This window comes from Bradyrhizobium sp. UFLA05-109, assembly GCF_054185165.1.
Map to the genome: position 1 here is coordinate 1 of NZ_JBBIAR010000001.1, position 113,948 is coordinate 113,948.

106 protein-coding genes (1 of these 106 running past the window's edge) are annotated in these 113,948 nt (G+C 62.2%); 68 read left to right on the forward strand and 38 right to left on the reverse strand.

The window, feature by feature from the left end:
* Together Q3C01_RS00005 and Q3C01_RS00010 are read left to right on the forward strand one after the other, a co-directional pair.
* Positions 1–1,350 (forward strand): alpha-glucosidase (locus Q3C01_RS00005; RefSeq protein ID WP_458142854.1); only part of this gene is annotated, 1,350 nt, incomplete at its 5' end.
* A 1,213-nt stretch (positions 1,351–2,563) separates the two neighbouring features.
* Positions 2,564–3,097, forward strand: a complete 534-nt coding sequence (locus Q3C01_RS00010) for a helix-turn-helix transcriptional regulator (RefSeq protein WP_458142856.1) — start codon at positions 2,564–2,566, stop codon at positions 3,095–3,097.
* A 29-nt stretch (positions 3,098–3,126) separates the two neighbouring features.
* Here Q3C01_RS00010 and Q3C01_RS00015 read toward each other — a convergent pair whose 3' ends face one another.
* The gene (locus Q3C01_RS00015; RefSeq protein WP_458142857.1) at positions 3,127–4,053 is read right to left on the reverse strand and encodes a catalase family peroxidase; all 927 of its coding nucleotides are present in this window, start codon (positions 4,051–4,053) and stop codon (positions 3,127–3,129) included.
* 309 nt (positions 4,054–4,362) lie between these two features.
* On the opposite strand from Q3C01_RS00015, the gene Q3C01_RS00020 reads away from it, so the two are divergent.
* A complete protein-coding gene (locus tag Q3C01_RS00020; protein WP_458142858.1) occupies positions 4,363–4,560 on the forward strand; it encodes a hypothetical protein in 198 nt (65 codons plus the stop codon).
* Between the two features lie 240 nt (positions 4,561–4,800).
* Positions 4,801–4,950 carry a hypothetical protein gene (locus tag Q3C01_RS00025; RefSeq protein WP_458142860.1) on the forward strand — a complete coding sequence of 50 codons (150 nt, stop codon included), beginning with the start codon at positions 4,801–4,803 and terminating at the stop codon, positions 4,948–4,950.
* Positions 4,951–5,083: 133 nt separating this feature from the next.
* Here Q3C01_RS00025 and Q3C01_RS00030 read toward each other — a convergent pair whose 3' ends face one another.
* Together Q3C01_RS00030 and Q3C01_RS00035 are read right to left on the reverse strand one after the other, a co-directional pair.
* Entirely contained in the window at positions 5,084–5,251 is a 168-nt protein-coding gene (locus Q3C01_RS00030; protein ID WP_458142861.1) for a hypothetical protein, read from the reverse strand.
* A 52-nt stretch (positions 5,252–5,303) separates the two neighbouring features.
* Positions 5,304–5,708: a response regulator gene (locus tag Q3C01_RS00035; RefSeq protein WP_458142862.1), complete on the reverse strand. Its 405-nt coding sequence runs from the start codon at positions 5,706–5,708 to the stop codon at positions 5,304–5,306.
* 85 nt (positions 5,709–5,793) lie between these two features.
* Between Q3C01_RS00035 and Q3C01_RS00040 the strand changes: the two genes are divergently transcribed.
* From Q3C01_RS00040 to Q3C01_RS00065, 6 genes are all read left to right on the forward strand, one after another.
* Complete coding sequence (locus Q3C01_RS00040; protein WP_458142863.1) at positions 5,794–6,801, forward strand: chemotaxis protein CheB; 1,008 nt, start codon at positions 5,794–5,796, stop codon at positions 6,799–6,801.
* Between the two features lie 4 nt (positions 6,802–6,805).
* Positions 6,806–7,093, forward strand: coding sequence for a hypothetical protein (locus Q3C01_RS00045; RefSeq protein WP_458142865.1), 288 nt, complete (start codon positions 6,806–6,808; stop codon positions 7,091–7,093).
* Between the two features lie 336 nt (positions 7,094–7,429).
* A complete protein-coding gene (locus tag Q3C01_RS00050; RefSeq protein ID WP_458142867.1) occupies positions 7,430–10,636 on the forward strand; it encodes a CheR family methyltransferase in 3,207 nt (1,068 codons plus the stop codon).
* The gene (locus tag Q3C01_RS00055) at positions 10,602–11,348 is read left to right on the forward strand and encodes a Crp/Fnr family transcriptional regulator (RefSeq protein ID WP_458142869.1); all 747 of its coding nucleotides are present in this window, start codon (positions 10,602–10,604) and stop codon (positions 11,346–11,348) included. The genes Q3C01_RS00050 and Q3C01_RS00055 overlap by 35 nt, the downstream gene beginning before the upstream one ends.
* A 423-nt stretch (positions 11,349–11,771) precedes the next feature.
* Positions 11,772–11,993, forward strand: coding sequence for a hypothetical protein (locus tag Q3C01_RS00060; protein WP_458142870.1), 222 nt, complete (start codon positions 11,772–11,774; stop codon positions 11,991–11,993).
* A complete protein-coding gene (locus Q3C01_RS00065) occupies positions 11,990–12,208 on the forward strand; it encodes a hypothetical protein (protein ID WP_458142871.1) in 219 nt (72 codons plus the stop codon). Before Q3C01_RS00060 ends, Q3C01_RS00065 begins: the two co-directional genes overlap by 4 nt.
* A 186-nt stretch (positions 12,209–12,394) precedes the next feature.
* Here the strand turns inward: Q3C01_RS00065 and Q3C01_RS00070 are convergent, their stop codons facing one another.
* Positions 12,395–13,087: an SDR family NAD(P)-dependent oxidoreductase gene (locus Q3C01_RS00070; protein ID WP_458142872.1), complete on the reverse strand. Its 693-nt coding sequence runs from the start codon at positions 13,085–13,087 to the stop codon at positions 12,395–12,397.
* Between the two features lie 235 nt (positions 13,088–13,322).
* Between Q3C01_RS00070 and Q3C01_RS00075 the strand changes: the two genes are divergently transcribed.
* The 9 genes from Q3C01_RS00075 to Q3C01_RS00115 all read left to right on the forward strand — a co-directional run bounded on the left by Q3C01_RS00075 (position 13,323) and on the right by Q3C01_RS00115 (position 22,107).
* Positions 13,323–14,117, forward strand: coding sequence for an SDR family oxidoreductase (locus tag Q3C01_RS00075; protein ID WP_458142874.1), 795 nt, complete (start codon positions 13,323–13,325; stop codon positions 14,115–14,117).
* A gap of 2 nt (positions 14,118–14,119) precedes the next feature.
* Entirely contained in the window at positions 14,120–15,322 is a 1,203-nt protein-coding gene (locus Q3C01_RS00080) for a pyridoxal phosphate-dependent aminotransferase (RefSeq protein ID WP_458142876.1), read from the forward strand.
* 175 nt (positions 15,323–15,497) lie between these two features.
* Complete coding sequence (locus Q3C01_RS00085) at positions 15,498–16,421, forward strand: ABC transporter permease (RefSeq protein WP_458142877.1); 924 nt, start codon at positions 15,498–15,500, stop codon at positions 16,419–16,421.
* Positions 16,421–17,224 (forward strand): ABC transporter permease, encoded by an 804-nt coding sequence (locus Q3C01_RS00090; RefSeq protein ID WP_458142879.1) that lies wholly within the window; start codon positions 16,421–16,423, stop codon positions 17,222–17,224. The genes Q3C01_RS00085 and Q3C01_RS00090 overlap by 1 nt, the downstream gene beginning before the upstream one ends.
* Positions 17,225–17,251: 27 nt before the next feature.
* Positions 17,252–18,316 carry an extracellular solute-binding protein gene (locus tag Q3C01_RS00095; RefSeq protein ID WP_458142880.1) on the forward strand — a complete coding sequence of 355 codons (1,065 nt, stop codon included), beginning with the start codon at positions 17,252–17,254 and terminating at the stop codon, positions 18,314–18,316.
* Positions 18,317–18,327: 11 nt separating this feature from the next.
* Positions 18,328–19,422 carry an ABC transporter ATP-binding protein gene (locus Q3C01_RS00100; RefSeq protein ID WP_458142882.1) on the forward strand — a complete coding sequence of 365 codons (1,095 nt, stop codon included), beginning with the start codon at positions 18,328–18,330 and terminating at the stop codon, positions 19,420–19,422.
* A 210-nt stretch (positions 19,423–19,632) separates the two neighbouring features.
* The gene (gene pxpB, locus Q3C01_RS00105) at positions 19,633–20,328 is read left to right on the forward strand and encodes a 5-oxoprolinase subunit PxpB (protein WP_458142883.1); all 696 of its coding nucleotides are present in this window, start codon (positions 19,633–19,635) and stop codon (positions 20,326–20,328) included.
* Complete coding sequence (locus Q3C01_RS00110; RefSeq protein WP_458142886.1) at positions 20,325–21,302, forward strand: 5-oxoprolinase subunit C family protein; 978 nt, start codon at positions 20,325–20,327, stop codon at positions 21,300–21,302. Before pxpB (Q3C01_RS00105) ends, Q3C01_RS00110 begins: the two co-directional genes overlap by 4 nt.
* Before the next feature lie 37 nt (positions 21,303–21,339).
* A complete protein-coding gene (locus Q3C01_RS00115; protein ID WP_458142888.1) occupies positions 21,340–22,107 on the forward strand; it encodes a LamB/YcsF family protein in 768 nt (255 codons plus the stop codon).
* A 179-nt stretch (positions 22,108–22,286) separates the two neighbouring features.
* Here Q3C01_RS00115 and Q3C01_RS00120 read toward each other — a convergent pair whose 3' ends face one another.
* From Q3C01_RS00120 to Q3C01_RS00145, 6 genes are read right to left on the reverse strand one after another with little or no spacing between them, the layout of a single operon-like run.
* Entirely contained in the window at positions 22,287–22,709 is a 423-nt protein-coding gene (locus Q3C01_RS00120; RefSeq protein WP_458142890.1) for an acetyl-CoA carboxylase biotin carboxyl carrier protein, read from the reverse strand.
* Positions 22,700–23,683 carry a 5-oxoprolinase subunit C family protein gene (locus tag Q3C01_RS00125; protein WP_458142892.1) on the reverse strand — a complete coding sequence of 328 codons (984 nt, stop codon included), beginning with the start codon at positions 23,681–23,683 and terminating at the stop codon, positions 22,700–22,702. Before Q3C01_RS00125 ends, Q3C01_RS00120 begins: the two co-directional genes overlap by 10 nt.
* Positions 23,680–24,342 (reverse strand): 5-oxoprolinase subunit PxpB, encoded by a 663-nt coding sequence (gene pxpB / locus Q3C01_RS00130; protein WP_458142894.1) that lies wholly within the window; start codon positions 24,340–24,342, stop codon positions 23,680–23,682. The genes Q3C01_RS00125 and pxpB (Q3C01_RS00130) overlap by 4 nt, the downstream gene beginning before the upstream one ends.
* The gene (gene accC / locus Q3C01_RS00135; protein WP_458142896.1) at positions 24,339–25,694 is read right to left on the reverse strand and encodes an acetyl-CoA carboxylase biotin carboxylase subunit; all 1,356 of its coding nucleotides are present in this window, start codon (positions 25,692–25,694) and stop codon (positions 24,339–24,341) included. The genes pxpB (Q3C01_RS00130) and accC overlap by 4 nt, the downstream gene beginning before the upstream one ends.
* Entirely contained in the window at positions 25,694–26,164 is a 471-nt protein-coding gene (accB, locus tag Q3C01_RS00140; protein WP_458142897.1) for an acetyl-CoA carboxylase biotin carboxyl carrier protein, read from the reverse strand. Before accB ends, accC begins: the two co-directional genes overlap by 1 nt.
* 44 nt (positions 26,165–26,208) lie before the next feature.
* Positions 26,209–26,967, reverse strand: a complete 759-nt coding sequence (locus tag Q3C01_RS00145; protein ID WP_458142899.1) for an SDR family oxidoreductase — start codon at positions 26,965–26,967, stop codon at positions 26,209–26,211.
* Positions 26,968–27,097: 130 nt separating this feature from the next.
* Between Q3C01_RS00145 and Q3C01_RS00150 the strand changes: the two genes are divergently transcribed.
* The 3 genes from Q3C01_RS00150 (at position 27,098) to Q3C01_RS00160 (ending at position 29,964) form a co-directional block, all read left to right on the forward strand.
* On the forward strand, positions 27,098–28,084 hold the full coding sequence (locus Q3C01_RS00150) for a LysR substrate-binding domain-containing protein (RefSeq protein WP_458142901.1): 987 nt from the start codon (positions 27,098–27,100) through the stop codon (positions 28,082–28,084).
* A gap of 97 nt (positions 28,085–28,181) precedes the next feature.
* Positions 28,182–28,853, forward strand: a complete 672-nt coding sequence (locus Q3C01_RS00155; protein WP_458142902.1) for a 4-carboxy-4-hydroxy-2-oxoadipate aldolase/oxaloacetate decarboxylase — start codon at positions 28,182–28,184, stop codon at positions 28,851–28,853.
* A gap of 130 nt (positions 28,854–28,983) precedes the next feature.
* Positions 28,984–29,964, forward strand: coding sequence for a peptidyl-alpha-hydroxyglycine alpha-amidating lyase family protein (locus tag Q3C01_RS00160; protein WP_458142903.1), 981 nt, complete (start codon positions 28,984–28,986; stop codon positions 29,962–29,964).
* A 136-nt stretch (positions 29,965–30,100) separates the two neighbouring features.
* On the opposite strand, the gene Q3C01_RS00165 is transcribed toward Q3C01_RS00160, so the two are convergent.
* Positions 30,101–31,093 (reverse strand): LacI family DNA-binding transcriptional regulator, encoded by a 993-nt coding sequence (locus Q3C01_RS00165; RefSeq protein ID WP_458142905.1) that lies wholly within the window; start codon positions 31,091–31,093, stop codon positions 30,101–30,103.
* Positions 31,094–31,202: 109 nt separating this feature from the next.
* On the opposite strand from Q3C01_RS00165, the gene Q3C01_RS00170 reads away from it, so the two are divergent.
* The 6 genes from Q3C01_RS00170 (at position 31,203) to Q3C01_RS00195 (ending at position 39,708) form a co-directional block, all read left to right on the forward strand.
* The gene (locus Q3C01_RS00170) at positions 31,203–32,501 is read left to right on the forward strand and encodes an ABC transporter substrate-binding protein (protein WP_458142906.1); all 1,299 of its coding nucleotides are present in this window, start codon (positions 31,203–31,205) and stop codon (positions 32,499–32,501) included.
* Between the two features lie 19 nt (positions 32,502–32,520).
* Positions 32,521–33,570, forward strand: coding sequence for a carbohydrate ABC transporter permease (locus Q3C01_RS00175; RefSeq protein WP_458142908.1), 1,050 nt, complete (start codon positions 32,521–32,523; stop codon positions 33,568–33,570).
* The gene (locus Q3C01_RS00180; RefSeq protein WP_458142910.1) at positions 33,567–34,616 is read left to right on the forward strand and encodes a carbohydrate ABC transporter permease; all 1,050 of its coding nucleotides are present in this window, start codon (positions 33,567–33,569) and stop codon (positions 34,614–34,616) included. The genes Q3C01_RS00175 and Q3C01_RS00180 overlap by 4 nt, the downstream gene beginning before the upstream one ends.
* A 16-nt stretch (positions 34,617–34,632) precedes the next feature.
* Positions 34,633–35,706 (forward strand): ABC transporter ATP-binding protein, encoded by a 1,074-nt coding sequence (locus Q3C01_RS00185; RefSeq protein WP_458142911.1) that lies wholly within the window; start codon positions 34,633–34,635, stop codon positions 35,704–35,706.
* Between the two features lie 51 nt (positions 35,707–35,757).
* The gene (locus Q3C01_RS00190) at positions 35,758–38,139 is read left to right on the forward strand and encodes a glycoside hydrolase family 31 protein (RefSeq protein WP_458142912.1); all 2,382 of its coding nucleotides are present in this window, start codon (positions 35,758–35,760) and stop codon (positions 38,137–38,139) included.
* A 507-nt stretch (positions 38,140–38,646) separates the two neighbouring features.
* Positions 38,647–39,708 carry an alpha/beta hydrolase family protein gene (locus Q3C01_RS00195; protein WP_458142913.1) on the forward strand — a complete coding sequence of 354 codons (1,062 nt, stop codon included), beginning with the start codon at positions 38,647–38,649 and terminating at the stop codon, positions 39,706–39,708.
* Positions 39,709–39,814: 106 nt separating this feature from the next.
* Here the strand turns inward: Q3C01_RS00195 and Q3C01_RS00200 are convergent, their stop codons facing one another.
* Complete coding sequence (locus tag Q3C01_RS00200) at positions 39,815–40,294, reverse strand: MarR family winged helix-turn-helix transcriptional regulator (protein ID WP_458142914.1); 480 nt, start codon at positions 40,292–40,294, stop codon at positions 39,815–39,817.
* Between the two features lie 559 nt (positions 40,295–40,853).
* Here Q3C01_RS00200 and Q3C01_RS00205 point away from each other — a divergent pair.
* On the forward strand, positions 40,854–42,341 hold the full coding sequence (locus Q3C01_RS00205) for a porin (RefSeq protein ID WP_458142915.1): 1,488 nt from the start codon (positions 40,854–40,856) through the stop codon (positions 42,339–42,341).
* 228 nt (positions 42,342–42,569) lie between these two features.
* Here the strand turns inward: Q3C01_RS00205 and Q3C01_RS00210 are convergent, their stop codons facing one another.
* The 5 genes from Q3C01_RS00210 to Q3C01_RS00230 are packed head-to-tail and all read right to left on the reverse strand — an operon-like array spanning position 42,570 to position 47,498.
* A complete protein-coding gene (locus Q3C01_RS00210) occupies positions 42,570–43,667 on the reverse strand; it encodes a Gfo/Idh/MocA family protein (protein WP_458142917.1) in 1,098 nt (365 codons plus the stop codon).
* A gap of 45 nt (positions 43,668–43,712) precedes the next feature.
* The gene (gene nagA, locus Q3C01_RS00215) at positions 43,713–44,852 is read right to left on the reverse strand and encodes an N-acetylglucosamine-6-phosphate deacetylase (RefSeq protein ID WP_458142919.1); all 1,140 of its coding nucleotides are present in this window, start codon (positions 44,850–44,852) and stop codon (positions 43,713–43,715) included.
* Positions 44,852–45,877, reverse strand: a complete 1,026-nt coding sequence (locus tag Q3C01_RS00220) for an SIS domain-containing protein (protein ID WP_458142921.1) — start codon at positions 45,875–45,877, stop codon at positions 44,852–44,854. The genes nagA and Q3C01_RS00220 overlap by 1 nt, the downstream gene beginning before the upstream one ends.
* On the reverse strand, positions 45,874–46,629 hold the full coding sequence (locus Q3C01_RS00225) for a GntR family transcriptional regulator (protein ID WP_458142922.1): 756 nt from the start codon (positions 46,627–46,629) through the stop codon (positions 45,874–45,876). Before Q3C01_RS00225 ends, Q3C01_RS00220 begins: the two co-directional genes overlap by 4 nt.
* Complete coding sequence (locus Q3C01_RS00230; protein ID WP_458142924.1) at positions 46,620–47,498, reverse strand: glucosamine kinase nucleotide-binding domain-containing protein; 879 nt, start codon at positions 47,496–47,498, stop codon at positions 46,620–46,622. The genes Q3C01_RS00225 and Q3C01_RS00230 overlap by 10 nt, the downstream gene beginning before the upstream one ends.
* Positions 47,499–47,579: 81 nt before the next feature.
* Between Q3C01_RS00230 and Q3C01_RS00235 the strand changes: the two genes are divergently transcribed.
* The 10 genes from Q3C01_RS00235 to Q3C01_RS00280 all read left to right on the forward strand — a co-directional run bounded on the left by Q3C01_RS00235 (position 47,580) and on the right by Q3C01_RS00280 (position 58,510).
* On the forward strand, positions 47,580–48,536 hold the full coding sequence (locus tag Q3C01_RS00235; RefSeq protein ID WP_458142925.1) for an N-acetylmuramic acid 6-phosphate etherase: 957 nt from the start codon (positions 47,580–47,582) through the stop codon (positions 48,534–48,536).
* A gap of 1 nt (position 48,537) precedes the next feature.
* On the forward strand, positions 48,538–49,800 hold the full coding sequence (locus Q3C01_RS00240; RefSeq protein ID WP_458142926.1) for an ABC transporter substrate-binding protein: 1,263 nt from the start codon (positions 48,538–48,540) through the stop codon (positions 49,798–49,800).
* A 168-nt stretch (positions 49,801–49,968) separates the two neighbouring features.
* Positions 49,969–50,886 carry a carbohydrate ABC transporter permease gene (locus Q3C01_RS00245; protein WP_458142928.1) on the forward strand — a complete coding sequence of 306 codons (918 nt, stop codon included), beginning with the start codon at positions 49,969–49,971 and terminating at the stop codon, positions 50,884–50,886.
* 9 nt (positions 50,887–50,895) lie between these two features.
* Positions 50,896–51,729, forward strand: a complete 834-nt coding sequence (locus Q3C01_RS00250; protein WP_458142930.1) for a carbohydrate ABC transporter permease — start codon at positions 50,896–50,898, stop codon at positions 51,727–51,729.
* 9 nt (positions 51,730–51,738) lie between these two features.
* Entirely contained in the window at positions 51,739–52,830 is a 1,092-nt protein-coding gene (locus tag Q3C01_RS00255) for an ABC transporter ATP-binding protein (RefSeq protein WP_458142931.1), read from the forward strand.
* Between the two features lie 3 nt (positions 52,831–52,833).
* Positions 52,834–53,412, forward strand: coding sequence for a histidine phosphatase family protein (locus Q3C01_RS00260; RefSeq protein ID WP_458142932.1), 579 nt, complete (start codon positions 52,834–52,836; stop codon positions 53,410–53,412).
* Positions 53,413–53,742: 330 nt separating this feature from the next.
* Positions 53,743–55,413 (forward strand): 3-(methylthio)propionyl-CoA ligase, encoded by a 1,671-nt coding sequence (locus Q3C01_RS00265; RefSeq protein ID WP_458142934.1) that lies wholly within the window; start codon positions 53,743–53,745, stop codon positions 55,411–55,413.
* A 33-nt stretch (positions 55,414–55,446) separates the two neighbouring features.
* A complete protein-coding gene (locus Q3C01_RS00270; RefSeq protein ID WP_458142936.1) occupies positions 55,447–56,577 on the forward strand; it encodes an acyl-CoA dehydrogenase family protein in 1,131 nt (376 codons plus the stop codon).
* Positions 56,577–57,353, forward strand: a complete 777-nt coding sequence (locus Q3C01_RS00275) for an enoyl-CoA hydratase/isomerase family protein (RefSeq protein WP_458142938.1) — start codon at positions 56,577–56,579, stop codon at positions 57,351–57,353. Before Q3C01_RS00270 ends, Q3C01_RS00275 begins: the two co-directional genes overlap by 1 nt.
* Positions 57,353–58,510 (forward strand): acyl-CoA dehydrogenase family protein, encoded by a 1,158-nt coding sequence (locus tag Q3C01_RS00280; RefSeq protein WP_458142940.1) that lies wholly within the window; start codon positions 57,353–57,355, stop codon positions 58,508–58,510. Before Q3C01_RS00275 ends, Q3C01_RS00280 begins: the two co-directional genes overlap by 1 nt.
* 7 nt (positions 58,511–58,517) lie before the next feature.
* On the opposite strand, the gene Q3C01_RS00285 is transcribed toward Q3C01_RS00280, so the two are convergent.
* On the reverse strand, positions 58,518–59,333 hold the full coding sequence (locus Q3C01_RS00285; protein ID WP_458142942.1) for an IclR family transcriptional regulator: 816 nt from the start codon (positions 59,331–59,333) through the stop codon (positions 58,518–58,520).
* 135 nt (positions 59,334–59,468) lie between these two features.
* Between Q3C01_RS00285 and Q3C01_RS00290 the strand changes: the two genes are divergently transcribed.
* From Q3C01_RS00290 to Q3C01_RS00320, 7 genes are all read left to right on the forward strand, one after another.
* The gene (locus Q3C01_RS00290) at positions 59,469–60,242 is read left to right on the forward strand and encodes an SDR family NAD(P)-dependent oxidoreductase (RefSeq protein ID WP_458143201.1); all 774 of its coding nucleotides are present in this window, start codon (positions 59,469–59,471) and stop codon (positions 60,240–60,242) included.
* A 71-nt stretch (positions 60,243–60,313) separates the two neighbouring features.
* A complete protein-coding gene (locus tag Q3C01_RS00295; protein ID WP_458142944.1) occupies positions 60,314–61,543 on the forward strand; it encodes an ABC transporter substrate-binding protein in 1,230 nt (409 codons plus the stop codon).
* Positions 61,544–61,638: 95 nt separating this feature from the next.
* Complete coding sequence (locus Q3C01_RS00300; RefSeq protein WP_458142946.1) at positions 61,639–62,532, forward strand: SMP-30/gluconolactonase/LRE family protein; 894 nt, start codon at positions 61,639–61,641, stop codon at positions 62,530–62,532.
* A gap of 9 nt (positions 62,533–62,541) precedes the next feature.
* Positions 62,542–64,665, forward strand: a complete 2,124-nt coding sequence (locus Q3C01_RS00305) for an acetate--CoA ligase family protein (protein WP_458142947.1) — start codon at positions 62,542–62,544, stop codon at positions 64,663–64,665.
* 26 nt (positions 64,666–64,691) lie between these two features.
* Positions 64,692–65,228, forward strand: a complete 537-nt coding sequence (locus tag Q3C01_RS00310; RefSeq protein WP_458142949.1) for a nuclear transport factor 2 family protein — start codon at positions 64,692–64,694, stop codon at positions 65,226–65,228.
* A 30-nt stretch (positions 65,229–65,258) separates the two neighbouring features.
* A complete protein-coding gene (locus Q3C01_RS00315) occupies positions 65,259–66,839 on the forward strand; it encodes a glucose 1-dehydrogenase (protein ID WP_458142951.1) in 1,581 nt (526 codons plus the stop codon).
* Positions 66,840–67,100: 261 nt separating this feature from the next.
* On the forward strand, positions 67,101–68,735 hold the full coding sequence (locus Q3C01_RS00320; protein WP_458142953.1) for a flavin-containing monooxygenase: 1,635 nt from the start codon (positions 67,101–67,103) through the stop codon (positions 68,733–68,735).
* A gap of 46 nt (positions 68,736–68,781) precedes the next feature.
* Here Q3C01_RS00320 and Q3C01_RS00325 read toward each other — a convergent pair whose 3' ends face one another.
* Positions 68,782–69,912: a Gfo/Idh/MocA family protein gene (locus tag Q3C01_RS00325; RefSeq protein WP_458142954.1), complete on the reverse strand. Its 1,131-nt coding sequence runs from the start codon at positions 69,910–69,912 to the stop codon at positions 68,782–68,784.
* Positions 69,913–70,082: 170 nt separating this feature from the next.
* On the opposite strand from Q3C01_RS00325, the gene iolD reads away from it, so the two are divergent.
* The 4 genes from iolD to Q3C01_RS00345 all read left to right on the forward strand — a co-directional run bounded on the left by iolD (position 70,083) and on the right by Q3C01_RS00345 (position 75,063).
* Complete coding sequence (iolD, locus tag Q3C01_RS00330) at positions 70,083–71,954, forward strand: 3D-(3,5/4)-trihydroxycyclohexane-1,2-dione acylhydrolase (decyclizing) (RefSeq protein WP_458142956.1); 1,872 nt, start codon at positions 70,083–70,085, stop codon at positions 71,952–71,954.
* 6 nt (positions 71,955–71,960) lie between these two features.
* Positions 71,961–72,860 carry a myo-inosose-2 dehydratase gene (iolE, locus tag Q3C01_RS00335; protein ID WP_458142957.1) on the forward strand — a complete coding sequence of 300 codons (900 nt, stop codon included), beginning with the start codon at positions 71,961–71,963 and terminating at the stop codon, positions 72,858–72,860.
* A gap of 88 nt (positions 72,861–72,948) precedes the next feature.
* Positions 72,949–73,923 (forward strand): Gfo/Idh/MocA family protein, encoded by a 975-nt coding sequence (locus tag Q3C01_RS00340; protein WP_458142959.1) that lies wholly within the window; start codon positions 72,949–72,951, stop codon positions 73,921–73,923.
* A gap of 69 nt (positions 73,924–73,992) precedes the next feature.
* A complete protein-coding gene (locus tag Q3C01_RS00345) occupies positions 73,993–75,063 on the forward strand; it encodes a Gfo/Idh/MocA family protein (protein ID WP_458142961.1) in 1,071 nt (356 codons plus the stop codon).
* 86 nt (positions 75,064–75,149) lie between these two features.
* Here the strand turns inward: Q3C01_RS00345 and Q3C01_RS00350 are convergent, their stop codons facing one another.
* Complete coding sequence (locus tag Q3C01_RS00350; RefSeq protein ID WP_458142963.1) at positions 75,150–76,022, reverse strand: MurR/RpiR family transcriptional regulator; 873 nt, start codon at positions 76,020–76,022, stop codon at positions 75,150–75,152.
* 291 nt (positions 76,023–76,313) lie between these two features.
* Between Q3C01_RS00350 and iolG the strand changes: the two genes are divergently transcribed.
* The 5 genes from iolG to Q3C01_RS00375 all read left to right on the forward strand — a co-directional run bounded on the left by iolG (position 76,314) and on the right by Q3C01_RS00375 (position 81,400).
* Entirely contained in the window at positions 76,314–77,321 is a 1,008-nt protein-coding gene (gene iolG / locus Q3C01_RS00355; RefSeq protein WP_458142964.1) for an inositol 2-dehydrogenase, read from the forward strand.
* Between the two features lie 120 nt (positions 77,322–77,441).
* A complete protein-coding gene (locus Q3C01_RS00360; protein WP_458142966.1) occupies positions 77,442–78,251 on the forward strand; it encodes an SDR family oxidoreductase in 810 nt (269 codons plus the stop codon).
* A gap of 254 nt (positions 78,252–78,505) precedes the next feature.
* Positions 78,506–79,246 (forward strand): ATP-binding cassette domain-containing protein, encoded by a 741-nt coding sequence (locus Q3C01_RS00365; protein ID WP_458142968.1) that lies wholly within the window; start codon positions 78,506–78,508, stop codon positions 79,244–79,246.
* Positions 79,236–80,339: an ABC transporter permease gene (locus Q3C01_RS00370; RefSeq protein ID WP_458142969.1), complete on the forward strand. Its 1,104-nt coding sequence runs from the start codon at positions 79,236–79,238 to the stop codon at positions 80,337–80,339. The genes Q3C01_RS00365 and Q3C01_RS00370 overlap by 11 nt, the downstream gene beginning before the upstream one ends.
* A 56-nt stretch (positions 80,340–80,395) precedes the next feature.
* Positions 80,396–81,400 carry a substrate-binding domain-containing protein gene (locus Q3C01_RS00375; RefSeq protein WP_458142971.1) on the forward strand — a complete coding sequence of 335 codons (1,005 nt, stop codon included), beginning with the start codon at positions 80,396–80,398 and terminating at the stop codon, positions 81,398–81,400.
* A gap of 145 nt (positions 81,401–81,545) precedes the next feature.
* Here the strand turns inward: Q3C01_RS00375 and Q3C01_RS00380 are convergent, their stop codons facing one another.
* A complete protein-coding gene (locus Q3C01_RS00380) occupies positions 81,546–82,148 on the reverse strand; it encodes a TetR/AcrR family transcriptional regulator (RefSeq protein ID WP_458142973.1) in 603 nt (200 codons plus the stop codon).
* A gap of 365 nt (positions 82,149–82,513) precedes the next feature.
* Between Q3C01_RS00380 and Q3C01_RS00385 the strand changes: the two genes are divergently transcribed.
* From Q3C01_RS00385 to Q3C01_RS00405, 5 genes are all read left to right on the forward strand, one after another.
* Positions 82,514–83,317: an SDR family NAD(P)-dependent oxidoreductase gene (locus Q3C01_RS00385; RefSeq protein WP_458142975.1), complete on the forward strand. Its 804-nt coding sequence runs from the start codon at positions 82,514–82,516 to the stop codon at positions 83,315–83,317.
* A 132-nt stretch (positions 83,318–83,449) separates the two neighbouring features.
* Complete coding sequence (locus Q3C01_RS00390; RefSeq protein WP_458142977.1) at positions 83,450–84,571, forward strand: DUF5938 domain-containing protein; 1,122 nt, start codon at positions 83,450–83,452, stop codon at positions 84,569–84,571.
* Between the two features lie 55 nt (positions 84,572–84,626).
* On the forward strand, positions 84,627–86,159 hold the full coding sequence (locus Q3C01_RS00395) for an AMP-binding protein (RefSeq protein WP_458142979.1): 1,533 nt from the start codon (positions 84,627–84,629) through the stop codon (positions 86,157–86,159).
* Between the two features lie 133 nt (positions 86,160–86,292).
* On the forward strand, positions 86,293–86,796 hold the full coding sequence (locus Q3C01_RS00400; RefSeq protein ID WP_458142980.1) for a hypothetical protein: 504 nt from the start codon (positions 86,293–86,295) through the stop codon (positions 86,794–86,796).
* Between the two features lie 313 nt (positions 86,797–87,109).
* Entirely contained in the window at positions 87,110–90,214 is a 3,105-nt protein-coding gene (locus Q3C01_RS00405) for a DEAD/DEAH box helicase (RefSeq protein ID WP_458143202.1), read from the forward strand.
* Between the two features lie 73 nt (positions 90,215–90,287).
* Here the strand turns inward: Q3C01_RS00405 and Q3C01_RS00410 are convergent, their stop codons facing one another.
* The 9 genes from Q3C01_RS00410 to Q3C01_RS00450 are packed head-to-tail and all read right to left on the reverse strand — an operon-like array spanning position 90,288 to position 99,111.
* A complete protein-coding gene (locus tag Q3C01_RS00410) occupies positions 90,288–91,262 on the reverse strand; it encodes an ABC transporter ATP-binding protein (RefSeq protein WP_458142981.1) in 975 nt (324 codons plus the stop codon).
* Complete coding sequence (locus tag Q3C01_RS00415; protein WP_458142983.1) at positions 91,259–92,128, reverse strand: ABC transporter permease; 870 nt, start codon at positions 92,126–92,128, stop codon at positions 91,259–91,261. Before Q3C01_RS00415 ends, Q3C01_RS00410 begins: the two co-directional genes overlap by 4 nt.
* A complete protein-coding gene (locus Q3C01_RS00420; protein ID WP_458142984.1) occupies positions 92,125–93,063 on the reverse strand; it encodes an ABC transporter permease in 939 nt (312 codons plus the stop codon). The genes Q3C01_RS00415 and Q3C01_RS00420 overlap by 4 nt, the downstream gene beginning before the upstream one ends.
* Positions 93,064–93,094: 31 nt before the next feature.
* The gene (locus Q3C01_RS00425; protein WP_458142985.1) at positions 93,095–94,645 is read right to left on the reverse strand and encodes an ABC transporter substrate-binding protein; all 1,551 of its coding nucleotides are present in this window, start codon (positions 94,643–94,645) and stop codon (positions 93,095–93,097) included.
* Positions 94,623–95,783, reverse strand: coding sequence for an NAD(P)/FAD-dependent oxidoreductase (locus Q3C01_RS00430; RefSeq protein ID WP_458142986.1), 1,161 nt, complete (start codon positions 95,781–95,783; stop codon positions 94,623–94,625). The genes Q3C01_RS00425 and Q3C01_RS00430 overlap by 23 nt, the downstream gene beginning before the upstream one ends.
* Positions 95,780–97,150: an FAD/NAD(P)-dependent oxidoreductase gene (locus Q3C01_RS00435; RefSeq protein WP_458142988.1), complete on the reverse strand. Its 1,371-nt coding sequence runs from the start codon at positions 97,148–97,150 to the stop codon at positions 95,780–95,782. Before Q3C01_RS00435 ends, Q3C01_RS00430 begins: the two co-directional genes overlap by 4 nt.
* Entirely contained in the window at positions 97,147–97,431 is a 285-nt protein-coding gene (locus Q3C01_RS00440; RefSeq protein ID WP_458142989.1) for a (2Fe-2S)-binding protein, read from the reverse strand. Before Q3C01_RS00440 ends, Q3C01_RS00435 begins: the two co-directional genes overlap by 4 nt.
* The gene (locus tag Q3C01_RS00445) at positions 97,428–98,123 is read right to left on the reverse strand and encodes an SDR family NAD(P)-dependent oxidoreductase (RefSeq protein WP_458142991.1); all 696 of its coding nucleotides are present in this window, start codon (positions 98,121–98,123) and stop codon (positions 97,428–97,430) included. The genes Q3C01_RS00440 and Q3C01_RS00445 overlap by 4 nt, the downstream gene beginning before the upstream one ends.
* Positions 98,116–99,111 carry an ABC transporter ATP-binding protein gene (locus Q3C01_RS00450; RefSeq protein ID WP_458142993.1) on the reverse strand — a complete coding sequence of 332 codons (996 nt, stop codon included), beginning with the start codon at positions 99,109–99,111 and terminating at the stop codon, positions 98,116–98,118. Before Q3C01_RS00450 ends, Q3C01_RS00445 begins: the two co-directional genes overlap by 8 nt.
* Positions 99,112–99,263: 152 nt before the next feature.
* On the opposite strand from Q3C01_RS00450, the gene Q3C01_RS00455 reads away from it, so the two are divergent.
* Positions 99,264–100,082, forward strand: coding sequence for an IclR family transcriptional regulator (locus Q3C01_RS00455; RefSeq protein ID WP_458142994.1), 819 nt, complete (start codon positions 99,264–99,266; stop codon positions 100,080–100,082).
* 133 nt (positions 100,083–100,215) lie between these two features.
* On the opposite strand, the gene ctlX is transcribed toward Q3C01_RS00455, so the two are convergent.
* A complete protein-coding gene (gene ctlX / locus Q3C01_RS00460) occupies positions 100,216–101,142 on the reverse strand; it encodes a citrulline utilization hydrolase CtlX (RefSeq protein WP_458143203.1) in 927 nt (308 codons plus the stop codon).
* A gap of 2 nt (positions 101,143–101,144) precedes the next feature.
* The gene (locus Q3C01_RS00465) at positions 101,145–102,194 is read right to left on the reverse strand and encodes an ornithine cyclodeaminase (protein ID WP_458142996.1); all 1,050 of its coding nucleotides are present in this window, start codon (positions 102,192–102,194) and stop codon (positions 101,145–101,147) included.
* Between the two features lie 121 nt (positions 102,195–102,315).
* Here Q3C01_RS00465 and Q3C01_RS00470 point away from each other — a divergent pair, with 121 nt between their 5' ends.
* Positions 102,316–102,741, forward strand: a complete 426-nt coding sequence (locus Q3C01_RS00470) for an Lrp/AsnC family transcriptional regulator (RefSeq protein WP_458142998.1) — start codon at positions 102,316–102,318, stop codon at positions 102,739–102,741.
* Between the two features lie 116 nt (positions 102,742–102,857).
* Here Q3C01_RS00470 and Q3C01_RS00475 read toward each other — a convergent pair whose 3' ends face one another.
* Positions 102,858–103,115 carry a hypothetical protein gene (locus tag Q3C01_RS00475; protein WP_458142999.1) on the reverse strand — a complete coding sequence of 86 codons (258 nt, stop codon included), beginning with the start codon at positions 103,113–103,115 and terminating at the stop codon, positions 102,858–102,860.
* Between the two features lie 337 nt (positions 103,116–103,452).
* On the opposite strand from Q3C01_RS00475, the gene Q3C01_RS00480 reads away from it, so the two are divergent.
* Entirely contained in the window at positions 103,453–103,827 is a 375-nt protein-coding gene (locus tag Q3C01_RS00480; RefSeq protein ID WP_449379937.1) for a hypothetical protein, read from the forward strand.
* 16 nt (positions 103,828–103,843) lie between these two features.
* On the opposite strand, the gene Q3C01_RS00485 is transcribed toward Q3C01_RS00480, so the two are convergent.
* Together Q3C01_RS00485 and Q3C01_RS00490 are read right to left on the reverse strand one after the other, a co-directional pair.
* Positions 103,844–105,118 carry a polysaccharide deacetylase family protein gene (locus tag Q3C01_RS00485; RefSeq protein WP_458143001.1) on the reverse strand — a complete coding sequence of 425 codons (1,275 nt, stop codon included), beginning with the start codon at positions 105,116–105,118 and terminating at the stop codon, positions 103,844–103,846.
* A gap of 183 nt (positions 105,119–105,301) precedes the next feature.
* Positions 105,302–106,102 carry a polysaccharide deacetylase family protein gene (locus Q3C01_RS00490; RefSeq protein ID WP_458143002.1) on the reverse strand — a complete coding sequence of 267 codons (801 nt, stop codon included), beginning with the start codon at positions 106,100–106,102 and terminating at the stop codon, positions 105,302–105,304.
* 82 nt (positions 106,103–106,184) lie between these two features.
* Between Q3C01_RS00490 and mgtE the strand changes: the two genes are divergently transcribed.
* From mgtE to Q3C01_RS00510, 4 genes are all read left to right on the forward strand, one after another.
* Positions 106,185–107,606 (forward strand): magnesium transporter, encoded by a 1,422-nt coding sequence (gene mgtE / locus Q3C01_RS00495; RefSeq protein WP_458143004.1) that lies wholly within the window; start codon positions 106,185–106,187, stop codon positions 107,604–107,606.
* Positions 107,607–107,762: 156 nt separating this feature from the next.
* Positions 107,763–108,059, forward strand: a complete 297-nt coding sequence (locus tag Q3C01_RS00500) for a helix-turn-helix domain-containing protein (protein ID WP_458143005.1) — start codon at positions 107,763–107,765, stop codon at positions 108,057–108,059.
* A gap of 106 nt (positions 108,060–108,165) precedes the next feature.
* A complete protein-coding gene (locus Q3C01_RS00505) occupies positions 108,166–108,984 on the forward strand; it encodes an aldo/keto reductase (RefSeq protein ID WP_458143007.1) in 819 nt (272 codons plus the stop codon).
* 49 nt (positions 108,985–109,033) lie between these two features.
* Entirely contained in the window at positions 109,034–109,894 is an 861-nt protein-coding gene (locus Q3C01_RS00510; protein ID WP_458143008.1) for a hypothetical protein, read from the forward strand.
* A gap of 148 nt (positions 109,895–110,042) precedes the next feature.
* Here Q3C01_RS00510 and Q3C01_RS00515 read toward each other — a convergent pair whose 3' ends face one another.
* Positions 110,043–110,738, reverse strand: coding sequence for a HEAT repeat domain-containing protein (locus tag Q3C01_RS00515; RefSeq protein WP_458143010.1), 696 nt, complete (start codon positions 110,736–110,738; stop codon positions 110,043–110,045).
* 151 nt (positions 110,739–110,889) lie between these two features.
* Positions 110,890–111,819 (reverse strand): YiiG family protein, encoded by a 930-nt coding sequence (locus Q3C01_RS00520; protein WP_458143011.1) that lies wholly within the window; start codon positions 111,817–111,819, stop codon positions 110,890–110,892.
* 195 nt (positions 111,820–112,014) lie between these two features.
* Between Q3C01_RS00520 and Q3C01_RS00525 the strand changes: the two genes are divergently transcribed.
* Positions 112,015–112,992, forward strand: a complete 978-nt coding sequence (locus tag Q3C01_RS00525) for a tetratricopeptide repeat protein (protein WP_458143013.1) — start codon at positions 112,015–112,017, stop codon at positions 112,990–112,992.
* 43 nt (positions 112,993–113,035) lie between these two features.
* Here the strand turns inward: Q3C01_RS00525 and Q3C01_RS00530 are convergent, their stop codons facing one another.
* Positions 113,036–113,948 carry the 3' portion of a DUF6892 domain-containing protein gene (locus tag Q3C01_RS00530; RefSeq protein ID WP_458143015.1) on the reverse strand. 194 nt of this gene lie beyond the right edge of the window, so only the last 913 of its 1,107 coding nucleotides appear in the window; its start codon lies beyond the right edge, outside the window — the gene reads right to left on this strand; it ends in the stop codon at positions 113,036–113,038.

The window sequence follows — 113,948 nt, forward strand, 5'->3', positions numbered from 1 at the left end:
TTCGTCGAACTGGTTGAGATCCTGTCCAGCCGTTTTGGACGCCAGCCACCACTCCCGGAATGGATCTACAATGGTGCGATAATCGGCCTAAAGGATGGAGCGAACTCGTTCAATCGCCTTGCGAAGATGCGTGAGGCGGGCGTCAAGGTCGCCGGTCTGTGGTGCGAGGACTGGGTCGGGATTCGGCCGACGACATTCGGTGCGCGACTGTTCTGGGACTGGCAGGCAAACGAGAAGCGGTATCCGGGCTTGCGACAGCGCATCGCGGAATTGAACAGCGAGGGCATCCACTTCCTCGGTTACGTGAATCCGTATCTCTGCGACGATGGTGTCCTGTTCAAGGAGGCTGCGGATGCGGACTACTTCGTCAAAGATGCGTCGGCGCGAATTGCCCTGATCGATTTCGGGGAATTTCACTGTGGTATCGTCGACTTCACCAATCCGGACGCTGCGGCGTGGTTTTCCGAAGAGATCATAGGCGCAAGGATGCTCGACTATGGCTTGTCCGGGTGGATGGCCGATTTCGGCGAGTATCTACCGGTTGATGTGCGTCTCGCCAACGGGGCAGACGCAAGGCTTGCGCACAACCATTGGCCAACGCTATGGGCAGAAGTCAACGCGAAGGCAGTGGCGAGCCGCGGCCGGACTGGTGAGGCCGTGTTCTTCATGCGGGCTGGCTTCACGGGTACACAGAAGTGGTGCCCGTTGCTCTGGGCCGGCGATCAATCGGTTGATTTTTCGCGGCATGACGGGTTGGTCACGGTCATTTGCGCTGCGTTGTCGTCGGGACTGCTCGGCAATGCGTTTCACCATTCCGATATCGGCGGCTACACGAGCTTGTTCGGAAATGTCCGCACGCCCGAACTCATCATGCGCTGGGCCGAGATGGCGGCATTCACGCCCGTGATGCGTAGTCACGAAGGGAACAGGCCCCGCGACAACCTGCAGATCGACGGCGACCCTTCGGTCCTTTCGCATTTCGCCAGAATGACTGCGATCTACGTTCACCTCTCGCCCTATCTCAGGAGATTGTCGCTGGAAGCAACTCGCCAGGGTCTTCCGGTTCAGCGTCCGTTGTTCCTGCATCACGAAGAAGACCGGCGGACCTACGGTATTCAGGATTGCTATCTCTATGGTCGGGACGTGCTGGTCGCACCCGTCTGGCAGGCCTCACAAGAGGAGCGGAAACTCTACCTTCCGTCGGGGACCGACTGGATTCACGTCTGGACGGGCCAGTCATTTGCGGGCGGCCAAGACATATCGATCAAGGCGCCGCTGGGGCAGCCCGCGGTCTTCTACAGGGCAGAGACTGAATTCGAAAAGCTGTTTGTTGAACTTCGGGATGTATAGTTCCATGTTGGTAGCGGCTTGTGCCGCTCTTGGAAGACACGAGCGATGCTACGCGTGATCTTCGAGCAGCATGCGTGGCAGAATAAGCCCGAGGGTCATGGCGAGGATTACCAGAAAAGCCGTCGTGCCATGAACCTGAATAGCCGTTCTCGGTGACGCAGGTAGAGAATTTGCATTGCGGTACGATCACGCATCGCAATGCATTTGATGAGATCGTCATCGGAGACCCGGTGCTGATCGCTGTCACCCGAGGCTCTCGCTCGCCAAGAGGGCGCACTCGTTCGCACGGCCTCCCTGCTGAATTGACGCTGGTCCCTATACGGAGCTAGCGCGTGCGCGAACTGAGCGACCTCAGACGAGCCCCCAACGCTTGGTCGAATTGACTTGGCCGCATTGCAGTCTCCCATCAACCTTGCCGAGACTCGGAAGATGCACTGCAACTGCAGAACGGCCTATCGTGCCGACGGTTCGGCTCCCAATCTTTTGGTCTCAATCTTTTGGTCCAGGTAGATCTAAACTTTCCGATTGAGGAATGCGCGACGACGGAGCGTCGAAGATCGAACAATAGCAGGGCGGCGCCTTCACAAACGCTCGACCGAACCGATCGAAGCTACCTGGGATTGAGTGAAGTTCGTTGCCGGACGATCCGGATCATTTGATCCTGCTGAAAAAATGACCTCGCGGGGATTGATCCGGTGGCTGCCGGGGCCGATGCTCGTTCCGCCAGCCGATCTGGACTGGCGAGCTTGACCTCCGGTAATAGAATGCCAGCTAGGAAAGCTGAAGAAGGCCTTCCTGCTGCGGCTCCCACGGATGAGATCGGTCGGCATGCGAGACGCGGGCACTTTTGGACAGAGGGTCAGGCAGCAGTTGCGCCTGAGGGATGCACCGCCCTCGCTGATCACGCGGTCAATGCGCGGCGTCGACCTCGCGGTCACCGAAACCCAGGACGATAACCCCGTGCCAGGCCTTTCCGGCTCAGTCGCCGATGAGGCCTATCTCGTCAGCTTGAAGCTTCACGATTATCCGGACTGCGAGCTCTGGGATCACGGCAAGTGCGTCGCGAAAGCGGATGTCAGAGCGGGCACAACTTATCTGTACGACCTGAGGAGCGATCCGGGCTTTATCATCGACAAACCGTTCCACTCCCTCCAGTTCTATCTTCCGCGTTCAGCGCTCGACGCCATCGCGAAGGAATCCCGTACGCGGGGTCTTGGCGATCTCGCCTGTCGGTCACGACGACAAGGTCATGCGTCATATCGGGGCTTTGCTGCTGGAAGGGCTGAGTCGGCCGGCCGAGGCCAACCAGCTTTTCATCGATCACATGATGCTCGCGTTCAGCGCGCACATCGTCCAGGCCTATGGCGGGCTGCAGCGCATCGCCGGATCGGGTCCTGGCGGTCTCGCTCCATGGCAGGTGAAGCGGGCCTGCGAAAAGCTCGACTCGGACCTCGGCGGGACACTTTCATTGCAGCGGGTCGCGGCCGAGTTCGGTCTCTCGGTCAGTTATTTTTCGCGCGCGTTTCGTATCTCCACCGGCCTGCCGCCGCACCAGTGGCTGCTGCGCCAGCGTGTGAAGGTGGCCAAGCAGTTGATGACCCTACGGGACCTGCCGCTGTCCGAGATTGCCATCTCGGCGGGGTTTGCCAATCAAAGCCACTTTACGAAGGTGTTTACGGCGCAGGTCGGCGTCAGCCCCGCGGTGTGGCGCCGCGAAATACTGGGGGCGCCGGAAGGCGAGACATAGTCAGCAGCGCTCCGTGAGAACTCACCTGATCAACGCCGCTTCGCAAACGAGATGGCATAGGCAGGGCTGCGCGCCGCGAAGATCTCGTCAGGCGGATGACCGATGCCTTCGGCGAGGTTTGCGGGATCGAAGAAGAAGGCATCGCACGCTTCGTTTGGCTCGATAGCCGTGATGACGATCGTTCCCAATCGTACTGCTTCTCGTTCGTCCTCGTCTGGCCAACGGATGGTCACGTCCATCGTGGGATCCCCGGGACGATCGAGCACCGCCATCACGCTGAAGCGGGCATCGCCCGCGGCGATCCGATGTTCGAGATCATCGTGCAGGAAGTCCGCAGACTTTGCCTTGGCCTCGTCCTCCGTCAGCGTGATGTCTCCTCCGACCGGCGTGACCTTGAACTTGATGAACCGGGTCTCACTCATCGAATTCGTAGCGGGAAAGGCGTGCACGCCCCAGTAGGTCGTGCCGGCGAAGCTCGCGGGTAGCGGACGCGCGGCCATGAAGTCGGTTTGATGCAGCGTTTCGGGATTGGCGGCAAGGAATGCGTTGATTTTCTCCACATCCGGCTTGCCGTCCGCTCCCGGAATGCTCGCGTTGAGGAACGCCAGCATCTGGTCGAGCGTCCTTGCATAATGCACCGGAGCGCTCTGCGTGAGAATGTCGGACCGATGATCAACGTTTCCGAGCCTGAAGCTGAAGCCGCGCAACGCAAGCTTGTCGATATCCGCCGCTCCGGGTTTGCCGCCGCCGACCGAGAAGCGCGCCAGCACGCGTGATGGTCGGGTGAAGCTGCGGGATTTCGTAATCTCCTCCGCCTGATCCGACGGGATATAAGCGCCGTGGACGCATTGGCCCTTGGCAAAGCTCGCGCGTATCTTTGGTGGATCACCGGCTACCGCTTTCAGGGCGTCGACGATCGATGCGGGCGTGGTGGTGCCGCTCGGGAACGGGGACATCGCGGGGTCTTTGGTTGACACCGCAACGATCTAGCGAGCTTGGTACCTCGTTACGCCAGAGTGATTGCGGTACTTGTAGCGCGGTTGCTGCTATTGCGACGCGTCGCTCCCAATCGCCTGGCGTCGGGGGGCGGCGAAGTCCGTTCCGGTGCGTCTGTTCCGGGATGTCGTTCCTGAGCTGATCGAAGGCGGCGAGATGCCACTTTCAGGCACGTAGCCGCGCCACGGGAACATCCGTTGAAGTCGGGAAGTCTGCTTGGAACGCGCGCGCCCGGTCATGATTGACCTCGAGTACATCAGGAGCGTGCCATGGGCAGCCATGACAATGAAACTGCGCGAAGGCCGAAGCAGCCGAACGGCGTTGAGCCGTCGTTCTCGGAGGACGATCTGCAACGGGAGCAACTCGGGCCGCGCGGTATTCCGGGCGAGCCGGATCCCGCGCGGATGACGCCCCAGCGCGACAAGAAGACGCCTGCAACTGGTGGCTTCGACGGCCATACCGCTTGAGCAGGAGGCAGTCGAATCCCTGTGCTTCTTGACGGTGCATGGAACGATGAGGGACGACAGGTCGGAGATCGCCGAGATGCGGGATGCCGTTCACCCACGCGCTTCCACGGCCAGGTGAATCTGGTGACGGCCGGGGAACTGGCGAAATTCTGGCGTGAATAGCCGCGATCGTAGCGCCGAAGCGCTGCAACCTTTGAGGCGGGGCCGAAACAAGTGGGCGCGGCCGATTCACATATCCTAATGCGCGAGACGTCGCAGCCCATCACACTGACCTGGCTGGAAAGGGGGGCTGCCGTGGCGATGGACCGCGTGGAACAGGCCTTTGTTGCAACCGCCATCACGGGTTTTCTGGTGATGGCTGGGGCGATTGTCTGGATGATGCTGAGCTGATGGGCCCGGAGGCAATCTTGCGCGTCGCGTTGTCCTACGCCGCCGTTGTTCTGTGCCTCGCGGTGACCGCCTGGCTCACCTTCGCGCATCTCTTTTAGCTGTCAACTTGCTGTGAACCGTTGTGTCCGGACGGTCAGTCGTCGCTGCGCGGCGGCTCGCGACGTCCCAGCTCCTCACGCAGGCGCAGTCCACTGACGAGGTGATCGCTGTCGCGCAAGAGCGCGAGCGCCTCGCGAACCATCTCGCGGGAATTCGCCAGGACTCTTGCGTCCAGCGGGTGATCAGGAGTGTAGATCATCATCGCATGTCCCTCTATCTTGCGATGAGCGGCGCAAGCACCGCGCCGTCGTGCGTCAGACCCTCGGATCGTTGATGAGCGCAGTCAGTTTCCGGGCCATTGCTGTGAGATCGATCGGCTTCTCCAGGAGCAACACGTCCTGGAATTCGGAAATGATGGTGATCTTGTCGTAACCCGTCGTGAATACGAAAGGCACGTGGCGCGCTCTCAGCTCACGGGCAATAGGGAAGACCATGTCGCTGCGGATGTTCACGTCGAGCACCGCGGCGTCCAGAACGCCGCCATCGTGCAGAATCTCGACCGCGTCCTCGATATGACCGACCGGCCCCGCGATCTCTGCACCGAGCTCGCGAAGCGTCTTGCCGATGTCATCGGCGAGAAAATATTCGTCCTCAACGACGAGAATCCGCCGGCCCGTAAGACCGATGTTCTGACGGGACAATGTGGGCGATACCGACATGATGCCTCCAGCGCTGCTCCAGGCCGTTAGGAACATAAAACGGGCGGCCGCCTTGGTGCAAACGATGCAATCGAAGGCGGGTTCCATGAGCAACCGCGACATCATCGTCATCGGGGGCTCGGCAGGGGCGACCGCACCCTTGAAGCAGATTTTGGGCCGCCTTCCGGCCGACCTGCCGGCGGCCGTATTCATCGTCTTGCACATACCGGCGCAAGGCATCGGCATACTCTCGACGGTCGTAAGCGGCGCCGCCAAGCTCCCCGTTCGGCAGGCCGAAAACGGCATGAAGATCGAGACCGGTCACGTCTATCTGGCGGCGCCGGATCACCATCTGCTGTTGGCTGAAAATCATGTGCAACTCGGGCGCGGTCCGCGCGAGAACTTGGTACGGCCGGCGATCGATGCCCTGTTCCGTTCGGCGGCGCTGCATTATGGCCCTCGCGTGATCGGCGTTCTTCTCAGCGGCCTGCTGTCCGATGGTGCAGCCGGTCTCAGTGCCATCAAGCGATGCGGCGGGATGACGGTGGTTCAGGACCCCTTGGACGCCATTTCCGACGAGATGCCGCGGCGCGCCCTGGAGGCGAGCACCATCGATCTGTGCGTGCCCGGCGCGGCCGTGGGTGACGTGCTGTCCGATCTCGTCAAGGAGCCTCCGGGCGCGACGTTGCCGATCCCGCCGGACATCCGCCTCGAAGTCGAGATTGCAGCCGGTGACCGGATCGGCAGCGACAGCCTTGTTGCACTTGCCGATCCCGTCGCGCTGACCTGCCCGGGCTGTGGCGGCGTCCTGTCCGAGGTCAAAGGATCGCGTCCGATGCGTTTCCGCTGCCAGGTCGGTCATGCCTACACCGCCGATGTCCTTGCAAAGGAGCAGGAGGGGCGGGTGGACGAAGCCCTGCGCGTCGCGCTGCGCATCATCGAGGAGCGAGCGGAGTTGGTGCAGCGGATGGCCTCCGACGGCAGGCGCAGCGGCCGGCCTGCGGTCGCGGAGATGTATGACGCCCGTGCCGCCGAATACCGCGAATATGCCGACATGATCCGGCGCGTCGTGCTACAGTCGCTCGATCCTCCGGCCCGCAAGCGGGAGGCCTGAAGGCATGGCCATGGCCCTCTCACTTGCCGAGCGTACCGAGCAGCTCCATTCCGAGCAGCGACTTCTCGTCAAGGCCGATCAGGATATCGAGCAAGGCTGGCAGCGGGTGCGCGACCAGGAGGAGCGGGTTCGCGATCTTGAGGCCGGCGGCCACGATACGCGTCAGGCCGAGCGTCTCGTCAGCCTGCTCAAGCAGACGCTGGTCGAATGGGAGCGCCACCGCACCCTGATCGTGCAGCGCGTCATCTATCTTCAGAAGCAGGTCGATCCAGAGCCGCCGGCGTCCAGCTAGGGGACGGCCTCCTGAATTCCGTGCCGATCTCGAACATGTAGTCGAGCTGCCACATGACGCTCTGGCGCCCTGCGGTCGTTCTCGTCGAGCAGGCGGCGGGCGGTTGCCGTGGCACCCTCGGCCCGCCTGATCAGGGTCGCGACTTCTTCGGAAAATTGCATCGCGGGTTCCGGCGTCACGGCACGACAATGGCCGTTTGCGCAGCGCATCACAACGCCCGGGGGGCAGGCGCTGGACCATTTCTGCCTTTGAACTGTTGGGGTAACATGGGTTTCTGCTATTTGCAGAGGCCGGGCGCCCGTTGCGCCCGGCCAGCCAATGAGAGCCAGCAGAGCCATGAATGAAGTCGGCGACCAGCAGGTCGAGGGAGAGCGTCAGGTCAAGGCACCGCTGATCATCGGGGTGGGCGCATCGCCCGGTGCCCTGGACAGCATCGAGCGTTTCTTTGCCAAGCTGACCGTGGCGGCTGACCAGGCCATCGTCCTGGCGCTTCAGCATCACGAGGCCTTCGACGAGGCCCGGCTGCGCGAGATCGTGCGGGGATCCAATGGCGCCAAGGTGGCAGACGTCGGTGGAGCCGAAGCGATCGAGGGGGGCACGATCTACTTGTGCCCGCGGGCGATGATCACCACCATCCAGGGCGACCGATTCGCGATCCGCAAGGCCGAGCAGGCCCCCGGCGAACGTGCGACGATCGACAGTTTCCTGGTGTCGCTCGCCGAAGAGCGCGCCGAGCAGTCGATCGGCGTGATCCTCGCCGGTACCGGCGGCGACGGAACGCTCGGCACCGCGACGCTCAAGGACCACGGTGGTCTCGCCATCGCCGAGAAGTCCGCGAGACCCGAGCCAGAGCATCTGCTCGACGGCAACACGCCCGCGGCCATCGCCGACTACGTGCTGCCGCCCGAGGATATCCCCGAGCACATCCAGGTCTATGCCCGTCATCTCCGGCGCCTCGAGGAGAAGCAGGGCTTCGACGAGGTCCTGGCCGCGGCCGCGACCTCGCTCTCGCGCATCGCCGACATCTTGCGCAACAAGACTGGCAACGATTTCCACGGCTACAAGCAGAACACCTTCCTTCGTCGCGTGCAGCGGCGCATGCAGGTCGTCCAGATCGACGAGATTCCCGGCTATGTCGATTTCCTGCGAAACGACAAGGACGAGGCCCAGCACCTCTTCAACGACCTTCTGATCGGCGTCACCGAGTTCTTCCGCGACAAGCGCGAGTTCGAGGTGCTGGAGACCCAGATCGTTCCGAAGATATTCGAAGGCAAGAGCGCGGGCCAGCAGGTTCGGATCTGGGTGCTCGGCTGCGCCACCGGCGAGGAGGCCTATTCGATCGGCATCCTCTTGCGCGAGCACATGGCGCGGCTCGATTCCGCACCGCAGGTCCAGATCTTCGCAACCGACATCGACGGGCGCGCGCTTGCCACTGCGCGGGTCGGCCGCTACCGCACCAGTATCGAGGCGGATATGACGAGCGAACGCCTCGCGCGCTGGTTCGTGCGCGAAGGCGATACCTATTGCGTGGTGAAGGAATTGCGCGAGATGTGCATCTTCTCGCAACACAACGTCATCAAGGACGCGCCATTCTCCAAGCTCGATCTCGTCTCCTGCCGAAACCTCCTCATCTACCTCAATTCCGAACTGCAGAACCGGGTGATCCCGCTGTTCCATTTCGCGCTGTTGCCGGACCGCTACCTGTTTCTCGGCAATTCCGAGAACGTGACGCGGCATCCAAAGCTGTTCGCGCCGGTCGACCGCCGCGCCCGTATCTTCAAGAAACTCGAGACCGGAACGCGGCTGCCGCCGGAATTTCCGATCACGACTGCGGCGGGCAGGGTGCCGGTCGAGCTGCCGCCAGTGCGCTCGTTCGGTCCAGATGTGGGTCTGGAGCGTCGCGCGCAGCGGATCGCCGAGCGCTACGCGCCGGCCTACGTCATTACCGACGACAATTTCCAGATCCTGCATTTCTCGGGGCGCACCGGCCGCTACATCGAGCCGACCGCGGGTGCCGCCACGCTCGACCTGCTCCAGCTCGTGCATCGCGATCTCAGGCTCGAATTGCGCACGGCGCTCAGCCGCGCCGCAGAGACCAATGAGGCCGCCAGTGCCGAGCAGGTGCAGCTCGGGCTGAACGGGCACCGCGTGCTGGTCGACATCACCGTCGAGCCGATCCAGGACGGCGCCGGCGGCCATCGCAACTTCCTCGTCCTGTTCAAGGACGGCCCGGCCCGGGTGATCGATACCAATCAGAATAACCCCAACGTGCTGGTGCGCACCGAGCATGTCGAGCGTCTGGAAAGCGAGCTGCGGGCAACGCGGGAGCGGCTGCAGGCAACGATCGAGGAGCTCGAGAGCACAAACGAGGAGCTGAAATCCTCCAATGAGGAATACCAGTCTCTGAACGAGGAGTTGCAATCGGCCAATGAGGAGCTCGAGACCTCGCGCGAGGAATTGCAGTCGGTCAACGAGGAGCTGACCACCGTCAATGGCGAGCTGGCGCATCGCGTGCAGGAGCTGACCCGTGCCACGAGCGACCTGAAGAACTTCCTCGAGAGCACGCAAATCGCGACCGTATTCCTCGACAACGATTTGCGAGTGATGAATTTCACGCCCGCGATCACGCAGGTTCTGCATCTGGTGGAAACCGACGTCGGCCGCCCTATCGCCCACATCAAGGCGCGCATTGCGATCGAGGAGCTCTATGACGACGTGCGCCGGGTGCTGCGAACGCTGGCCAGCGCCGAGCGCGAGCTGACCGCGCCGGACAGCGGCACGCGCTATATCGTGCGCATCCTGCCTTATCGCAGCATCGACAATTTCATCGCCGGCGTCGTCATTACCTTCATCGACGTCACCGCGATCACCCGCGCCGAGGAGCGGCAGCGCCTGCTGCTCGCCGAGCTCCAGCATCGCGTCCGAAACACGCTCGGCGTCGTGCGCTCGATCGCGCGGCGCACGGCTGAATCGAGCTCGAACGTCGACGAATATGCCTCCCATCTCGACGGCCGCCTCAACGCCTTCGCGCGCACCCAGGCGTTGGTGACACGCGATCCCGAAGGCGGCGTCGATCTCGAATATCTCGTCGTCGAGGAGCTTCTGGCCTATAATGCCAGGGAAGGTGAGCAGGTGCGGGTCTCCGGCCCCAAGGTGCGTCTCCAGCCGAAAGCCGCCGAGACCTTCGCGCTCGCCATCCATGAGCTTGCGACCAACGCGTTGAAATATGGTGCCTTGAGCCGGCCCACGGGGCGGGTGGAGATCGCCTGGCGCCTCGATGAATCCACCGACCCGGCGGAGCTGGTCTTTGAATGGCGCGAGCGGGGCGGGCCGCAGGTTACACCGCCGCCGCGAAAGGGCTTTGGCACCGAGCTTCTCGAGCGCACGCTGGCGTTCGAGTTCAAGGGGCAGACGACGATGGCGTTCAGCGTTTCGGGACTGCAATGCACGATTACCATTCCCTTGAGCAAGCGTACGTTCCATACGCCGGGGGGGGGGGAGCTAGTTGATGCCCGTCTCTACTCTCGATCGAAGCGTGACTGATCCGGTCGTCCGCAGGCTGAGCGCGCTGCGGTCGTTGTCGGCCGAAGCCTCCGCTTTGCTCGAGCACGTCGCTCTCGAAGGGATGCAGCGCGCCGGATCGGGCGAGGATCTGATCTCCGAGGGCGATTCCGTCGACAGCGTCCGCATCGTGCTGTCGGGGTGGCTCTGCCGTTACAAGACGCTCGAGGACGGCCGGCGCCAGATCGTCAACTTCATTTTTCCTGGCGAGACCTGCGATGCGCATGCGTTCCTGCTGGCGGTGATGGACCACTCGATCGCGACGCTGACGCCGGTGGTTTATACGGAAATCAAGCGTGCGCGCTTCGAGAGCCTTGTCGCGAGCGACCGGTCGCTCGCGGAAGCGTTCTGGTGCGAGACGCTCGTGAACAGTGCGATCCAGCGCGAATGGGCCATCAATCTCGGCCGCCGTGTCGCGCTGGAGCGCGTCGCGCATCTGTTCTGCGAGATTTTCGAGCGGCTGCGTCCGGTCGGAATGGTCGACGGCAATTCCTGTATCATGCCGGTAACCCAGATGGATCTGGCCGATGCTACAGGCCTGTCGGTGGTCCATCTCAATCGCACCGTGCAGGAATTGCGCGCCGCGGGCCTGATCGTCCTCCGCGAGCGAACGTTGACCATCAACGATCTCGATGCACTCAAGGACGCCGCGCTGTACTCGCCGAGCTATCTGCAACTCTATCGCAGCAAGTAGCTTCGAATGCTCGCTGTCATGCACCGGTCGAGCGGTGCATGACCGCGAGAGGGCGGCGCGCAGTTTCAACAATTTCGTCATTGCGAGCATCAACTATCGGTATCATCAACCTTGTGCGCAATCGCGCACAGGAGCGGGCGATCCAGCATTCAGAGCCTCTGACGTATGCGGAGATGCTCCGGGCATATCGTGTCGCCCGAACGCGAGACCGTGGCGATCCATCATACTGCGATGCAGCGTTCGTCAGCCTGCGCGTAACAATCGCATTTGCTTAACCTATGGAAATGCCGGAACCCGGTTCCGCTCCGAATCTACAAAGGCTGTCGCCGGGGCCGCCTCCGGTGCTGCAGGTGATCGGCCCCGGCGCTCTGAGCAACCAGTCGGGGTCGATTCCCCTCAAGGCAGATCATTCGTGAACAGAAAATGACCGCAAAGCGCAATCGAAGGAAACAGACGCATTCGCTTCAGGAGCGTTTGCAGATCTCGGCCGAACAGGCCCGCCAAACTGCCCGCCGCCTTCCGGCCGGCAAGGAGCGGGAGATGTTGCTCCGCCGTGCGAAGCAGGACGAGGTGGCTTCCAGTCTGACCGATTGGTTGACCGCCCCGGCCGTCCGCAGGCGCTGGCAAGGAGAGGGCAGATCATGAAGCATTACCGGGCATTCCAGATTGATCCCGACGGCCATGTCTTCGGCTGCATCAATCTCGTCTGCGAAGGTGAGGAGGATGCCAAGCGTCAGGCGCAGGCGCTCGTTAGCTTCTATCGCATCGAGCTATGGCGCCTGGACCAGCGCATCGCCAAGTTCGAGCCCGTCTCGCAAATGCCTGATCAGGGCCAGGTCGTGTGCGCCAGTCTGCGATGATGGCATCATGCCGGTGATTTGCCCGACGTGTCAATCGATTTCGTAAATTCCGTAGCGCCCCATGTTCGGGATTGCCGGCTACTTTGCATGGGGTTGTTTTCGAGATTTTATCGCGGAGGCCCGCCAGCCGGCGCCAGGCGCCTCTTTTCGCTGCGGCAGGTTACCGACGACCATGCGACCCCATCGCTACAACATCGGTTCGAACTGGCAATGCACCAGCAGCTCGGAGACCGAGGCGTTGTTCGGCAGCATGAGGACGGTCTCAACCAGCCGCGCGATGTCGCCGGGCTGACTCATCTCGTGACGGGGAATCTCGTCATCGTTCAGCGTCATGTCGGTGGCGACATAGCCGGGGCATATGACGGTCGCCCTGATTCCTGCAGCGCGACCCTCACGGCGGATGCCGTGCGTGAGTGCGACTACGGCGAATTTGGTCATGGCGTAGCCGATATTGCTTCCCACGCGCTTGCCAGCGAGTGAACCGAGGTTGACCACTCGCCCATGGCCACAGACTGCCAGATGGGGCAGGGCCGCCCTGACGACACGCAGCGGGCCTTTGACGTTGATCCGCCACATGTCGTCCAATTCGTCTTCACCCTCGTCGGAGACGCGGACCTTCGGATTGATGCCGGCTGCGTTGACGATGGCATCCACGCCGCCCCACCTTGCGAGCGTCGCCTTGACCCAAGCTTTGGGACTCTCGGCGTCGTCGGCGTCGTAGCGGTGCGTCATGAGCCGCGGACTCTCCTGGAGCGCGCCCGGATTACGAACTCCCGCCGAGACACGGAAACCCGATGCCAGGAGTCGATCGACGACGGCGCGTCCGATGCCGCGCGAGGCGCCCGAGACCATGACGATCCGGTTGTTGACCTCCAGCATGTGCGTTTCTTTCCCAAGGGTGTGCCAACCAGCCGGAGCGAATGTAGGTGGACGTGGCCGGAAGCGAGTAAGAGCAATTCACTCTGCCGGTATTGGTGACGCTTATGGGACTGCCGGCGGGGCCTGTGGAGCTATCGGCCATGCTTATGAGGGCAGACCGAAACGGTTCTATCCGCATCCATTTATGTGAACGTAGTGTTCCGCCGCTCCGCTTGATCGCAAGAGAGCCGTGCGGATGGGATTTGCGGAATTTCGAACGGCATTGGTGACGGGTGCATCCTCGGGAATCGGGGCTGCGACGGTTCGCCGCTTGAGCGCAGAGGGCCTCGATGTCTACGCGACCGCCAGGGACGCGGGACGGCTGGCGGCGTTGTCGGCGGAGACCGGTTGCCGCGCCCGTGCCGTTGACGTGAATGACCTCGGCGCGTTGACGGAACTGGCAGGCTCGGCCGAGTTCGACGTGTTCGTCAACAATGCCGGCCAGTCCCGGCGCAGCAATATTCTGGATACCGCCCCTGAGGACGTCGACACGCTGGTGGACGTGAATTTGCGGGCGATCCTCCATCTCACGCGGCTGATCGTTCCGGGCATGGCCAAGCGCGACCGCGGGCATGTCATCAACATCTCCTCCATCGCCGGCTGCTATGCGTTCGGCGAGAATGCGACGACGTTCAATTCGTCTGTCGCCTATCACTCGACCAAGGCGGGCGTCCATTCGCTGTCGCAGCAATTGCGCGTGGATCTTTACGGCACCCGGGTTCGCGTCACCGAAGTGTCCCCGGGGCGGGTCGCGACCGGCATTTTCCAGAACCCGCACATCGGCGGCGACGGGAATGATCGCTTTGTCGGCGCCTTCGAGACGCTTCAACCCGAGGACATTGCGGACGCAATCGCGTTCGCGGTGGGATCGCCGATGCGCATGAACGTCGCGATGCTCGAGGTCATTCCAACGTTTCAGGTCGTAGGTGACCTGCGATTTGCGCGTCGACCCGAGGCCGCGCAACAGACAGAGATCAAGAAACGGAGCTGACGATGCCTAAACTTGCGAACCGCCTCAAAACGGTAAAAGTGTCCGCCTCGGCGGCGATGACGGACAAGGCGCGTGAGTTGCGCGATGCGGGCGTCAAGATCGTCAGCCTGTCGTCCGGCGAGCCCGATTTCCCGACGCCTCCGCATGCCATCGATGCCGCGCATCGGGCGGCACTGGCAGGGGATACCAAATACCCGGCGATGCCAGGGACGGTGGCTCTGAGAACTGCGGTCCAGCGCAAGTTCAAGCGCGAGAACAATCTCGATTATGCCCTCGATGAAATCCTGATCGCCAATGGCGGCAAGCAGATCATCTTCAACGCGCTGTTCGCGACCTGCAATCCCGGCGACGAGGTGGTCATTCCGGCGCCAGGCTGGATCACCTACGCGGACATCGTTCTCCTCGCCGAGGCGACGCCGGTTTCGGTGCCGTGCCCGGAGAACAACCAGTTCAAGCTGCGGCCGGCGGATCTCGAGGCTGCGATCACGCCAAAGACGAAGTGGCTGATCCTGAACTTCCCGAACAATCCGACCGGTGCCGCCTGCTCGCGCGCCGAGATGCGCGCGATCGCGGACGTCATGTTGAAGCATCCTGATGTCTGGATCCTCACCGACGACATCTATGAACACCTCACCTATGACGGCTTCGAGTTCTGCACGATCGCGGAGGTCGAGCCCGGGCTGAAGGAGCGCGTCGTAACGGTGAACGGCGCTTCCAAGGCCTACGCCATGACGGGATGGCGTGTTGGCTATTGCGGTGGCCCCAAAAGCTTGATTGCCGCCATGAACAATGTCCACGGTCAGGCGACGGGCGGCATCTGCACGCTCAGCCAGGCGGCCGCCGTGGCGGTTCTGGATGGTCCTCAGGGGTATCTGAAAGAGCGGGCCGATATCTATCGCGACAGGCGCGATCTGGTGGTCTCGCTCCTCAATCGGATCCCCGGGATCACCTGCCACAAGCCGCAGGGTGCATTTTACGTGTTCCCGAACATCGCCGGTTGCATCGGCAAGACGTCCAAGGGAGGACGTCGGCTGGAGACCGATGCCGACTTCATCTCGGCCCTTCTGGAGGAGCAGTACGTCGCCGCCGTTCACGGCGGGGCTTATGGAATGAGCCCGTATTTCCGCATTTCCTACGCGACCGACATCGAGACGCTGAAGGAGGGCTGCCGGCGCATTGCGACCTTCTGCGAAGGTTTGCGTTGACGGATGTCGGACGAGGCATCCGATGACCGGAGTTCGGGCAGGGTGCCGCAGCCATTGTCATAACCGTTTGCAATGCCCCTAAATGGAGACAATCTTGGTCCTATCGGGTGCCGGCGTCTAAGCTTTGCTTAAAGAGGGGTAGATCTTGGGATCGCGCAGTCGGGGACGCCCAGCAATGACCAGCGACGATGCGGTGGCAGTTGTAGGGGCCCAACCAGAGGCCCGACAGGGATCGCGCTGGCGCCTGAACTTGCCCGCCGGGCTGCTCGCGGTCCCGATGCTGGCTTTTCTGACCTACTTCTTCTTCTATCCGGCAATAAGGCTGCTGTTCTCGAGCATTCAAACCCAGAACAGCCAGGGCATCATCGGGCCTCCTTTCACGCTTGCGCACTATGCGAGGCTCATTGATGTCGAGCTCTATGCGCGCGTGTTCTGGACGACGCTGAGGATCAGCCTGATCACGTCAGCCCTTGCGACTGTATTGGCCTATCCGGTCGCGCTGGTCATGGTGAAGAGTCGCCCCCTCGTCACGCGAATTATCACGCTCATCGTCATCGCGCCGCTGGTCGTCAGCGTCGTCGTGCGCGGCTACGGCTGGCAGTTGATCCTGGCGAACGGCCCGAAAGGGATGCTGAACTGGATCCTGATGACGCTGCACATCGTCGACGCGCCGGTTTCAGTCCTCTACACCGAGAAGGCCGTCGTCATCGGATCCCTGCATGTGTTCTTCCCGATGATGGTGCTGCCGCTGGCGTCCGCGCTCGGCAAGATCGATCGCAATCTGGAGGACGCGGCCCGCGTTCTTGGCGCGCCGTGGTGGAAAGTCTTCCTGCGGGTAACGCTGCCGTTGAGCATGCCCGGCTTCGTGGCGGGTTTCACCCTGGTGTTCTCGCTGACGGCCGGATCCTTCGTCATCCCCGCCATCCTGGGAGGGGCTTCCGCGGTCATGCTGGGCAATCTGATCGAGCAGCAGATTTTCGTCGTGTACGATTGGCCGTTCGGCGCCGCGATCGCCGTGGTCCTGGTAGGTGTCGTTTTCGCAGTGAATGGCTTCTCGATGTGGCTTCTCGAGGGCCGCCGTCTTCGGAGGCCGAGCTGATGGACGAGCATTTTTCCGGCTTTGGCGCCTATGTCCTGTACGCGATCACGACCGCGATGATGGTCTTCATCATGGCGCCGCTGCTTCTCGTCATGGCGGTGTCTGTTTCCGACTCCTACTTCGTGACGTTTCCGCCCCAGGGTTTTACGCTCAAGTGGTATGTCAAGGTGCTCGGGGACCGTGACTTCCTGGAAGCGATGCGGCTGAGCATCCTGCTCGCGCTCGGCACGACGGCGGGTTCGCTGCTGTTCGGCGTGCCGGCATCCTTTGCCCTGGTGCGCGGAAACTTCTTCGGCCTGGCGGCCATCAAAGGCTTCCTGCTCTCGCCATTGATTTTCCCCGCCTTGGTGACCGGCCTTGCGCTGCTCCAGGTTCTCACCAAGCTCGGTTCCGAGGATGCGAGGCTGAACCTGCTGATCGGGCATGTCGTCGTGACCTCGCCGTATGTCATCCGAACGGTGGTCACGAGCCTGCAACTGGTGGACGAGAACCTGGAGGATGCCGCCCGTACGCTCGGTGCGAACCGGCTGTGGACATTCTGGCGCGTGACGCTGCCGCAGATCGCATCCGGGGTCGCCGCCGGTGGTCTGTTCGCCTTCATGGTGTCCTTCGACAATTACCCGGTCACGATGTGGCTCGCGAATTCAGAATACTCTCCGGTGCCGCTCGTGCTGATGCGGCAGCTCGTCAACGTCTTTGACCCTTCCGTGCCCGCGATGTCGACGATCATCATCCTGATGGCGATGGTTGGCGTCCTGGTTCTGGAAAAGCTGGTAGGTCTTCGCCGCGCGCTGGCCGCCTGATTTACTTTCGTAGATGGAGATTGGACCATGAGACTGACGCGTAGGACTCTCATCAAGGCCGGTGTATCCGCGGTTGCTTTCCCGACGATCATCAGCCGGGCCTGGTCACAGGACGCCAAGCAGCTTCATGTCGGCGTCTACAACTCCGCTCTGGGCAAGCTGATCCAGAAGGAGGTCATTCCCAAGTTCGAGGCCGAGTTCAAGTGTCGCGTCTTTACGATTGAAGGCGCCACGCTCTCCAACATCGCCGCACTTCGCGCGACGCGCGAGACGCCACGATACAGCGTCATGATGATGGATGACGTCGGCATCCCGCAGGCGAAGCAGGAAGGGTTGATCGACAAGCTCGATCCCGCCAAGATTCCCAATCTCGCGAAGGTATATCCCCGCTACATCTTCGAGGACGGCTACGGTGTCGGATTCTCGATCTCGAGCGCCGCGCTGTTCATCAACCCACAGGTGACGAAGCCGATCGAGAGCTACGAACAGATCTTCGATGCGAAGTATCGCAAGCAAATTCTCCTGAACACGCCGAAGAACACCCAAAGCGTGCTGATGCTCATCGCCGCGACGTCGCTCGTGACGGGCAAGCCGTTCAAGGAGGCCCAGTACCTGGTCGACCAGGGCTGGGACAAGCTGGCGACGCTCAAGCCGAACGTGCTGACGATCTATGACAGCGAGGCGCAGGTCCTCCAGGTCGCCCAGGGGCAGGCGACGATCGGCGGCATCGAGTACTCGAAGGCCATTTACCCGCATACGGCGAAGGGCATGCCTCTCGACATGACCTTCCCCAAAGAAGGCGCGTTCACGGGCATCAACAGCATGACGGTGGTCAAGAATGCGCCCGAACCGGAACTGGGAGCCGCACTCATCAACCGAATTCTCGAGCCGTCGGTCGCCAAGATGCTTTCTGAGCAGACGCTGAGCGCGCCCTCGGTTAGCGGCATCGACTTCAAGCCGGAGACGGCGAAGTTCCTCGCATATCCGGATACGAAGGCCACCGATCTCGGGCTCTTCACACCCGATTGGAACTTCATCGTGCCGCGCCGTGGCCCCTGGCTGGAGCGTTACAACCAAGTCTTCACGAGCTGAGGCGGGTAACCATGAGGTCTTCCGAAGTCAGGCTTGAACGCCTCAGCAAGGAGTACAACCGCTTTGTTGCGGTCGATGAGGTATCTCTGACGATCGAGCCGGGTCATATGATTGCCTTGCTCGGGCCGAGCGGATGCGGGAAGACGACCTGCCTTCGCATGATCGCTGGACTGATCCGCCCGACATCCGGTGACGTCCTGGTCAACAACGCGAAGATTACCGACGTGCCCGTGCATCGTCGCAACATCGGAATGCTGTTCCAGAACTATGCGTTGTTTCCGCACATGACGATCGAGGAGAACATCGCATTCGGCCTACAGATGCGCGGGATCGGCAAGGCGGAGGCCGCCAAGAAGGTCGCCGCTGCGCTGAGCCTCGTCCAGTTGTCGAACTTCGGGAAGCGCTATCCCGCCCAACTCTCGGGCGGCCAGCAACAGCGCGTTGCGCTGGGGCGAGCGCTGGTGATCGAGCCTGCGATGCTGCTGCTCGATGAGCCATTGGGTGCCCTCGACAAGGGGCTTCGCGAAAGCATGCAGGTCGAATTGCGAGCCCTTCAGCGACGACTGGGCCTGACCACTATCATGGTCACGCACGACCAGGACGAAGCCCTGACGATGGCCGACAAGATCGTGGTGATGCGGGACGGTAAGCTCGAGCAGGTCGGCTCGGCCACCGAGATCTATCAGCGCCCAGCCTCGAAATTCGTTGCACAGTTCATCGGTGCCTCCAATCTGTTCGAGGGCAGGGTCGAGCAACGGAACGGAAATGGCGCGATCATTCGCGTGTCACAGGATCTGAAGCTCCAGGTCGATCAGGTGCCTGCTTCTGCGGCGGACGTAATGGTCTCGATCAGGCCCGAAGCGATCATCGTCGAGGGAGCCAGCCAGGGTGTTGCGGATGATCGACCAAACAGTGTAGCTGCGCGGATCGATCAGGTCGTCTATCGCGGCTTCGTCAGTCACTATTATCTAAAGACGGCGAGCGGTGAGCAACTGATTGTGTTCGAGCAAAACCAATCGCAGCAATCGGAGCTCCGCTACGCGGTAGGGCAGCAGGTCGTTGCGCGATGGAACGCGCCGAGCAATCACGTCATTGCGCGACACTAAAGTCACGGTTGGAAGCCGAGGACCATCGACCTGGATGGCGAGCGCAAGTGGTGCGCTCGCTGCCATACGTCGCAGTGCGGGCGGCGGGGGGGCGCCAGCAATCAGTATCCCCTATACCCGCAGAGCGACAACGTGTTGGTTCGGCTCGTGCGCGTCATCTAGATAGGGTATAGCGGCCACAGGGCCGCGCGTCGATCTCCGGAGCGCCATTTGTCGATCACCCAGCGGGCCTCTCCCTTCATCGGCGTGCTCGAGAAGGACCCAAAGATCAGTCTGATCGGCACATTGGCTATGCTGGTGGAGGCTCCAGGGGAGTTCGACCTTGTTCAACAGGGCCGCGTCTGGTCGCTTGCCGACGTACTTTCGTCCTGGCCCAATGTCGAAGAGGCCGTTGTTGGCGTGACCAACGTCATGCTCACGTTTGTGCTGCCGCCGAACGACATCGGCGCAATCGCGGCTGATATCGTCGAACTCTGGCATCGCTTGGGCCCGCGCAATGCGGGCGGCAAGCTGATCGAGATTCCCGTTGTTTATGGCGGCGAACTTGGCTTCGATTTGCCGGCGGTAGTTGCGCGCTCGGGTTTGTCGGCGCGGGAAGTGATCAGGATCCACAGTGAGGGCGACTATACTGTCTGTGCGATCGCGAGCTCCCCGGGTTTCGGTTATCTCCATGGCCTTGATCCCCGCATTTTCATGCCACGCAAGTCGGTCCCATCGCTCAACATGCGCGCCGGTTCGGTGACGATCGGCGGGATGCAGACCGGCGTTGCGGTGCTCACGAGCCCGAACGGCTGGAACGCGATCGGCTGGGCCGAGATGACGATGTTCGATCCCCGCAAGACGCAGCCGTCGCTGATGGCTCCAGGCGATCGCGTCAAGTTCAGAATAGATCGGATCGAATTGTGATCGAGATCCTGACGAGCCACGCGTTCAACACGATTCAGGACCACGGTCGCCGCGGTGTGCGCCGCTTCGGTGTGAGCACGTCTGGCGCCATGGACCCGGTCGCCCTCGAGGCTGGAAACGCGCTTCTCGGCAACGATGGTGATGCCGCAAGTATCGAGGTGCAGACGTTTCCATTCCGCCTGCGTTTCAACGCGGACGTCTCATTTGCGCTTACTGGAGCTGATTGTGACGCAAGGTTGGGGCAGCGAGCCGTTCCGCCCTGGTGGTGCATGCGGGCGAGGGCAGGGGATGTCCTCTCGATCAGCGCGCCCAAACGCGGTGCTCGCGTATATGTCTCGTTCGAGGGAGGCGTCGACGTTCCACCGGTGCTTGGCTCACGGAGCACGCATCTTCGTGCGGGATTCGGCGGATTGGAGGGGCGGGCCTTGCAGTCGGGCGACGTTGTGCCGGTTGGGAATCCGCAGCGCCAATCGTTGAGCCGGGTCGAGTTTGGTGCCGAGCCACCCGAGGTCGCGATCGCGGAGCCCGATCCGGCGGAGGACCGCATTCTGCGGGTGCGCGTCGTACGCGCTGGAGAGCACGACCTGTTTTCCGAGGAGGTGCAGGCGACGTTCTGGTCGACGAGATGGAAGATCAGCGCGCAGAGTGATCGCGGCGGATATCGGCTTAGCGGAGCGAAGCTGACATTGGCTGCGCCGGTCGAGATGCGTTCGCACGGCGTGGTGGCCGGCGTCGTACAGGTGCCGCCGGGCGGCGAGCCGATCATCCAGATGAGCGACGCCAACACGGCCGGGGGATATCCGAAGATGGCCGCGGTGATCCAGGCAGATCTCTGGCGCCTGGGCCAAGCGCGGTCGGGATCATTCATCGCTTTCAGCGAGGTCAGTTACCAGGACGCCGTTGCCGCCATGGCTCCCGTCAACGACTACATCGGCAGGGTGCGCGCGACGGCCGATCTTTATCGAGCTCTCTGAGTGGAACTAAGCAACAATCAAGAAGGATGGTTCAAACATGAAAATCGGCATCAACTCGGACATGGGCGAAGGCTTCGGCAACTATCGCATTTGTGACGACGAGGCGCTCATGGGAATCGTCTCATCTGCCAATGTGGCGTGCGGCTTTCATGCCGGCGACCCCATCATCATGGATCGCACGGTCCGCATGGCAAAGGTCAAGGGGGTTGAAGTCGGCGCGCATCCGGGTCTGCCGGATCTGCTTGGATTTGGCCGCCGCGTGATCCAGATGGATGCAGCGGAGCTCGAGAAGCATATGGTCTATCAGATCGGTGCACTCCAGGGCATCGCGGCCAATGCCGGCCATCGCGTGACCCATGTCAGCTTCCACGCGGCGATGGGCAATATGGTGAACGCCGATGCGGACATGGCCGCCTTGGTCGCCCGCGCAATCGCAACCATCGATCGAGACTTCATCGTGTTTTCGCAGCCCGACGCCGAGATTGTGCGAGCCGCGCGCAAAGTCGGCCTGCGGGTGTTGACGCTCTTTCTTGCCGATCGTGCCTACGACGAGAACGGCCATCTCGTGTCCCGCAAGCTGCCCAATTCGGTCATCACCTCGTCAGAGGCTGTGGCAGAACGGGTCCAGAGGTTTTTGGACGGCGGCACGGTGAAGACGATCGAAGGCAAATCGATCAAGGTTGAGGCGCGTTCGATCCTCATTCACAGCGACACCCCCGGCTCCGTCGATCTCGCGGCCACGGTGCGGCGCGTGGTGGAACGGGGTGGCGGAGAGGTCGCCCCGGCGAAGGTGTTGGTGGACTAAAGCGCGATGAGATCAGGATGAATCGTCATCGCCCTTTGGCCTGCTGTTTGAGCTACATCTCCGCGCAAACGCGTTCCGCGTTTGTCGCGAGGGAAAACAGCACCACACTTTGCATTAACGTGGCCCTTCGGGTCCGGATCATGCTCTAGAATGTGTTGCTTGGTGTGGCGTGCCGTCGTTCAGGTCGGGCAGGTCTCGACAAAGGGGCGAATCCTGGCGATGGGCGTTCCGTAGCCGACCAGCGCGCCCGTCTCGGCGAGGACAGCATCGAGGATACCCTCGGCCGGAGAAAGAACTGGCGCATAGATCAGGCCAACCTTGACGAGGCCGACGATCGCGCCGGCCTCGATCCGTTGGCCCGCCTCGACGAAGGGTTTTGCCCGCCAGGGATGCCCGGCGAGGAAATGCCCCGCGACATTTGCCGTCGCGACGACGTGCGGATCCTCGTGAGGGCTGGATGCTGCGGCAGGCGCCGCCGAAGACGCGCCGGTCTCCACGACGAGTTTCAACGACTGGTCCTTGTCCTCGACCTCGATGGACGCGACGCCGTATATCTCCAGGAGCCTGGCCAGGCGTTCGATGTGGGATGCATCTATCGGCATCTGCGAAGCTCCTCGAGAAGTCGAACGTTGGTCCTGAGTCGATCAAGATAGGCCGAGATATCGGTCTCGGCTGCAAGCGCATCCGAATACGGAGTTTGCTCGAACCGCAGTCTGCCGCCGAGCCTTGCCTGTCCGACGCGCCAAAGATCAGCCCTGATCACGGTTGCGATTTTCGGGTAGCCGCCGGAGGTCTGCGCATCGCGCATCTGAATGATGGGCTGTCCATTGGGCGGGATCTGAATGACACCCGGGACGATGCCGTGCGACCGTTTTTCGATCGGTGCGATCGGTTTCACGGCGGGACCTTGCAGGCGATAACCGTAGCGGTTGCTCTGTGGCGTAATCTTCCAACTGCTGCGCCAGAACAACTCCTGTGTGGCGCTGTCGAACGCGCCGTATTCGCCGGCGATCACGACCCTGACCGGGATATCGTCCGCTGGCGCATTCGGCCGGGCGAGGACGATGTCGGCCGGTTCGATCCCGAGCTCGCCGGTGCCCGTCGCTGGTTTGGGCTCGGCGCATCGCAGCATGTCTCCCGGCTGGAGCGGTCGCCCGTGAAGACCGCCGAACTCGCCGCGGAACTGAGTGCTCCGTGATCCCAACACTACCGGAACGTCGATGCCGCCACTGACGGTCAGATAGCATCGCGCGCCACGGGGCATCGCCTTGAGATTGAGAATGTCGCCAGCGCGCGCATGTGACCGCCACCATGGTGGGATCGTTCGTCCTCCGATCTCGACGTCGACCTCGGCGCCCGTAAGCGCAAAATCCATATTCCGGCAGAAGCGAAGCTTGAACGGCGTCATCGGGATCTCAATGGCCGCCGCGTTCTCGTCATTGCCAAGCAGGATGTTGCCGGCGCGCAAGGCAACGTCGTCCATCGCGCCCGACGTGCCGACCCCGAACCGGTATTGGTCGAAGCGGCCGAGGTCCTGGACACTGGTCGGGCCGAGAGCTGAGAGGATCTCGATCAACGGATCACCCGTTCGATCTCGAAGCGGATGGTGTCGCCCGGCGCGAGCGCGGCCGGCGTCTGCCAGGACGGATCGAAGAACGTCCAGGTCGTGTGTCCGATGGCGTGCCAACCACTTGGGCCCGGTGAAGCGGAGACGCCCGTCTGCGATCCACCGATGGACACTGAGCCGCCGGCGGAACGTTGCAGCGGCGTCTGGCGACGCGGCATGGTTATGCGAGGGTCCATGCCGCCGAGGTAGCAATAGCCGGGATGACTTCCCAGCGCGAACACGGTGTAGAGGGGCGCGGCATGGATCGATACTACGTCGTCAACGGACAGGCCGGTGTGTTCGGCAACGGCCTGGAGTGACAATCCGATCTCTCCGCCGTAGGTGACCGGCAGCTTGATCTCGCGCCCCCCGATCGCAAACTCCTGCGCTTCGTCCCATCCATCGTTGAGGGCCGCGATCAGCGAGTCCAGTTGGCGGGGGGGTGTTTGGAAGGTCAGCATCAGGTTGGTGATGCCCGGGATGGCTTCGCGGATTCCCGGCCATTTCGAAGACGCAGCGGCGAGCGCCCAGATGCGTTGCTGGTGGGCCAGGTCGAACGTGCCGGGGGCCTCGAACAGAAGAGCTGACGTGCCGAGCAGGCTGATCCGTGGTCGATCGGGAGCCGTCATTTTATGGCTCTCCGCACAGCCATCCAATGCTCCAGATGGTGGATGTCGTAGCCACCCCGGCAGAATGTTGGATCTGACAGAATGGCCTGATGCAGCGGCACATTGGTCTTGACGCCCTCGGCGCGCAGTTCGGATAGCGCGACACGTGCGCGCGCCAGTGCCTCGTCGCGGGTGGCGCCGTGGGCGATGAGCTTGCCGATCAAGGAGTCATAATAACGCGGAACGTTGGCACCGGTGACGATGTGCGAATCGACACGGATGCCGATGCCGCCGGGAACGTCCCAGCGCGTCACGGCGCCTGGCGAAGGCACAAAGGTGACCGGGTCTTCCGCATTGATGCGAAACTCCACGGCATGACCGCTCCGCGCGATACCCGTTTGCGAGATCAGCAACGACTCGCCGCGTGCGATGCGAATCTGCTCCTTGACGATGTCGATGCCCGTAGTCATCTCGGTAACGGGGTGCTCGACCTGGACGCGCGTATTCATCTCGATGAAGAAGAACTGCCCGTCTTCATAGAGGAATTCGAAGGTGCCTGCGCCGCGGTAACCGATCCGCCGACAGGCTTCGACACAGTTCTCTCCAACCCGCTCGACGAGCGCGCGGTCGATGCCGGGCGCGGGGGCCTCCTCGACGACCTTCTGGTTCCTGCGCTGGAGCGAGCAATCGCGGTCCCCAAGCCAAAGATGGTTGTCGTGCTGATCGCACAGGACTTGAATTTCGATGTGTCGCGGCTTTTCGAGGAATTTCTCGATGTAAACGGCGGCGTTCTTGAAGGCCTGACTCGCTTCTGCGCGCGTCAGCGCAAGCGCGTCGTCGAGTTCATTCTCGGCGCGCACGATCCGCATGCCGCGCCCGCCACCGCCGCCTGCCGCCTTGATGATGACGGGATACCCGATCTCCCGGGCGATGGCACGGACCTCGACCGGATCATCGGGCAGGGCGCTGTCCGGGCCGGGCACGCAAGGAACGCCCGCCATCCGCATCGCTCGTTTGGCCGCGACTTTGTCGCCCATGGTTCGGATACAGTCCGCTGGCGGCCCGATGAAGGTGAGGCCGGCCTGTGCAATCTTGTCGGCGAAATCAGCGCTTTCCGACAGAAATCCGTAGCCCGGATGAATCGCCTGAGCTCCGGTGACTTCCGCTGCGAGCAGGATCGCCGCAGGATTTAGATAGGTGTTGCTCGCCGCGGCCGGTCCGATGCAGAGCGCTTGATCTGCGAGCGCAACGTATCTCGCATCCCGGTCCGCCTCGGAGTGAATGACGACGGTCTTGAGACCCATCGCCCGGCACGCGCGCTGGATGCGAAGCGCGATCTCGCCGCGATTGGCGATCAGGACCTTGTCGAACATCAGGAGGGGCCTGCAGGTCGGATCCGGAACAGCGCCTGTCCCGCTTCGATCTCGTTACAATCCTCGACGAGAACCGCCAGAACGACACCGGACGTCTCGGCGGTGACGTCGATGAAGGTCTTCATCGCTTCGATGATGCATATTTTCTGACCTGCTTCGATGGTTGTGCCTATTTCCACCAGGGGCGGCTCATTCGGCGCCGCAGCGCGATAAAACACGCCATGCATCGGCGCGGGCACGACGATCTCTTCGGCATCAGCATCAGGTACCGCCGGCGAGCGTGCCGGCTCGTGCCTGGGAACGCGCATCACGTCCAATCCATGCGGGGCATGAGGTGAGACGGGATTCGCCTCGTGCGACGCAGTGCTTTTCAGGATGCGGACGCGCGTCCCGTCTTGCGTCAGCTCCAGCTCCGCGATGCGCGATCGCGAGACCAGATCGACCAGTTGCTCGATTTTAGCGAGGTCCACGGTCATCGCCCCTGTCTAGCGTATCGATGTGCGCCTCTCGATCATCAAGTCGTGGTCCGCCGATGCCTCTGCGCGAAGTTGAGGCCGCCGACCACCTGCTGGGTCGGCAGCACCTCCATGAACGCGACGTTCATGCGCGCGGGGGAGCCGATCGCGAAAGCAATTGAATTGGCGATGTCCTCGGGCTGCAGCGCATCGTAGTCATCGAAAAAGCGACGCTTTGCCTCGGCAAGATCACCCAGCAGCCGCCCGAAGACTTCCGTCTCGACGCGGGCCGGCGAAACCTCGGTCACGCGAACCCGGGTGCCGTAGAGATCGACGCGCAACTGCTGCGAGAGCGAATGGATGCCCGCCTTCGTTGCGTGGTACACGGTATTTCCCCCGCCGAAGGCATAATGGCCGGCGATCGACGAGATGTTGACGATATGGCCATGGTCGCGCTTCGCCATTCCAGGTACGATCAGCCGCGTCAGATGCAGGACGGCGCGCAGATTGACGTCGATCAGGGCGTCGACATCGTCAGGCGTAGTGTCCAGGATATTACCTCGCCGGGACTGGCCGGCATTGTTGACGAGAACGTCGAATTCAGCCGAGTTTACCAGCGCCGTCAGCGCGTCCAGGTCGCTGACGTCAACGGCGCAGGCGTGGCACCCGGTCTCGTCCGATAGGGCCGCCAGCCGGTCCGCATCGCGTGCGACCGCATAGACGTCCAGCCCCTCGGCGCTCAGGCGGCGAACCGTCGCAGACCCGATGCCCGAGGAGGCGCCCGTCACCAGCGCCGTTCGATAGTCTGAAAATCCCATTCGTTCGGCTCCTCCGTGCAGCGTTACCTATAGGCCCGACGGGTTCCAGGTGGTAAGAATATTTCGTTCTAGTCCCATAGCCGCAGCGTATTGCTGCCGCCGTGATGACCTCGTTGTTGGGAACCCCGTATTGGATACGCGCCGCCTCGAAGCCTTCGTCAAAGTCGTCGACCTCGGAAGCATGTCGCGTGCGGCGAAACTGCTCAACATTGCCCAGCCGGCGCTGAGCCAGCAGATCGCCAGCCTGGAGGTCGACTTCAAGCGAAAGCTGCTGGACCGCAGCGCTCGTGGCGTCAGGCCGACCGATGCGGGGCAAATCCTCTACCGCTATGCCAAATCGATCCAGCGGCAGATCGACGAAGCGCGGCGTACTATTTTGGAGAACCGATCGGGGCTGAATGGCAACGTTACGATCGGCCTGGCGCCGCTCAGCTCGGCGGCATTGCTCGCGACCCCGCTGCTGATGCAGGTACGTGAACGCTATCCAGGCGTCGTGCTGCACATTTACGACAGTTCCGGGGTCATGCTCAGCGAAATGGTGCTGAAGGGGATCCTGGATATGGCTGTCCTCTACGGCGATCGTCCCGTGACCGGTCTCGACTACAAGCCGCTGATGCGCGAGCACTTTTATCTTGTTGCGCCCCGCAGCATGTATTCGGGGCAGATGCCTTCGGAAGAGGTTTCTGCGGAGGAGGTCGCGCAATTTGATCTGCTGCTTCCATATCGGGAATCCTTCCTGCGACAGACGGTCGAACGGGTCTGCGCCGAGGTTGGGCTCCGCCCGCGCATCGTCGCGGAGATCCATTCACAATCGACCCTGTCTTCGGCGATTGCAGCCGGGATGGGTGCTGCCGTGCTACCCATGTCCATCGCAGAGGCATTGCCGAACCTGGATGAACTCTGCATTCGTCGGATCGATGCGCCGTCGGCGTCGCAGCAAATGTCGCTATGCATTTCCGACAACGTTGCTTTGTCCGATGCCGCATTCGCTGTTTACAAGATATTGCTCGAGATCATCGGTAAGAACTGGGGGCCGTTCGATTGCTCCTCCGGCTCGGCTGCCGGCGCTACTGGCAGCCCAACATCGCCTCTGCGCGGATCGAAGGACGAGCCATAACGAAATACGATGCGGCAATCCCAAATCTGAAATTCTCCGACGTGAGGCGGTCAACTATCTCAGGGTGAAGCACAGATTTCGGACCCTTGGAGGGACCATGGTTCACGTTGTCAGAACATTCGATCGGCCTGCCGCAGACCTCGTAGAGCGTATCAAGCAATTTCCTCCATCCACCCTTCATGAGGCGCAGGGGCGCTCGGGTGCTTTGACGTCCCGGATCAAGCCGATCTATCCGGGAATGCGGGCCTGCGGGCCGGCGTTTACCGTGAGCTGTCACCCCGGCGACAACATGATGCTCATCACGGCGATCTCGCTGGCAAAGCCGGGCGATGTGCTCGTGGTGAGCGCAGGTGACCATCCGGAGCAGGGCGGTTTCGGCGAGGTGCTGGCGACCGCCTGTGTCGCCAAGGGGCTCGCCGGCCTGGTCACGGACGCCGGCGTGCGCGATGGTCCGGCGATCCGCAATACCGGCTTCCATGTTTTTTCCTATGGGCTGTGTATGAAGGGAACCGTGAAGGAGACCCTCGGCTACATCAACCAGCCGATCGTCATTGGCGGCATCGCAGTCCGCCCAGGCGATATCGTCAGCGCAGACGATGACGGCGTGGTCATCGTGCCCAAGGAGAACATCGCCGACGTTTGCGTCAAATCCGCCGCGCGCGAGGAAAAGGAAGCCAGCGTGATGAAAGCGCTTAAGGCGGGTGGCGACATTCTCGAATTGTCGGGCATTGGCAAGGTGCTCGAGGCCAAGAATTGTACCTTTGCCTGAACAGGCAGGCCTACGACGATCGACTCGCCCGACATTCTCTGTACGCGGCTCCGGCAATCCGAACGTTAGGGCGTAGCGTTCTGCGATCGAGGCGGATCCAGTGCCGCAACGCGACAGGCAAGGAGACTACATGCCAGCCATACTCGGCTCGGGCGAGCATCGTTACCGCGTTGTCGAAAACTGGGCCAAACTGCCGGACGGCTGGCAGCTCACGGACGTCGCGTCCGTCGCAGTCGACAGCAAGGACCGCATCTACGTCTTCAACCGCGGCGCCCATCCGATGGTGGTGCTCGACCGCGAGGGCAGTTTCCTGCGCAGCTGGGGTGAAGGACTGTTTAACCGTGCTCACGGCCTGCATATCGACGCCGACGACAATCTCTATTGCACCGATGACGGCGACCACACGGTGCGCAAGTGCACCCCCGACGGCAAGGTGCTGTTGACGATCGGCATCCCCGAGAAGCCTGCGCCGTTCATGAGTGGCAATCCGTTCCATCGCTGCACCCACACCGCGCTGTCGCCAAAGGGCGAGGTCTACGTCTCCGACGGCTACGGCAACGCCCGCGTCCACAAGTTTACACCCGACGGCAAGCTGATGATGAGCTGGGGCGAGCCCGGCACCGATCCCGGGCAGTTCAACATCGTTCACAACATCGCCACCGACACCGACGGTTATGTCTACGTCGCCGACCGCGAGAATCATCGCGTGCAGGTGTTCGACGGCAACGGCAGGTACGAGACGCAGTGGAACAACCTGCATCGGCCCTGTGCGCTGTGCTGCTGCGGCGGCAAGCAGCCGACCTTCGTGATCGGCGAGCTCGGACCTGGCATGGCCGTCAACCGCAAGGTGCCTAATCTCGGCCCGCGACTGTCGATCGTCGATGCGCAAGGAAGGCGCATCGCGCGGCTCGGCGGCGAAGATGGTCCGGGTATCGCGAGCGGCAAGTTCCTGGCACCGCACGGCATCGCGCTGGATTCGCATGGTGACCTGTATGTCGGCGAGGTCGGCGTCACCGACTGGAAGACGAACTTTCCGGACGAGGAGATGCCCGCCGTCGTGCGCGCCACGCGTTGTTTGCAGAAGTTGGAGCGTGTGCAGGAAGGCTCCTAGCTTACGGCGCTGGAATACGCGAGACGAGCAAGCCTGCGCAGCCGTACGCCGTAATGGTGCCGGCCTGTCCATCGACGCCCTCGATCAGCCGTTCAACCGCGCAGATCCAGGCAGTGGCGAAGCTCTCAAGACGTTGTCATGCCACGCCGTGCGGCATGATGCGCTCCGCCTGGCCTTTGCCGTGCCAGACCTGGTCGAGTAGCTCGACGATCGGCTCGCCAAAATCCTCGTATTTCACCTCGATCGATCGCAGCCACGGTGCAATCCAGCGGTTGAGTGGGTTGCCATCGATGCCGACGAGCCTGCAGCGTTCCGGAACCGGAATGCCGCTCTCGCGAGCAAAGCGATAGGCGCCATAGGCGATCTGGTCGCTGACGCACATCAATCCCTCGAGCCAGCCATCGCGCGCGGCGAGCTGCTGGGCGGCTTCGTAGCCGATCTCGAGGTGAGAACGGCCGGCCGCCTCCGCCTTCGGGATTTCTGTGGCGCCGAGCGCGCGCATACGGTTGCAGAATCCCTTGAGGCGATCCCGCGTGACGGAGGATCCCCGGGCGGGCGCCAGCACGCCGCAGCGCCGCAGTCCCGCGGACCACAGCATTTCGGCGGCTTCGCCGCCCGCCTTGACGTTGTCGATACCAACGAAGGCGCCGCGCCCGAACGGCGGGCGGCGGTTGACGAAAACCATTGGCGCGCCGTCAGCGACGAAATCTTTCAGCACTGCGCTCGGCACACTAGCGACCATGATATAGCCGCGCACCACCTGCGAACGCATGGCGTTGAGATATTCGTCCTGCAGATCAGGTCGATCGTGCGTGTCGCAGAGGATCATCACGTAACCGGCGGCGCGCAGCGCGGCTTCGGTCGAAGCGGCGATCGCGGCCATCACGGGATTGTCCAGGTTGGGGGCGAGCATCGCGACGAGGCGGCTTTCCCGCCTGCGCAACGTCCGGCCGGCGTGGTTGGGGTGGTAGCCCACGACGGCGATGGCCCTGCGGACGCGCTCGACGGTCTCGGCAGAGGCCCGGCGCGTTTCGCCGTTGACGATGCGCGAGACGGTGGCAATCGAAACCCCGGCCGCCGCAGCGACGGTCGCAAGTGAGGCGGGCGCGGAGCGTTGTTTGTTCTTCATTGATTGGCTCGGTTGTGATCCGCTGAAGAGGGAGAATACAGCGATTGACAATTTAGGCAAACGTTTGCCAAACTAGCCCTAACAACCAAGACTTCGCCGGGAGGACGCTATGAGAACTGTTATCCGACACGCCATCAGCGCCTCTGTGCTGGCGGTCTGCCTCCTGGCGGGCGGTTCGGGCGTTCATCCCGCCGCGGCGCAGACCGTCCTGCGGATGACCTGGTACTCGGACGGCAACGAAGGTGAGGTGATGGCCGATCTCCTCCGCCGCTTCGAGGAAAAGAACCGCGACATCCACGTCGTTCTGGATCAGGTGCCGTTCAAGGCCATCAACGAGAATCTGCCGGTGCAACTTGCCTCGGGGCAGGGGCCCGACATTGCCCGCGTCAGCGACATGGGCGGCCTTGCCCGCTATATGCTCGACCTGCGCCCCTACTTGAAGAACGCCGACTACTGGGAAGCGAATTACGGTCCCTTCCTGCAGTGGATGCGGGTGCCGGGCGACACGTCGTCGATTCCAGGCTTCATGACCCAACTGACCGTGACCGGTCCATTCGTCAACAAGACGCTGTTCGAGCAGGCGGGCGTCGCAATGCCGGGTCCGAAAGCGTCCTGGGAGGACTGGGGCAAGGCGACAAAAGAGGTGGCGGACAAGGTCCAGGCGCCGTTTCCGATCGCGTTCGACCGTTCCGGTCACCGCTTTTTCGGCATGGCGATTTCGCAAGGCGCAGCCGTGTTCGATGGCAAGGGGCAGCCGGCGATCATCGACGACGGGTTCAAGCGCGCGGCCAAGCTGATCTATGACTGGCACAACAGCGGCGTGATGTCGAAGGAGCTATGGGGCTCGGTGGCGGGGGCGACCTACCGCGGAGCCAACGAGGAATTCAAGAACGCCCAGGTCGTCATGTATGAATCGGGCTCCTGGCAGATCAGCCAGTTCGACAAGACGATCGGAACGGCGTTCGACTGGGTTGCGGTGCCGACGCCGTGCGGGCCGGCGAACTGCTCCGGCATGCCGGGCGGTGCGGCGCTCGTCGGGATCAAGTCCACCAAGCATCCCGAAGAAGTGGCGCGCGTGCTCGATTACCTCGCGAGCGAGGACGTCGTCGCCGAGTTCTATGCCCGCTCCCTGTTCGTGCCGGGCCATCTCGGTCTCGCCCGCAAGGGCCTCGACTACAAGGATGCGTCGCCGGTTGCGAATGCCGCGCTCAAGGTCTTCAGCGACGGTGTCAATCAACTCGCGCCGGCGGCCAATCAGTTGCAGGGCTATCCGGCGAGTCGCGTCATCCTCAACGCGGTGATCAGCCGGCTCGGCCAGGCCGTCTCCGGCGAGATCACACTCGATGAGGCCTATAAGCGCATCTCGGGCGACGTCGAGCAGCAGCTCGCCGAGCGCAACAAGAAGTAGGCGCTGGGCGCATCGCGGCATGACCGATTTGCCAACTGGCATTGAACCGCAGGCCGCGCCGACGGTCTCGCTGCTCGCGCGCTTGCGCCGCGCGGCCGAGACGGCGCTGAGTGCGGTGTGCGGCAACCTGCTGCGCCTCGTCGATCGTCCAATGCGCCTGTTGCAACGGCTCATCGGCGAGCGGCGAATGGCCTATGTCTTCCTGCTGCCGAACCTCGTTTTCTTCTCGTTGTTCGTGTTCGTCCCGCTTGCGATCGATCTGGTGTTTTCGTTCACCGGCGGGGAGTCGCTGTTTCCTTCGGAGCGACCCTATGTCGGGACCGATCAATACGCCTATCTGTTCGACTGCGGCTCCTTCTTCGATCCCGCGTCGTGCCGGGTCGATCATTTCTGGCGCGGCGTTGCGAACACGCTGCGTTTCACCATCTTCCAGCTCGTATCCATGGTGACGTTTTCGCTCGTCACCGCGCTGGTCCTGAACATGCGGATCCGCGGCCGCGGCTTTTTTCGCGCGGTCTATTTCTTTCCAGTGCTGCTGTCACCGGTCGTGGTTGCGCTGGTCTGGAAATGGATACTGCAACGCGACGGCCTGCTGAACGCCGGGCTCACCACGATCGGGGGGCAGAAGGTGCTGTTCTTCGTGGATCCCGGCTGGGCGATGTTCTGGTCGGTTTTCGTCTCGGTCTGGGCGCATATGGGCTTCTACACGCTCATCCTGCTCGCGGGATTGCAGGCCATTCCAGCCGATCTCTACGAAGCGGCGCAGATGGACGCGACGCCGCGCTGGCGCGTGTTTTGGCGGATCACGCTGCCGCTGCTCTGGCCGAACCTCATCGTGGTGATCGTGCTGGCGCTGATCCGCGGCGTGCAGACGTTCGATGAGGTGTTCGTGTTGACCGGCGGCGGACCGGGGACCGCAACGCTGATGATCGTGCAGTACATCTACGAGACTGCATTTGCCAGCCAGGTGCAGAATTTCGGCCTCGCTGCGGCGGCTTCGATCGTGCTCGGCGCGGTGCTGTTTCTGCTCACGCTGGCGCAGTTGTCTCGTACCCGGAGCGCCTCATGAAGCCAATTCAGCTGCTGCGCGCCCGCCGTCGGAGCGGGCACTGGCATTGGACCGATATCGCCGCCTATGCCTATCTCGGGCTCGGCGTCGTGCTTATGTTCGGGCCCGTCGTGTGGCTGGTCCTGTCCTCGTTCAAGACCCAGGCGAGCCTGCTGGAATTTCCGCCCTCGCTGCTGCCGCTGTCCCAGCAGGAAGTCAGAGTGCAGGGCTTTCCGCAGCCGCTGCCGCTTTTTGCAACCATCCTCGACAATGGCGAGCGTCGCGAGCTCGCGCAAATCAGGCGCATCGGGCTGGTCGCCCAGATGGTCGATCCGGCCGATCCCAAGCAGCAATATCGCGTGCCAATCGCCAAGCTCGCGCCGGTTCGGCACCTGAGTTTCGTGACCTCGAACTACACCGAGCCGCTCCAGAAATTCGCCTTCACGCACTATCTGTGGAACTCGGTGTTCGTCACGACGATCGCAACTCTGATCACACTGCTCATCAATTCGATGGCAGCCTATGCTCTTTCCATCTACGAATTCAGAGGCAAGACCGTCGTCATGCTGATGGTGATCGGTACGCTCATGATCCCGATCACTATCATCCTCGTGCCGGTCTATCTCGTCGTCACGAAACTCGGCCTCGTCAATTCGCTCTGGGCTGTCATTCTTCCGGGTGCCGCGACGCCCACAGGCGTTTTCCTGTTGCGGCAGTACATGCTGACGCTGCCGCGGGACCTCATCGAGGCGGCGCGCATGGACAAGGCGAGCGAATGGCAAATCTACTGGCGGATCGTCATGCCGCTGGCGGCACCGGCTCTGGCAGTATTGGCCATCTTCTCCATCATGTGGCGGTGGAACGAGTTTCTGTGGCCGCTCGCGGTGCTCACCAAGTCCGAATCGTTCACGCTGCAGATCGGTCTCAACGCCTTCCAGGGTGAGCTGCAGACCCAGTGGAATTATCTCCTGGCGATGACGGTGGTATCGCTGATTCCGGTGGCTCTTGTCTTCGTGTTTCTGCAGCGCTTCATCGCCACGGGAATAGCCAATACGGGGATGAAATGATGGCGGGGATGTCGTCATGGCTGGCCTGACTCTCAAGGGCGTCCGCAAGGCCTACGGAACGATCGCCGTGATTCACGGCGTCGATCTTGCGATCGCGGACGGCGAATTCATCGTCTTCGTCGGCCCGTCCGGCTGCGGCAAGTCGACCTTGCTGCGCATCATCGCCGGGCTCGAGGATGTGACCGACGGCGAGATTGCGATCGACGGCCTCGACGTCACGCGCGTGCCGGCGTCCGACCGCGGGCTCGCCATGGTGTTCCAGTCCTATGCTCTCTATCCGCACATGACCGTCTACAAGAACATGGCCTTCGCGCTCGAGAACATGGGTCTTGCCGGTACCGAGATCGACGCCCGGGTTCGGCGCGCGGCCAAGATGCTGCGCCTCACCGAGTATCTCGAGCGCAAGCCGAAAGCACTGTCGGGGGGACAACGGCAGCGCGTGGCGATCGGTCGCGCGATCGTCCGCGATCCCAAGATCTTCCTGCTCGACGAGCCGTTGTCCAACCTTGATGCCGAACTGCGCGTCGCCACCCGCAAGGAGCTTGCGGCGCTGCATGCCGAGATCGGCGGCACCATGATCTACGTCACTCACGATCAGGTCGAGGCGATGACCATGGCAGACCGCATCGTCGTGCTACGCGGCGGCCGCATCGAGCAGATTGGTACGCCGCTCGAACTGTACAATCGGCCGGACAATCTCTTTGTGGCCGGATTCATCGGCTCGCCGCGCATGAACCTGCTGCCGGTGCAGGTGGTATCGCCGGGGTTGGTGCGCGTCGGCGAGGCCGGTCAACCGATCAAGATAACGACGGGCTCGGTCGCTGCGGGCACATCAGCGACGCTCGGCGTGCGCCCCGAGCATATTACGCTCGCCGCAGACGCCGCTGATCTGACACTCACCATCGACCTCGTCGAACAGCTCGGTGGCGACACGTATTTCTATGGCAGCGCGCCCGGCTTGCCGCAGATCACAGTGCGCCAGAACGGCCAGGCGCTGCGGGGGCGCGGCGAGACTCTTCCGGTTCGTTTCGAGCCGGCCAACCTTCACCTGTTCGACGCCGAAGGGGCTGCCGTTCGGCCCGGCCGCTGAATCCCGAGGGCAGGCGACGATAGAACAAGACCAATGATGGAGTGCTGAGACATGAAAGCCCTGGTTGAGGGCCGCTATCGCGGTTGCGAAGGCGGAGCCGCAGTGTTCGACGTCGGGCAGGGAGCCACCGTCGCGGTGCGTATCCTCGAGCACGATCTGGGCCGGGTGACGCTGCGCCGTGCTGGCGGCTTTCGACTTGATCGCGGCTGGTCGCTGGCGCCTGGCGGCATCGAGCCGCCGTATGGGGGGCGCGATCGCGACGACTTGTCGGGCTTCGCCAATCCGCCGGTGACGGTGACTGTGGGCGAGGGTACCATCAGCGTAGCGGCAGCGGGGCTCATGGCCGAGGTCACGCTGCGTCCGTTCGGGGTTGCCTGGCGACGCGAGCACGAGGTCGAGCCATTCCTGCGCGACCGACCGACCCAGGCCTATTTTGTCTCCAACAAAACCCCAGCCATCGCGCACATGACGGCGCGTCACCCGGACGAGTGCCACTACGGCCTGGGCGACAAGGCGGGCCCATTAGATCGCACGGGACGACGCTTTGCCATCGACGCAGTAGACCCTTGCGGCTTCGACGCCGAGCTGAGCGATCCGCTCTACAAGATGCTGCCGTTCGTCATCGTCGATGGGCCGCAAGGCGCTCACGGCATTTTCTATGACAATCTCTCCACCGGATCTGTCGATCTCGGCTGCACGATCGACAACTACCATGGCACGTTCCGGTCTTATCGCGCCGATGACGGTGATCTCGACTTCTACGTGCTCGCGGGGCCCGGTGTGCGCGAGGTCGTGCGTCGTTTCTCCTGGCTCACAGGGGGCCAGGCCTTTGCGCCGCGCTGGTCGCTCGGGTTCGGTGTCACGTCGATGGCGATAGCGGATGCGCCCGACGCGGACAGGCGAGTTACGGAATTCATTGCCGACTGTCGCCGCCACGCCATCCGTTGCGATAGCTTCCATTTTGGCTCCGGCTATACCTCGATCGGCGGGCGGCGGTACGTATTCAACTGGAATCACGACAAGTTTCCCGATCCATCCGCGACCATGACGCGGCTCGTCGAAGCCGGCATCCAGCCGGTGACCAACATCAAGCCGTGTCTGCTCGACGATCATCCGCGGCTCACCGAGGCCATCGACGCCGGCATCCTGGTGAAGGACAAGGCGACAGAAGCTCCAGCCGTCGCGCAGTTCTGGGATGGCGTCGGCTTTCACGTCGACTTCACCAATCCCGACGGGCGCCGGTGGTGGCGCGCGGGCATCGAGCATGCGCTGCTCGATCATGGCGTCGTTTCCATGTGGAACGACAACAATGAGTTCGAGATCTGGGATGAGGACGCGGTTTGTGCCGGCGATGGCCGTCCCTTCGCCCAGGCGCTGGCGCGCCCGGCGCAGGCGTTGCTGATGACGAAGCTTTCCTTCGAGGCACAGGCCGACCGATCCCCGTCACGACGGCCCTATGTCATCACGCGTGGCGGGCCGGCGGGGGTTGCGCGCTATGGCCAGACCTGGTCGGGCGACAACGCAACCGCCTGGAAGACGCTGCGTTTCAATCTCACCCAGGGGCTCAATATGAGTCTGTCCGGGCTCTTCAACATCGGCCACGATGTCGGCGGTTTTCATGGTCCGCGGCCAAGCCCGGAGTTGCTCTGCCGTTTCGTCGAGTTCTGCGCACTCTGGCCGCGCATGATCATGAACTCGTGGAACGACGACGGCTCGGTCACTCTGCCCTGGATGCACGCATCCGTGCTGCCTCAGGTGCGCGCCGTGATCGGGCTGCGGCATCGACTGCTGCCCTACCTTTACACGCAGATGTGGCGCGCCAGTCGCGACCATGAGCCCGTGGTGCGTCCACTGTTCTGGGATTTCCCGGACGATGCGGCGGTGAGGGGCGTCGAGGACGCCTTCATGCTCGGCCCCGATTTGCTCGTCGCTCCTGTGCTCGAGGAGGGCGTCTCCGAGCGCCGCGTCCAGCTACCTGCGCATGAAGGTGGCTGGTACGACTGGCACGATGGTCGACACTTCGCCGGTGGTGGGACGGTGCAGGTCGCCGCGCCCTTGGGGCGCCTGCCAGTGTTCGTTCGCGCCGGCGCCATGATTCCGGTCGTTGACATCGATTTGGCCGGCAGTCCGGGTGAGCGGTCGCTTATGGTCTTCGGCGCGCCGGAGACGTATTCCACTGCCGATCTCTACGAGGACGACGGCGACATGACAGCCTGGCGCACGGATGCGTTGCTGTTGTCCCTTCGCTTGTGCCGGAAAGCCACCGGTCTGGAATTGACGGGAAGGGCGCAAGGCGATTTCCGTCCGGCATTCGACCGTTTGCGTGTGACGCCGGTCGGAGTGGCGGAGCCCCTGACCATCGGCGCGATCGAAGGGCCTGTTACACTTGAGTTGGGGGCGACTAGCGCGCCGCTGACACGAAAGCTTCCATGACGCGTCATGCCTAGTTGTGTGACAGCCTGTACAAAGGTGGCTTCCGCCATCTGAGGGGGGGCCGCGCCACGCCGCGTCGACTTGCCCGCCGGGCTCGGCAGCTTTTCCCGTAAGAATACCGCCCGCTCTTGCAAGGAGGGCTCGGGATGGGCATGGAAGTCTTGGGGCCACGTTGGAGAATGCCGAAGGGTTGATGCAATCCTGGAAGCTTGTATCGCGACGATTCATGGCTGGGCTTCGGGAAACAAAGTGAAACGATCCGGCCAATCTTGGTCATCGTTGCTGCATTCATGTCCGCCAACGAGGGTTGACCGAGCCGATCAAAAATCTAATCTTCGTTGGGTCGTGTTCCGACAATCCTAATAGACGTGCGCGTTTTGCCAGCGTCTCTTGCTGGCAAGTTCGCCTGCTCGCGAAATGGACAAGGGACGCGTTGAGGGGACAGTCGGGCGAATACTCAAGGAGGGGTGCTTATGCGAGTTGAAGAGCAGGCCTTCGGAGGGGGACATGGACGGCGATTGGTGGCCGCAGGCATCGATGACGAACGCCAGCGCCAACCTTGCAGATGTGCGGCGCGCTGCAGCGGCATTTCTTGACAATATGTTGGTTGCGGCTCCTGGAGATCGCGACCGCGGGATTCACAACTGGATGACGGTTGGTGATCGGTATCGGGATTCGGCCGAGCTCGCTATCAGGAAAAAGCTGCAAACGTCATCCAGTGAATCCTGGTTTTGCGCCCTGACAGCTTTTGAGGTGGCAAGAGAACTCGCCGAGGCAGGGAGTTCATCGAGCACCGCGCTTGAGGACCGGATCGAGGGTAGCCTCAGGAGTTTCGAGGCCTGTGAGCCTCGTCGCGTGGAGCGGGTAGAGATTGAGCCTTTTGATCAAGTGCGGCTTGCCGGGTGCTTTCTGCCCGCCGCGTGTCGCGCACGGCCTGCACCCGCGGTCATTTGCATTAGCGACGAGGAATCGTCCGTCGATACGATCCTGAGCCGGCTTCTGCCTGCGGCTGAGGGGCGCAATCTGTCGATCCTGGTTGTTCGAGGAGACGATGCATCAAGGTATCGTCTATTCGGGCCTGAAGCCTTCCTGGCGAGTTGGCTGAACTATTTGGAAAGCCGATCCGATGTCGATGCTGGCCGAATTGCTGTCAGCGGTGAGAGAATCGCCGCCAGTCATGCGTCGCGCATCGCTGCAACCGACCGCAGGATAGTTGCAGCTGTTTGTGATGGCGGACTTTGGACCGCGCTCCGACATCGAGCGAGCGTGGGCTGGATGACGGGAATGTGGGACCCGGCCCGCGACCGCGTGCAGAAGTCCAGTCTACAGTTGGTGCGTCGAATGCGGTGTCCGGTCCTGATTATGGCTGGCGGTCGAGCGATGGTCGACCAGCAGGATGCTCTTGAACTGCAAGCCGAGTGCAAGCCTGCCGGAGTGGATTGCTCCATTGCAATTGCTCAGAATTCGGGGCAGTTCGAAAACTTCGTCACCAAGGACAATTTCGTTCTCGATTGGCTCCAGCAAAAACTCGGACCGCATCGGCAATTTGAACCGATAACCTACCTGTAGCAGGCGGCCAGCAGCGAGCAGATCAAGTCCAAAGATGTCCGCCCTGTAGCTCGTTCGAGCTGGAGGCCCCGACGCATGATGCGCCGGTCAACAAGCTGCTCCACGTTCAGGAGATATCTATCGCCAGCAGGCGGGATGCGAGCCGCGCATTCTTCGCAATCGTCGCCAGCGAGACGTTGATATCTGCCAAGGCTTTCTCGTCGAACTCGTTGAACATTGTCGAGTTTAGAGCAAGTTTCCTCTTGGCGAGCTTCGCGATTTCGGCTTGTGCCTTGGCTGTAAGGGACATCAAGACATAACGCGCGTCGTCCGCACGAGTCGCTCGCGACAACAATCCGCCCTTCTCGAGACTCTTCGTCTGGTTGGTGACGAATGCCGGATGAATCCGCAACTTGCCCGCAACATCGATTCCAGCCACGCCTTGCCCCTCATCCAACTCTTCGATGGCCATCAAGATCAGCCATTGCGGTTCTGTGATGCCGAGGAGTTCGGCCCAGCTCTTATGGATATCCTCCAACTGGGAGTGGATCTCGACCACATTCCAGATGAAATCCCTGATTGCTCGGTCGAGGTTTTTCTCGATCATTTTTGAGTTCCAGCGAAGTTGGAGGACCAGAGCCCTTTAACTAGCTACTCTACTGTCATCTCAAGTGATTTTGCTCTCAGATATTCGTTATCCACGGCGGTAAAATGCCCAGTTTTCGCGGCTAGATAGCGGCAAGCATCGGCTTGAATTGAGACTTGAAAATATTAATTGATTGGAATAAGCATTATCGCGTTTAAGAGCAGTTCGAACTCCTCAATAGGGAGTTCCGAAACACCGCTTGTTAAACCTCCAAGGAAACCCTCGGGATGCCCCCCGAGGGTTTTTTGCTATCAGTTTCGATGCGACATCAGGTCAAATTTCTCCAAATTTAGTGGTGTTGCGCTGTTACAACAGCCCGCTGCGAACAGTTAATTGATTGCAACAATTAATTGAGCTGATTGTTTTGGTGAATTATATCGAACTTAGCGACGGAGGGGGGCACCCTTGAAGTCGTTTCCGCAACCGGAGATCGGGGGCGGACGAATGGGGAATTGAGGGGCCGGAGGCCGTGATCGTCGATCGCGTCCAAGTCGCCCAGCACCAACTTGGAGGTAAGCAAATGAAATTGACGAAGAGCCTTATGCTTGGCTCGGCGGCGGCTCTGATTGCCGTTGGCGGAGCGCAGGCAGCCGATCTTCCCGTGAAGGCCAAGGCCGTCGAATACGTGAAGATCTGCTCCCTGTACGGAGCCGGATTCTACTACATGCCGGGCACTGACACCTGCATCAAGTTCGGTGGCTACGTTCGTGCCGACACGACGGTGGGCTCGGGCGACTATAGCTTCATGCAGGGTAACGCCCAGGGCGCGAATAATCGCCTGACCAACTACTGGTACAGCCGCGCCCGTATGGACCTCACCGTCGATACCCGCACGGCGACCGAGTATGGCGTTGTGCGCACCTACGCGGACATGGTCTTCACTTGGGATACGACCTCGGTCAACAGCAGCAACCCGTCCTCGAATCCGGCGGTGCTCGGCGGTTCCGCCTCGCTCGGCCTCTACCATGCGTTCATCCAGTTCGCTGGCTTCACCTTCGGCCGCACGGTCTCGATCTTCGACGCTCCGTGGCAGAGCTATCCGGCTGGCGGTCCCGACACCATCCCGGGCGGCAGCAACAACGTGACCGGCGTGAACCAGGTTGCCTATACGGCTGACTTCGGCCAGGGCATCACCGGTTCGGTGGCCTTGCAGGATCTGACGACGGCGGCCGGTGGCCAGTCGAACCTTTGGAACGTGTCGTCGGGTACCGCGGCTCAGTTCGTGACGGGCGTCTACGGTGCCAACGATTGGGGTGGCACGCGTTCCCCCGACATCGTCGGTGCGATCCGCGTCGACCAGGCCTGGGGTCTGGCCCAGATCTCGGTTGCCGCGCATGACATCCATTCCGCTTACTATGGCAGCACCGAACTCACCGGTCATCCCGGTGACAAGTGGGGCTGGGCGGTTCAGGGCGCCTTGTCGATCAAGAACATCCCGACCGGACCTGGCGACAGCATCAACCTGCAGGCCGTCTACACGGATGGTGCAAGCCGCTACAACTTCCAGAGCCTGTTCCCGCAGAGCTTCTTCATGTTCAGCGGCACTGGCCTCGCCGGCGCCTACCAGAGCACTGGTTTCGCTGGCATTGCTGACGGCGTCTTCGGCACCGGCACCGACATCGAGACCGTCAAGACTTGGGGCTTCCGTGGTGGCTACACCCACAACTGGAACCCGAACTGGGCGAGCGCCATCTACGGTGGCTATGCTCAGCTGAGGTATGGCACGACGGGCAAGGCGCTGATCTGCACGAACTTCGCTGCGATCGCCGTGGCCGGTTCGACCTGTAATCCGGACTTCAACTTCGCGGTCATCGGTGTCAACACCGTGTGGACCCCGGTCAAGAACCTGGCGTTCACGGCTGACGTGAACTGGCAGCATCTGGACCAGAAGTATACCGGCGCCATCAACAGCCCGGGCATTGCTGCTTCGGCTAAGCCGGCAGCCGTGTATGAGCTGAAGGACCAGAACTCGGTCTCCATGCTCCTCCGCGCCCAGCGCAACTTCTAAGTTCGATCTCTCGATCGATCAGAGGACCCCGGCGGGTAACCGCCGGGGTTTTTCTTTGCGGACGTTCGGCGTAGCGAAGCGCGTTTGCGCACATACGGTCAAAGCTGTCGCTTCGTCGGCCGCGAGTGAACGTCCACGAACTCACCACGAGAGTTCAATGCTCTGATCGTGTCCTGCTCCATGCCGGGTTCGACGTGCCGTGACACGACTCCATCCGAGAATCAGTCGCTACAGGCGTACGACCTCGCCGCTGCGAATGCTGGCGTCGGCAGCAAACGCGATGCTTAGCGAGTTGATCGCGGCCTCGTGATGCTCGGACAGATCGATCTCGCCGCGGATCGCCCTCAGAAACAGTTGCTGCTCGCGTTCGCAGAGTTCCTGATGGTTTGGCTCGTCTTCGGTCGAGAGCAGTTCATCGGGCTTCGCGAAGTCGCGTTCCGAGTTCAGACCCGCGTGATGGATGCGAATCGCGTTGGTGCGCGTATGGGTGTCATGTTCCGCCGAACGCGCAGTCGCGTCCGTGCTTTCCTTTGCAACGATCGACACGCTGCCGTTCGGTCCGATAATGTCCTTCACGAAATGAGCGGTCTCGCTCATCATCGGCCCCCAACCAACTTCGTACCAACCAACCGATCCGTCTTCGAACACGATGTGAAGATGGCCGTAGTTGTACATGCTAGGTGCAATCTCGTCCGTGAGCCTCGCTCCGACCGCGTGCACCGTGATCGGCCGCGAGCGCGTCACCTGGCACATGATGTCGACATAGTGTACGCCGCAATCGACGATCGGCGAGGTCGATAGCATGAGCTTCTTGTGAACCTCCCAGAACGAGCCGGCCGATTGCTGGTTGAGATTCATGCGCATCACGAGCGGCTTTCCGAGCGTGCGGCCGATTTCGACGAAGCGCGACCATGACGGATGGACGCGCAGGATATAGCCGATCAGCAGCGCCTTTCCGCTCCCTCGCGCGGCTTCAACCACACTCCTGGCGGCCTCCAGCGTGTCGGCCAGCGGCTTTTCGCAGAACACATGCGCTCCTGCCGCGAAAGCCTGAAGAGCCATGACGGCGTGATGTTCGGTGTAAGTGCAAATCGCGACAGCGTCCGGACGCAGTATCGCGAGTGCCTCGTCGTATCGCTCGAAACGCGGCAGACCAGGAAACTCGGCCTCGAGGTCTTGGCGATCGGCCGCACGAGACGTGCAAAGGCCAACGAGTTCGAAGCCTTCGATCGCTCTGTAGGCGCGGGCATGACTGGTTCCCATGGTGCCGAGCCCGACCACGAGCACGCGGATGGGCTGCGTTGCCGACCAAGATGAAGAAGACATGGCTCAATCGCGTCCTTCAATCGAAACAACGCCCGCCAGATCGCGTCAGGGGCGGTCGGCGGTCGACCGGCCCTCGATCCAGGTTTCGAGTACCCGCAAATCGTCGTCGAGATGCACGAGGCTCGCCAGATATCCGGGCGCGATGCGGCCGAGCTCAGTCTCACGCCGTAGAAACGTTGCCGGAATGCGGGAGGCCATCGCGAGAGCATCGGTGAGATCGAGCCTTAGGACGTTGACGGCATAACGCACTGCCTCGTCCATGGTCAGCACCGAACCGGCGAGCGTGTCATCGTCGAGCCGCAGGCAACCATCAACGTTTGTTACGCGGCGGCCCAGCAGATCGAATTGATCGGGACCACCGGCGGCCGGCGGCATCGCGTCGGTAATCAGCATGAAACGATCGCGGCGCTTGGCGGCAAGCGCGATGCGCAGGTTCGCCTCATGCACGTGATGGCCGTCGGCGATGATGCCGACGAACGGCTCGTCGAGATCGAGGGCGGCGCCGACCATGCCCGCCTCGCGAACGGCCGGTGCACTCATCGCATTGAACAGATGGGTGAACGCGCACGCGCCGGCTTCGACCGCGGCGCGCGCCTCCTTGTAGGTCGCATCGGAATGACCGAGCGAGACGAGCACGCCCTGCCGGGCAAGTTCGGCGATGCTCTCCACCCCGACGCGATTGGGCGCGAGCGTCAGCATGACCGAGCCGCAATTCGCTTCGACGATCGTCGCGACGTCGTCGGGCTCGAGGTTGCGGATGTACCTCAGCTCATGCGCGCCCTTGCGGCGCGGATCCAGGAACGGCCCTTCCAGATGGATGCCGAGCGACGCCGGCGTCAGACGCCGCGCCTCGCGCGCGGCGGCAATGGCGATGGCCGTCACTTGCGGCGTGTCGGTTATCAGCGTCGGCAGCAGCCCGACGGTGCCGTGGTTGCGATGCGCGGCCGCGATACGGGCGATGCCCTCGGGCGTCGGATCCTCGTTGAACAGGACGCCGCCGCCGCCGTTGACCTGCACATCGATATAGCCGGGCGCCAGCAGGCCGCCACCGAGATCGCGCGCGGCGCCGCGAGGTCCATCGGCGTAAGGAACGATTGCAGTGATGCGCTCGCCTTCGACGACAACAGAATGGTCATCGAGAAAACGCTCGCCGTCAAAAATCCGCGCACCGGACAGAATGGTCATCAAACAGTCTCCGTCACCTTGCGCAGGTTGCGGGGGCGGTCGGGATCGCGCCCGAGCCGGAGCGCAAGCGTCTCGGCAAGGCGGTAGAAGCGGTGGATCATGACGATCGGCTCCAGAAGTGTCGCTTCGACTTTTGCCGTCGCGAGACGATCGGCCTCGTCGGTGCCACCCGTCTCGATTGTAATCACCGTCGCGCCGGCATTGGTCAGTGCCGTGAGCGTCGGCAGCATGCCTTCGCGCGCCGCGTCGGACGGCAGGAAGGCGATTACGGGAAAGCCCGAAGCCACAAGTTCCGCCGGGCCATGAAGCACCTCCGCTGCAGAGTAGGCCTCGGCGTGAATGGCGCACGTTTCCTTCAGCTTCAGCGCCGCCTCCGCGGCGATCGCAAGCGTCGCGCCGCGGCCAAGCACGAATGCGCTGCGGGCATTTGCCAGCCTCTCCAGCATCGCCGCGGGCGGCGGCGCCGCTTGACCACGCAGGACGTCCGGCAGGCCGGTGAGGGCGTCTGCGAGCTCCCGGTCCTCGCGCCACGCCGCGACAAGGCTCGCGCCCGCGGCGAGACCTGCAACCATCGATTTGGTCGCAGCGACGGAACGTTCCGTGCCTGCGCACAACGGTAGTAGCACTTCGGTCTCTTGCGCGAGCGGTGAGGCGACGTCGTTGACCAGTGCGACGGCCAGCGCACCGCCGCGTCGTGCGGCGCGCTGCATTTCGATGATGTCCGGGCTGCGTCCCGATTGCGAGATCGCGACGGAAACGCCGCCTTCAAGCCGCATGGGCGTACGGTAAAGCGTCGCGATGGACGGGCCGATGGAGGCACAAGGCACCCCCGAAACGATCTCGACGAGGTATTTCAGATAGAGCGCGCAGCAATCCGACGAGCCGCGGGCGATGGTCGCGACGAGCGGTGGATCGAGGGCGCGCAGACGCGCGCCAAGTTCAGCGAGTCGCTCCGCATTCTTGCCAAGCTGGCGCGCCACTGCATCGCCTGTCTCGCCGATCTCCTCAAGCATGTGGGTCGTCATCGATGCGCCTTTCGGGCCGGTGGCGATAGCGTGAGTTCGGAGACGAAATCATAGGCGTCGGCTCGGTACCAGGATTTCGTGAATTCGACGCAAGATCCGTCGGCGAGATAAGCGATACGCTGGATATAGAGCGCGGGGCTGTCCGGTGCGACGCCGAGCAGTTCCGCATCCGCACTATCGACGAGGGTTGCACGCAAGCGCTGCAGGCCCCGGGTGGGCCTGAAGCCGCGCGCGGAGAGCGCCTCGTAAAGCGAACCGCCGACCGAATCCTGTTCAGGAAGAAAACGTATCGGCACGGCAGCGCGCTCGATCGCCATGGGCGAATCGTCGGCCAGGCGCAGGCGGCCGAGCCGGAACACGCGTTCGTTCGGCCGCACGCCAAGCATCATTGCCTCTTCCGGCGTTGGTAGGAACACGCCGCGTTCGAGCTCGCGCGAACTCGCCTCCAATCCACGCAGCCGCATGTCTTCCGTGAAGCTCGTCAGGCGCGAGGAAGGCTGTTCGACGCGCGGCGTTGCGCGATGGATAAAGGTCCCGGCGCCATGGCGGTGAAACAGCACTCCTTCAGCGATCAGATCGGCGATCGCCTTGCGCAGCGTGGTGCGCGATACGTCGAGCAGCTCGCACAATACGCGCTCCGCCGGCAGCAATTGCGTTTCCGCGAAGCGACCCGTCTCGATCTCGCGCCGAAGCGCGTCGACCACGGCACGATAGAGCTTCTGGCCCGGCGCGGTTTCGACGGTCATGGACATGCCGCGTCCTCCGCGAGCGTTCCGCCGGCGAGCAGGATTGCGCCATCGACTGCGTCGCGCCGCGGCGGGGCGAGGCGCTTGGCCACATCAGGCGGCAAAAAGGGGCGCAAGGGCTCACCGAAGCCGCCGGCGAGCGCAATGCGCTCGGCGCCGTGCGCATTCAGCGCATTCGCAAGCGCCGCTATCGCGCTGGCGGATTCGCCGACAATTTCGCGCGCGCGCAGATCTCCGGACCTGGCGACGTCAAGGATCTCGGGTGCGAAGGCGCCGTAGTCTCGGGGCCTTGCGTCCGCTGCCCAGCGGCTCATCCGTAACGGATCGTTATCGAAATGGCGACCGAGCGCTTGCGCCAGGCCGCTCATGGGCTCAAGGCCGTCGATCGCGCGCAGCGTCGCGCGCAACGCCGACTCGCCGAGGCGTGCGGCCGATCCGTCATCGCCGAGCCAGAAACCGCGTCCGCCGATGATAGTCGTTCGACCTCCCACGCGAGCTATGCCCGCCGAGCCCGTACCCGCGATGATCAGTCCGCCGTCGCCGAGCCCATTGGCGCCGACGCAGGCCGCGACAGCATCATTGACAGCGACGATGCGCGCAAAGCCGGGCAGGGCAGCGGAGACGCGCTCTGCTTCCTTGTCATCAGAAAGCCCGGCAAGGCTAAGGCCGACAGCGATCTCCTGCCTTGGCGTGCCGGGGGTGATCGCGGCATCGATCGTTTCACGGACGACCCGCGTGGCCTCGTCGAAATCGAGATAGATATTCGAAGCCGGCCCGAGACCATGCCCCAGTTCGCGGCCCAACGAATCCCGCAGCCTCGCGCGGCAGCGGGTCGCGCCACCATCCAAACCGAGGAAGAACTGCGCCTTCGCCAAGGAGCCTCCTAAAAAATTTCTTAACGCCTCTAGACAAGTGGTATGTCACGTGGCTAAAACAAATACAAGAGGTATCTACCATTGGTATTCACGATGTCGGGGCTGCCGAACTTGGAGGTGGACGGGGAGGGATGGCGCGACACCGGCGCGGTGGTCGACGATGCCGTGTTCGCAGAGGCGATGCTCGCATCCTATCGCCGCGCAGTCGCCTCGGTCGCGGCTGTCTCCGCCGACATTCGCGCTGCCGCGCTTCGCCTCGCCGCGATCTGGCGGGCAGGCGGGCGTCTGGTCTATGCGGGTGCAGGCTCCTCTGGTCTTGCGGCGGCCGAAGATGCGGCCGAGCTTCCGGGCACGTTCGGCCTTGAGGAGAGCCGCATCGCAATCGTCCTGCCCGGCGGGACCGCTGATCCGTTCCGCATCGATGGGGCCGCGGAGGACGATGCCGCAGCCGGTGAGCGGGCTATGACCGGGCTTGGTGACCTCTCTCGTGATGCCGTGATCGTCGTATCTGCGAGCGGCTCGACGCCGTTCACTGTCGCGGCCGCCGCCGAGGCGCGCCGTCGCGGCGCATTCGTGATCGGCATCGCGCATCGTCCAGGCTCGCCCTTGCTCGTCGGCGCCGACGCGTCGATCCTGCTCGAAAGCGGGGAGGAGGCGCTGCGCGGCTCGACACGGCTCGCGGCCGGAGCTGCGCAAAAGGCCGCGCTCGGCATGCTCTCGTCATTGATGGGATTCGAGCTTGGTCACATCCATCAGGGCCTGATGGTCAATCTGAAGGCCGACAATGCGAAATTGCGCGAGCGGGCGCGCGGAATCGTCGCAACAATTGCCGGCGTCAGCAATGCGGAAGCGGAGGCGGCGCTGCGCGAGGCCGGCGGCGAGGTCAAGCCGGCAATCCTGATTGCCTGCGGTATCGTCAGCATGAGCGAAGCCGTTACGTCGCTCGCTGCTGCGGAAGGCCGGATAGACGACGCGTTGCGCCGCGCACGCGCAAGAGCCAACGAAATCAAGGGCGAAGGCCCGAACAAGGGAGCGTAACATGAGACGGACATTCAAGGCTGCAATGGGAGCTGAGGTTGCCGCGTTGGCGTTGCTTGCGGGGCTTGCGTCGGCCCAGGCAGGCTCGTTGAAGATCGAGAGCTGGCGCAACGACGACGCCGACATCTGGAACTCGAAGATCATTCCCGCCTTCAACAAGCATTATCCCGACATCAAGATCGAATTCGCGCCTTCGGCGCCCAAGGAATACAACGCCGCCCTCAACGCGCGGCTCGATGGTGGCACCGCCGGCGACCTCATTACGTGCCGTCCGTTCGACGCCTCGCTCGCGCTCTACCAGAAGCATCAGCTCGACAGCGTCGACGGCCTCAAGGGCATGGACAATTTCTCCGATGTCGCGAAAGCCGCATGGCAAACCGACGACGGCAAAACGACCTTCTGTGTTCCGATCGCCTCCGTCATCGCCGGGTTCATCTACAACAAGGAAGCTTTCGCCAAGGTCGGCGTGTCCGAGCCGAAGACGCTCGAGGAATTTCACGCGGTACTTGAGAAACTGAAGAAGGACGGGACATACGTCCCGCTGGTGATGGGAACGGCTGACCAGTGGGAGGCCGCGACCATGGGATTCCAGAACATCGGCCCCGACTATTGGAAAGGCGAGACCGGTCGCGCCAATCTGATTGCCGGCAAGGAGAAGCTCACCGACCCGCAATATGTCGCGGCATTCAAGGAGATCGCCAGCTGGGCGCCGTATCTGGGATCGGGCTTCCAGGCGCAGACCTACGCCGACAGCCAGAACCTGTTCTCGCTCGGCAAGGGCGCTATCTATGCGGCTGGCTCGTGGGATATCTCGACGTTCCGCGGTCAGGCGAAATTCGCGATGGGTGCATTTCCGCCGCCGCAGCCGGCCGGCACGACGGATTGCTACATCTCCGATCACACCGACATCGCGATGGGCGTCAACGCAGCGTCGAAGAACAAGGAGGACGCGAAGAAGTTCCTGGAATGGCTGACGACGCCGGAATTCGCAACGATCTACGCCAACGCGCTTCCCGGCTTCTTCCCCCTCGCCAAGACTCCGGTGAAGGTCGAGGACGACGTCGCGGCGACGATGGTCGGATGGCGTCAGACCTGCAAGTCGACGATCCGCAACTCGTATCAGATCCTGTCGCGCGGTACGCCGAATCTGGAAAACGAGCTTTGGAACGTATCGGCGCAGGTCGTCAACGGCAAGCTGACGCCTGATGCCGCCGGCAAGCAACTGCAGGACGGCCTCGACAAGTGGTACAAGCCCGCTAAGTGACACCAGTCCCTCTCCCCGCGTGCGCGGGGAGAGGGACCTTCCGTCGTTTGGTTATGCACACTCCGCTAACACATGGCGCGAGCCTCAAGCGCGGAGAGGGACGATAACGCACGCTGGGTTTGATCTCTTTTCGCCATGCCAGAATCCGTCTCGAACATTACCGCTCAGATGCCTCGCGCAAGACTCGCGGGCCTCCTGCTGTTCTTTCTCGGACCTGCGGTCGCGATCTACAGCCTGTTCTCGATCTATCCGCTCGTTGCGACGATGGCGCTCTCCACCTACACAAGCGATCCGTCTGGAGCCCGGTATTTCGTCGGGCTTGCCAATTTCGGGACGCTGCTCGGCGACGCGCTGTGGTCGAAGCCGTTCTGGAATGCCTTTAGCAATAATCTGATATTCTTTGCCGTGCATATGTGCGTGCAGAATCCGATCGGTATCGCGCTCGCAGGATTGCTGAGCCTGCCGGGGTTGAGGCTCAAGGGTTTCTATCGCACCGTCATGTTTCTTCCGACGATGCTTTCGGTCGTCATCGTTGGCTTCTCCTGGAACCTGATCCTATCCCCGCTCTGGGGCGTAGCTGCTGGCGCTTTGAAGGCCGTGGGGTTGGGCTCACTGTTTGCTCCTTGGCTGGGGCTCGAATCGAGCGCGCTCGTAACACTGTCCCTCATTTCCGTCTGGCAATTCGTCGGCATCCCGATGATGTTGATCTATGCTGCGCTGCTCAACATCCCCGAAGAGCTGATCGACGCAGCACGCGTCGACGGGCTCGGACATTTCCGTATCTTCTTCCACATCAAGCTTCCGCTGGTCCTGCCGACGATCAGCCTGGTCTCGGTCTTGACCTTCGTCGCCAACTTCAACGCTTTCGATCTGATCTATTCAGTCAAGGGCGCGCTTGCGGGGCCGAATTTCGCGACCGACATTCTCGGCACGTTCTTCTACCGCACTTTCTTCGGCAACCAGCTCCAGCTCGGCAATCCGACGATGGGCGCCGCGGTCGCGACGGTGATGTTCTTCATCATCCTCCTTGGCCTTTGTCTCTATCTCTTCCTCGTGCAGCGGCGCATCCGCCGTTACGCTTTCTGAGGAGCCGGCATGACAGCGGAGCAGCGCGCAAGGAGCTTCAGCGTCCATCTCGTCCTGATCGCGTACAGCCTGCTGGCGGTAGGCCCGATCCTGCTTGTCGTTATGAATTCGTTCAAGATTCGTAGCGCCATCTTCGGTAGCCCGCTCGCGCCGCCGGATGCTACAACCTTCAGCCTCATTGGCTATGAGAAGGTCTTTCGCTCCTCCCATATCCTGACCTACTATTCGAACTCGCTGATCGTGACCCTCGTCAGCATGGCGCTCGTGCTGCTGTTTGGCGCGATGGCGGCCTGGGCGCTGACCGAGTACCGCTTTCGCGGTTCGACGGCGCTCGCGCTGTTTCTGTCGATCGGAATCATGGTGCCGATCCGGCTTGGCTCCGTCGCGATTCTCAACATGATGCGGTCGGCCGGCCTCAACGACACGTTGACGGCCCTGATTCTCGTCTACGTCGCGCAAGGCCTGCCGTTGTCGATCTTCATATTGAGCGAGTTCATCCAGCAGATCCCAAAGGACCTGCGCGACGCTGCGCGCTGCGACGGCGTGCCGGAAACCCGCATCTTTTTCGAGGTGGTCGCGCCGCTGCTGCGGCCGGCGATCGCGACCGTCGCCGTTTTCACTATCGTGCCGATCTGGAACGACCTGTGGTTTCCGCTGATCCTGACGTCGAGCGATTCGACGCATACGGTCACGCTCGGCGTGCAGCAGTTTCTTGGCCAATACATCACCGACTGGAATTCCGTGCTCGCCGCACTGTCTATGGCGATCCTGCCGGTCGTCGTGATCTACGTGATTCTCTCGCGCCAACTCATCGCAGGTCTCACCTCCGGCGCGGTCAAATAGGTTGTCAGAATGGCCAATCTGCGCATCGAGCACCTCAATAAACGTTATGGCGCGACGACCGTGCTCAACGACGTTAACCTGGACATCCAGGATGGCGAATTCGTCGTTCTCGTCGGCCCATCGGGGTGCGGCAAGTCGACGCTTCTGCGGATGATTGCCGGGCTCGACGGTGCGTCGGGCGGCGACATCCATATCGCCGGCAAGCTCGTCAACACGCTCGCACCCGCCGAGCGCGGCATCGCAATGGTGTTCCAGTCCTACGCGCTCTATCCGCACATGAACGTGCGCAAGAACATGACGTTCGGGTTGAAATTCACCGGGGTGCAGCCGACTGAGCGCGAACGGCGCGTGGCAGAGGCGGCCCGCATGCTGCGGCTCGACGAATTGCTCGAGCGCTATCCGCGCGATCTCTCCGGCGGACAGCGTCAGCGCGTTGCGATCGGTCGTGCGATCGTGCGCGAGCCCGCCGTTTTCCTGTTTGACGAGCCGCTCTCCAATCTCGACGCGGCCTTGCGCGTCTCGACACGGGTCGAGATCGCGAATCTGCATCGAATGCTGAAGTCGACCATCGTCTACGTCACGCACGACCAGGTCGAAGCGATGACGCTCGCCGACCGCATCGTCGTGATGAACAAGGGCTGCATTGAGCAGGTCGGCAGGCCGCTCGATCTCTACTATACGCCTGCAAATCTGTTCGTTGCCGGGTTCATCGGCTCGCCTGCAATGAATTTTTTCGAGGCGAAGGTTGCCAGTGTCGATGGCGGATGCGCACGCGTCGCGGGACCCGGCTTTCGTAGCTTCGATCTGCCAGTAACCTCATTGAAGGTTGGCGACACGCTGACGGTCGGTGTCCGTCCGGAGCACCTTGGCCGAGGGGAAGGCGGTCCCTTCGCCGTGGAAGGCGTCGTTGAACTGGTCGAACGGCTCGGCGAAGCCTCCTTTGCCTATGTTCGCCGTGCTGACGACAGGCTGTTCGTTGCCGAGGTGCGCGGCAGGCAGACCCCGATGCCCGGCGAACGGGCTATGCTCAATGCCGCAGCTCGGGACGTGCACGTCTTCAATGCCGCGGGGCTGCGGGTCTCGACGCAGAACGATGCGTAGCTCATGACGAGCCTCGTACGCTATCTCACCCATCCCCAGGTGAACATTGATCCGGCGATTCCCGTCCCATCCTGGGGCCTGAGTGAGATCGGGAGGGCTCGCATGGAGGCAGTGGCGGGTACGAGAGAGCTCTCACGCACCACGCAGATCATCTCCAGTGGTGAGCGGAAGGCAATCGAGACCGCCGAGATCATCGCCGCAAAGCTGAACGTCGAGGTCGAGGTGCGGGAGGCAATGCACGAGAATGACCGATCCGCTACTGGCTTCCTGATGCCTGATGAATTTGAGGCGGTTGCCGATCAGTTTTTTGCGCGGCCCCGGATCAGCGTTCGAGGCTGGGAGCGGGCGGTTGACGCGCAGCGGCGCATCGTTCACGAGGTCGAACACGTCTTGGCCCGGAATAAACCGGGCGACGTGCTTTTTGTCGGCCACGGTGGCGTCGGCACTCTGCTGTATTGCCACTGTTTTGGCGTCGCGATTGATCGTGCTTATGACCAGCCCGGCGGCGGCGGTTTCTATTTTGCGTTCGGCAGAGAAGACCGCCGCGTGCAACATTCATGGCGCCGGCTCGAAGACCTCTGATCTTTTCGCGGGACGAATCTTGATCGCGAGTGGCCGTGTGGTCAGAAGTTGGTAGGTGGCTTGGCATCGCGCAGGGGCCGTTCGCGGCACAAGCAGGAGCGTGTCCAGCGGCGGCGCTTGCGAGCGTCCCGAAGAGACCCCATCGCGCTGTAGCCTTACTCTCACAATTTGGCTTGCGCCATAATGGTGCAGGGAGCACTCCGAGCGAAGACGAAGCGATCGTCGCTCGCGCATTTTCAAGGATGTGAAATTCGCCTTCGCGCGGATCGTTTCGTTTGACAGTTTGCACCGCCACCAAGAAATGTCTGGGAGAGGACGGCAAGATCAACAATGGCCGCCCGCAGCTTGGGTTTTGGAGGAGGCGGCTCAGTGCTCGGATTGATGCAGGATCGACCTTTACTGATCTCGAGTCTGATCGAGCATGCGGCGCGTTTCCACCCCAGGACAGAGATCGTCAGCAAGACCTGCGAGGGGACGATCCATCGCAGCAATTATGCCGGATTGCGGTCGCGCGCAGCAAAGCTCGCAAAGGCGCTGATCAAGCTCGGCGTCAAGCCGGGCGATCGCGTCGCGACGCTCGCCTGGAACACCCATCGTCACATGGAGCTCTATTTCGCTGTATCCGGCATCGGCGCGGTGCTGCACACCGTCAATCCGCGCCTGTTTCCCGAGCAGATCGACTATATCATCAACCACGCCGAAAATCGGGTGCTGCTGTTCGACATCACCTTCGCCGATCTCGTTCAGAAGCTGCGGCCCAATCTCGTCACTGTCGACAAACTGGTAGCGATGACGGACAACGCGCACCTTCCAGCTCAGCTTCCGGGCTGCCTCTGTTACGATGCGCTCGTTGAGGCGGAGGACGACATCCTGACCTGGCCGGCGTTCGACGAGCGAACGGCGTCGTCGCTCTGCTACACATCCGGCACGACCGGCAACCCCAAGGGGGTGCTCTACAGCCACCGTTCGACCATCCTGCATTCGTTTGTCGCCTGCGCGAACGATGGTCTTAAGCTGGCGAGCAGTGACAGCGTTCTTCTCGTCGTGCCCTTGTTTCACGTGAACGCATGGGGGATTCCCTACGCGGCAGCGATGTGCGGAGCCAAGGTCGTGCTGCCCGGTCCAAGCCTGGATGGCAAGAGCATCTTCGATCTCGCCGTGCAAGAAGGCTGCAATTTCTCGCTTGGCGTGCCGACCGTGTGGCTGGGCTTCTTCAAGTACGTCGAGGAAAACCCAGGGCTCGATCTTTCCGCAGTCAAGCTTGAGCGTGTGGTCGTCGGGGGATCCGCAGCGCCGCGCAGCGTCATCGAGAAGTTCCGCAATGTCTTCGACGCCTTCGTCATCCACGCTTGGGGCATGAGCGAAACAAGCCCGCTTGGCTCTATCGGCAATCTTCTGCCGGTTCATCGCGATCTGCCGGCCGCCGACCAGGTGTCTATGCAGTGCAAGCAGGGGCGCGCGATCTACGGCGTCGAGATAAGGATTGTGGGCGAAGACGGAACGCCGCTGCCGCATGACGGCGTAAGCGCCGGCAACCTGATGGTGCGTGGGCCCTGGGTCGCGTCGGGCTATTTCAAGGGAGAGGGCGGGGCGGTTCTGGATGCGGAAGGCTGGTTTGCGACGGGCGACGTCGCAACCATCGACACCGACAGTTACATCCAGATCACGGATCGCTCGAAAGATGTGATCAAATCTGGCGGCGAGTGGATCTCTTCGATCGACCTCGAGAATGTCGCGGTCGCCCATCCGGCCGTGCAGGAGGCTGCGGTCATCGGACTGCCGCATCCGAAATGGCAGGAGCGGCCGCTTCTGGTCGTGGTCCGCAAACCGGACACAGACCCTGCACGCGAGGACATCCTGGACTACATGTCGGGCCGTGTCGCGAAGTGGTGGTTGCCAGACGATGTCGTCTTTGTGAACGAGTTGCCGCACACCGCGACCGGGAAGCTGCAGAAGACCAAGCTGCGCGAATTGTTCAAAGACCATGCATTGCCGACCTAACGTCGGCGCTGGCGTCACCGAGAATCAGAGACCATGCCCGAACTGATGCTGGACGATCCCGACGGTACACTTCTGATGCTTCGTGACAGCGTCACCGGCTTTGCCGCGCGCTTTCCAGGTGCCAAGGCCATGCGCGACAAACGCGCCCGCGGCGGGACCATGGATCCGCTGATCTGGTCCGCGATGGCGGAAGCTGGCTGGATCGGGCTGTTGTTGCCCGAAGAATGCGGCGGCGCGGGTCTCGGGCCGCGCGAGCAGGCTGTCCTCAGCGAGGCGCTGGGGCGTGCCCTGATCGCCGAACCAACCGGCACGGCCTCGGTCTTTACCGCGACGTTGCTTGCCGGCGCTTCGCCGGGGGCAGAGCGCAACCGTTTGGCGGCCGGAATAGCCAGCGGCGAGATTGTCGCGGTGCCGGCATGGACATCCGGCGCGGACTCGGTTGTCGCGCGCAGCGTCAATGGCAGCATCGCTCTGTCGGGCGAAACACGCTTCGTCGATGCGGCGCGTGCCGCGACGGATTTCCTTGTGGTCGCCCAGGACGTCGACGGTGTCATGCTTCTGAGCGTCGCCGCCGATGCAGACGGGGTGACGATATCGGAACGGGCCGGGGTTGATGGCAGTGCGCTTGCGACCATCTCGTTTTCCGATTGTGCGGTCGCGGCGGATCGCGTGCTGTCGCGCGCGAACCGATCCGAGGATCTGCTCCGCAAGGCGATCCGGCATACGCGGCTGGCGCTCGCGGCCGAGCTGACCGGGCTCGCATCGAAAGCGCTCGAGCTCACGATCGCCTATACGAGCGACCGCGTGCAGTTCGGCAAGCCGATCGGCAGCTTCCAAGCCATCCAGCACCGCCTGGTCGACATGTGGATCGAAGCGGAATTCGCCGCCGCAGCCGTGATCAACGCGGTCGATGCGCTGCAGGCGGACGATGACGATACGGCGGAGCTTGCCGTATTGGCGGCCAAGGCACGGGCGGGCGAAGCCGCATTCTCGATCTGCCGTCGCGCGGTGCATCTTCATGGCGCCATGGGGTACACCGACGAATGTGACATCGGTCTCTATCTGAAGCGCACCATCAATCTCAATGCCATGCTGGGACAGCCGGAACAGCTGCGCCTGGAGTTTGTCGAACGCGAAAGCGGCCATCGCCGCGGGAGGACCTAATGGATAACAATCTGATCAAGACCGAGATCAAGGATCACATTGCGGTCGTGACGATGGATGCGCCGCCGGTGAACGCGCAATCCAAGGAGTTCGTCGAGGAGTTCATTGCTGTCTTCGACGAACTGAACGAGACCCCGACGGTGCGTGTGATCGTCTTGACCGGTGCCGGAAAGACCTTCTCGGCTGGCGCCGACATCAAATCGCGGGGCAAGGTCGGCGCGGTGCCGGGTGACACCTATCGCCATCTGCGGCGGGCGCGCGAGGTCGGCTTCTGCATCATCGAATCCAACAAGCCGGTGATCGCCGCGGTGAACGGTCCGGCGCTGGGAGCTGGCCTCGGCCTCGCGCTCTGCTCGGACATCATCCTGGCCTCCGAGAACGCGGTGTTCGGTCTGCCCGAGATCGATGTCGGGTTGATGGGCGGGGTGCGGCATACGATGCGGATCATTCCGCATACGCTGGCGCGCCGCATGGTGCTGACCGGCTACCGGGTGCCGGCGGCTGAGCTCTATCGCCGCGGCATCATCGAGGACTGCCTGCCTCGGGAAGAGCTGATGCCCGCTGCCCTCAAGATGGCCGCCGAGATCGCAAAGAAGAGCCCGATGGCGCTCAAGCTCGCCAAACGCGCGATCAATACGGTCGAAACGATGGGCCTCAAGGACGGCTATCGCTTCGAGCAGAACCTCACGGTGGAGATGACACAGCACGACGATTCCAAGGAAGCGATGCGGGCATTCATGGAGAAGCGCACCCCGATCTTCAAGGACGTGCTTTGATGGCGTCCGACTGGAACGACATTCCCGACGAAGAGTTCAGGTCGATCTTTCGCGCGTGGGTTGACCAGAACTGCCCGGTCCATCTGCGCTACATGCGCAAGCAGCGTCCGCTCTTCAACGAAGTCGCCGAGTGGTATCATGCGCTGGCCGCCAAGGGCTGGCTGGCTCCCACCTGGCCGCGGCAGTACGGCGGCATGGGCCTCTCAGCGGCCAAGCACATGATCTATGTCGAGGAATGGGGACGCCTTGGCTGTCCGCGCATTCCGGATCATGGCATCGGGCTTGTCGGTCCACTCCTCATCGAGTACGGCTCCGAAGAACAGAAGGCCCACTATCTGCCGCGGATATTGTCCGGCGAGCACGTCTGGTGTCAGGGTTATTCGGAGCCCAATGCGGGATCCGATCTCGCGAGCCTGCAGACGTCGGCGGTGCTGGATGGCGATGAGTTCGTGGTCAACGGACAGAAGATATGGACGACGCTAGCCCATTGCGCAAATTGGATCTTCGTCCTCGTTCGTACCGAACGTGACGCCAAGGTGCGCCAGAAGGGTATCACCGTCCTGTTGCTCGACCTGTCGTCGCCCGGTGTTCGCGTCCGGCCAATTGCGAATCTGCGTGGCGAGGCCGACTTTTGCGAGGTCTTCTTCGACAATGTGCGTGTGCCGCTGAAGAACCTGGTTGGCAAGGTCAATGAAGGCTGGACCGTCGCGAAGTCAGTGCTTGGCCACGAGCGCATCTTCCTGGGGGCACCGACGCGCCCTGAATACGCGCTCGAGCGTCTGCGACGGCTCGCGGAAGCCCGCGGCGCGTTCGAAGATCCTGCGTTCATGTCGCGCTTCGCCCGCCTCAGGCTCGATCTCTACGACCTCGGATCCGCCTTCGAGCGCTATGCGAAGGTTCTGCGCGCTGGCGGAGAGCTCGGCGCCGATGTCTCTGCTCTCAAGATCTTCACGACCGAGCTCTACCAGCGGATCACCGAGGAAATGCTCACGGTGGCGGGTGAAGAGGCGCGGCTTGCTGACGATCTCACCGCTGGGGATGTCGAGATCGACGCAATGAACCTGTTTCTCGATTCGCGTTCGCCCGCGATTTTCGGCGGCTCCAACGAGATTCAACGCAACATCCTCGCCAAGGCCTTGCTGCGTCTTCCCGGTTAGTGCTGCGTCAGAAGGCGATGTCGATCTGCTTGTCGAGGGGATCGTCCACCTTGACCGACTTCGCCGCCCGCTGCAGGACGGCGAGGTAGCGATTGAAGTTCTGACGGATCCGCTCGGCGGCGCCGCCGAGGCCGATGACCATGGGCTGATTCTGGATCGTCACGGGCAGCAGGACGCAGATCGTCGCGCCGCCCTGAATGGGAATGTCTTCGGCAGAGCAATATCCCTTGCCGCGGATCTGTCGAATGCGAGTCATCATGTCGAGCAGCTTCACGCGATCCGATGCGTTGGGCGTGGCGATGTTCGCACGGCGAATGATGTTGTCGACCTTCTCGTCCGACATCGTGGACATCAAGAGCCAGCCCAGTGCCGATTGAGTCAGTGGGCGCAGCGTCCCCTCGTCGACGTGAAAGCGAAGCGGGTGGATCGATTGCACGATCTTGACGTATTGCAGGTAGACGTCGTTCGTTGTTCCGATCGAAACTGTTTCGCCGGTGGCCGCGTGGACATCGTGCATGGCTTCGAGCGTTCGGCTGTTGCCGAACAGAGCTCGCGGAATCCAATCGCCCAGCGATGTCACCTTGGGTGTCGGGAAGTAGACGCGCATGCGTCGGTCGTAATTCAGATATCCCATGCTGACGAGTGTCTTGAGCAGAACGGTCGTGCTCGACGGCGGATAGCCGAGCGCGAGCCCGATCTCGGACATCGCGCGCGGCTGTCGAACGTTCATGAAGAATTGTAGAATCTCGAGTGCCCGCAGCGCTGACTTCACGGTGGATGGTCCACCCGGCATCGCCGCGGATTTCGTTGCCGGCGCTTGCATGTTTCGCGTCCCCATCGCCGCTAGAAATTCACGGATGTGAAAGTCGGCTTCACATATGAATTATATTTTGTTTGCCCCAACTGCGCATGACAAGGTGCCTCCAGTCAAGGCCAAGAGGGCGAAACATTGGCCGAGGTGGAGGACGTCGTGGGAAGCGGCAGGTTGCAGGGGCGCGTGGCGCTCGTCACGGGCGGGGGGCGAGGCATCGGCCGCGCCATTGCGGAAGCGTTCGCGCGCGAGGGCGCGGCGGTCGGAGTGCTCGACCTGAAGGTGGACGTGGCTGAAGCTGCGGCACGCGCAATCGTCGCAGATGGCGGCAAGGCTATTGCGATCGTGGGCAATGCTGGCGTGCGGGCCCATGTCTTTGCTGCGGTCGATCGTCTTGTCGAGGCGTTTGGTCCGCCGACCATCCTGGTCAACAACGCGATGTGGAATCGTTACGGACCGCTGGAGCAGCAGACTGAGGAGATGGTCGGCCGGATGATCGATGTCGGCCTGAAGGGCGTGATCTGGGGCTATCAGGCGGTTCTTGCACCAATGACTGCGGCCGGCGGCGGAGCCATCGTGAATATCGGGTCACCGTCGGCTGTGCTCGCGATGGTGAATGGCGTGATGTACAGCGCGGTGAAGGCCGCGGTGGCGGGCGCAACGCGCTCCGCTGCGGCCGAGTTCGGTCCGCGCGGAATCCGCGTGAATGCGATCGCGCCTGGGCCGACGCCGACCGATGGCGCCAATCTCGTCGTTAGCGAGGAGGCGTGGGAGCGACGGCGCGCGCGTGTGCCGATCGGACGCCTCGGCGAGCCACGCGACGTGGCGAATGCAGCAGTATTTCTTGCGAGCGACGAGGCGAGCTTCATCACCGGCGACATGTTGTTCGTCGATGGAGGAATTACCTACGCGTTCTCTTGAGCGCGCATCAACCGTTCATTGGGCGCCCGCCACAACAAGAAAACTCCGCGGGCAGAGGGAGGAGGAAGCACATGAGAGTGTCGGTTGCCTATGTCGCCGCTGTGGCGATCCTGTTGGGTGCAATATCATCTGGCGCTGCACCGGTCGTGGCGCAGGGGATTTCCGGGGACGTCGTCAAGATTGGCGTCATGAACGACCAGACCGGTCCCTATTCAGACAATTGCGGGCCGGGTTCGGTTGTCGCCGCGCGACTTGCGATCAGCGACTTCGGTGGTGCCGTCAACGGCAAGAAGGTCGAGCTCGTCGTGGCCGACGACCAGAACAAGCCGGACATCGGCGTTTCCATTGCGCTGCGCTGGCTGGACAATGAAGGCGTGGATGCGATCGTCGGATGCTCGGCGTCCTCGATCGCGCTCGGCGTGCAGGACGTCATGAGGAACCGGAAGAAGCCCTATCTCCTGGCGGGAACGGCGGCCTCGGTTTTCACCAACGAAAAATGTTCGCCGATGACGACGCAATGGACGATGGACACCTATGCGCTGCCGAAGGCGACGGTGAAATCGCTGCTGGCACGGGGGCTGGATACCTGGTTCTTTGTCACCGTCGACTACTCCTTCGGCAAGGCCTGGCAGGCTGACACCACGAACTTCATCAAGGCCGATGGCGGCAAAGTCGTGGGTTCCGTCCTGCATCCGCTCAATTCTTCGGACTTCTCCTCGTTCCTGCTGACGGCCCAATCGAGCGGAGCGAAGGTCATCGCGCTGGCAAATTCGGGTTCGGACTTCGCCAATGCCATGAAGCAGGCTCAGGAATTCGGGCTCACACAGAAGCAGCAGCTTGCCCCGCTGGGATTGATGATCAATCAGACACATAGCATCGGCCTGCAGCCGCTGCAGAACGTGCGCCTGACGACGCCCTTCTACTGGGACATGACCGACGAGACGCGCGCCTTCGCTAAGCGCTACCAGGCGGCGTTCAATGGCCGGGTCCCGAACGAGGCGCAGGCAAGCACTTACAGCGCCGTCACGCACTATCTCAAGGCGATCGCCGCGACGCAGACCGACGACGGCGAGGCGGTGATGCGACAAATGAAGATCACACCCATCAATGATTTCGAGATGAAGAACGTCGGCATTCGTGCGGACGGACAGGTGATGCGGCCGCTTTATGGTGCCCGCATCAAGACGTCGGCCGAGTCGAAGTATCCTTATGACTACTACGAGATCACCGACACAATTCCAGCCGATGACGCCTGGCGGCCGGCGGCGGAGAGCGCCTGCGATCTCCTGAAGACGCAATAAGCGCAGTGACCGGCCGGCTTGACCGGCCCGTCACCCTCTCGCACCCCCCAACTTCGCGAGATGACACGAGACGAGACTTAGCCGGAAGTTCCGTGATGGCGCTGCAAGTAAGCAGGATATCGACGACGGCTGCACAGCTTGGCGAAAGCCCGGTCTGGGATGTCACGCAACAGCGGCTCTATTGGGTCGATGGCGTCTCGCGCCGAATCCACGGCTATGAACCCGAGCGCGGGATCGCGCGGCACTGGGACGTGCCGTCCATGGTCGGCTCGGTTGGGCTGGCCAAAGGCGATGGGTTGATTGTCGCGCTCGCGGACGGCATCTACCGGCTCGATCTCGGCTCAAGCGAGCTGACGGCGCTATTCCAGCCCGAACCACGCGATCCGCGCGTGCGTTTCAATGACGGCAAAGTCGATCGTTGGGGACGGTTTCTCTGCGGTACCATGGGCGTCCACGCCGAGCCGCTGGGGCAGCTCTTTCGCATCGACGCCACCGGTGCGCACACAGTGCTCGCCGGCGACATTCGCATTTCGAATGCGCTCTGCCTCAGCCCCGACGGCCGCACCATGTACTTCGCCGACAGCCTCGATCGGGCGATCCGCGCCTATCGGTACGAGCCCGGCGATGCGTTCGATCCGGAGCCGCGGATCGTCATCGACACCGGGCCATATCAGTCGGGACCTGACGGGGCGACGGTCGATTGCGATGGCTGCCTCTGGGTTGCGCTCGTGCAGGTGGGCAAGATTGCGCGCTTCACCCCGCAAGGGGGGCTTGATCGTCTCATCGACGCGCCGATCGACTTGCCCTCGTCGGTGGCCTTCGGCGGATCCGATCTGTCGACGCTCTATGTGACGTCGATCAAGGATTCAGGATCGGGACGCGCCGTCTCGCGACACCCGGACGGAGGCTTTCTGTTCGCGATCGACGGCCTCGGCGTGACCGGCTTGCCCGAGGCGCAATTCGGACTTCCGTCAATTCCTGCCAGTTGAGAATATGCCTTGATACGCCATCATCCAGCCTCGCTCGATCCTCTCTTCAAGCCGCGATCCATCGCCCTGATCGGCGCATCTGATGATGTTGCGCGCATTGGCGGACGCCCCTTGCGCTATCTGCGCGAGGGCGGTTTCCAGGGCGCGGTCTATCCGGTCAATCCTAAGCGGGACACCGTCCAGGGCATCAGGTCCTACGACTCGGTGGCAACGCTTCCGGAGGTGCCGGACGTCGCGATCCTCGCAGTGCCGGCGCAGGGCGTGGTGCAGGCGCTGAGAGACTGCGCGGATCGCAAGGTCAAGGCGGCCGTGGTGTTCTCAGCCGGCTTTGCCGAGGCAAGCGAGCAGGGACGTCTCGCGCAGGACCAGATCGCCGGCATTGCCCGCGAGAGCGGCATGCGCGTGCTCGGCCCGAATTGCCTTGGACTGTTCAACGCCGGCATCGGCTACTACGGAACATTCTCGGCGATCCTCGATGCTGCATTCGTCGAGCCAGGTCCGGTCGCCGTCGTCTCGCAAAGCGGAGCTTACGGCTCCCACATTGCCCACCTGGCGCGCCAGCGCGGCCTCGGCATCGGGCAATGGATCACCACCGGGAACGAGTGCGATATCGACGTCGCGGAAGCGCTGCGTTGGGTCATCGACCAGCCCGACGTCAAGGTCGTGATGGCCTATGCGGAAGGCATTCGCGATCGCGATACGTTCATCGAGGCACTGGAGGTTGCGCGGGCGAAGGAAAAGGCCATCGTCTGCCTGAAGGTCGGTCGCTCCGATGTTGGCGCGCAGGCGGTGAGCTCGCACACCGCGGCGCTGGCGGGATCGGATGCCGTGTTCGATGCGGTGTTGCGGCAATATGGTGCCTATCGCGCGCGGACCACCGCCGAGCACCTCGACGTGAGCTATGCCTGCGCGCGGGGGCTTTATCCCGCCGGCAACAGGTTCGGCATCTTCACGCTGTCCGGCGGCTTCGGCATTCAGATGGCCGACGACGCATCGGCATGCGGGCTCGACGTCGCGCCAATGCCCGAGGCGGCACAGGGCGAGCTGAAGGCGATGCTGCCCTACGCATCGCCGCGCAATCCGGTCGACGCCACGGCGCAGGCGCTCACCGATCTCCCGCTGATGACGAGCTACATTGCCGCGATGCTGGAGAAGGGGAGCTATCACCTTTTTGCCGGCATTTTCGGCAGTGGACCGGCGAGCCCGACCTTTTCGGCCTCGCTGCGCCAGGCGCTGCGGAGTGCGACGGCCGGACATCAAGGTCGGATCCTTGCGCTGTCGATGTCCGCGCCACCGGAGATCGTCCGCGCCTATGAGGGCGAGGGCTTCCTGATCTTCGAGGATGGCTCGGCGCTGGTGAACGCGTTGGCGGCGCTGGTGTGGTTTCGCCGCAGCTTCGACGCGGCGAAGCAGGTCCGCACGGCACCGACCGCCGCGTCGCGTATCACGCTGCCGGGTGGGGCGCTCAGCGAGCACGAAGCGAAATCGCTGTTGCAGGCGGCGGGGGTTGCCTTTCCGAAGGAAGCGCTGGTGCGACCGGATGAGGATGCCGGGGCAGCCGCCGCGGCGATCGGCTTTCCGGTGGTGGTGAAGATCTCCTCGCCGGACATCGCGCACAAGACCGAGATCGGTGGAGTGATCGTCGGTCCGCGCGACGAGGCGCAGGCCCGCGATGCCGCCCGCACCATCCTATCCCGTGCCCGTGACAGGCGGCCCGACGCGCGGATCGATGGCGTCATCGTCTCACCGATGATCAGGGGAGGCGTAGAGACCATTGTCGGCGTGGTGCGGGATCCGTCGTTCGGTCCCGTGGTGATGTTCGGGCTCGGCGGCGTCTTCGTCGAGGTGCTCAAGGACGTGACCTTCCGCGTTGCGCCGTTCGACGTCGCTGAGGCGCAGCGGATGATCCGCGAGATTCGAGGCTTTGCCGTGCTGGATGGCGTGCGCGGCGCGCCGCCGGCCGACGTCGATGCGCTGGCAGAGATGCTGTCGCGGCTTTCGCAATTCGCGGCAACCAATGCCGACGTGATTGAAAGCATCGACCTCAACCCGGTTCTGGTGATGCCGCGCGGCGAGGGCGTCATACCGCTGGACGCATTGATGGTGCCATGCAACGCCGCGTCCCGCGATTGACGGCTGGTTGCTAAGAAGGTGGGCATATGGCCGACGAATTAAAGCTGACCGAGTTTCTGGACCGTGAGGCGATCCGCGATTGCATCTACCGCTATTGCCGGGGCATCGACCGGGCCGACGAAGCCACGCTGCGCAGCTCCTATTGGCCCGACGCGACCGATCGGCACGGCGTCTATTCCGGACCGGTCGAGGGCTTCTTTCTCTGGGCTCGCGAGGTGTTCAAGAGCGGCGCGCGCAACGTCCATCAGGTAGGCAACATCTTGATTGAGCTCGTCGGCCCGGCGCGTGCCGCGGTCGAGACCTATTTTCTTGCCCTGCAGCGTGGTCCAGGCAATGACGGGATCGTGCGGCAGTTTCTCATAGCCGGGCGCTATTGCGATCTTTTCGAGAAGCGCGGCGGCGAGTGGCGCGTGGCGCGGCGCATCGTGGCGTTTGATTGGGTCGAGGAGCAGGCGGTGCCCACCGAGAGCGAGGAGGTGCGTTTTGGCCAGCGCCTGCCGATTGGCGCGCCGCACCCGAACGATCCCATCCATGAAATTCTGGCCGAGGCGCGCCGTACGTAGGACGACGCCATCGCGGCAAAGGGGGATTAGATGGAAAAGCCAAAGCGCGTCGTCGTCATCACCGGAGCGGCTGGCGGTGTCGGCCGGGCGCTGCTCGAAGCCTTCCACCGGGACGGCGACATCATTGCGGCCGTCGATTTGCCGTACACCGACGTCGTCGACGTCACGGCTTCGCTCGGCGGCGGACATGCGGCATTCCACTGCGATGTGGCTTCCGAAGACGAGGTCGTGGGTCTCGTCGCCGCGATCGAACAGCGATTTGGACGGGTCGACGTCCTCGTCAATAACGCGGCACTTGGACCAACCATGGCAGCGACTGTCGACACTGACGTTGCCTCGTTTCGCAAGGCGTTGAGCGTCAACCTGCGCGGCCCCTTCGTGCTTGCGGGCGAGGTGGCGAGGCGAATGATGGGGCTCGGCGGTGTCATCGTGAACGTTGCGTCGCTGGCGGGCGTGCTCGGCAATCCGAAGCGCAACGCCTATGCGGCGTCCAAGGCAGGATTGATCTCGGCAACTCGATCGCTTGCCTGCGAATGGGCAAAGCATGGCATTCGCGTCGTGGCGATTGCGCCAGGCTATGTCAGCACTCCCATGGTCGCGGAGCTTGAGCGCTCAGGCAAGACGAATCTCGATCTGGTTCGGCGGCGCATTCCGCTCGGGCGCATGGCACGGCCGGACGAGATCGCGGCTGTGGCGCGCTTTCTCGCTTCGTCGGAGGCAGGCTATGTGACGGGCGCGGTTCTGGCCGTCGATGGCGGCTGGCAATCCTTCAATCAGCCGGGCGATGCGCATCCAGCGGTCACCGGGACACCGGACGTCGAACTGGCGAAGCCCGAGCCGTCGTCGCGCGAGCGCATCGTGGTGGTGACCGGCGGAGCCAACGGTATCGGCGAGGCGATCGCTCGGCGATTTGCCTCCGGCGGCGACACCGTGGTCGTCGCGGACAAGGATGGTGATCGCGCCGAAAACCTGGTGTGCGCGCTCGGCACGAGACACATGGCTTTCGCCCTCGATGTCTCGTCGGAGCAGGACGTGCTGGCGATGTTTGCTGCGATCAGGCAGCGCTTTGGTCGCATCGACGTGCTGGTCAATGATGCGGCGGTGGCAGATGGTTTCGTGCCGGCGCTCGATCAGTCTGCGGCGGATATCGACAGGGTGTTGGAGGTGAATGTCGTTGGCGCATTTCTCTGCGCCCGCGAGGCGATCAGGCTGATGAGTGGCGGCGGCGTCATTCTCAATCTCGGCTCGATCAATACGTTCCTGCCGTTCGCGCCGCGCCACGCCTACGGCGCCTCGAAGGCGGCCATCGACATTCTGACGCGATGTATGGCGGCTGAACTTGGTCCTGCCGGGCTGCGTACGGCCACCATTGCGCCGGGCTATATCAACACGCCGGGCGTGGCCGCATTGCGGGCGTCGGGCCGCATTGACGGTGCGCGGATCCGGCGCCGCGTTCCGATCGGCCGCTTCGGCGAACCGGCAGAAGTCGCGAACGCAGCTTATTTCCTGGCGTCAGCAGAGGCGTCCTACATCAACGGGTCGATCCTCTATGTCGACGGCGGCTGGACCGCGTTCGGCGACGCTGGTGATGCGAGCACCACGAGCGATTGATGACAGGCCAGCGTGCGGTGATGGCCGATGCATCTCGGCAGGCTGGACCTTCGACACCCCCGTACAGGTCTCATCACGCGCTCCTTCTCTTTCATAGATGTGAAACTGAACCGACACGCCGTCAAAGCGGTAGTTGTGCTGCAGAACTCATGAGATGGTTTTCAGGCAAGGCGACGGTCGAGTGCAGGCGGCTTCCCACGCGGCAGATCGTCAATCGCCGCTCCAGCTAAGGTCAATGATGCAAGCGAGGAAATGCCCGAGATGAGCAGCTCTGAGATGGGTGCACAACGCCTGGACATCGTCGTCGTGGGCGCCGGTTTCGGCGGCTTGTACGCCGTGTACAAATTCCGGGAAATGGGCCTCAAGCTCGCGGCATTCGAGGCCGGCGGCGACGTCGGGGGCGTGTGGTATTGGAATCGCTACCCGGGCGCGCGGGTCGATCTTCCGAGCGTTGACTACAGCTATTCGTTCTCCCCAGAGATCGAGCAGGAATGGACGTGGTCAGAGGAGTTCGCGGCCCAGCCGGAACTTCTCGCCTATTTCAACTTCGTGGCCGACCGGCTCGATCTACGCAAGCACTATCAATTCAACACGCGCGTCACCAGCGCCGTCTGGGACGAGACGCGCAAGCTCTGGAAGATCACGACTGATCGTGGCGAAACGGTCGAGGCAACCTACTGTGTGATGGCCACCGGACCGCTGTCGGTCCCCATGGATCCGCAGATCTCGGGCATCGCGCGCTACAAGGGCGAGCTGCTGCGTGCCGGCAAGTGGCCGCACCATCCGGTGAGCTTCGCCGGCAAGCGTGTCGGCGTGATCGGCACGGGATCGAGCGGCATCCAGATCGTCCAGGAAGTTGGCCGGAAGGCCGGCGAGCTCTTCGTCTTCCAGCGCACGCCAAGTTTCAGCATGCCCATGCGCAACCAGAAGCTGGAGCCGGACTACGTCGCCGAGGTCAAGCGCAATTACGCGGGCCTTCGTGACGCTGCCCGCAACAGTCCAAACGGCGGCGTGCGCCCTTGGACCACCCGCGCATTTTTCAGCGTGACGCCGGTGCGACGTCGGGAGCTGATGGAAGACGCCTGGAAGGCCGGCGGTCTCGCAATGCTCGGGACTTTCACAGATCTGCTGAGTAACGAAGAGGCCAACGAGCATGTCGCCGAGTTTGTGCGTGGTAAGGTCGGCGAGGTCGTCAAGGATCCCGTCACGGCAGAAAAGCTCAAGCCGCGCGGCTATCCCATCTTCGCCCGCCGGCCATGCCTCGACACCGAATACTACGAGACGTTCAATCTGCCCAATGTCCACTTGATGGATTGCGTCGCCGAACCGATTCTCGAGATTACAGAGAAGGGCGTGCTGACCGCGACGGGCGAAACCGAGCTCGACATGCTGATTCTCGCGACCGGCTATGATGGGCTCACCGGAGCGCTGACGGCCTTCGACGTCGTCGGCCGCGGCGGCGGCAAGGTCAACGATAAATGGAAGCACGGTGCGAGGTCCTATCTCGGCCTGATGATGGACGGTTTCCCGAACCTGTTCATGACCACGGGGCCGAACGGCCCGGCTGCGCTGGCCAACATCGTCAGGATCAGCGAGAACGACGTCGACTGGATTGCGAACCTGATCACGCACATGGCCGATCACGGCCTCGCCACCGTCGAGCCGACCAAAGTCGCGGAGGATGGATGGATGGAGCTCGTCGTCAGGATCGCGCAGCGCTCGCTGCTCAACAAGGCGAAGACTTGGTACCTCGGCGCCAACGTGAAAGACAAGCCGCTCGGGCTCACGCTCTTCACGGGCGGATTTCCAAAGTACCGGGAGTACTGCGCCGCCGTCGCGCAGGCGGGGTACCGTGACTTCGTCTTCGAGCGCGGGCGCACCCCGGTCGCGGCTTGACGTCGCTCCGGGATCTCATTGCGATTCGATTGTCAAAGGCGAATGCTCAGGGAACGTCCTTCCACGCTCCGGCGCGACTTGATGCGTGGATGGTCTCGACCAGCGTTTGAATGCGCAGGCCAGCGCGGAAGTTGAATGGTTCCGATCGACGTCCGGCAATTGCGTCCAGGTAGCCCGCGGCTTCGATCGCCTTCAGGTCGTTGAAGCCAAGCTGGTGGCCCGGCGCAACGCAGAACAGGCCGTATGGCCGATGATCAGGACCTGCCTCGATCCGGCGGAATCCCTGACGGCCACGGTCGTCGTCGGTCGAAAAGAAATGCAACTCGTTGAATCGTTCCTGGCTGAAGGCGAGGGCGCCTTTGCTTCCACAGACCTCGAAGTCGTGCTGCATCTTCCGTCCTGTCGCAATCCAATTCGCCTCGATCGAGCCGGAGGCGCCGCTCGCGAAACGAAGGAAAGCTCTGCCAATATCATCGACTTCGACGCGCCTCCGGCCGCCTTTGCCATCTGGACGTTCCTTGATCATCGTGACGCAATCACCCATGACGCGGATGATCGGTCCGGCGGCAGGACCCAACAGGAATTCGGCGGTGGCTAGTGCGTGGCTGCCAATGTCCGCCAGTGCTCCGCCGCCCGCCGGGTCATGCCGGAAGGTGAACGCACCGGCATTGTCGGCCATGTAGTCTTCGGCGTGGACCCCGCGGTAGCCGCGTATCTCGCCGAGTTCTCCCGCAGCGATCATATCGCGTGCGAGGCCCAGCATGGGGTTGCAAAGATAATTGAAACCGACTTGCGTCTTTATTCCGGCCGCTTCGGCGGCCTCGGCCATTTCGCGGGAGTCTGTCGCAAGCGGCGCCAGCGGCTTTTCGCAATACACATGTTTGCCAGCAGCAATCGCGACCAACGCCATTTCCTTGTGGAGCGCGTTTGGCGTGGTGATGTTCACGACGTCGATAGCTGGATCCGCCACGAGCGAGTGCCAGTCGGAGGTCGCGCGCGCGAAGCCCAGCGCCGAGGCTGCTTTCGCGGCTGCCTCCTCGCTAATATCCGCGATCGTATGCAGTTCCAGCTCGAAAGGAAGGTCGAACACACGCGCGGCGATGGAGTAACCGAAAGCGTGGGTCTTACCCATGAATCCGCTACCGATGAGGCCGATGCGAAGCTTCGGTTTGGTCATGTCGGATTTCCCTGTTCGCGATGAGGTCGGTGTTGAGGCCACCTGCGAAAAAATCGAGCACGTTCTGAATGGGGAGACGTCGTCGGCAATAATTGTTGCGGAAAAATGCTATTGTCAATATTCAATGCAGGAGGTTATGTTCGTTACAAACCGGCGAGGGAGGAGACAACATGACCGGCGCCACAATCCGACTCACCATGGCCCAGGCCCTGGTGCGATGGCTGACTCAACAGTTCACCGAAATCGACGGAGTTCGCGTGCCCTTGTTCGCCGGCATCTTCGGCATTTTTGGTCATGGGAACGTGACCTGCCTGTCCGAGGCCCTTGAGGCGGTGCAGGATCGTCTGCCGACCTGGCGCGGACAGAACGAGCAGTCGATGGCGTTGGCGGCTATCGGCTTCGCCAAGGCCAAGCTTCGGCGGCAAATCATGGTAGCGACGTCGTCGATTGGCCCCGGCGCCCTGAACATGGTGACGGCGGCAGGAACAGCTCACGCAAATCGCCTGCCTCTCCTTCTCATTGCTGGCGATACGTTCACCAACCGTCTCCCGGATCCAGTTCTTCAGCAGGTCGAACATTTTGGGGATCCGACCGTCACCGTGAACGACGCTTTCAAGCCGGTGACGCGCTACTGGGATCGGATCACTCATCCCGCGCAGATCATTTCTTCGCTGCCGCAGGCAGTAGCCGCCATGCTCGATCCGGCTGACTGCGGCCCGGCCTTTCTCGCGCTACCACAGGACACGCAGGAGGTAGCCTTCGACTACCCTGAGGTCTTTTTCGAGTCTCGAACCTGGACCATTTCGCGTCCGCGCCCCGATCGTCAGAAACTCGCAGAAGCAGCCGCGCTGCTCAAGACCGCGAAGAAGCCGATCATCATTTCTGGCGGCGGCGTGCGCTACTCGCTGGCAGGAAATGTCGTCGCGGATTTTGCGGTCAAGCACGGAATTCCTATCGTGGAGACGGTCGCCGGCAAGGGCGCCGTGACCCACAACCACCCGGCGCATGCAGGGCCGATTGGAATTATCGGCTCAACGTCGGCGAATGCGCTCGCAGCCGAAGCCGACGTTATCCTTGCGGTGGGTACGCGCCTACAGGATTTCACGACAGGATCATGGACCGCCTTCCGCCCGGACGCGCGTTTCATCTCGATCAACGCGGCCAGATTCGATGCGGTGAAGCACCGTGCGCTGGCGGTGGTAGGCGACGCGCGGGAGACGATCGAGGAACTCGATGCGGCGCTCGGCGCGTGGCGTGTCGAACCCGCCCACATGACGCGTGCTCAGATGCTCTTCAGGGAATGGGACGCGCTGCTCGAGTCGTTGCAGGCCCCCAGCAACGCTCCGGTGCCGACCTACGCGCAGATAGTCCAGGCAGTCAATGCGTCCGCTGGCGAGAGAGATACCTTGATTTCAGCCGCCGGGGGCCTGCCTGGCGAAGTGGCAAAAGGCTGGCGCGTCAAGGCGCCGAATACCTTCGACCTTGAGTTCGGATTCTCTTGCATGGGTTACGAGCTCGCGGCCGGTTGGGGCCACGCTATGGCCAATTCCGGGCCTGGCGGACTCGGCGGCACGCCAATCGTGATGGTTGGTGACGGCACCTACTTGATGATGAACTCGGACATCTACTCGACGGTTTTGACCGGTCACAAGATGATCGTTGTGGTCTGCGACAATGGCGGGTTCGCCGTGATCAACCGGTTGCAGCAATTCAAAGGCGTGCCAGGCTTCAACAATTTGTTGACTGATTGTCGCGTTCAGAATCGCGACAATCCTCATCACGTTGATTTTGCCAAGCACGCCGAGTCCATGGGGGCGGCTGCACGACGTTGCGAAAGCCTTGCCGACCTCGTTGCCGCGCTCGAATGGGCCAAAGGCAACGACCGCACCACCGTGCTTTCGATCGCCTCGGACGCCTATTCGTGGGTCCCTGGCGATGCCGACTGGGACGTCGGCGTGCCCCAAGTATCTTCGCGCGAGACGGTTCGAAGCGCGCGCAAGCAGCAAGACGAGATCCGCGCGAAGCAGCGCATCGGAGTGTGACGAGCCATGAAAGCGAAGCTTGGAATTGCCCCCATTGCCTGGTGGAACGACGATCTTGCCGAACTGTCTGATGACGTGAGTCTTGAGGAGTGCTTGCGTCAGGCGAGCGTCGCCGGCTTTACGGGAATGGAGACCGGGCGGCGCTTCCCCATGAATATGGGAGAACTCGGACCGATACTCGCCCGGTTTGGCATCTCCGTGTGCGGCGGCTGGTTCTCTGGCCTTCTGCTCGATGGTGACATCGAGCGGGAAAAGGACCGCATTCGCGCCCAGATGGATTTTTTCATTGCAGCGAAAGCGCCCTGCATCGTCTACGGCGAGACTGCGCGTTCGATCCAGGGCATTCGCTCCGCGCCGCTCGCTACCAAACCTAGGCTCTCGGACGACGAGATGAAGGCCTATGGACGCAAGATGACGGATTTCGCCGAGTGGTGCGCCGGGCAGGGAATGCCGATCACCTATCATCACCACATGGCTGCGGCGATCGAGACCGAGGCGGAACTCGACCTGCTCATGGCGAATTCTGGTGAAGCACTACCGCTGTTGTTCGATGCCGGTCACATGGCGTTTGCCGGCGGCAACGTTTTGCGTGTCATCGACAAACATCATTCGCGCATCAGCCATGTGCATACCAAAGACGTCCGCAGCAGCGTCATCGACAAGCTCGACCGGAAACGGGAGAGCTTCCTCGACGCGGTGGTGAAAGGGGCGTTCACCGTGCCGGGCGACGGTTCGCTCGACTTCGCCACGATCATCGCCCGCCTCGCGTCCTACGGCTACGAGGGGTGGTTCGTCGTCGAGGCGGAGCAGGATCCGAAGATGAGTCCCCCGCTCGAAATGGCCAAGAAAGGCCACGCGGAACTGATGCGTTTGATGGCGTCGGCCGGATACGACGTCGTGCAATGAACCGCATGGATCGGGTGTCGCCGTACTCGACGAAGCGCTTAGGGCTCGCCCTGGCCCGGCGGATCATTTGGCGGGTTGTGGAGGTGAAATGAGCATCGGGATAGGAGTCATCGGGACAGGTGTAATGGGCGCCGAGCATGCTCGGATACTCCGACGCGAGACCCCCGGTGCTCATCTTGCCGGCATTTTTGATGCCGACGCGGCTCGGGCGCAGGCAGTGGCCTCTGGAGCAACCGTCTTTTCGGATCCTCAATCGCTGATCGCGTCGGGGCAGATCGACGCGATAGTGATTGCATCTCCCGATGTCACACATGCGGCGCTAACACTCGCCTGTATCGAGGCAGGGAAACCCGTTCTCTGCGAAAAGCCCTTGGCGTCTTCAGCAGCGGATGCCCTAGACGTGGTGCAGGCCGAAGTCGCTGTGGGTCGCAGACTCATCCAGGTCGGATACATGCGCCGGTTTGACCCTGGCTATCGGGAGATCAAGCGCGTCAAAGATACCGGTGAACTGGGCGGACCGGTGTTGTTGCACAACGTGCATCGAAACGTTCGCGCGCCGGAGTGGTTCACCGGTGCGATGGCCATTACGAATTCCTTCGTTCACGAAATCGACGTCAGCCGCTGGCTACTTGGATCGGAGATGGTTTCTGCGCGCGTGGAGGCAGGGCCCGGCGGCGAGCCCGTCATGGTCACGATGAAGACCGACAAAGACGAGATTGTTTCGACTGAGGTTTTCGTGAACGCCAGCTATGGCTATCACGTCCATGCTGAACTGGTCAGTCGGCAAGGCACGATATCGCTGGTTCCGGCATCGTTGACGCTATTGAACAGAGACAGAGCCGGCGGTCATTCGTATCCCGACAACTGGGTGCCGAGGTTCGAAGAGGCGTACCGCAGGCAGATGGCCGATTGGGTCAGCGCCGTCAAAGCTGGCACTTCGGTCGGCGCGAGCGCATGGGACGGCTATGTCGCCTCGGCCATTGCGGAGCAAGTCGCCGAGGCCCTCGCCGGAAATGGCTTGGCCTCCCTCAGATATGGGCCACGTCCCTCGCTATATGACTGACGGATCGAACGAGGCCGGACGGAAATCGACAGCGTCTCATGCGATCCAACGCGAGTCGGAGAGGAAACGATGATCAAGTATGCAGTTGTCGGCGCAGGGTGGATCTCGCAACAAGCCTTTCTGCCGGGAGTCGGACAGTCCACAAACTCAAGGGTTACGGCGATCGTGACCGGCGATCGGGACAAGGCCGCGCGACTGGCGGATTTCCACGGTGTTGGCCAGATCGTCGACTATGATGGATACGATGCCCTTTTGAGGGGCTCTGATGTCGACGCGGTGTATATTGCTCTGCCCAACCATTTGCATGCCGACTACGCAGTTCGGGCAGCACGCGCCGGCAAGCACGTCTTGGTCGAGAAGCCGCTGGCTACCAACGAACAAGATGCACTCGCCATGATCGCCGCTGCGCGCGAGGCTGGCGTGTTTCTGATGACCGCCTACAGGCTCCACAACGAACCCGGAACTGTCGCCGTCCTCGAACACATCCGCAAGGACGCGATCGGCCGACCGCTCTTCTTTCAATCGGTTTTCAGTTTCCAGGCAGCGGCAGGGAACCACAGACTGAAAGCTACGAGTTGGGGTGGACCGCTCCAGGACGTCGGGGTTTACTGCGTCAATGCGGCTCGACATGTTTTTGCAGAAGAGCCGATTGAAGCCATGGCGATGGTGCACCGACCGAACGATGACCCGCGTTTTCGCGAGGTGGAAGCGTCGGTCGCGGCTTTGCTGCGCTTCCCTTCGGGCGGGCTGGCACAATTCGTCGCCAGCTTCGGGGCAGCCGCTGTCGACAGTTACCGCGTGGTTGGAACGGCTGGCGATATCGAACTCGATCCAGGATTCAGATTCGAGACTGCAACAAGACTACGTCTGCGCCGCGACGGCGAGGTCCGCGAAACCCAGTTTCCGCAAATCGACCATTTTGGCGCGCAGGTCGAATATTTTTCAGATTGCATCAAGGCTGGAACGCCGCCCGAGGCTGATGGCGAGGAAGGGTTGGCGGACTTGCGCGCACTTGTCGCAATTGAGACGGCCGCCCTGACCGGACAACCGCAAACCATCACATCCCGTCCACGTGTCCGCCATCCAACGCCCGACATGGTGCGAGTTACTCCTGTAACCGATCGACGACTGGTCTTCTGAGGCGCTACTGCCTGTCGGTTCAAGCTACGGCAGCCCGAGGTCGCTGCGCGCCGTTCGTGCGACTGAGAGCGCCAGCTCGAGCCATTCTACTTACCGGTAACCGTTGGAATCCGCGGATTGACGTCGTTTTTCTGTAGTCTCGCTGCCAGCGCTACGGTCAACGCCTGCGCAAGGCACATCGGAGCTGCGAGTGAACGGGAAAACGTGTATTCATGCTCTGGAACAGAGAACAGAACACGGGCGCTCTTGGCCAGAGGCGACAGTGTGCTATCCGACATCGCAATGATGGGAACGCCATTGCGCCCGGCTTCCTCCACAACGTTGACGACCTCGTTTGCATAGAATCGAAACGACACCGCAACGAGTACGTCCTTCTTGCGGATCGTACGCGCGATGTGCGTAGCAAGTCCGCCGCCTGCGTCGAGCAACACGCAACGTTTGCCCAGCATGGTCAATATGTAGCGAAGGAACTCAACTACAGGCGCTGAACGCAGTTGCCCGATCAGAAAAACCGAGTCGGCTCTCTCAAGCAGGCTCACCGCTTCCGAGAGCGCTTTTGGGGAAATGTCCGCGAGCATGTCCTGAAGGGAAGCAATGTCGCGGACGACCAGGTCGCGCAGGAAACCAACTTCGCTACGATCGGCGCGAGCGCCCAACTCGATTTCAAGAGCTTTAATACGCGCCTCGAAGCCCGGGGCGGCTGTTGACAAGCGCCGTTGAAACAACGCCTGAAGCTCCTTGAAACCTTCATAGCGAAGTGACTGAGCGAAGCGCACGAAGCTCGACGCATGGATGCCGCAGCGATCGGCGATGGCGTTTACCGACAGGACCGCGACATCATTCGGGTTCTGGGTCAGATAAACGGCTATCTTTTGATAGGATTTGCTCATGTCATCGTAGCGATCGTGGATGACACGGATCAACTCCTCGTAGTCTTCCGGTGTCTTCACGTCCTGCATCTAAGGTGCTCTCACAATTGGTTTCATCGGGTGCGGATGCCGACAACTCCGCTCTCGTTCGGAACGCTTCCTCCCCAAGAGCCGGCAGTGCCAAGGCATCTCTGTAAGTCAAGTATCCGGCAATACAGCCTGGCCGTTTGACGGACGGGTTAAAGACCCCTTACGCACCTCGCATCACCATCCTTTGGCAGCGGAGCGGAATCATCGATAGCATCGGCGAACAATTATTGACAGTTTTGCATATCTGCAATAACTCTTGCAAGCAAATCGAACATCCGTCGGCGGGAGGAAATGGTGGCGATCAAATTCGCATTGCTCGGGTGCGGGCGCATTGGTGTCTTGCATGCCCGGAATCTTGCGAAGGCGGACGGGGCACGCCTGGAGATAGCATTCGATCCGAACACAATTGCTGCTGAGGCGGTCGCCAGAGCGAATGGCTGCAGGGTAGCCACAAGTGCGGAAGATGCGATCGATAAGGCCGATGCGGTTCTGATTGCGACGTCGACTGCGACCCATGCCGATCTGATCGAGCTTGCGGCAAAAGCCGGCAAGGCGATCTTGTGTGAGAAGCCGATCGATCTCAGTCTCGATCGGGTACGAGCATGCCGCAAGGCCATTGAGGGCTGCAACGTACCAATCCAGATTGGCTTCAATCGCCGCTTCGATCCGGGGCACCGCGCTGCGCGCGACGCTTGCGCCGCCGGCAAGATCGGAAAACTTGAGCAGGTCGTTATCACATCGCGCGATCCCGGGATGCCGCCCCGAGCTTACACTGCGGTCTCGGGCGGTATTTTCCGTGACATGACGATCCACGATTTTGACGTGGCGCGTTTCATGCTGAACGATGAGCCGACCGAGGTCTTCGCGACCGGGAGCGCGCTTGTTGATCCCACCATTGGATCTGATTTTGGCGACTTCGACTCCATCATGGTGGTCATGCGCACTGCTGATGGAAAGCTGTGCCATATCAGTAATTCTCGACGCGCAAGCTTTGGCTATGATCAGCGGATCGAGCTGTTTGGCAGCGAGGGGATGGTCATCTCCGACAACAAGAAGGCGCATGAGCTGAAGTTCTACAGCGCGACCACGACTAATGCGGCCGAGCCTTACCTCAACTTCTTTATCGAGCGCTACGCAGAGGCCTACGAAGCCGAGATCGCGGCATTCATTGCCGCCGTTCGCGATGGTCGGCCGACCCAAGCGACTTTCGACGACGGTTACCGCGCGCTCATGCTCGCGGAGGCTGCCATCGAGTCTGCCAGGACCGGCAAGAAGGTCGAGGTTGGCGGTATCGCATGACATTGAATGGGACGTGGATGCGGGCGTCGAGCAGCAATAGGGTCAAGCTACGCAAGGCCTCGCAACCCAGAGCCAAAGAGAGCGACTGAGAGCGCCCGTACCTATCGTTGGAGAGCTTGCATGACCTCGATGCACGGAAAGATCGCGATTGTCACCGGCGGTACCCAGGGTCTCGGTGCCGCCATCGCCAAACTCTTCGCCGAGCGCGGCGCAAAGGGCATCGTAACATGCGGTCGTGACGAGACGAAGGGGCGGGCAAAGGCCAACGAGATCGCCGCAGCCACTGGCACAGAAGTGCTATTTGTCCGCGCTGACCTCACAAAGGTCGAGGATTGCGCCAAAGTCGTGGCTGAGGCGGACAGGGTGTTCGGGCGCGTCGACGCTCTGGTGAACGCCGCTGGTGACACAAGCCGCGGCACCATCATTGATACAAGCCCCGAACTTTTTGACAAGATATTCGCGGTCAATACGCGTGCGCCCTTTTTCTTGATGCAGAACACGATCAAGCTCATGCGCCGCGATAAAGTGCAGGGCACGATCGTGAACGTCTCTTCAATGTCTGCGATGGGTGGCCAATCCTTCATTGCGGCCTATTGCGCATCGAAAGGCGCGCTCGACACGCTGACGCGAAATACGGCCCATGCGCTGCTGCGCAACCGCATCCGCGTGAACGGTCTCAATATTGGCTGGATGGCCTCGGAAGGCGAATTCAACACGCAGCAGGTCTACCATGGCCGGTCTGCGGAGTGGCTCGAGGAGGTCGCCGGGCGGCAGCCCTTCGGCCGATTGCTCGATCCCATCGAGGTTGCGCGCGCCGTTGCGTTCCTGTCCTGCGATGAGTCCGGAATGATGACGGGAGCCACGATCAACTTCGATCAAAGTATCTGGGGCGCCTACGATACGTCACCGCATCCGGAAGCGCCGCTCTGAGCAATCCCGGGGTTAGAGGCTTTTCTCGGCAAGGTGCGGGCGCGGGTATGGCATCGCGCCGAGCAAGCAGGACGTGGTCTCTCACACTCCCAATTTCCACCCTTTCTGATCGAGCCGCAATGAATGTCGATGTAAGGGCGCCGCCCGCCGCATGAAATAGACGTTGCGAGATTGCCGCTTGTGCAATATTAATTGCGCAGATCGGGGAGGTGAAGCGGCCGGATAGAGCTGCCACCGCACGATGGAGGGAACGCGTGGCTTTACTTGATGTGCGAAGCATCTCGAAGAGCTTCGGTGCTATTCGGGCACTGCACGACGTCAGCTTTTCGGTCGATGCAGGCGAGGTGGTCGGCCTGATGGGCGACAACGGCGCCGGCAAATCGACCATGGTGAAACTGATTGCCGGAAACTTCCCGCCGACCGAAGGCGGCATTGTCGTTGATGGTAAGGCATGCCATTTCCACCGGCCGATCGAGGCCAGGGCTGAGGGCATCGAAGTTGTCTATCAGGAGCTCGCGCTGGCCGACAATCTCACGGCCACGGAGAACGTTTTCCTCGGACGCGAAATCAAAAGAGGCTTCTGGCCGTTCCGCATCCTCGACAAGCAGTCGATGATCAGGCGCGCCGGGGAGCTCTTTGACGAGCTAAAATCGGAAACGCGGCCGCGGGATCTCGTGAAGAAGATGTCAGGGGGGCAGCGGCAGGCTGTTGCGATAGCCCGGGCTCGGCTGTCCAATGCCAAGCTCGTCCTGATGGACGAGCCGACCGCGGCCATTTCCGTGCGACAGGTAGCCGAAGTGCTTGAGCTCATCCGCCGGCTGAAATCTCGCGGAGTATCGGTGATGCTGATCAGTCACCGCATGCCCGACGTGTTTACCGTCTGCGATCGCATCATCGTGCTCCGGCGTGGCTCAAAAGTGGCCGACAAGGAAACCGCGATGACCTCGCCGGAGCAGATCACCGGCCTGATTACGGGGGCGATCCGTGAAGCCTAGTTCTGCCAAAGTGATAGAAGAAACACACGCCGCAATTAGCGATATCGTCAACATCCGCGAGCAGGGCGCCTTTCATCGCGTCATGACCAGTCAGGCATTCTGGGTGGCTGCCGCACTCCTTGCTCTGGTGGTCTTCATGACCTGGTTGGAGCCGACCTTCGGCACAGCCGACAACGTGACGAACATCACGCGCAACTTCGCTCCGCTTGCGATCATGAGCCTCGGCATGACTGTGGTCATCATCACGGGGGGGATCGATTTGTCCGTTGGCTCGGTGATGGGGCTCGTTGCCATTGTCACCGGGCTGCTGCTGACCTGGCAATATTCCTGGTACGTCGCCTTCTTGGCCGGACTCTTGGCGGGACTGGCCTGCGGAGCCTTCAACGGCTTCTTCGTTGCCTATATTGGCATGCCGTCCTTTGTCGTGACGCTCGGTATGTTGTCGATCGCGCGCTCGCTTGCCGTCGTGATCTCTGGGAACCAGATGTTGTACAAGTTTGGTCCGGACGCGCCGATCGTCAGGGCAATCGGCCAGTCGAAATGGCCACTTCATGCGCCAGCCGGCTGGGCGCCGCACTGGATGCCAGAATTCTCCTCCCACTTTTGGGTGATGGTGATCCTTGCTCTCATCCTCGGTGCCGTCTTCGTCTTTACCGCGTGGGCGCGTCACCTCTATGCGATCGGCTCCAACGAGAGCGCCGCGCGGCTGACTGGCGTGTCAGTCGACTGGATCAAGTTCCAGGCGTACGTGTTTTCGTCTTTCACGGCCTCGATCGCCTCGCTGCTGCTCCTCGGCTACAGCGGCTCGGCTATCAACGCGATGGGGACTGGCTACGAGCTTCGAGTCATCGCCGGCACCGTCATCGGCGGTGCCAACCTGATGGGTGGCTACGGAACCGCATTCGGTGCCGTGATAGGGTCGGCTTTCCTCGAGGTGATCCGCAACGCGCTTCTGATGGCCGGCATCGACTCGAACTGGCAGGGCGCCTTCGTTGGCATGTTCATCGTCATTGCCGTGCTTCTCGGCATGCAGACGAGCGGAACGTCGCTTGTTGCTACGATCCGCGAGTGGGTTGCCTGGAAGCGCAGTTAGAAAATCCGATGACAATTGGGTCGGAGACTTGGAATTAACAAAGAGGGAGGAGAAACGTGCATAAACATCTATTGATGGCCGCCGTGGCGTTTTCTGCGCTCATGGGAGGACAGGCCTGCGCGCAGCAGAAATTCACCTTTGCGCTCGTTCCCAAGAACATGAACAATCCGTTCTTCGACCAGGCGCGTGACGGTTGCAAGAAGGCGGAAGCCGAGTCCAAGGGGGCCTTCCAATGCATGTATATCGGCCCCGGCGAGCATGGCGGTGGCGAAGAGCAGGTGCAGATCGTGCAGGATCTCGTCGCCAAGAAGGTGGACGGCATTGCCGTGTCACCGTCCAATGCGGCTGCAATGGCGGTTGCGCTGCAGGCCGCTAAGAGCGCTGGCATTCCTGTGCTGACCTGGGACTCGGACCTGCTGCCCGAGAACAAGGACCTGCGCCTTGCCTATATTGGCACCCATAACTACGAGATTGGCGTCAACATCGCCAAGATCGTGCAGACCATCAAGCCGAAAGGCGGCACGATCTGCATCCAGTCCGGCGGCGCCGCGGCAGCCAACCACAATGAGCGCATGAAGGGCATCCGTGACACGCTCGCCGGCAAGGAGTCTGCCCAATCGCCCGGGGAAAGGTTGACTGGACAGAATGGCTGGAAGGAGATCGACGGGTGTCCGCTCTACACCAATGACGATTTCCCTCTGTCGGTGCAGCAATTCCAGGACACCATGGCGAAGAACCCGACTTTGGATGCATTCACACCGACGGGTGGCTTCCCACAATTCGTGCCGGACGCTAACCGCGCTGCGGTCGCGCCCTTCAAAGGCAAGATCGCCAGCAAGGACCTGGCTCTGGTGGTTGCCGACACGCTGCCGGTTCAGATCGACCAGATGAAGGAGGGCCTGTCGCTCGGACAGGTCGGACAGCGTCCGTTCGAGATGGGCTACAAGACCATGTTTGCGCTGAAGGACGTCAAGGAAGGTAAGGCTCCGCCTAAGGATCCGACCTATACCGGCCTCGACGTCTGCACAGCCAAGACTGTCGATACCTGCATCGCCAAGTAGTTCGTACGTGACGGCAGCGGGCTGGAGAGCCTGGCCCGCTGACCTTCCATAACGATCCGGCAGCAAGTTTCAGTCGGACCTGATCTTCCGGCTACATTTCGAGCGAGGCAGGCAACGTCAGCAGGCCACCTCAAGTCAAAGCCGTTCAGCAAATGGTTGGCAGCAGCCGCCGAACCTCTTCCAGCAGTTCGGGAATTGCGCCGGCGTCGTTCGATAAATGAGCGAGCAGCGCTTTTTGAAACAAGCCGTCGAATAGCGCATAGAGCACACCGGCAGACACCGCCGGGCGCTTGCCGCCGAGCTCCGCGTAGCGCGAGGCGATCCGCCAGATCATGTTCTCGAGGCTCTTGTCGATTTCGACGACGTCCTTGCGGAAGGCGTCCTCGAACAGCGCCTGGGCGCGCAGATCGTACCAAAGTCGGTGCATGCGCGCCTCCTTGCGGAGGGTTTCGGCGAGCTTGGTAAGGAAACCATCCATGAGCTCTTCGCGAGTTTGCGCGCTGGCAGTGACCTGATCGTAGCGGGTCACGCACTTGGCCTTGTAGTGGCTGACGCAGCAGCAGATCAGGTCCGTCTTGTCACGGAAGTAGTAGTGAAAGACCCCATGCGTAAACGCTGAATTCTGCGCGATTTCGCGCAAGGAGGTGCGCGCGTAGCCGAGCTCGCCCAGCGTCTCTAGTGCTGCTTCGGCGAGTTCGAGCCGGCGCGCATTGAACTTCTCCTCCTTGAGCGCCTCGGTCGCGTCCAAAACGCGCTTCCTCGCACTCGCCACCTGCTGCGCCATCGACGTCCATTCCTCGTCTTGCTCTGCCGTCGCAGGAAGCGAAGACGATTCTCGCCTCCTTCAGACACGGTCGACTCTACCTGCACCAAGAATTTTGACAATCGTCAAGGATTATCTTGACAATCGTCAAGGTACGATTAAACACTTGTCAAAATCGGTTTTGACAACCGTAAAAGAACGTCGAAGACGACAACAGCGGAGGAGAAGCGGAAGCGAGCCGCCTCATTGATTGTCTGCTGCCCCGGGAACTGGCGCGGCAGAGATAGCGTCGTCCAGACCCGCGCGGCGATCCGCCGCCTTCAATCAAAACGAGCAACGGAGGAGACGTCATGAGTGGGAAGACACTTGTGGGCAAGAAAGCCCTGGTGACCGGAGGCGCGCGGGGGATCGGCGCGGCGATTGCACAGGCTCTGGCAAATGCGGGCGCGGCAATCATGATCGCCGATATCCTCGAGGATGTCGGCAAGGACACGGCCGGGACGATCGCAAAATCAGGCACGAAGACCGGATTTGTGAAGCTCGACGTCACCGATGATCAGCAATGGGAAAGGGCGGTAGCAACCACCGTTTCCACGCTCGGCGGCTACGACATCCTCATCAACAATGCCGGGATCGAGATCACGTCGCTTGTCATCGATCTACGGGCCGAGGATCTGCGTCGCATGTGCGATGTGAACATCGTCGGGGTCGGCCTCGGCATGAAGCACGCGTTCCGCGCGATGCGTCCGGGCGGCGCGGCCGGGGCAGGTGGCGCGATCGTCAACATCGCTTCTGTCGCCGCCACCATAGCTTTTCCGGCCATCGCCGGGTACTCGGGCACCAAGTCAGCCGTGGACCGCATGACGCGGGTTGCGGCCATGGAGGCCGGTAAGCTTGGCTACGGCGTGAGAGTCAATTGCCTTTATCCGGGCCTGGTGCCGACCGATATGGGCATGCAGCTCGCTGGCGACATCGTGAAGGTCGGGCTCGCGCCGGATCCCAACGCTGCCGTTGCCTCGGTCATCGAGCAGACGCCGCTCGGGCGGCTCGGCGAGGTCGGTGACATCGCCGACGCGGTCGTATTCCTCTGCTCCAACGAGGCGCGCTTCATCACGGGAGCCGGGCTGCCGGTCGACGGCGGTATGGGCATGTAGTGCCGCTCGTTTCGTCCTGACCGACGTCGCCGGGGAGGTGCAATCGCCTCTCGGAACGGAGACGCATGGCCAGGTCGCGGCCGGCTGAACTGCGATCCAAGTCAAAACGCGAAATCATCAGGAGGATTCGACATGAGTGAGAAGCGCCCCGTCGTCGTCTATGGCGTGTCCGGCTACACCGGGCGGCTGGTCTGTGAGTATCTGCGGGAATACAACATTCCCTTCATCGCCGCCGGCCGCGATGCCGCGAAGGTCAAGGCCGTGGTCGAGAAGATCCCTGGCATCGAGACCGCTGACTATGAGGTCGTCGGGGTCGAGCACAGCGTCGAAGCGCTGACCAAGCTGTTCAAGGGCGCGAAGGTTGTGAGCAACATGGTCGGCCCGTTCATCAAATACGGCAATGAAGTCGTCGAGGCCTGCCTCAATGCCGGCTGCCACTACAGCGATACGACCGGTGAACAGGACTGGGTACTGAAGTGTCAGGAGACCTGGGGCGATAAATTTGCGGCAAGAAACCTGCTGCTCGCACCGAACATCGCGCAGATGTATACGACCGGTGAAATCGCCGCCAACATTTGTCTCGAACACCCTGGCCTCGATACGCTCGACATCCTGGTGTTCTGGAAGGGCCTCCCGACCTACGCCTCAACCCAGACGATCTTCACGATCCTGAAGGCGAACTGGTACTATCTCGAACAAAACAAGTTTGTCGAATGGGACGTCACCGCTCGGGCCGACGTCGTGGTCCCGGGCCAGCACGAAACCGCCATTGCCGTGCCGTGGGGCGGTACCGCGCATCCGGTCTGGTTCAAGAACGATCCGCGCGTCTCGAACTGTCGTGTGCTCGGCGGCGTACTCGCGCGCCCCGTCATGGAGGGGGTGGTTCAGACCACCCAGATGGTCAAGGAGAAAATCAAACCGCTGCCGCCTGATCAGCAGGAGAAGGCTCTTGCCGACATCGCCGCGACCATCCAGGCGGCAATGCCGCCTCGGGAGAATCCGCGTATCAACACCTCAATTGATTCCGTCTATGCTTCCGGGCCGCTTGGCCGCGCGCATTGTGTGATCCACGGCAATTGCAACTACAAGCAGACCGGAATGCTGCAGGCCTATGCGGCGTTCTCGCTGCTGCAGACCCCGCCGAAGAGGGTCGGCTTCGCGTCGGGTTGCCAGGCGTTCGGTCACCGTGAACTGCTCGGCCAGCTGCGTAGCTTCGGCCTGGTGATGAACCCGATCCTCACCATCCACAATTGACGGTTCGGCCGGCGCGGCATCGTCCGCGCCGGCCTCTCTTCGCGCGGAGGCGGCCATGCGGCTGATCGATTATCTCGACAAGGGGGCCTCGCTGGGCGCGGACGCGCCATGCCTGACCATGGACGGCCGCGACCTGAGCTATGCAGACGTACAGCGGTTGAGTTACCGGATCGCGCGCAGCCTCGTGCGTACCGGTATCGCTGCCGGCGACAAGGTCGCGATCCTGTCGGGCAACGATCCCATCGCGTTTGCGTGCGTGTTCGGCATTTCGCGCGCGGGCGCGGTCTGGTGTCCGGTCAATCCGCGCAACGAGGCGGCGGAGAACCAGATCATCCTCGACGACTTCGACTGCAGCCTGCTGTTGTTTCATTCCAGCTTCGCCGGGATGGTAGAGAAGATCCGCCCCAATCTGCCGAAGCTGCGGGCGATGGTGTGCCTCGACGCTGTATTGCCGTTCGCCGCATCGTTCGATGCCTGGCTGTCTGATGAGGTCGGATATTTTCAGCGCGAAGTAGTCGACGACCTCGTCATGTTGCCAGGCACCGGCGGCACGACCGGTAAACCGAAGGGGGTGATGCTGTCGGGTCGGAACATCGAGGCGATGACGGCGCTGACATTGATGAGCTATCCGTTCAAGGGGCGTCCGACCTACCTCGCGCTGGCGCCGCTGACGCATGCCGCAGGCGTGTTGTGCTTCCCAGTGATGACGCTCGGCGGGCGGATCGTCATCATGCATCACCCCGATATCGGCGAATTCCTTGCGCTGATCGGGAGTCATCGCGTCACCCACACCTTTTTGCCGCCGACCGTGATTTACATGCTGCTCGATCATCCGCAGCTCGACAGCGCCGAGCTCGGCTCCCTGCAGTGCTTCTGGTACGGCGCGGCGCCGATCTCGGCCTCACGGCTGGCGGAAGCGCTGCAGCGCATCGGGCCGATGGCGCAGCTGTTCGGGCAGACCGAGGCGCCGATGATGATCTCGACTATGGCGCCAGGCGAGCATTTCAATGCCGATGGTTCGATCGCCACCGAGCGGCTGCCGTCTGCGGGCCGGGTGAGCCCGCTCGTCCAGGTCGGCATCATGGATGGCGACGGCAATCTCCTGCCAAGCGGGCAGCGCGGCGAGATCGTGGTGCGGGGGTCGCTGGTGATGGACGGATACTACAAGAACCCCGAGGCCACCGCGGAGGCCTCGGTCCATGGCTGGCATCACACTGGCGATGTCGGCTACCTCGATATCGACAACTTTCTCTATATCGTCGATCGCGCCAAGGACATGATCATCACCGGTGGCTTCAACGTCTATTCCGTCGAGGTCGAAAACGCACTGCGGGCGATCGAGACTATCCAGGACTGCGCCGTCGTCGGTTTACCAGATCCCAAATGGGGCGAGCGCGTGGTTGCAGTGGTTCAGCCGAGACCGGGCCAAAGTGTCGATGCGGCCGCCGTTACCGCCTTTGTCAAAGCCCGCATCGGCAGCGTCAAGACGCCGAAGCAGATCGAGGTCTGGAGCGACCTGCCGCGTTCCAAGGTTGGCAAGGTGTTGAAGGCCGATGTCCGCGCCAGGCTGCTGCAGGGCTCGAGATGAGCTGCGCTCACTCAAACCGTGCCGATACTTGCATGTAGAGCTGCGCCTTTACGATTGCGAATTTCGTGGTGTGCATTTTTGCGCTTCCATTTGACTGTTTCTCCGGGATATATCGTCGCCGGAGACTACGACAATGTTTCGAAGGCGGAAGAAAAGCTCGCGCGCGCATGATGCCCAGTCCGTGCAGCAGCGAAACGACCGAGACTATAGTTCCGGCAAGGACATCCAGGCGCGCATTGTTCAATTGAGAAGCGTGCCGCGGGAGAAGCTCGCCGATGCGGTCTTTATGCTGTCGATGGCGGCGAAACAGCAAAGCTGGCTGATACGACAATCGATCAATGAACGCGCGAAATCCGACTTCGATTTTGATCCGCCATCGAGTGGAGATCCGGCTGCCTACCTTGCAGAGGACACTGTTTCCACTTTGCGTCATCACATAGCGGATGGGCCGACTCTCTTGGATCTCCTTTCTGGGGGGGCGCCTGCCGTTCACTTCACCGTCCATCAGAGGGACGCCGTTTCGATGCTTGCTGCGTTGATCCGGGAGCAGCGTTTGGAAGGCATTTTGGAAGGTCTGCGGCTTGCTGGCCTTCTGAACGAGTCCTCTAAAGATCGTCATGCGGGGTTCAGTTCGTAACGTCGGATAAATCTGAGGGAACCTCTGCCCGCGACGTGTGCTCTCTCGGACCCTGCCGTCGACATCGGTGTTCGGCGGGCGATCGGGGAAATGTGCGCACGTGACAGAACGTGCCTCCCGGAGCGGGCGCCAGGCAATCGGCGAACGTTTCAATGGGATCGATCGAAAATTCGTAGCCATCAGCCCAAGCTGATTGCGAATCAATGACGGGATCAACGTGGGTCGTTCAAGTAAAGCGCGTGTCGCCGGCCGCGCAAAGAAGCGAAAAAATCCTGCGCCGCGGACTGCGATCTCTTCTTCGTCGCCGCTTGGCATGCTGGCTCTCCATCTGCTGGCACAATGGAGGAAATCTGGGCGCAACGGTCTCGTCTTTCTCGCTGAGAACGAGAATAGGGCCGAGCGATTGGGTGCCATTATTCATGCACTCAATCCCTCGTGCGACGTGCTTGTTTTCCCACGGTTGAATACGCTGCCGTTCGAGCAGTTGGAGCCATCGCACGAGATCGCAGGTAGACGCAGCTCGGTCTTGAGGCGCCTTGCCAAGCCCGAGAAGCCGATCCTGCTGGTGTCCACGGCAGAGGCTGTGATGGAGCGCCTGCCAATGCCGGCGAGTTGGTCCCGCCTAATTGAGCGTCTAAAGGTGGGCACCAGCTTCTCCGAACATCACCTCAAGTCGCGGTTTGACGCACTCGGCTACGACCTCGATGACGAGGCGGACTACCCCGGCGGCGCGCTGTTTCACGGGAAGACATTCGAGATTTTTCCCGCCGGGGCACTTGGTCCATTCCGCGTGGAGCATTCCGGGCATGTGATACGCCGGATTTCGGCGTTCAATCCGGTAGAGCAAGAGGTTCTATTCGATGCGAAGGAGCTCGTCATCGATCCCATGTCGGAGCGCCTTGCGTACGGGAATAAGCGCAGCAAACGCTCCAATCTGTTCGATTACTGCGGGCGAGCCAAGTGGATTTCGGATGCCATGGTTCCCGCGCACGCCGACGGCTGGTTGAGCACGATCGAGGAGGCGGCCGGTCGTACGGACCGGGAGCGCGAATATCTTGGGCGGCGCGACTGGAAGGCGGCGACCAGGCGTATGCGCGTGCTGCCCCAAAAGGCACGCTTCACGTCCACGCCGGATTTTTCGAAGGTCGCCTCGCCAAGGAAAGCTCTGCGAACGTTTGTCGATGAGACGCGACGCGCTGGTTCGCAGCTCATGTTTGTTGCAGCGCTGGATGAAGATCTGCGCACCATGGAGCGGATGAGCGGGGTCAAAGCAGAGCGCTTTTCTGACTGGAGCGAGGCTACGGCCGGATGCAATCGCGCAGCGGCACTATTGGCCGACTTCGATACTGGATTTGTCGAATCCGGCCGGAAACCTCTTGTCGTCGTGACGGCGTCCGACGTGCTCGGCAGCAGGGCCCATCATCCACAGCCCATGACCAGGGCCGGGAATGCTGCCTTCGACCACGCTGATGTGCCGGAGGTGGGCTCGGTGGTGGTCCATCTGCAGCGAGGTCTGGCTTTGCTCGAGGGGTTGCGGACGGTGGCAACGGGGGGTGTATCGTCGCGTGAGATGATCAGGCTCGCATTCGCAGGAGATGATGCCGCTCTCGTTCCGCCAGCCGACCTGACCCTGATCTGGCCCTACGCGTCGGAACTCGGGGAGTTGACTCTGGACAAGGCCGACGGAAGTACGTGGTGGGCGCGGCGCACCGAGGCGGAGCAGGAGCTTCAGCTTGCCGGCAAGCAGCTTGCAAAACACATCAGCCAGCGACGCCGCCGGCGAGCAGCGAAACTCGTGCCACCGGGTTCGATCTACGAGAGGTTTGTTGCGCGTTTTCCCTATTTCACGACGGTAGACCAGTCCAAGGCCATTCGGGACGTCCTGGATGACCTTGCCTCAGGTCACCCTATGGACCGAGTGATTTGCGGTGACGTCGGATTCGGCAAGACCGAGGTGGCTTTGCGGGCGGCGGCTGCCGTTGTGCTGTCCGGGAAGCAGGTGGCGATGGCTGTACCGACGACCGTCTTGGCAAGACAGCATGTCGCGACCTTCCGCAAGCGTTTCGCTCCGTTCGATATCGAGGTCGGAAGCCTGTCTCGCGGCGCGTCAACGTCCGAGGCAAGGGCGGCGAAGGAAGATCTCAAGAGCGGAAGATTGAAAATCGTGGTCGGAACGCAGGCTCTGACCTCGAAGCACGTGAAGTTCGCTGATCTTGGCTTGGTTATTATCGACGAGGAACAGCATTTCGGCGCAGCGGAGAAGGCGAAGCTTTCAGCGCTGACCAAGGGCGTCCATACCCTCTGGATGAGCGCCACGCCGATCCCGCGGACGCTCGCGGCAGGTTTGGCAGGCTTCAGAGATCTCAGCGTTATTGCCTCTCCGCCCGTTCACCGACTTCCGGTCGTCACGAAGATCGCTCCGCTTTCCGACGCTGCAATTGTCGCGGCGCTGTTGCGCGAACAGAGGCGCCATGGGCAAAGCTTCTTGATCTGTCCGCGTATCCAGGATCTGGATCCGATGCTGGCGCGGGTACATTCGATGGCTCCTGATCTCCGCATAGTCTGCCTTCATGGCAAGCTGTCCGCCGACCAAATGGACGACCGGATGATGAGCTTCGTCGAGGGCGCAGCGGACGTCTTGCTGGCAACCAACATTGTCGAAAGCGGTCTCGATATCCCGCGGGCCAACACGATCGTGGTCTGTTGGCCTGAAAGGTTTGGTCTCGCGCAACTCCATCAGCTCAGGGGAAGGGTTGGGCGCGGCGGGATACGTGCGTTTGCGCATTTGCTGACCGATACAGACGCGGAGCGATCCGAGAAGCGGTTGGCGGTGCTCGAGGAGTTCAGCAGACCTGGAGCGGGTTTTGCAATCAGCGCTCGCGATCTCGACCTGAGAGGGGCAGGGGACCTGCTTTCGGAGCGGCAGTCCGGCCATTTGCAGGTGTTCGGACCGGTGCTCTACAGCCACCTTCTCAAATTGGCCTCGGAGAAGGCCGACGACAGGGCTGCCGATCTGTGGGTGCCTGACCTAAACCTTCCGGTCGTCGACATGGTGCCGCCGGGCTACATACAGTCAGAGACGGTTCGTCTGGAAATATACGCTCGCGCTGCCAGGTGCCGAAGTGAGGACGAACTGGAGGATCTCGAGGAGGAAACGCTACGTCGCTTCGGCAAACTGCCGCCGGCAGCCCGCGATTTCTTTGCCGCTGCAAAGCTCAGGATCGACTGCAGGCGACGGGGTATCGTAAGATTGGACGTCGGACGGGAGGCGGTAGCCGCGACTTTCCTGCCGGGACGACTCCGGAAGTCCAGAGCGCGATCGTTGCAACGCGACGGCGATCGCGTTGTCTACACAAGCAAGGATCGCGAGGGGGCGCTGAGAAAGGTCGAGGAGTTTCTCGACGCTCTGGACGAGTGATTGCGGCGTCGGGCAAGCCGCCGCAACGTGCGCACGGGCTGCGAGCCTCTTGCTAAGGCACCCGCCGCGACCATCAGGTCTCGGGGTGATGACAGGCGACACCCCCATCACCATCAGCTCGCCATTCGGGATACACGGTCCTGCATACATCCGACGCGCGAGGGCAACGGGGATGAAAGTGACACCCTGCAGGCGGATTGGCGGCGGATGGAATTTCGCCGATGATACGTGGCAGCGTGCCTCGTATTCCCGGGTCGGGGATTGGCGAAGCATCACGCAGCATACGGGTGTAGGGATGACGTGGTGCGCCGAATACGCGCGCCACCGAACCGTCCTCCACAATACGCCCGAGATACATCACCGCGACGCGCGAGCAGAACCACCGCACGACACCAAGATCGTGACTGACGAACACGAATGTAAGGTCGCGCCGTGCCTGCAGGTCCTTCAGCAGCAGCAGCACCTGAGCCTGAACGGAGACGTCGAGTGCGGAGACCGGCTCGTCGGCAACAATCAGTTCGGGTTCGACGGACAACGCACGAGCAATTCCGATCCGCTGACGCTGCCCCCCGGAAAATTCGTGGGGGTGGCGGTCATAGGCGGACGGCGGCAGGCCAACCTCCTCCAGCAATGCGAGTGCGCGTTCGCGCGCGGCGCGACCGCGGGCAAGACCGTGCACGCCAAGTGGCTCGGTCAGAGCCTCGCCGATCGTGCGTCGCGGATTGAGCGACGAATAGGGGTCCTGGAACACGATCTGCATGCGGCGGCGCAGCCGCTGCAGCATGGATCCATGGGCGCTGGTCACATCGATGTCGGCGAAGCGTACGCGGCCGGCATCCGGCGGAATCAGGCGCAGCACGGCGCGCGCCGCAGTCGACTTGCCGCAGCCGGACTCGCCGACGAGACCGAACGCCTCGCCACGCGCAACTGCGAAGCTGACCCCGTCGACAGCGCGGACTTTCGTTGTGACCGGACGTGGAAAGCCCTTGGTCACCGTGAAATGCTTGGCGAGGTCGCGAACCTCGAGCAGGGCTTGCGACGCGGTCATTGGGCGTTCGCTTTCGGATCGGTCACGTCGCAAAGGCCGTCACCTACGAGGTTCAGTCCTAGCACCAGGACAAGAATGGCCAGTCCCGGCCATATGCACAGCCATGCCGAATCGAGAATGTTCTCAAATCCGTCCCGCATCATGCCGCCCCAGGTCGGCGTCGGCGGCTTGACGCCGAGCCCGATAAAGGACAGCGAGGCCTCGGTGCGAACTGCGGTCGCCATCCAGAGCGTGCCCATGACCAACAGATCGGTGACGATGTTGGGCAGCACATGCACGAGCAGAATGCGTAAGTGCGAGAAGCCGAGGGCACGGCCGGCCTCGATGAAGGCACGTTCCTTGAGCACGAGGACCGGGGCTCGCGCAATGCGCGCGAACGGGGCTATTGCGGTTAGCGCAATGGCAATGATGAGATTGGTGACGCTCGACCCAAGCAGCGCCACCATGATCATGCCGAGGATCAGGCTCGGAAACGACAGGAGAACATCCATCACCTGCATGGTCACGAGATCGAAACGGCCGCCGATATAGCCGCTGATCATGCCGATCGCACCGCCTACGACGATGGCGCCGACGATGGAGAGAAAAGACACCAGTAGCGATACCCGGGCCCCCCAAAGCAGCCGTGACAGCACGTCACGGCCGAACTGGTCGGCGCCGAGCAGATAGTCGGAACCGGGTCCCGCCAGGCGATCGAGAATATTCTGTTCGAGGGGATCGCGAGGAGCAAGCCACGGCGCGAGCAGCGCGCCGATGACGACGATCGCGCAGAGAACGACGCCGGCGAGTGTCGTAGGGTCGCTCAAGAGGCGGCCGGCCATCACACGCCAGGGCGAACGCGGTGCAGAAAGGGCCACATCGGTCATTGCTTGACCCTCGGATCGATGAGGCCATAGCTGATGTCGGTGATCAGGTTCACCACCACGATCAGGAAACAATAGATCACCATCATGCCCTGCAACATGGTGTAGTCGCGCTGGGTCAGCGCACTGACGATCACCTTGCCGAGGCCGGGTCGATTGAAGACGATTTCGGTGAGCACTGAATTGCCGATGAGGATGCCGACATAGAGGCCGACCACGGTGACTACCGGGATCAAGGCGTTGGACAAACCGTGGCGCCAGATGATGACGCGCCGTGGCACGCCTTTCGCGCGCGCGGTGCGGATGTAATCCTCGCCGAGAACCTGCAGCATCGAACTGCGCGTCACGCGGATGACATAGGCCGCCATGACGATGCCGAGGGTCGTCGCGGGCAGGACGAGCTTGTGCAGGCCATCGATCCAGTCGCCCGGCCGCGGATTGCCGATCACTGGAAACAGGTGAAGTTGCAGCGCGAAGACGATCAGGAGAAAAATGCCCGAAACAAAAACGGGAAAAGACAGCCCGAGCAATGACAGCAGGCGCGTGAGTACGTCGATGGGGCCGTTGCGGTGGAGGGCAGCCCAGACGCCGGCGGGAATGCCGATCAGGCAGCCGATCGCCATGGCTGCCAGCGTCAATACGATGGTGTGCGGCAAAGCATCGGCAATCTCGGTCCAGACCGCGCGATGTGTGACCATGCTGGTGCCGAGATCGCCGCGCAAGGCGTGACCGAGGAATTCGAAATATTGCGTGCCGATCCAGCGATCGAGGCCGAGTTCGGCGCGCAAGGCCGCGAGCGTTTCCGGGGTGGCCCGATCGCCCAGGATGGCGATAGCCGGATCGCCGGGGACCACGCGCACCAGAAGAAAGACGAGCGTCAATACCGCGAGCAGCGTCGGTATCGAGGCCAGCAATCTTCGGACGATGAAGCCAATCACCGGGCGATCCCTTAGCTTGGTCGCGTTTACCTCACTTGAAGTGCGTGGCTTCGGTCAAGAGCGGACCGAGCGACAGCGACGCCTTCAACTCGTAGCCGTAGTCGAGGTCGGTGCGATGCGCCCAGATTTGCAAGGCCTCCGCCAGCGGAACGGCGCAGACCGCTGCAACGATCTTCTTCTGGGCCTCCACCCAGAGTGCGACCTGCTTCTCCGTGTCGGTCTCGGTCTTGGCGGCATCGATCTCCTTGTCCGCCACGTCACAGTGGCTGAAATTGGTGACCGCCGTCGGCTTTCCGACGATGCTTGCCGAGTGGAAGAACTGGGTGAGGTAGATGTCCGCCACCGGGAAGCGTGCCGCGGCGTAGTAGACGATCGGACTCAGATCCTTGCGGATCTGTTGGTGGAAGGTGGCGTGATCAACGACCTGGATGTCGAGATTGATGCCGGCCTTGCGCAGCTGCGCCTGCACGACCTGCATGCTGCCCAGCATCTGCGGCAATTGCGTGTGGATGATCTTGATCGTCACGCCATCGGGATAGCCCGCCTCCTTGAGCAGCGCCTTGGCCTTTGCGACGTCGGTATTGACGAGACCAACATCCTTCGAGAATCCGAGATAGCCTGCCGGAATCACACTCTGGCCGGGCCGTGCGGTGTCAGTGCCCTGCCACTTGACGAGTTCCGGCCGGTTGACGGCGTAGGCGATCGCCTGCCGCACGCGGATGTCGTCGAGGGGCTTCGCCGTGATGTTGAGATTGAGATTGGCGAGCTCGCCGGGCTCGAAGATGTCGACGATCGAGTTCGGCAATGTGCGGATGCGGTTGATCCAGGCCTGATCCTGTTTGCCATATATGAGGTCAATCTCGCCGTTCTGGAAGGCAAGGTCGCGAGATGAATCGGAGGGAATGTAGCGATAGCTCACGTGCTCGAGCTTCGGCTTGCCTCTGAAATAACCGTCGAAGGCCGCGAGTTCGAGCGACTGGTTTGGGGTGTCGGAAACGAAGGCGAAGGGGCCTGTGCCGACCGGATTGCGCGTGAAGTCCGCGCCATATTTCTCGACCGCCTTGCGGCTGACGATGTAGCCGCCGGAGTAATTGGTGAGCAACCCGAGCAGGCTCGGCACCTGCCGCGCCAGGACGATGTGGACCGTATCGGGATCCGTTGCTTCGATGGTCTTGAACGCGGCGAAGTCGGCGGAGAAGGCCGAGGTCTTGGCGTCGCCGGCTCTCTTAAGACTGAACACAACGTCATCGGCGGTCAGTTCGCCAAAGTCGCCGTGAAACTTGACGCCGTGGCGAAGGTGGAAAGTCCAGTCGAGCTTGTCGGCACTCGAGTCCCACTTCTCCGCGAGATCTGGTTCGATCTGCGTCGGGTCCATGGTTCCCGGCCTGAAGCGTACGAGTCCGTTGTACATCCAGGCAACCACGGTGCGGTCGATGGTGCTGACTGCACGATGAGGATCGAGCTGGCCGACGTCCTGTGCGGCCATGCCGACTTTCAGATCGCTCTTCGGCGCCGCCGAAGCGGGCGCTGCAATGAAGATAGCGGCTGCAAGTGCCGCGCTAAGCGTAATGCGAGGCGTCATGTCTATGTCCCTGGTGGTTGAACAATCCGGACTCTGCGAAACGATCGATACGGAACGGCTCGAGCGGGACATCCGTGTGTCCGTCGAGGACCAGCTCACTCATGATGGCTCCGATGGCCGGGCCAAGCTGGAAGCCGTGACCGGAGAATCCGAATGCATGAAACAGGCCAGGCGTCGTGCGGCTCGGCCCGATGACCGGAATATCGTCCGGCGTTTCGCCGTCGATGCCGGTCCAGCTGCGGATCACTTGTGTGCCGGCGAGCTGCGGCACGAGCTGCAGTGCCTTTGCCATCACCGCGGAGCTTGCCTCGGGGGATGGTCGCGACGAGGGAACATCCGGATCGGAGTGTCCGCGACCGCCGCCCAAGATCACGTTCCCCCGCCGGATCTGACGGAGATAGACGTCGCCACCGACGACGCCCAGATTGGGTGCAATGAAGTAGGGCAGGGGCTCGGTCACGAGCATGTTCGGGTTGAGCGGCGAAACCGGAACCTGCTCGCCGAATGCCGCGGCAACCGCGCCTCCCCAATAGCCGGCTGTGTTGACGAGATACCGGGCACGAAATTCTTGCTCGCCCGACGTCACGATGAACTGAGCGCCGTCGTGCGCCAGCTTGCTGACCGACGTGAATTGACGGATATCGGCACCTGCATCGCGCGCGGTCCGTGCGAGAGCCGGGCTCAACAGACGGGGGTTGGCGGCGCCGTCGTCGGGCGCGAACGAGCCAGCCACGACATCGGGGCCGAGCCAAGGATACTGCTGATGGATGGCGTTGCCACCGATCATGATCAATGGGAGTCCGTTGGCTTTGGCAACGTCGAGATAGGCGATGAGCTCGGCTTCCTCAGCCTGGTTGCGCGCAAGCTTGAGATGACCAGTGACCTCGAACTCGCAGTCGGTGCCGATGAGTTCCGGAAGCCGTGCCCAGATTTCGCGAGAACGGCGCGCGAGCGGCAATTCGGCCGGATGCCGGCCCTGCTGGCGTACGCCGCCGTAATTGACGCCGCTGGCTTGCCCGCCGACCTGGCCGCGTTCGAGCAGAATGCAGCGCACGCCGCGCTTTGCAAGATGCAGGGCCGTGGAGCAGCCGGCGCCGCCGCCGCCCACGATCAACACGTCGGTGGACGTCGCGCTCATGCGGCCTCCGCGGGAAGAATGGGGATCGGCTTCACGGGCGGCTGTCCGCGCAGGCGGCCGACCTGCTCAACCGGGCAGGACATCGTGGCCGCCAGCACCTCGGCCGCGGCCGCGCCGCAGACGCGCCCCTGGCAGCGTCCCATGCCGACGCGGGTGAGGGCCTTGGCCCGATTGACTTCCGACGGCGGAAGCGTCGCGAGGGCTTCGTTCGCGGCTGCGCGCAATTCGCCCGCCGTGATCACTTCGCAGCGGCAAAGGATCGTATCGTCGGCCATGGCTGCGGCAAGCTTTGCTGGAAATGGAAATGCGCGCTCCAACGCGGCGCGGAAGGTTTCACCTTCTGCCAGCGTCGTATCGAGGCGTGCGACTGCGCGCGCATCGACCGCCATACCGCGTGCCGCCAGTACGGCCCAGGCGGCTCGCGCACCGGCCGCCTCGGCAAGATCGGCGCCGCGAATGCCGCTGCCGTCGCCGGCAAGGAACACGCCTTCGACGGATGTTCGCCCGCTCCGGTCCTTGCGAGGCTGCCAGTTGTGCTGCACGGGATCGAAGTCGAACGGCACGCCGGCGAGATCGGCAAGCTGCGCCTCCGGCTTCAGCCCAAAGCCGAGTCCGACGGCGTCGACTGGCGCCCCGTGCTTGCCGCCGTGCGCGTCGCGCCAGCTCACCGATTCGACCCGACCGTCGCCCTCGATCGCGAGCGGTGTTGCGCCCTCGATGACGGGGATGTCGTGCGCCCGCAACCAGGCGCTGTAGTAAAGGCCTTTGGCAAAAGTTGCGCCGCCGCGCATCAGCCCGAACGCCTGTCTCGCCTTCGTGGCGAACGGTGTCGTGTCGAGCACGGCCGCAATTTGCGCGCCGGCCCGGGCATATTGATAGGCGACGAGATAAAGCAGGGGCCCAGTCCCGAGAAAGGCAACGCGCGCGCCGATGGCGCAGCCCTGCGCCTTCAGTGAAATCTGCGATCCCCCCAGGGTGAATACCCCCGGCAGTGTCCAACCTGGGAGCGGGATCACCCGATCCATCGCACCAGTGCAAAGGACCGTCTGCACGAACGGCACAGCACTCGCCTTTCCGTCGCAGATCGTGTCGATCACGCCGGAACGCAAATTCCATGCGAGTGTTCGTGGCCGAAAATCGATCGAGGACCGCAACTGGTCGAAGGTGTCGTGTATGGCCTGTGCCTTCGCAGCCTCGAAGCCGTAGAGGGCACGCTTGGTGCGGTGGAACCCGGCGGGCTGGCGCTGATAGATGCGCCCGCCGTTCTCCGGCGCTTCGTCGATCACGATTGGACACAGGCCTGCGCCGACAAGAACCTCTGCCGCGCGCGTGCCGGCCGGACCGGCGCCGACGATGACGATGCTCATGGCTGCACCATCCTGCGGGATACGCGCATGCCTTCGGCAATTGGGGTAGTGCAGGCGCGCACGCGGCCGCCTCCCTCGACGTTCACCCAACAATCCTGGCACGCCCCCATCAGGCAAAAGCCCGCACGCAGACCATCGCCGAATTCGCTGGCGCGCAGGTAGCCTTCTTGTGCGAGAATGGCCGTGAGCAGGGTGTCACCCTCGAGCGCGGCCACAGGCGCGCCGTCGAGCATGAATGACACCGCGGCCCGATCGGTCTCCGCCAGGCGTTGCAATCTCATAGCATGTCCTCCAGCCGGCAATTGACCAGCAGCTCGGCGATGGTCGCGGTATTGGGCAGTCGCAGGACCGTCGCGATCAGTTCGGCGATGTCGCGCGGATCGCTCATTTTCTCGCGCGGCCATTTGGTAACATGCGCGGTCATGTCGGTCGCAACGAAGCTCGGGCAGATCGCAGTCGCGCGGATGCCGTGGTCCCAGCCGTATTGCCGTACGGCGTGGGTCAGCGCGATGAGCGCAAACTTGCTCATGGCGTAACCGGCATTGGGATTGCGGACGCGCTTGCCCGACATCGAGGCGACGTTGATCACGCGTCCTTCGCCGCTCTTGGCGAGGTGCGGCAGCGCGAGGCGCATGAGCCGCATCGGAGCCTTGACGTTGATCAGCATCATGGCGTCGAGCGCCGTTTCGTCTGGATCAGTCAGATTGGCGTCCGGATTGATTCCAGCAGCGTTGATGAGGCCGTCGAGACGCCCGAAGCGCTCGATCGTCGCCGCAACCCATGCTTCCGCCGAGGCCAGCGACTCCGCGTCGTAGCGCTGCAGCATGAGCCGGTCGGATCCGACCAGTCCGCGCGTATCGCGCACGCCGGCCGAGACGTGATGGCCGCCCGCGACCAGGCGCTCCACCACGGCGCGGCCGATCCCGCGCGAAGCGCCGGAGACCATCACAACACGACCGGTCGCCTCAAGCACGGGCAAGCTCCCTGGCAAAGGCGTTGGTTGCGATGTGACACCGGGCGAGATGCCGTGGGGCAGCGGCGGCCAGAACTTGCGGCGTCTCGCAGCCTTCGCGGCGCAACGGGCAGCGCGGCGCGAAGCGGCACCCCTTCGGCATGTCGGTGAGGGGCGGCACGCGGCCTGGAATGGCGGCGAGCGTCTGCTCCGCGCGATCCATGCGCGGAATCGCCGAGAACAGCGCGCGCGTATAGGGATGGGCGGGCATTGCGAAGATGTCGCGCACGGGCGCCTCTTCGACAATCTGGCCCGCATACATGACCGCAACGCGATCGGCGATCTGGGCAACGACGCCAAGATTATGGGTGATGAACAGCATGGCCATGCCGTGCCGCGACTTCAGATCGGCGAGCAACCCGAGCACCTGTGCCTGTATGGTGACGTCAAGCGCGGTTGTCGGTTCGTCGGCGAGCAGCAGCGTTGGCTCGCACGCGAGCGCCATTGCGATCATCACGCGCTGGCGCATGCCGCCCGAGAACTGATGCGGATAATCGTGGAAACGCTGCTTGGCGGACGGAATTTTCACCTCTTCGAGAACCGCGAGCGCCTTCGCCTCGGCCTCTGCCCGCGGCAGGCTGCGATGGACGCGCAACGCCTCGGCAACCTGCGACCCGATGCTCATCACCGGATTGAGGCTCGTCATCGGCTCCTGAAAGATCATCGCCATGCGATTGCCGCGCAGAGCCTCGAACTTTGCCTCATCAAGAGTTCGCAGATCGACACCGTCGAGCAGGATGCGGCCCGCCGGCACGCGACCATGCGGTTGCGGCACGAGACCCATTATAGAGAGGGAAGTGACCGATTTTCCGCAGCCGGACTCGCCGACCAGGGCCAGCGTCTCGTTGCGGTCGAGCGCGAAGGACACGCCATCGACGGCCGCATACCATTCGGCACGAATGCGGAATTCGGTCCGAAGATCTTCGACACGCAAGACCGGTTCGCGCATGGAGCAGGACTGCCAGAGCGAGGGCGCTACTCACCCATTCAGGTCTTTGATCTGCGGTATGTCAATGCCATATTCCAATATATGCAAGGGTCTGACGGACTGTTCCGGTATGTATAATTCGAGGGCGACAATAGAGAGAGTATTTTCGTCTGATGGATGATCCGTCCAGCGTTGGTCCTTCCGGAAGTCTGCCGCGCGCCGTCGCCTTGCTGCGTGCGCTGGCCGCGTGCGGCAGCGACGGGATGCGGTTGACGAATGCGGCCGAGACGGCTGGACTGACGCCAGCCTCGGCGCACAGATTGCTTCGCATGCTGATCGACGAGGGCTTGGTCGTGCAGGATGCCCGCAGCAAGCATTATCGATTGAGCATCGAGTTTTTTGCGCTTGCCGCCCGGGCCGGAAACCCCGGCAATCTGCGCGAGGTTTGCCGGCCGGCCCTATTGCGGCTGTCGGCGGCCTTGGGCGATACGGTCTTTCTTCTGGTGCGCAGCGGATATGATGCAGTCTGCCTCGATCGCTGCGAAGGACCGGTGCCGATCCGCTCTTTCACCGGCGATATCGGCGGCAAGGTGATCCTTGGGGTCGGGCAGGGCAGCATGGCCATCCTCGCTCACCTGCCTGAGGCGGAGCGTGAGGAGGTGATACGTTTCAACCTGCCGCGCCTTCTCAATTTCGGCCTGTTCGACGAGGTGTTCTTCCGCAATGAGATCGAGCGAGTGCGGGAGAGCGGTTACGCCGCGCGCGGCACCGGGCTTCTGCCGGGCATGGCCGGTGTTGCTGTTGCGATCCTTGATCGCGAGCGACAGCCGCTTGCCGCGATCAGTATTGGCAGCACAATCGAGCGGCTCAATTCGGAGCGTTTGCCGACTGTGGTCCAGGTGCTCAGGCGCGAGGCCGAGGCACTGGCACAGAAGATCAACCCGTTCGATACCGCCTTGCGGAGACCCGGGCAATATGCCGGTTCGTATTGAGATGTCCCATGTGCACCAACTCCGCCGCGAGCTCAACTGACTGCCAACGGTGTTGCCGTCCGCGGTTGCGGGAAATCGTGCGGACCGATCAATACATAGACGGGGAGGTGAAGAGGGGGGACGCCTTCGGACCTTACCGGGTCGCGAGGTGAATGCCAGCGAGCATGCAGCGCACGGAGCCGCCGGCGAGTTCGATCGTCGGCACGTCGATCGGAAGCAGCGTGATATGGCGTTCAAGGGCGGCGATCTGGTCCTTCCGCAGGGCCTTCAGGGCACGTGATGAGAGGGCCAGGATCCTGCCAGTCTTGCTCTGGAGCTCGATCGCATTTCCCGCGAATTCGTTGAGTTGATCGTGACTGAGGTCGAGGACGACGCGACCCGTGTTCGCCAGCCTCTCCGCAACCTCGGCGCGCCTCGCCGTGTCGCGAATGGTGGCAAGCCCGATCAGGCAAACGTCGGTCCCAATGCACATCAATACGTTCGTGTGGTAGATGGCTCGACCGGCCTTATCAACGGCGTCGAATATCATCGGCTCAAAATTGAAGTGGGTGCAGAAGCGTTCAAGCGCGACTTCGTTGGTGCGGTTCGACCGCGCGGCATAGGCGACACGCTCGATGTGATCGAGCACCATGGCACCGGTCCCTTCAAGATAGACGCAGTCCTGCTCGAGGCCGGAATAGTCGATCACATCCTGGACGCGGTAGCGATGCTTGAGCATGTCGATGATGTCGTGTCGTCGCTCGTTGCGCCGGGTCGGCGAGAACATTGGATAGAGCGCAACGTGACCGCCGGCATGAGTTGAGAACCAGTTGTTGGGGAAGACGGAATCCGGGCTCGCGATGCCCTCATCCTCAAACAGATGGACAGTTATCCCGGAGGATTCCAGCCGCTGTGCGGCATTGGTGACCTCGTGATAGGCGGCTGCGGCAGTTGCTGCATGTGCGCGCCCGGTATCGCCGGCCTGGAACGCGTTGTCAGCCGCCGTTGCCGGATTCGGACTGAATTGATGTGGACGGATCATGACCACGCTCGCGGGGGCCTGCGCGGAGGGCTTTTGCATCATTACTGCACTCCGAGGCTGGCGTATATCGGCGCCCTTCGCTCGCACAACAAACCGAAGAGATCGCGTGGATCGACCGGTTCGGCGAGCAGATCGATGTCGTCATAAAAATCTGTTCCGTCGACGAGGTCGTCCAGGAAGCGTAGCGCGGAGAAATCCTCGGTCGCAAATCCCACCGAATCGAAAATGGTGATCTGCTCGCGCGAGCTTCGTCCGCGCACGTCGCCCGCGATCACCCGCCATAGCTCGGTGACCGGAAAGTCCGAGGCCATCTGCTGGATTTCGCCCTCTATTCGCGTTTGCTCGGGAAACTCGACGAAGACGTCACCGCGCAGCAGGATTTCTCGCTGCAGTTCCGTCTTTCCGGGACAATCGCCCCCGACCGCGTTGATATGGATTCCGCTGCCAACCATGTTGTCGGAGAGGACGGTGGCCCTGAGTTTATCGGCGGTCACAGTCGTGATGATGTCCGCGCCACGGACCGCGTCGTGCACGCTTCGGGCGGCTTCAATTTCGAAGCCGAAAGATGCGAGATTGGCGATGAACTTTCTCGTTGCCGCGGCCTCGATGTCGTAGACGCGAAGGTGGCGCATGCCGAGCAACGATTTGAAGGCCAGTGCCTGAAACTCTGACTGCGCCCCCAGCCCGATAATGGCCATTGTTCGGGAGTCGGCACGGGCGAGATATTTGGCGGCGAGCGCCGAGGTGGCTGCCGTTCGTAGTGCCGTCGTGATGGTCATTTCGGCAAGCAATCGGGGATAGCCGGTATCGACATCAGACAGGAAGCCGAACGCCGTCACCGTCTGAAGTCCGGCCCGCGTGTTCTTGGGATGACCATTGACATATTTGACACCGTAGAGACTGCCGTCGCTGGTTGGCATCAGCTCGATGACGCCGTCGCGCGAATGGCTGGCCAGGCGCGGCGTCTTCTCGAAGGCAGTCCAGCGGCGGAAGTCCTCTTCGATATAGGACGAAAGACCGACCAGGTACGGCTCGACGCCGATTGAGCGCACCAGCCGCAACATGTTCTCCACCCCGACGAATCGGACCATCTTCTGCTCCTTTTGCTGGGAGCAGTGTTAATTTTTGCAATTTGCATAGAAAATGGGAATATATAGCAATTTTGTATGCTAAATTGCCCATTATGTAGGATCATGGAAAGCAATTTGCACAATGCACATCCTTGATGATCTGGACCATCGCTTGGTCGCTGCCCTCCGGGAGGATGGACGAGCTCCGATCTCGAAGCTTGCGACCATTCTCGGCGTGTCGCGCGCCACGGTGCAGAGCCGGCTCGACCGACTTCTGGAATCCGGCGCGGTGCTGGGCTTCACCCTGCGGGTCCGGCAGGACTACGACTCAAACACGATCCGAGCGATCATGATGATCGAAGTCGCGGGCCGCTCTACGACCGCGGTGATCAAGCGGCTTCGCGGCCTTCCGGAACTTCACGCGCTTCACACCACCAATGGTGGTTGGGATCTGATTGCGGAAATCCGCGCGTCCGGGCTCAGCGACTTCGATCGTGTGTTGGGCAAGGTGCGCACGATCGATGGAATCTTGAATACCGAGACCAGCATTATGCTGAGCTCAATCTGAGAAGACTGCTCGCGTCACCGGGATGCCCGGCAAACCATTGAAATCGCAGCAAGTGCGACCGCCTTCCGGGCGCACGAGCCGCGAAAAATCAAGTCTTGAGTAAGGGGCAGAGCTGCTCAGCCATATTCCTCGCCGATGCCGTATTCCCGGTAGATCTCGAGTGGATCGGTTTCGGGGAACAGGCGGCATTTTGCCTGGGCGAGGTGCAGGCTGACGGCCGCCGGCTCCTTGCCGCTGGCGAGCATCTTCCGGATGTCGTCCATATGTGCGCGCGGCTGGTGCTTTGGCGCGAGCTGCTCCAGCGCGACCAGCGCGGTTGCCAGCGCCTCGGTGAGCACCCAATCGTCGTGGCCCGTGATTCCCTTCTTCGGCATCGGCAGACCCCACATCGGCAAGTCTGGTGGCAACGCAGTGTAACGCGACTTCCGCTGAATCTCCATTGAGCCGATGCGGCCGCCGCCGTCCACGCGGCGTCGCGGCAAGCCGCCTGCGCTCTCTTGCATTATGGCCAAGCGTAGCTAAAAGGCGCACGCGCGCATCAGCCACCCGGTCGATTCCCGGCCTGCGCCGCGCAGGCACTCTTATCTTTGCTGCAACAATGTTGGCGTAGACCAGCACCCACAGCATTCCAGGCCGGCCTTTCCGGCTTGCGTCCAATATCTCCGCAATTCGCAACGTCGCACGGTCGCGCCGCCCTTCGCTGGAGCCAGCATGGTCTTTTTAAGCTTCGTCTACCGCTTCGTGACCAACTTCGCGTTCCTGGCGATGGTCTATTTCAGCCTGAACTTCATGGAGAAGTATCCGAACCGCGCGATACTCGCGATTCTCGTGCTGGTCTATTCCGGCATGCGCGCGGCCTCGACGCTGCGCGCCTTCTATTTTTACCAGAAGATCGAGAAGCTGGAAGGCGAGACGCGGCGCCTGCAGGCGCCGATCAATGACGGCAGCGGCGGAACCAATGCCCGCAAGCAGATCGTGACCGATGTGGCGCGGTTGCGCCGCGACGGCGAGCTCAAGTCCTATATGGACCTGTTCTTCCTGGCGCTGATCGTGCTGCTATGCGTCGCTGCCATCGTGCGGCAGTAGACGGCTTGTAAGGATTTTACTGCTGCCGCTTCTTCAGGCTCGCGAGCTTGGTCGGGCGTGCCGCGCTTGCGTTGGCGTTTTGCGCCATGTGCTTGGCCGTGGTGCGTGCGGCCGGCGCGCGTCGGCCACCATGGGCGGCGACCGCCGCTGCCCGGCCGCGGCCCTTTGCGTTCCTCGATGAGATCGCATCGGCCGCGCTGGCCCGCGCCAGCGTCGTCGCGACGTGGCGCGCCGCCGTCGCGGCGAAGAGCACTTCGAGCGAGCCTTCCTTGATCTCGAAAAGGTCCCGGCTCGGAACCGGCAGGTTCTCCGCGCCGGCCTTCGCGACGCCCCAGTGCGACGAGGCCACCCGGCGCGGCAGCTCGGCATTCAGATCCGACAGCAGTGGGGCCGGCAGCGTTTCGCTCCGCGTGAAGACGAAGTTCGGAATCCTCGGCCAGCGCACCGCGGCCACATTCTCGCTCGCAGGATGCAGCAGCCATTCGACCGGCTCGGTCGGCGTCGCCGGCCGATCGGCAGTCGCCGGCACCACATGCACGATGCGATAGCCGCGTGCCTTGAGGTCCTGGATGATCTTCGGCAGCGCCGCCACCGTGCGCGGCTGGATGTCGTGCAGGAGCAGAATGCCCTTGCCCTTGGCCTCCAGCCGCTGGATCGCGAGCTGATGGACGCGCTCGGGCGAGACGTGCCGCCAGTCGTCGGCCGGGAAATCGGCGCTCCAGACCTGGATGCCGCGCGAGATGAGATAGTTCTCGACGGCATCAGCGCGCAGCAGCCCGGGAATCCGGAAGAACGGCGCCAGCGCCGACGGATCGGTCATCGCCGCCGTGGTCCACTGGATGCCGCCTTCGATCTCGGCCTGCGCCTTCTCGATCGGCATCTTCTCGAAGGTCAGGGGATGGGTGAGGCTGTGCGTGCCGACGGTGTGGCCGGCCGCGACCAGCTTGCGCACGCCCTCGGGGTTCGCCTTGGCCTGATTGCCGATGGTGAAGAAGGTCGCCTTGATGCACTCATTGGCCAGGATCTGAAGCACCTGGTTCGAGTATTTCGGCAGCGGTCCGTCATCGAAGGTCAGGACCACCTCGTGATCCCTCAGCGGCAGCGTTTCCCGGTACTGCATTGTGCCGATCCGCGGATGCTCGCGGGGGTCGACCACGATCGTGCGCGAGGTGCCGAGCGCGTCGGGATGGCCGGGACAGTCGGCCGCGAGCGCGGCGGCAGGGCCGGCCGTCAAAAATCCGAGGCAGACGATCCAGGACCGTGTTCGGTAGGAAACTCTACGACCGATCATTGCTCTCCGTTTGCCCTCGTACGCGATCCGCGACCGAACATCCATGCGACGCCCGAACCTTGGTCGAAGCCCGGCCGAAATGGTTCAGGCGCGGGTCCCTGGTCGAATTTGCATGGCCTAGCATGAACGGAAGCTTAATTGCCTCGCGATCACGCCATTTTGGGCCGCCGTGACATTCCGGCATCAATGCGCATTGGCGTTCTTTTCCGTCGCCGCCGGGACAATGTGAACGACGTGGTAGGCGTTGTCGTGCAGGTACCGCAGGAAGGCCGGCATCATGGCCGCGGTTCGCGCCTGCGCGTCGTGAAACAGGATGATTCCCTTCTTGGCGGCCTCGAGCCGCTCCGTGACCTTCTTCAGCTCCTGCTCTGGGGTGATGTCGTCCCAGTCGTTCGCCCAAAGGTCTGCTCCAAACACGGCGATGCCGCGCGACTGGAGCAGATCGAGCGTCGCCGGCGTGGAATCGAAATAGGGGAAGCGGAAGAACGGCGTCGACGGCGTGCTGGTCGCCACGCCATTGAGTGCCTTCTCGTCGGCTTCGATCCCGCGGTCGATGTTCTCCTTTGCCTTTTCGAAGGAGATTTTCGATGCCATTGGATGCGACCAGGTGTGATGCGCCACCGTGTGACCTTCGGCAGCGATCCGCTTCACCAGTGCCGGGGATTCCGCTGACGACTGGCCGACCAGGAAGAAGGTGGCGCGCACGCATTCATGAGCGAGTGCCGCCAGCACCTTTTGAGTGTGCGGGGGCCGGGGCCCGTCATCGAAGGTCAGCACGACCTCGTGATCGGCGAGCGGCAGGGTCTGCGGAAAGCTCTTCAGCCCGACCCGCGGATAGGCCTTGGCATCGACGCTGAGCACGCGCGCGGTGCCGAGCGCATCCTGGCGTGGGCAGTCGGCCGCGTCCGCCGCCGTGGTGCCGGCAAGCACAGCCGCCGCGACGGCGACCGACAGGGGCCATTGGTGCAGACGCATCTTTCTCATTGCGCTCGATATTGCCTTGTGACTATTGCCTGAACTCCAGCTCAGACCAATTGATCCATCCTGTCAAACGGCGAGGCGCGCCTTGGACGAACATATGGACGTTGCCGAGGCCGCCGGGGCCTCGGTCCTCGAGCACGTTCCCATGCGTAACGAAGATGGCGAAATTCGTCACGAATTCGTCGCGGAGATCGCACGGGCCATCGAAGCCTCCGACAGCACCCAGTTGCGGGCCATCGTCGCGGAACTGCATGAGGCGGACCTCGGCGACCTCATTGGCGCGCTGGAGCCGGACGACCGCGTCCGGCTGGTCGAGCTGACGGGGCGCGATTTCGACTTCTCGGCCCTGAACGAGGTCGACGAGGCCGTGCGCGAGGAGATCCTCGAGGAACTGCCCCCGGAAACGGTCGCCGAGGGTGTCCGCGAGCTCGAATCCGACGACGCCGTCGAGCTGCTCGAGACCCTCGATGAGGCGGATCAGGAGGAGATTCTCGAGAAACTGCCACTGCCCGAGCGCGTCGCGCTCGAACGCAGCCTGCTTTATCCGGAAAACTCAGCCGGAAGGCGGATGCAGACCGAGTTCATCGCGGTGCCCCAGGATTTCACCGTGGGCCAGGCGATCGACTACATGCGCGAGACGCCCGATCTGCCGGACCGCTTCTACGAGATCTACGTCGTCGACAAGGACCAGCACTGGCAGGGCGCCGTTCCGCTCGACGTGCTGTTGCGCGCTCGCCGCCCGGTGCCGCTCGCGGATCTCTGCGACGAGGATCGCCGCCGCGTCTCCGTCCTGGAGGACCAGGAGGAGGTGGCGCGCATGTTCGGCAAGTACAATCTGGTTGCTGCTCCCGTCGTCGATACCCAGGATCGCCTGGTCGGCGTCGTCACCGTCGACGACGTCGTCGACGTCATCGAGGAGGAGGCGGACGAGGACCTGAAGGCGCTCGGCGGCGTCACCAGCGACGAAGAACTGTCCGACAGCGTGCTGACCATTGCGCGCGCCCGCTTCAACTGGCTCCTGGTCAATCTCGCCACCGCGTTCCTGGCGTCTTCCGTGCTCGGCCTGTTCGAGGGGCAGCTCGAGAAAATGGTGGCGCTCGCCGTGCTGGCGCCGATCGTGGCCAGCCAGGGCGGCAACGCCGCGACCCAGACCATGACGGTCGCGGTGCGGGCGCTCGCCACCCGCGAACTCGGCTCTTCCAACGCCTGGCGCGTGGTGATGCGCGAGACCTTCGTCGGCCTCGTCAACGGCCTCGCCTTTGCGGTGATCACCGGCATTGCCGCGGTGGCCTGGTTCAAGATCCCGGGCCTCGGCATCGTCATCGGCCTTGCGATCATCTGCAACCTCGTCGCCGGCGCGCTCGGCGGCATTCTGATCCCCATGGGGCTCGAACGGGTGCGGGCCGATCCCGCGGTCGCCTCCGGCACCTTCGTCACGACGGTGACCGATGTCGTCGGCTTCTTCTCCTTCCTCGGCATTGCGAGCTTGTGGTTCGGGCTGAAATAGGCGTGGGAGTTCGTAGCCCGGATGGAGCGAAGCGTAATCCGGGTTTTTGCCCCAAGTGACAGCCGGTCCCGGATTGCGCTTAGCTCCATCCGGGCTACCGGCGACTATCATTAATCCGAACTTAAGCCACCTCGATCATGATCGCTCCGCTTGGGGATGAACATGCGGTTGCGGCTGAAAGCGGACGGACGGATCGTCGAGTTGCGGGACGGGCAGGAGCTTCCGCTGCAAGACGCGGCTGCGCCGAGCGAAGCCCGCCCGCTTGAAGTGCGCGACCTGCGCCGTCGCGCCTGTCTCACCCAGATGGAGTTCGCCGCAAAACTCGGCGTGCCCGTCGAGACCATCCGCAACTGGGAGCAGGGCAAGCGCGCGCCGCGCGGACCTGCGCGGGCGCTGCTCGCGGTGATCGCGCATGCGCCCGACACGGTCTTCCGGGCGCTCGCCAAGGCCTGACGATAAGGCTCATCCGGCCAATCCGGATATCGCCAGCCGCCTCGGTTGGCAGCCGCGGGCTCGGGGTCCATAATGCAACCGGGGGCGAGCGAGGAGAGGATTCCTCATGCTGTTCGTCGAGGCCAATGGTGCAAGCATTCCGGCTCTCGGGCTCGGGACCTGGGAGCTGAGCGGCCGGACCTGCGCGCGCGTGGTGGAGCAGGCGCTGCGGCTTGGCTACCGCCATATCGACACGGCGCAGGTCTACGACAATGAGCGCGAGGTCGGCGACGGTGTTCGCGCCTCCGGCGTGCGCCGCGACGACGTGTTCATCACCACGAAGGTCTGGACCAATCATTTCGCCCCCAACGATCTCGAGCGCTCTGTCAAGGAAAGCCTGGTCAGGCTTCGGCTGCCGTCGGTCGATCTGTTGCTGCTGCACTGGCCCAATCCGCACGTGCCGCTTGTCGAGACGCTCGGCGCGCTGGCGCATGCCAAGCGGCTCGGGCTGACGCGGCATATCGGCGTCTCCAACTTCACGGTGGCGCTGATCGAGGAAGCGATCGCTGCGTGTCCGGAGCCGCTGGTCTGCGACCAGGTCGAGTTTCATCCGTATCTGGATCAGAGCAAGGTGAGGGCGGCCTGCGACCAGCACGGTCTTGCAGTCGTCGCCTACAGCCCGATCGCCAGGGGGCGCATCAAGAACGACGAGACCATGGCCGGGATCGGCCGAGCCCATCGCAAGACAGCCGCGCAAATCTGCCTGCGCTGGCTGGTACAGCAGAACGTCGTCGCCATCCCGCGCACTTCGCGCGTCGAACGTCTGTCGGAAAACATCGAGATCTTCGACTTCGAATTGTCGCCCGACGAGATGAGCCAGATTGCCGCGCTCGCTCATCCCAAGGGCCGGCTGACCGATTTCGGCTTCGCGCCGAAATGGGATTGAGGCGCCGCATTCATATGCTAGGACCGTGGATAGCAACCGAAGTTGGGCCATGGATTGGCGGCGGATCATACGGACGGACCTCGCGGCGTCGGCCGTCGTGCACCTGACGCTGGTCGCGCTGATCGTCCTGATCAGCGAGGTGCATCCGTTCCATCCCCCGCCGAGCGACACGGTCGCCGTCGACATCGTGACGCCGGAGGAACTGAAGCAGAAGGAGCCGGAACCGACGCCGTCGCCGCAACTATCGTTGCCCGAGCTCACCGCAAAGGACAAGGCGGAAGCGCCTGCGCCGCCACCGCCTCCGCCGCCGCAACCAGCACAGCAGCCATCGCCGCTGCCGACGCCACAGGCTTCACCGCAGCCGCAGCCTTCGCCCACGCCGATCAAGCGCGAGGCCAAAGCTCAACCGCAGCCTCAGCCTCAGCCTCAGCCTCAGCCGGAACCTGCGCCGCAGGCCCCGAGCTACAAGCAGCCGGAGCCCGACGTCACCCTCAAATACGGCGTGATGCTGGGCTTGCCCGCCGAGCTGCCGCCCCTGTCGAAAGACGCCGCCAAGGAGAGCGACTCTGGCGGTGGCGCCGCGACCACCGAGGCGGCCAAGCTTCCGGCCAACGTTATCGCCGAATTCCGCCGTCACCTGCGAAGCTGCGCCAAGCTGCCTGACACGATCGCGCCGTCCGACAACATCCACATCAAGATGCGCACCTTCATGACGACCGACGGCCAGCTCGCCACCGTCCCTGCACTGATCGAGGCCAGCGCATCGCCCGCCAAGGGCCTCGCCCTGATGCAGGCCGCCAAGGCCGCGCTCCAGGCCTGCCAGCCCTACACCATGCTGCCGGCCGACAAGTACGAGGAGTGGAAGGTGCTGGATCTGACGTTTACGCCGAAGGATTTCGGGGCGTCGTAGGTTCCGTCATCGCGGGTGAAGTCGGTAAATCTAATTTCGTTTTATCGAAATCAACCCCATGCAAAGTAGGGATTGACCGCCGCGTCGACCGGCAACACAAGATCTTGTGGCCTCGAAGGTCGAACGCGAGTCGGTTAAATGCACTGGTTTAGCGCTTCTCAATCTGACCTATGGCCTTCTCGGCCGCCGTTCGCACGCTTTCATCGAGATCGCTTTCCAGGAGTTGTCGCAATACTGGAATGGCGTGTTGTGCTGGCCGACCTATAGAGCCGAGCCACCTAGCAGAACTCTCTCGAATTCCCGCATCCTGGTTTTCAAGCCCTCTCAGTAGATCGTCAATCGCGCTCGCGCTGGCGCCATCGATTGTGTGGGCATAAGCCACAATGCCGGATATTCCTTCAAGTCTCATAGGAGGCCAGTAGCCATTCTCCGCAAGGAGCACTTCTGGATCTTCAGTAGAGCGCATAAACAATTTATACCGTCGCCCAGGCACAAGGTCATGTTCAATTCCCGACCCGTGCTTCTGGGGGCAGACTTTTGGATTTCCACGGCCGTGTACTCTCAGGTCCTTATACGCAGCTACATTCGGTCCTTCGGATATCTCCCCCTTGAATACTGCATCGACTCGAATATCGTAACGATGGTCACCCCCTCTGAAGCTATGGCCAGCGGCCGGCTTGGCCAGAACAACCGCCTCGACGACTATCGACGCTTGTGCTTTCAACTCCTCGCCGGATAGCCGGGAAATCACGCACGCCCTGGTAGGGCTTGTTGCGGAAATCGTAAAAACAATCAGGACATGTAACAGCTTTAGACGCATGTTGGTGCCTAAGAACGTCTCCATCTCGCAACCACAACCGTAGCGAAACGGGAAACTACGTTGACAGCGCTGGTCACTGTGATCGCGTAGTTGTAATTGCACAGCGTTTTGAGCGAAGCCCGCGACCGGACTCGATTTGTCGGTGGAGCGTCAGGAAAGCCCGTCGGCCGTCAGTTCAACGGAATGCGTTCGACATCGTCACCATCATGTTATACCGCTGGATGACGCCGTTGTAGTCCATCGAGTACGTCATGTTGTCGGCGTGGCCCTTGGCGATGTTGTCGCGCATCTCGCGCAATTTGCCGAGAATATCTCGCGGAGCCGAATCGATCGAGGTGGATTTTCCGGATTCGCGGATCGCCGTATCGAAGTCACGCACGGCGTTGCCGAAAGCCGCAAGCGCCGCATCGAACTGCTGGAGGTCTGCGCCGCCCTTCGGGTTCGAAGGCATCAGGTCGACCGCCTTCTTCGCCAGTGTCATGGTGTTGAGTACGTGCCAGCGCACGCTTTTGCCTTCGGCCTTTTCGATCTTCGCCAGTTGCTGACGGTCGAGCATGTCCTTGAATTGGTTTTGCAGTGCCTCGGTCGCGGCGCGCGCAGCGAGAAACGCCGTCGCCGCCGGCACCAGCTTTTCATGCAGCTCCTTGCCGCCGGCCATGTTGTCGGAAAGATAGTCCTTCCGATGGTAGTAGGCTTCCGCTTCGTTCAGGATCGGAATCAGCGTTTCGAAGGTCGAGGCGAGCTGCCTCGTCGCGTCGTCGAGCGCAGGGATCGCCGGCTTGTCGCCCGCTGCCTTGCGCGCCTTCTCTATCGCGTCCTTGGCCGACGATCCGACCGAATACAGGCCATAGATGATGCGCTCCTTGCCGGTCGGGCCGCGCTTCACATCGACCCAGCTCAGATACCTGTTCCAGGATTCCTTGCCGCGCAACGAGGCGTTCAGGAGGCCGATGACGCCGTTGGACTTTGCGATGTAACGATCCGTGTCCGAATCCGCGATCTCGTGCAGGCCAAGATCGGGAGGCGGCGATTGTTGTTGCTGTGCCATGGCGGTTGCACAATGCAGGATAACCGCGGCAGCGACGATCGTAGACGAGATTTTCAAGAGCGCCCTCATGAGTAAATCCGGCCGTGCATGATGGACGGCCGCTTCCCCCGTTGTTCGTCGCAGGATGCCGTCTGCCGGTTCAAGCGACCGGCCACGAACGTCGGACAGCCACTTCTCCCCGCGATCTCTGAACCGCAGCCTTTGCAACAGCGACAAAAGGTCCGTGAAAATCCGCTAGTCGTCGGACCAAACATGGCATCGCCGCAATCTCACCGTACCATCCTCTCGTTCAACCACCTCAACCGCTGGCTGGTCGCTCTCGCGATCGTATTGGTTGGTTCGGCTTTTGCGGGGGAAGACGCCGCCGTAGCGCAGACCGATCGCGGGACCGCCGCACAATCAAGCCGCAGCGACGAAGAGATCGCACGTTACGACGATATCGTGCGCCGGTTCGGCACGTCAGACGAAGCCAGCTCGCGCGTGAAGGTCGCGGAGGCGCTGCGTTACAAGGCCATGACCCTAGGCTACTCGGGCTACAAGGCCATCATCCGAGCCAACCCGGGTAAACGAAACGAAGCTTTCAACGAAGCTATCGCGGTCTGCGACGATCTCGTGCGCCGGTTCGGGACGGCGACCGAGCCAGCATTGCGCAAGGAGGTCGCGGAGGCGCTTGTCTACAAGGGCAACGCCCTCGGGCTACTGGATCGCAACGACGAGGAGATCGTTGCTTACGACGATGTCGTGCGCCGGTTCGGGGCCGCGAGCGAGCCAGGGTTGCGCGAGCAGGTCGCGGAGGCGCTGCGCTGGAAGGCCATGACCCTGGCCTCCCCGGGTCGAGGAAGCGAAGCTTTCAACGAAGCTCTCACGGTCTACGACGATCTCGTGCGGCGGTTCGGGACAGCAAGCGAGGCGCGGTTGCGCGAGGAGGCCGCGAGGGCACTTAACGAAAAGAGCGACGCACTCAAACGATTTGACCGTAACGAGGAGGCGATCGCGGTCTATGACGATGTGGTCCGGCGGTTCGGGGCCGCGAAGGAAAAGGGATTGCGCGAGGAGGTCGCGGATGCTCTGCTTAGCAAGGGCTCATTGCTCGAACAATTGGGCCGGCCCAAGGAAGCCATCGCGGTCTATGACGACGTGATAGGTCGGTTCGGGACAGCGGAGGAAGAGGAATTGCGCAAGGCGGTCGAGAATGCTCGACACAAGCGAGGCGTCATTCTTCGGCAATGACCTCGTGATCCGGGTCGGCGCCGTTCAGCCCTCCGGTGCGCTGTCATTCGAACGCCGACGGCGGTGGTCCATCACAAGAAATGAATTGGACGCGGATTTTTACGCCGCGACCGCGTAACGTCTCCATGACCAGACGCGACGGATGACCTGGCGTCGTGACGTCGGCAAAGATCTGATTGCCCCAGAGATGGCATTCCCCGAGTGCGGGCAGATTGAGCAGCGCCTCGATATTTGAATAAGGCCCAATGGTCAGCGTGAGTCGGGTCAGCTTTGGCAGACGCCGAAGCGGCGCGCTCTTGAAGTCGAACACATCCACAGTCGGCAGATCCAAAAGCTCCGTCACATTCCTGCAAAGCTCGATGCCATCGACGCTTTGAACGTCGAACTCATTCGATTCCCCGGACCAAAACGGCCAAATGTAGGAATGGATCGATGATCCTCCATCGGCGCAATCGATGCGTTCGACCGCACCCAGTTGGTCGGCCGTTAGCGGATAGCGCACGAGATAGTCGTAGACGGGGCGAATGAATTCATAGCCTTTCGCATCGATATCAAAGGGCCGGCCATGCACAAAAGAGGCAAGCTCGCGCTTTGTACCAAGATGGATGATGTTGCGATCAAGCAGGTCGCTCAGGACTGCCAGCTTGAAATTGGGGTCACGGAACGGGTGTCCTGGTGGCTCAGTTGGCGCCGGGTACACCATATCGACTTTCGCAGGAAACACCGCCTTTTCGCTGACGAACCCGATCACGCGCAGCTCGTCGAACAGAAACTGAAGGCGCAGGGTTGTGTTTGCATCGAGTTTCACAGAACCGAGAGTCGGCATGGGATGCTGGCCGGAGCGAATAAGGAGGTCGGGATAGACGAGTTGTGCCTTACGAAGCGGCATGCCCGCCCGAAGTCCGGCAATATCCACGTCAGGCGAAAACGGTGGATTGACCCACAGCGTGCCATAT

Excerpts from the sequence above, each read along its gene's own strand:
- Q3C01_RS00015 (WP_458142857.1), bottom strand. The coding sequence starts at position 4,053 with ATGTCCCCGTTCCCGAGCGGCACCACCACGCCCGCATCGATCGTCGAC.
- Q3C01_RS00020 (WP_458142858.1), top strand. The coding sequence starts at position 4,363 with ATGGGCAGCCATGACAATGAAACTGCGCGAAGGCCGAAGCAGCCGAAC.
- Q3C01_RS00025 (WP_458142860.1), top strand. The coding sequence starts at position 4,801 with ATGCGCGAGACGTCGCAGCCCATCACACTGACCTGGCTGGAAAGGGGG.
- Q3C01_RS00030 (WP_458142861.1), bottom strand. The coding sequence starts at position 5,251 with ATGATGATCTACACTCCTGATCACCCGCTGGACGCAAGAGTCCTGGCG.
- Q3C01_RS00035 (WP_458142862.1), bottom strand. The coding sequence starts at position 5,708 with ATGTCGGTATCGCCCACATTGTCCCGTCAGAACATCGGTCTTACGGGC.
- Q3C01_RS00040 (WP_458142863.1), top strand. The coding sequence starts at position 5,794 with ATGAGCAACCGCGACATCATCGTCATCGGGGGCTCGGCAGGGGCGACC.
- Q3C01_RS00045 (WP_458142865.1), top strand. The coding sequence starts at position 6,806 with ATGGCCATGGCCCTCTCACTTGCCGAGCGTACCGAGCAGCTCCATTCC.
- Q3C01_RS00050 (WP_458142867.1), top strand. The coding sequence starts at position 7,430 with ATGAATGAAGTCGGCGACCAGCAGGTCGAGGGAGAGCGTCAGGTCAAG.
- Q3C01_RS00055 (WP_458142869.1), top strand. The coding sequence starts at position 10,602 with ATGCCCGTCTCTACTCTCGATCGAAGCGTGACTGATCCGGTCGTCCGC.
- Q3C01_RS00060 (WP_458142870.1), top strand. The coding sequence starts at position 11,772 with ATGACCGCAAAGCGCAATCGAAGGAAACAGACGCATTCGCTTCAGGAG.
- Q3C01_RS00065 (WP_458142871.1), top strand. The coding sequence starts at position 11,990 with ATGAAGCATTACCGGGCATTCCAGATTGATCCCGACGGCCATGTCTTC.
- Q3C01_RS00070 (WP_458142872.1), bottom strand. The coding sequence starts at position 13,087 with ATGCTGGAGGTCAACAACCGGATCGTCATGGTCTCGGGCGCCTCGCGC.
- Q3C01_RS00075 (WP_458142874.1), top strand. The coding sequence starts at position 13,323 with ATGGGATTTGCGGAATTTCGAACGGCATTGGTGACGGGTGCATCCTCG.
- Q3C01_RS00080 (WP_458142876.1), top strand. The coding sequence starts at position 14,120 with ATGCCTAAACTTGCGAACCGCCTCAAAACGGTAAAAGTGTCCGCCTCG.
- Q3C01_RS00085 (WP_458142877.1), top strand. The coding sequence starts at position 15,498 with ATGACCAGCGACGATGCGGTGGCAGTTGTAGGGGCCCAACCAGAGGCC.
- Q3C01_RS00090 (WP_458142879.1), top strand. The coding sequence starts at position 16,421 with ATGGACGAGCATTTTTCCGGCTTTGGCGCCTATGTCCTGTACGCGATC.
- Q3C01_RS00095 (WP_458142880.1), top strand. The coding sequence starts at position 17,252 with ATGAGACTGACGCGTAGGACTCTCATCAAGGCCGGTGTATCCGCGGTT.
- Q3C01_RS00100 (WP_458142882.1), top strand. The coding sequence starts at position 18,328 with ATGAGGTCTTCCGAAGTCAGGCTTGAACGCCTCAGCAAGGAGTACAAC.
- Q3C01_RS00115 (WP_458142888.1), top strand. The coding sequence starts at position 21,340 with ATGAAAATCGGCATCAACTCGGACATGGGCGAAGGCTTCGGCAACTAT.
- Q3C01_RS00120 (WP_458142890.1), bottom strand. The coding sequence starts at position 22,709 with ATGCCGATAGATGCATCCCACATCGAACGCCTGGCCAGGCTCCTGGAG.
- pxpB (WP_458142894.1), bottom strand. The coding sequence starts at position 24,342 with ATGACGGCTCCCGATCGACCACGGATCAGCCTGCTCGGCACGTCAGCT.
- accC (WP_458142896.1), bottom strand. The coding sequence starts at position 25,694 with ATGTTCGACAAGGTCCTGATCGCCAATCGCGGCGAGATCGCGCTTCGC.
- Q3C01_RS00145 (WP_458142899.1), bottom strand. The coding sequence starts at position 26,967 with ATGGGATTTTCAGACTATCGAACGGCGCTGGTGACGGGCGCCTCCTCG.
- Q3C01_RS00155 (WP_458142902.1), top strand. The coding sequence starts at position 28,182 with ATGGTTCACGTTGTCAGAACATTCGATCGGCCTGCCGCAGACCTCGTA.
- Q3C01_RS00160 (WP_458142903.1), top strand. The coding sequence starts at position 28,984 with ATGCCAGCCATACTCGGCTCGGGCGAGCATCGTTACCGCGTTGTCGAA.
- Q3C01_RS00165 (WP_458142905.1), bottom strand. The coding sequence starts at position 31,093 with ATGAAGAACAAACAACGCTCCGCGCCCGCCTCACTTGCGACCGTCGCT.
- Q3C01_RS00170 (WP_458142906.1), top strand. The coding sequence starts at position 31,203 with ATGAGAACTGTTATCCGACACGCCATCAGCGCCTCTGTGCTGGCGGTC.
- Q3C01_RS00175 (WP_458142908.1), top strand. The coding sequence starts at position 32,521 with ATGACCGATTTGCCAACTGGCATTGAACCGCAGGCCGCGCCGACGGTC.
- Q3C01_RS00180 (WP_458142910.1), top strand. The coding sequence starts at position 33,567 with ATGAAGCCAATTCAGCTGCTGCGCGCCCGCCGTCGGAGCGGGCACTGG.
- Q3C01_RS00185 (WP_458142911.1), top strand. The coding sequence starts at position 34,633 with ATGGCTGGCCTGACTCTCAAGGGCGTCCGCAAGGCCTACGGAACGATC.
- Q3C01_RS00190 (WP_458142912.1), top strand. The coding sequence starts at position 35,758 with ATGAAAGCCCTGGTTGAGGGCCGCTATCGCGGTTGCGAAGGCGGAGCC.
- Q3C01_RS00195 (WP_458142913.1), top strand. The coding sequence starts at position 38,647 with ATGGACGGCGATTGGTGGCCGCAGGCATCGATGACGAACGCCAGCGCC.
- Q3C01_RS00200 (WP_458142914.1), bottom strand. The coding sequence starts at position 40,294 with ATGATCGAGAAAAACCTCGACCGAGCAATCAGGGATTTCATCTGGAAT.
- Q3C01_RS00205 (WP_458142915.1), top strand. The coding sequence starts at position 40,854 with ATGAAATTGACGAAGAGCCTTATGCTTGGCTCGGCGGCGGCTCTGATT.
- Q3C01_RS00210 (WP_458142917.1), bottom strand. The coding sequence starts at position 43,667 with ATGTCTTCTTCATCTTGGTCGGCAACGCAGCCCATCCGCGTGCTCGTG.
- nagA (WP_458142919.1), bottom strand. The coding sequence starts at position 44,852 with ATGACCATTCTGTCCGGTGCGCGGATTTTTGACGGCGAGCGTTTTCTC.
- Q3C01_RS00220 (WP_458142921.1), bottom strand. The coding sequence starts at position 45,877 with ATGACGACCCACATGCTTGAGGAGATCGGCGAGACAGGCGATGCAGTG.
- Q3C01_RS00225 (WP_458142922.1), bottom strand. The coding sequence starts at position 46,629 with ATGTCCATGACCGTCGAAACCGCGCCGGGCCAGAAGCTCTATCGTGCC.
- Q3C01_RS00240 (WP_458142926.1), top strand. The coding sequence starts at position 48,538 with ATGAGACGGACATTCAAGGCTGCAATGGGAGCTGAGGTTGCCGCGTTG.
- Q3C01_RS00245 (WP_458142928.1), top strand. The coding sequence starts at position 49,969 with ATGCCTCGCGCAAGACTCGCGGGCCTCCTGCTGTTCTTTCTCGGACCT.
- Q3C01_RS00250 (WP_458142930.1), top strand. The coding sequence starts at position 50,896 with ATGACAGCGGAGCAGCGCGCAAGGAGCTTCAGCGTCCATCTCGTCCTG.
- Q3C01_RS00255 (WP_458142931.1), top strand. The coding sequence starts at position 51,739 with ATGGCCAATCTGCGCATCGAGCACCTCAATAAACGTTATGGCGCGACG.
- Q3C01_RS00260 (WP_458142932.1), top strand. The coding sequence starts at position 52,834 with ATGACGAGCCTCGTACGCTATCTCACCCATCCCCAGGTGAACATTGAT.
- Q3C01_RS00265 (WP_458142934.1), top strand. The coding sequence starts at position 53,743 with ATGGCCGCCCGCAGCTTGGGTTTTGGAGGAGGCGGCTCAGTGCTCGGA.
- Q3C01_RS00270 (WP_458142936.1), top strand. The coding sequence starts at position 55,447 with ATGCCCGAACTGATGCTGGACGATCCCGACGGTACACTTCTGATGCTT.
- Q3C01_RS00275 (WP_458142938.1), top strand. The coding sequence starts at position 56,577 with ATGGATAACAATCTGATCAAGACCGAGATCAAGGATCACATTGCGGTC.
- Q3C01_RS00280 (WP_458142940.1), top strand. The coding sequence starts at position 57,353 with ATGGCGTCCGACTGGAACGACATTCCCGACGAAGAGTTCAGGTCGATC.
- Q3C01_RS00285 (WP_458142942.1), bottom strand. The coding sequence starts at position 59,333 with ATGCAAGCGCCGGCAACGAAATCCGCGGCGATGCCGGGTGGACCATCC.
- Q3C01_RS00295 (WP_458142944.1), top strand. The coding sequence starts at position 60,314 with ATGAGAGTGTCGGTTGCCTATGTCGCCGCTGTGGCGATCCTGTTGGGT.
- Q3C01_RS00300 (WP_458142946.1), top strand. The coding sequence starts at position 61,639 with ATGGCGCTGCAAGTAAGCAGGATATCGACGACGGCTGCACAGCTTGGC.
- Q3C01_RS00310 (WP_458142949.1), top strand. The coding sequence starts at position 64,692 with ATGGCCGACGAATTAAAGCTGACCGAGTTTCTGGACCGTGAGGCGATC.
- Q3C01_RS00315 (WP_458142951.1), top strand. The coding sequence starts at position 65,259 with ATGGAAAAGCCAAAGCGCGTCGTCGTCATCACCGGAGCGGCTGGCGGT.
- Q3C01_RS00320 (WP_458142953.1), top strand. The coding sequence starts at position 67,101 with ATGAGCAGCTCTGAGATGGGTGCACAACGCCTGGACATCGTCGTCGTG.
- Q3C01_RS00325 (WP_458142954.1), bottom strand. The coding sequence starts at position 69,912 with ATGACCAAACCGAAGCTTCGCATCGGCCTCATCGGTAGCGGATTCATG.
- iolD (WP_458142956.1), top strand. The coding sequence starts at position 70,083 with ATGACCGGCGCCACAATCCGACTCACCATGGCCCAGGCCCTGGTGCGA.
- iolE (WP_458142957.1), top strand. The coding sequence starts at position 71,961 with ATGAAAGCGAAGCTTGGAATTGCCCCCATTGCCTGGTGGAACGACGAT.
- Q3C01_RS00340 (WP_458142959.1), top strand. The coding sequence starts at position 72,949 with ATGAGCATCGGGATAGGAGTCATCGGGACAGGTGTAATGGGCGCCGAG.
- Q3C01_RS00345 (WP_458142961.1), top strand. The coding sequence starts at position 73,993 with ATGATCAAGTATGCAGTTGTCGGCGCAGGGTGGATCTCGCAACAAGCC.
- Q3C01_RS00350 (WP_458142963.1), bottom strand. The coding sequence starts at position 76,022 with ATGCAGGACGTGAAGACACCGGAAGACTACGAGGAGTTGATCCGTGTC.
- iolG (WP_458142964.1), top strand. The coding sequence starts at position 76,314 with ATGGTGGCGATCAAATTCGCATTGCTCGGGTGCGGGCGCATTGGTGTC.
- Q3C01_RS00360 (WP_458142966.1), top strand. The coding sequence starts at position 77,442 with ATGACCTCGATGCACGGAAAGATCGCGATTGTCACCGGCGGTACCCAG.
- Q3C01_RS00385 (WP_458142975.1), top strand. The coding sequence starts at position 82,514 with ATGAGTGGGAAGACACTTGTGGGCAAGAAAGCCCTGGTGACCGGAGGC.
- Q3C01_RS00390 (WP_458142977.1), top strand. The coding sequence starts at position 83,450 with ATGAGTGAGAAGCGCCCCGTCGTCGTCTATGGCGTGTCCGGCTACACC.
- Q3C01_RS00395 (WP_458142979.1), top strand. The coding sequence starts at position 84,627 with ATGCGGCTGATCGATTATCTCGACAAGGGGGCCTCGCTGGGCGCGGAC.
- Q3C01_RS00400 (WP_458142980.1), top strand. The coding sequence starts at position 86,293 with ATGTTTCGAAGGCGGAAGAAAAGCTCGCGCGCGCATGATGCCCAGTCC.
- Q3C01_RS00405 (WP_458143202.1), top strand. The coding sequence starts at position 87,110 with ATGCTGGCTCTCCATCTGCTGGCACAATGGAGGAAATCTGGGCGCAAC.
- Q3C01_RS00410 (WP_458142981.1), bottom strand. The coding sequence starts at position 91,262 with ATGACCGCGTCGCAAGCCCTGCTCGAGGTTCGCGACCTCGCCAAGCAT.
- Q3C01_RS00415 (WP_458142983.1), bottom strand. The coding sequence starts at position 92,128 with ATGACCGATGTGGCCCTTTCTGCACCGCGTTCGCCCTGGCGTGTGATG.
- Q3C01_RS00425 (WP_458142985.1), bottom strand. The coding sequence starts at position 94,645 with ATGACGCCTCGCATTACGCTTAGCGCGGCACTTGCAGCCGCTATCTTC.
- Q3C01_RS00430 (WP_458142986.1), bottom strand. The coding sequence starts at position 95,783 with ATGAGCGCGACGTCCACCGACGTGTTGATCGTGGGCGGCGGCGGCGCC.
- Q3C01_RS00435 (WP_458142988.1), bottom strand. The coding sequence starts at position 97,150 with ATGAGCATCGTCATCGTCGGCGCCGGTCCGGCCGGCACGCGCGCGGCA.
- Q3C01_RS00440 (WP_458142989.1), bottom strand. The coding sequence starts at position 97,431 with ATGAGATTGCAACGCCTGGCGGAGACCGATCGGGCCGCGGTGTCATTC.
- Q3C01_RS00450 (WP_458142993.1), bottom strand. The coding sequence starts at position 99,111 with ATGCGCGAACCGGTCTTGCGTGTCGAAGATCTTCGGACCGAATTCCGC.
- Q3C01_RS00455 (WP_458142994.1), top strand. The coding sequence starts at position 99,264 with ATGGATGATCCGTCCAGCGTTGGTCCTTCCGGAAGTCTGCCGCGCGCC.
- ctlX (WP_458143203.1), bottom strand. The coding sequence starts at position 101,142 with ATGCAAAAGCCCTCCGCGCAGGCCCCCGCGAGCGTGGTCATGATCCGT.
- Q3C01_RS00465 (WP_458142996.1), bottom strand. The coding sequence starts at position 102,194 with ATGGTCCGATTCGTCGGGGTGGAGAACATGTTGCGGCTGGTGCGCTCA.
- Q3C01_RS00470 (WP_458142998.1), top strand. The coding sequence starts at position 102,316 with ATGCACATCCTTGATGATCTGGACCATCGCTTGGTCGCTGCCCTCCGG.
- Q3C01_RS00475 (WP_458142999.1), bottom strand. The coding sequence starts at position 103,115 with ATGCCGAAGAAGGGAATCACGGGCCACGACGATTGGGTGCTCACCGAG.
- Q3C01_RS00480 (WP_449379937.1), top strand. The coding sequence starts at position 103,453 with ATGGTCTTTTTAAGCTTCGTCTACCGCTTCGTGACCAACTTCGCGTTC.
- Q3C01_RS00485 (WP_458143001.1), bottom strand. The coding sequence starts at position 105,118 with ATGATCGGTCGTAGAGTTTCCTACCGAACACGGTCCTGGATCGTCTGC.
- Q3C01_RS00490 (WP_458143002.1), bottom strand. The coding sequence starts at position 106,102 with ATGAGAAAGATGCGTCTGCACCAATGGCCCCTGTCGGTCGCCGTCGCG.
- Q3C01_RS00500 (WP_458143005.1), top strand. The coding sequence starts at position 107,763 with ATGAACATGCGGTTGCGGCTGAAAGCGGACGGACGGATCGTCGAGTTG.
- Q3C01_RS00505 (WP_458143007.1), top strand. The coding sequence starts at position 108,166 with ATGCTGTTCGTCGAGGCCAATGGTGCAAGCATTCCGGCTCTCGGGCTC.
- Q3C01_RS00510 (WP_458143008.1), top strand. The coding sequence starts at position 109,034 with ATGGATTGGCGGCGGATCATACGGACGGACCTCGCGGCGTCGGCCGTC.
- Q3C01_RS00515 (WP_458143010.1), bottom strand. The coding sequence starts at position 110,738 with ATGGAGACGTTCTTAGGCACCAACATGCGTCTAAAGCTGTTACATGTC.
- Q3C01_RS00525 (WP_458143013.1), top strand. The coding sequence starts at position 112,015 with ATGGCATCGCCGCAATCTCACCGTACCATCCTCTCGTTCAACCACCTC.